Origin of the sequence: Veillonella parvula, assembly GCF_002005185.1 — a bacterium.
In the GTDB taxonomy this organism is placed as follows: domain Bacteria; phylum Bacillota; class Negativicutes; order Veillonellales; family Veillonellaceae; genus Veillonella; species Veillonella parvula_M.
This window is the reverse complement of the sequence record NZ_CP019721.1, coordinates 1,633,357-1,748,699: the sequence shown is the minus strand read 5'-3', so window position 1 is coordinate 1,748,699 and position 115,343 is coordinate 1,633,357. Positions and strand designations below refer to the sequence as shown.

Genomic DNA, 115,343 nt, shown 5'->3' with positions numbered 1-115,343 from the left:
TCTTATATAAAACGTATGCACAACCATTGCCATGGCAAAATGCATTTCCTATTCGTGAAGGGGATATCCTTAATATTCGAAATATAGAACAGGGGATAGAGCAAATGAAGCGGATTGGTTCTCAAAATGTGTCTGTTGAGCTTGAGCCAGGAACAAAACCGTTAGCTACGAATATTGTACTTGAAACTACTAAAAAACCACCAATTCATGGAATGATATCCATAGATGATTCTGGACTAAAAGATACTGGTAAACTGCAGTGGACGGCTGCAATTGGAGTTGATAGGATATTTAATGCTAATGATTCATTAAACTTAAGTATTAATCGAGATGCTGCTCAAGATGGTGAACGAAAAGGTAGTCGAAACCATACTATTTCTTATTCAATACCTAGAGGGAAGGACACCTTTAGTATTTCCTATAGTGATATGAAATATCATCAAACGATTAATTCTATGGCTACTCCATTTATTAGTTCTAGTCATGCAAAGACTGTAAGAGGTTCGTGGAATCATGTATTTCATCGAGATCGAATGACTAAGCGTAGTTGGGATATTATTATCAGCAAGCGTAATGCTAAAAATTATATTAATGATGTAGAAATTGCTGTACAACGTGCTAATACAGCTTCTTTAGAAGTAGGTATATCAGAACGTAGATACATAAAGAAAAATACATTATACTCTAGAGCAGCTATTAAACAAGGGGTTGGTTGGTTTGGTTCGCAACCAGAATATGGTAATGGAGCGCCTAGTACTCGATATACTCAACTATTGTTAGATGTCGATTATCAAATTCCACGTATATGGGGACATAGACCAGCAAGTATAACTACATCTTTCCATGGACAATGGACATTAGGGGATAAACGTTTATTCTCTAGAGATATGATTAGCCTTGGGAATCGATATACTGTACAAGGATTTGATGGTGAAAATACACTAATGGCTGAAAGTGGCTGGTATATGCGTAATGAGGTTGCTAGTTACATCCCTAAATGGAAATCAAGTGTTTATGCTAATATTGATTTTGGCGCCGTATATGGTCCAAGTACAGAGGTATTTACAGGAAAATTTATTGCTGGTACTAGTCTTGGGATAAGAGGGCAATTTATATCTGGATTATTCTATGATGTATTTGTTGGGGCTCCTTTATATAAACCAAGTGGTTACAAAACTGATTCTGTAACCGCAGGTTTCCAAGCAGGTGTGCGGTTCTAATATAGTATACGTATTAATTGAGAGAGTAAATATGAAACAAAAACGATTACAATATAAAATTGCAGTATGGCTTACTATGGGGCTAATGATCGTTGACCCTTTAGTCGTACCGTTTGTATATGCAGAAAATCCTATAGAGGTAGATCGAAATGCGCCACATGAAAGACAAGCCATGATTGGACAAGCTGCTAATGGTGTCACATTAGTAAATGTCGTAGGCCCTAGCGCTGGTGGAGTATCTAGAAATGATTATACTAACTTTAACGTACCACAAAATGGTGTAATTCTTAATAACTCTTACCAAATGTCTAATACCAAGCTTGGTGGATATGTTCCTGGTAATACTAATATGATGCGTGGTTCTGCCAATGTCATTGTTAATGAGATTACTTCACACAATCCAACCAATATGAACGGGTTTATTGAGGTAGCAGGTCATAAAGCTTCAGTAGTTATAGCAAATCCTAATGGTATTACTGTAGATGGTGGCGGATTTATCAATACAGATCGAGCAGTATTAACTACAGGTAAACCTGAATATGATTTATCAGGAAATCTAAACTCATATCGGGTGGAGCGAGGAATTGTTGCTATTAATAGAAACGGTCTTAATGCCAAAGAGGCTAACTCGTTACAAATTTTAACAGAAGCAGCGAGTGTAAATGCTGGAATCTGGGCAAATTCGATCGAAGCTCGCACGGGTAAGAACAAAATAGATGCTAATACATTAGACACGCAAAAAATTGGTAATTCTAACAATATTGGCTTAGATGTATCCGCAATTGGGGGTATGTATGCAAATTCTATTACTCTGAAAGGGACCAATACTGGTCTTGGGGTAAATGTTAAAGGTGTAGTAAGTTCTTCACAAGCCTCTAGTATTACTAGTGATGGTCAAATTGTAGTTGATGGTGGCGTTACAAGTAATGGCAATACTATTTTAGATGGACAAAGTATAGCAATTCATTCAAATGGTGTGGTTCAAGGTGATTCCTCTACAACTGTACATAGTCAAGAAAAGGTAAACAATAATGGTCTTATCAACTCTGGAAATACTACAACTATAAATGCTAAATCTATAGATAATCATGAAGGTGGACGTATTTATGGTGATACAGTAGATATTAAAGCTAATATAGTTACAAATCATACTAATAGTGAAATAGAAGAACGCTATCATAAAGCTGGTAAAGAGCTAGAAAAGGCAAAAAATGAACTTGATGCTGAATGGAATGCTGATATATCTAAATATAAGACCAAGCCTGAGTTAGACGCACATCGTCAACGGATTAATGATTTAACAAAAGCGTATGATGATGTACAAGAGAAAGTTACTGCTCTTAAGGCAGAACTAGATTCTCATAAGTCTGGTGTAATTGCGGGTCGTAATCACGTTAATATAACTTCAAATACAATAGATAATACTGGTAAAGGTCTCATTTATAGTGGTGGAACTATGGACTTTATTGCTAAAGATGGTATACATAATAAAGGGGCGACTATTAAAGCTACAAAGTCTATTAAACTTGATACTCCTACAGTAGAAAATAATAATGTTGCGTTAGGAACCAAGCGTGTTTCAGATGGGATTACTAAAAATCCAGATAAAATAAAAGTTACTCATCCAAATCATAAATTAGAAGGTCAGGTATTTGATAAGTCTGAGTTCCCATATGCTGATGATTCAAGTGGTTATGGTACACCGCATGTAAAACCAGTTAAAACGCCTGAAGATGAAGCTTATAATAAGGAAATGAATAAGAATGAGAACCGAATAAATCAGTTTACAATCATTAGAAGTGAAGCCGAACAAACTCACAAAAAGATTACCAATGATGATCCAGGTATCATTAGTAGTGGTGGTGATTTAGTAACTACTGGTATACTTTATAATGATAATAGCAGCGTGATTTCAGGAGGAACTTTTAAAACAAAGGGCTCTATACAAAACATATCAGATATGATTAGTGATAAAACCTTTATTACTGGAACTACTCAAGAGAGTAGAACCGAAAAGAAAAGGAAACGTCATGGTTATAGAAGTAAACGTATACGTGTTTGGGGCCCTGAAGTCTTTATGACACCGTCGATTACTGAAGAAAATGTAAAACCAATTGGTACTCTAAAAGAGCACGCTGAAGATAAAGTATCCAAAGCTACTATTGCAAAGGTCAATGATAGTTTAGATCCATATGGTCTGGGTGGGGGCAAAGGTAAAGCAAGTCAAACCATAGATGGTTTATCGTTACCAACAGAGGCACTATATGATATTCATCCTGCTATTACGGCTAATGCTTTGATAGAGACTGACCCTGCTTTTACTAATCGAAAGAATTTTTTATCCTCTCAATTTATGATTGATGCGTTGACAAATAATCCTGAAAGAAGATTCAAACGTTTAGGTGATGGATTCTATGAACAGCAACTTATTAATGAGCAAATAGTATCAGCTACAGGTAAACAGTATTTAGAAGGTTATACAGATAATGAAGCTGAATATAAAGCATTATTAGAGGCTGGTGTAGCTTTTGGTAAAGCTTTTAAATTAACACCTGGAATTGCCTTATCTAAAGAACAAATGAAAGCTATAACGACTGATATGGTGTGGTTAGAAACTAAAACAGTTGTAGTAGATGGAAAAGCTCAACAAGTTCTATATCCTAAAGTATATTTAGCGAAACAACCTGCAAAATCTGTTGATGCAATGGGTGGAATCATAAGTGGTAAAGCTATTGTTAGCAACACTAATGCAGATATTCTAAATCAAGGCATTATGACTGCAGATACAATTGTATTAGGGGCTAATGATGTAGAAAATACAGGTCGTATAGATGGACGTAAAGTGACTATTAAGGCATCTCAAGACGTAATAAATACTGGTAATATTCATGGTGAGAAACAGGTTAATATTAATGTTGGTCGTGATATTAATGTAGGTGCTCATGTAAATAGATTACAACATCACGATATTGTTGGTCGCCAAGGAACTATAGGTGTAGGAGAAAAAGGCGATTTAGTTTTATCTGCTAAACGAGATGTTAACCTTAAAGGTGCTATTGTTTATACTGGAGATAATTCTAAAGCAACGATTGAGGCTGGTCAGAATATTAATTTAACAACAGAGGCATTATCCGCTAAAAAGGATATGACTGTTAATAGTGAGAATTATAATCGCACAGATCGTCGTACTGAATTAGGTACAGCTATTTTAAGTGATAGTAATGTTAATTTACATGCAGGAAATGATGTAAATATCCGCAATGGTATTGTTAATAGTGAACATGGTGTCACATCTGTTGAAGCTGGAAATGATGTTACTATTACAAATGGGCAAAGTTATAGTCGTGATGAATATGGTCTAAAATACAAAGAAAAGAGTTTACTATCTCGTACAACTAATATCATACGTACAGATCATGAACGCACAGGTGTTTTATCTTCAACAATTGGTGGAGATACGATTAATGTGAAAGCTAATCGCAATGTTTCGGTAACAGGTTCTAATATTTTGGGAACAAAAGATGTATCCGTATCTGCAGGTAATGACGTGCGTACAGATTCAGGTGAAGAAACACAACGTGATGATGTATATCAATATAGTAAAAAATCTGGCTTAATGGGCGCTGGTATAGGCTTTACTATTGGTAGTAAAAAAGTGACTGATACAACAGATGGCAGATATAAAAATCAAGTTGCTACCAATATTTCTTCCTCTAAGGACGAGATAAATGTTAGTGCTGGTAATTCAATTCACAGTACAACAACAAACTATTTTAGTAATAAACCGATAGACTTATCTGCTCAAAATGTAACGGTTGATGGAAAACATAATACTGCACATGTAGTGCAAAGTCACGAGGAGAAGCGTTCCGGTCTTACTGTAAGTGTTGGTGGTCAAATTGTTAATGAATTGAATGCTGTTCAGCAACTTGGTAAGCGTGCTAACTCTAGAAAAAATAGCAACTTATCAACATTAGAGTATCTTGAGGCTGCAAATACTTTAAAACATGCTTATAATGATGGGACTTCTTATAAAAATGCTAAGATAGAAAAACTTGTAGAAAAAGAAAAAGATATACTTGCTAAGGCTGATGAACTTAATAAAGCATATCAGGCAGAACATCCTGAAGAGAGCAATGCTATGCATCCAGATGTAAGAACAGCGATTAATAATGTAAATAATAGAATTAAAAAAGATCGTTTACTCAATATACAAGTAGGTATTGGTTCAAGTAAATTTAAACAGCATAGCGAACTTAATCAAGAAAATTATATAGGTAGTTCTATAGGGAGCAAAAATAATGTAAGTATTACTGCAGATAGTGATAATAGTGACAAAGGAAATATTCATATTAAAGGTAGTATTGTAGAGGCTCCAAAGGTTAATCTAAATGCATCAAATAACTTAAGTATAGATGCAGGAACGAACTCTTTAGTACAACGCGATACATATACAAGCTCAGGATGGTCTGTTGGTGCCACAGTTAGTCCTCACGGTAATGGTGTTATTGGTTTAGATGCTAATGTGTATAAAGGTAAAGAAAATGCATTAGAGACAACTAAGACGCATACTGGAACTGTTATTCGTGGTAAACAAGTCAATACTGTCTCTGGAAATGATACAGAAATTATTGGTTCTAAGGTCATCGGTGAAAGTGTGACCACAAAAGTTGGACATAATTTGAATATTGAAAGTTTACAAGATACGAATGACTACCATAAAATAAGTAAAAATAAAGGTATATCTGTATCTTATGGAATGAGTGGACCTGTAAGAGTTGGATTTGATAATTCGAGAGGCACTACAGACAGTCACTATGCAAGTGTTACAGATCAGGCTGGTATATACGCAGGTGATGGTGGATATAATGTACAGGTAAATAATGCAACTACACTTACAGGTGGTATAATTAAAGGGAGTCCTGATAAATCCAAGAATAAATTATCCTCTAATTCTTTAAAAATGAATGATATTCAAAATAAAGCATCCTATTCAGCAAAAACTTCTGGATATAGTTTATCTACAACTAAACGCTCTAAAAATAATCCGATAGGTATTACTGGCAGCCCTAAAATGGGGATTCCTGTGAAAGGTAATTCTAAATCAACTACTCATTCTGCCATCAGTGAAGGTATCATTGAAATTGCTGAGAAAGAATCTTTAGAAAAGATTAATCATGATACGGAACAAGCATTAAATAAACTAGCACCGATTTTTGATAAGAAAACAGTAGAAGAAAAACAAATTCTTTTATCTAAAATTTCTGATCATGGATATAAATTAATTGGTGATATTGCTGTTAGCGAACAAAAAAAATATGTAATATTAGCTGAATCTGCTGAAAATGCTAATAATGAAAAATTAGCAAAAGAATACTTGGACAAGGCTAAAAAATGGGATGATGGTGGAATTTATAAAGTTGCTTTACATGGTGCGCTTGGTGCAACTATATCGAAGCTTTCTGGATATGATTCTTTTAATGGATTTAAAATTAGTGCAATAAATGAAGTTACACAACCACTTCTAAGAAAAATCGATAATCCTGACATGCAAAAGTTAGTTAGTATAATTTTAGGGAAAAGTATTAGTGATCAATCAATAGCAGTGCCTTTGATAAATTCAGCCGTTGATAATAATTGGTTGACCCATGACGATCAGCTAAACTTGTTACGTGATTATAGAAGTTTTAAGTATGGAGAAATTAGTTTAGACGAATGGGTTAGAAAACTTGCTTATTATGATACCCTTATGTGGTATGAATACAATCATAATTCAATCTATAAAACTAATAATGAAACATCCATACTTTTAAATGGTGAATTGGAAAGTAGTATACCAGAAGTAATTGGATCGGGTTCATTCCAAGATATTATGAACAATTTAGTATATAAATATGTTACATCAAATGGCCTAGAAGATTCATTTAGTATGTACAAACAAGAGGCTAGTTCTAGAATTGTTTCTTCTAATAAAGCATATGAAGACTCCTTGCTAAATGACTATATTGATAAATATGGTGTAGAAAAAGGGCGTGCATTATATGGATATGAAAAACAGAAACGTGATAGAATCAATAATAATTCTATTAATAATTTAACTTTAAGTGTTGATAAAGATATTTTATATAATAACCACACTAGTACAACCAAAATATTTGACTATAATTTAAATTCTAATAATCCTAATGATACTATAGAAGTTAGTAAACCTACTAATAGTATAAGTACTAGAGATTTAGAAAAGTCGGTTTTAACTAATACTACATCTGAGTTGACCAATCAACCTTTAAAGGGGTATTTATATTATACTGAGAATGCTAAACCTGCTTTTAGAGTAGTTAATAGATTGGGGGGGTTTTTAGTATAGGAAGCATGACAAATGATTTTGTGCAAGACTATTATACCTATAGTGGAACCAATTTAGTTAAAGCTTGGGGGACAAATTTAATTCCTCCAATAGGCTCTGCAATAGGAGGTGCTTATGGTACTGCAGAAGGATTCAAACTAGGATATCCTTATGGACCAATTGCGACAGCAGTTTCATCTTATTCTTTAGGAACTTTAGGAAGTATTTCCGGTGGAATAGCAGGAGATATAAAAAAAATGGAGCTACGACAAGATATTCCGACAGATGAAGAGATTAGAAAACGAGGTGAAAATAATAAATGAAATTAGTATATTATTTTGCTACTATATCCTTGTTTTTAGCATTTGCCTATAGTGTAATTCAATATATTCGAAGATCTAATGAGGACATAAATGAAAAATATAGATTAATTAGTTTAGGAATATTTTTAGTTGTATTTTTTGTGGATTTTAAGTTCTTAGATGATATAAATAAACAATTTAAATATCTAGTTGAGTTTTTACTATTATCATTCAGTACCTACTTGTTTTCGCTAATATTTAAAAATAGTAACCATAAATGGATTTACTATTTATTTACTTTCTTTACTATATTGCTATTTTTAATGGCTATCTTATTTTCTATATAATTTTATTCAAGTTATATATTTAGCTAGATATAGGTATTAATTTATTTTTCAACATATATTTGGGGTAAAAGTTTTAGATAATAGTTTGACATTCATCCCTCTCTATTGCTACAATATTGTGTATAATATATGCGATGAAGCAGAGTAGTAAACCTCTCTAGCGAGTGAGGATGGTGTAAGCTCACATTTGGTTGAAGGCGCTGTAGAGCATTGGCAGGAACGCAGGTATCTGTTAGTAAAGGCCAACATAGAAAAAAGAGGGCGCAAGCCAAATAGGGTGGAACCGCGGGTATACTCGTCCCTGTAACGTTTTTCGTTACAGGGACTTTTTTGTTTGTAACGAAATGGTTGATTTTATGTCGGTTGTGTAAAGTGGAGGCAGCAATGACATTTCAAGAGATTATTTTAAATTTACAAAAATTCTGGAGCGATCAAGGTTGTATCGTTCAAAATCCATATGACATAGAAAAAGGTGCAGGTACAATGAATCCTGCTACATTCTTACATGCTATTGGTCCTGAACCATGGGCTGTATGTTATGTAGAGCCTTCTCGTCGTCCAGCAGACGGTCGTTATGGCGATAACCCTAACCGTTTGTTCCAACATCATCAATTCCAAGTTATCGTGAAACCATCTCCAGATAACATCCAAGAATTGTACTTACAATCTTTGGCTGCATTGGGTATTCATGCTGAAGATCACGATATCCGTTTCGTTGAGGATAACTGGGAATCTCCAACATTGGGTGCTTGGGGTCTTGGTTGGGAAGTATGGCTCGACGGTATGGAAGTAACTCAGTTCACATATTTCCAACAAGTTGGTTCCATTGATTGTAAACCAGTTTCCGTAGAAATTACATACGGTTTAGAACGTTTGGCTATGTACATTCAAGGCGTAGAAAACGTATATGACCTTAAATGGAATGAAAATGTTACATACGGTGATGTTTGGCATGCTAACGAAGTTGAACAATCCGTATACAACTTTGAATTAGCTGATACAGATATGCTTTTCAAATTGTTTGATATGTACGAAGCAGAAGCAAAACGCGTTTGTGCAGCTGGTTATGTATTACCAGCTTACGACTATGTATTGAAATGTTCCCACACATTCAACTTACTTGATTCCCGTGGCGCTATTTCCATCAGCGAACGTACTGCTTTCATCGGCCGCGTACGTGCATTGGCTCGTATTTGTGCACAACAATACCTCGCTAAACGCGAAGAGTTAGGTTTCCCACTTTTGAAAGGAGATAAATAAGATGGCAAAAGATTTATTATTTGAAATCGGTGCAGAAGAAATTCCTGCCGGCTTTATGCCAAATATCTTAGGTCAATTGAAACAATTGGCTGAAACAAAATTAAATGATGCCCATCTTTCTTTTGAAAGCATCGCAACATACGGCACACCACGTCGTTTGGCTCTTATCGTGAAAGGTCTTGCTGACACATCTGCTGAAATCAGTGAACGTCATAAAGGTCCTTCTGCGTCTATCGCATATGATGCTGACGGTAATGCCACAAAAGCAGCTATCGGCTTTGCTCGTGGTAAAGGTCTTGATGTAGCTGATCTCGTTGTAGAAGACGGCTATATTTACGCTGAAACCAAAACTGCAGGGGTTCCTGCAAAAGATATCGTCACAGATATGTTACCTCAATTGATTACAGGTCTTAACTTCCCTAAATCCATGCATTGGGGTAATTTAGATGCTAAGTTCGTACGTCCTGTACGTTGGCTTGTAGCTTTACTTGATGAAGAAGTAATTCCTGTAGAATTTGCTACTGTAAAATCTGGTAATGTAACACGTGGTCATCGTTTTTTAGGGGCTGATGAAATCACTATTAAAAATGCAGCATCCTATGTAGATACATTAAAAGAAAACTTTGTTATGGTTGATCAAGACGCACGTCGTGAATTGATCTCCAAACAATTACATGATATGGCAGCTTCTAAAAATGCATCCATCGTTTGGGATGATGATTTGTTAGAAGAAATCAACTATCTTGTTGAATGGCCTACAGCATTGTGTGGTGGCTTTGAAGAGTCTTACTTGACACTTCCAGATGCAGCCATCATCACACCAATGAAAGACCATCAACGTTATTTCCCATTAGTTGATCAAGACGGCAAATTGTTGCCAATGTTCTTAACCGTTCGCAATGGCTCCGATCATTCTATTGAAGTAGTTCAAGCTGGTAATGAACGTGTATTGCGCGCCCGTCTTGATGATGCTAAATTCTTCTTCAACGAAGACCGCAAGAAACCTCTTATCGACCGTCAAGATGGTTTGACTAAAATTGTATTCCAAGAAGGTCTTGGTAATTTAGCGGATAAAACTGAACGTTTACTTAAATTGGGCCGTGTATTTGGTGAAGAATGTGGCTTGCACGAAGATACAGCTGTTGTGTTAGAACGCGCTACAGAGCTCGCTAAAACCGACCTTACAACCGGTATGGTTACAGAATTCACTGAATTACAAGGTGTCATGGGTAAGGAATACGCTTTACTCGATGGTGAATCCCCTGAAGTGGCAGAAGCTATTTTTGAACAATACTTACCACGTTTTGCAGGTGATGTATTGCCTCAAACTGAGGCCGGTAAAGTATTGTCCATCATCGATAAAGTAGATAACATCGTCGCTACTTTCAGCCGTGGTTTAATCCCTACAGGCTCTCAAGATCCATATGCATTGCGTCGTCAAACAATTGGTATCTTGAATATCTTGCTTGGTAGCGAATGGAATATCAGCTTACGTCCAATCTTCAAAGCATCTATGGAATTACTTAATGTACTAGCTGAAAAACAAGACGAATTGCTTGACCAAGTAGAAGAGTTCTTCACACTTCGTTTGAAAAATATCTTCCTTGATCGCGAAGTTCCTCATCATGTAATTGACTTATTGTTATCTAACAACGAATTGTCTGTTGCTGATGCTGAAGGTCTTGTAAATGCATTGTTAGCTAACCGCATCGATGAAAACGTTGAACTTGTTCAAGCTTATACTCGTATGTACAATCTTGTAAAAGATGTGGAATATACTGGTGTTAATAGCGATTTATTGAAAGAAGATGCTGAAAAAGAATTGTTCGAAGCTGCTTCTAAAGCATCTGAAGCAAGTAGTGCTGCTTGGGAAGCTGGCGATTATGATGCAGTCGTGGCAGTTCCAGCTACTTTAGTTCCAGCCATTAACAAATTCTTTGAAGATGTAATGGTTATGGATAAAGATGAAGCTATTAAAGCTAACCGTTTACAACTCGTTCGTTTAGCATACAGTGTAATGGCTATTATTGGCGATATTAGCGCATTAAAATAACATATTCTAGTAAAAGTTAAAATTTTTATAATGATATACAGGAGAAGAGGTACCGTGCGTACCTCTTTTTTGCTTTTACGAAGAATATGCAAATTTTATGCAGGATTTTTAGAGACTATGACGAATACTTTATAATATACAAAGTTGTATGAGGAGATAGATGATTATGAATCATGATGAATTATATAAAGCCTTGTGTAAGGTGCCAAGCGGCAAAGAAAAGTCTCGTGATAGAATTATTATTGAATTATATATGCGTTCCCAAGGAGCATCACAGAAGCAGTTAGTAGATGCTCTAAATATGCGTCCCGCTACTGTGTCGGAGCAGACAGATATTCTCATTGAATTGGGATATGTTACAAAACATATTGATTATATGGATAAACGTATATCTGTAGTTACTTTAACAGATGAGGGGAAACGGTTAGGCAAAACTCTTTTACATACATTTAACGAATTTCTTAATGTAATGTTCTCTGATTTATCGGATGAAGAACAGGAGAATTTATACCGCTTATTAGGTAAGTTAAAACGACCAATTATACGTAAATAATACGTAATTATTTGGATTATTAAAATAATATAGAAAATACTTGCTAACAGTACGTGATTTATGATACTATATTGCTGTTAATTTGAGACAGTCCGCTGCCTATAAGGTGTAGGTATTGAATGTCTGCAAACAGGAGGAAACAATGAACATTATTAACGTACTTGAACAAGAACAACTTCGTACAGACATCCCTACTTTCCGCGCTGGTGACACAGTTCGCGTACACGTAAAAGTAGTGGAAGGTACTCGTGAACGTATCCAAGTGTTCGAAGGTTTGGTAATTAAACGTCAAAACGGTGGCGTACGTGAAACTTTTACAGTTCGTCGTATTGCATCCGGTGTAGGTGTAGAACGTACATTCCCACTTCACAGCCCACGTTTAGCTAAAATCGAAGTTATGCGCCGTGGTGTTGTTCGTCGTGCTAAATTGTACTACTTACGTAACCTTACTGGTAAAGCTGCTCGTATTCGCGAAAAACGCTAATGTTCATAAAAGGCTGCCGTTGGCAGCCTTTTATTTTTGCTAAAATTAGATATAAATAGTTCTATTTTATTATTCTATGAATTAAAGAATTATAATAGAGGAATATAGAGCTGTAAAAAGATAAATATAAAATATACTAAGTATCTCTATGAGATGTATATAAAGTATGTAGAAAGGATATAAAATGGCAGATTCACCTATCGTACATTGGTTCCCTGGGCATATGGCGAAAGCTACTCGTATGATTACAGAGTACATCAAGAAGGTAGATGTTGTTATCGAGTTATTAGATGCGCGTATTCCTCGCTCTAGTGCGAATCCTGTAATCCTTGAACTCGTTGGTCAAAAACCACATATTGTACTGTTAAATAAAGTTGACTTAGCTGATCCTAAAGCCACAAAGGAATGGACTGAATTTTTTACTAAACAAGGCATTACAGTATTGGCTATCGATTCTAAATCTGGCAAAGGCAATAAAAAATTACTATCTACCGTAGAACGTCTAAGTAAACCTATCATTGATCGTTGGGTAGCGAAAGGTATTCGCAGTCGTTCTGTTAGGACTATCATCTTAGGCATTCCTAATGTTGGTAAATCTACATTGATTAACTCTTTGGCTGGTTCTGCTGCAACGCGTACAGCTAATAAGGCAGGTCATACACGTGGTCAACAGTGGGTTAAAATCGGTAAAAATCTTGAATTGCTTGATACACCAGGTGTATTATGGCCAAAATTAGAGGACCAACGTGCAGCGGCTCGCCTCGCTATGACAGGTGCCATTTCCGATGATGTTTATGATTTAGAGCATGTTATAAAACAACTATTAAATTACTTATTGACGAACACGCCAAATATTTTGGTAGAGCGTTATAAATTAAAAGAAGAAGAGATGACCGATGTTGATACGATTCTTGAAAGCATTGGACGTCGTCGAGGTTGTCTTGTAAGCGGTGGCATTGTAGATTTTGACAAGGCTCGCCGTATTATCTTGCAAGACTATCGCAATACTAAGTTAGGTACAATTACTCTCGATCAAGTTGATGAAGAACCGTACTACCCTGCAGATGGTGAGGAGAGTCATAATGGATAAGGATGTATTTTCTAAGTTAAAAGTAGCAGATATTAAAGCTCTCTTTGAAACTGAACAAGCCTTAGAGATTTTGTCTTTTGCTCAAGAGGATACTCGTAGTTCTGTACAGAAATTGGCTGCTTCTTATATTAAGCGTCAAGAAAAAGAGTTAAAAGAACAGCAACGCCTCATGGGTATGTATGACTATGAAGGCATGTTCTATGATCAAGGTATTTATCATGTGGCTGGTGTCGATGAAGTGGGGCGTGGTCCTATTGCGGGGCCTGTTACGGTAGCTGCTGTTATCTTGCCACCTATGACATTAATTCCAGGCCTTAATGACTCTAAAAAACTAACAGAGGAAAAACGAGAAACACTCTATGATATCATCATGGACGAAGCCGTTGCTGTTAGCTGTATTTCTTACGGTCCAGAAAAGATTGATGAGCTAAATATCTATGAAGCAACGCGACAAGCGATGTATGAGGCTATTCGTACGCTTAGCGTACCAGCTGAAGCAGTAGTAGCCGATGCTATGAAATTGCCTGATTTGAGGATTCCCGTTGAATCCATCATTAAAGGTGATAGCAAAAGCGCTAATATTGCTGCTGCATCCATCATTGCAAAGGTTACGCGAGATCGATATATGAAGAGCCTTGATGATGAGTTCCCTGGCTATGGCTTTGGTATTCATAAAGGTTACTATACGGAATTACATAAAGAAGCTATCGAGCAACAAGGGGTAACACCGCTTCATCGTAAGAGCTTTGAGCCTATTAAATCTATTGTGCGTTGGGTTAAACCTGACTAAATTTTAGTTATTTATATATGGATAATAAATTTATTTTATGATTAGACTATTAAGTTAAGTCTTATAGTTGTATTAGTTGTATTAGTTGTATTAGTTATATTAGTTTTATTCGTATTATCATTATAAATTGCATATAGTTTATAACCGTAAAGAGGTTCTTATTGGTCACCTATGTGACTATTAGGAACCTCTTTTGTATTTACTTTTGTTACCTCCATAATTTACGCTACAAGTAAGTATTACCTGTTGAAAGATTAATATAGTATAGATATTAAATTCTATGAGTTGTTGTTGCAGATACACTTTATTAGGAGGTATATATGAAAACGATTAGTACTGGTAAAGCTTTTAATGAACTCGATTCAAAAGAACTGGGCAAATGGGGAGAACGAGTAGCTACCAATTATATTGAAAAAATGGGACTTACGGTAGTAGATACAAATTATCGAACCCGTTTAGGCGAAATAGACATCATTGCTAAACGTGATTTAGTCTATCATTTTATTGAAATCAAGGCACGTCGGGGTATGCAACATGGTTTGGCACGTGAGGCAGTCACCAAGAAAAAACAAAAGCATATTAAACGAGCTGCCATGTTGTTTCTATATGATTTAAATCAAAAAAAGCGCCGTTGGAAGGAAATATCCTTTGATGTAATAGAGGTGTATTTGCACGAAGACTTTCAAAGTTCTATTCATTATTTACCACAGTGCTTTTAGTGAGGTCAGTTTATGTACGCAAAATTAAATGGAGCCACCTTACACGGCATTGATGGATGTATCATTACTGTAGAGGTTGATATATCACAAGGTTTGCCGGTCTTTGATATCGTTGGACTACCTAATCAATCTGTTAAAGAGGCTCGTGAACGAGTGCGAGCGGCCATTAAAAATAGTGGATACGAATTTCCAATGAGACGCATCGTAGTCAATTTAGCCCCGGCTACAATTCGTAAAAGTAGCGCTGGGCTCGATTTAGCAATCGCTTTAGGGGTTCTGCTTGCATCAGGACAGATAAATGGGCGTAAAGCTAAAATTTCGGCTTTATTTGATAAGAGTTTGTTTATGGGAGAGTTAGCGTTAGATGGTTCGTTATTACCGACCTTTGGGACTCTAGCTATGTCGCTAGCAGGATTAGATGCTAATTATTCAAAAATTTATACAAGTATTGAAAATAGTAAAGTGCTACAGTCTATTCCTAATTTAACTATATATGGTGGATCATCACTACAAGAAATTATTACTATTTTAGAGGAACAAATTAAGCCAAAGGTAGTTGATAAAAATAAACAAATAAGTATCAAAAAAGGAAAAGTAGATAAACACAATGCCAATAAATCAATTCTAGGGCCTTTAGAGTCTATGCCATTAACCGGAAGCAATGAAAATCTAGATACAATCAGTAAACCACAAGTAACTATGATTAGTAATAATTGTGTTGATACGTCTGTTACGGATGAAAGTATAACTATAAAGACTAATCAACCATATACAGTTGATTTTGGCGATGTACAAGGTCAAGAGTTAGGCAAACGAGCCATGCTCATCAGTGCTGCAGGTCATCATCATTGTATTATGATAGGGCCTCCAGGTGGGGGTAAAACGATGATGGCCGAACGATTGCCGACCATATTGCCTCCTATGACTTGGAATGAAATTGTTGAAGTGAGTCGTATACAAGATGTAATAGGTTTACTAGGTGATAATGGGCTAGTGAAATCTAGACCTTTTAGACATCCTCATCATACGGCAACTTTGGCTAGTATGGTCGGTGGAGGGATACAGGGACGTCCTGGAGAGGTAACATTAGCTCATGGAGGCGTATTATTTATGGATGAAGCGCCTGAGTTTCAACGCCAAGTAATCGATGCATTACGACAGCCTTTAGAGTCTAGAACGATTACTATAAATCGGTCTCAAGGAAATTATATATATCCAGCTAATTTTATTTGTATTCTTGCGGCCAATCCTTGTCCTTGTGGGTATTACCATGATCCTTATAAGGAATGTGTCTGTACAGAAACGATGGTTAAAAACTATCAGCAACGGTTATCAGGGCCGATTATGGATCGTATTGATTTGCATATTCCCGTTGAGAGACCGACCCTTGAACAGCTGTTAGATACATCATCTTCAAATATGACGAGTGAAAGTATGAGACAACAAGTTATCATGGCCACTGCTATGCAACAGAAACGATATGAAGGTTTTGACTTTAATTCGAATGGAGCAGTTCCCCATAAGGCAATTAGTGAACTATGCAATATTACAGATAAGGCTTGGAGTGTTTTAGGCAATATATTTGACCATTTTCATTTAAGTGGGCGAGCTTTTGATCGCATATTAAAGGTGGCTCGTACAATTGCTGATTTAGAAGAAAATCCAAAAGTAGAACCACATCATATTTCTGAAGCAATGTTATTTAGAACTGGCAAATAAAGTAATTATCTCATAAATTTAGTAGTTGTTTATTTGCCAAAAGTAGTTGTTTGATTCTATATAAAATTAATGATTATATACTTAGAAAGAATTACTAGGTGTTTATATGATTAGATACGATGACAATATTTATATTGCAGGATTACAAAGCTTATACAATGTTGGAGCCACATATGTAAGGCGTTTTATAGAGGATTTTGGATCCCCTTATGATGCGTGGCAAGCTATTAAGAATGTAGAAAACTTAAAATCTTATACATATATTTCTGCATCTGATAAACGTGCCATTTCAGCATCGGCTAAAGATGAAAAATTAGAGTATATTATCCATAAAGTAGACGAATACCAGATGGATTTTACTACCTTTTTAGACAAAGACTTTCCGTCTATTTTAAATCATATATATAATCCGCCAGCCATTTTATTTATGAGAGGTAATCGGGCACTCTTAGATGGACGCTTAAATCGTATTGCTATTGTTGGAGCAAGGAGTTGCTCCTTATATGGTCGGAATGTGGCGAGAATGCTCGGCAAGGAATTAGGTAAATATAGTACCATTATTGTTAGTGGTGGGGCGCGTGGTATAGACTCACATGGTCATGAAGGCCTTCTGGCTAGTCAGGGGTATGGAATCATTGTTATGGGATGTGGTTTAGATATTACCTATCCTCGAGAAAATGCAAAATTATTTGATCGTATATTACAAAATAATGGGTTACTTCTCTCCGAATACCCGCCAGGTACACCGCCGTCCGCAAAACATTTCCCAGCACGGAATCGTATCATTAGTGGATTATGCAGAGGTGTTATCGTAGTGGAGGCCAAGTCTAGTAGTGGTTCTTTGATTACGGCAGATATGGCGGTTAGTGAAGGTCGAGATGTATTTGTGGTACCATGTAATCTATTAGACCATACAGCAGATGGAAATAAATTCTTAATGAAAAATGGTGCATATGTACTTACTGGTTATGAGGATATAGTTGAACAATACCATTTAACAATGCGGGAATATTTTTCTAGTGAACATAAACTTTTACCAACAAATAATAAAGGTAATAAAGGCGTAAAAGCTAGCGTTCAAATAGGGAATCATAGTCAAAGTGTTGATAGAAAAGGGTGCTCTATGTTAAGCTTTAATGTGGATAGGAGTGTAATATTGAATGAAATACCTCATGATCGATGTATTACGGTTAGTGATATTTTGAAAGCGACTCGTATTCCATTACAACAACTACAGCCCTTATTACTAACATTAGAAATGGAAGGGGCTATAGAGAATCATCCGCCGAGAGGCTATATTAATATGACTAGGAGTGATATACTTGTCCATTAAACGATCTATCGTTATTGGCGAGCCGAAAGCAGCTAGTACTAGTAAAGATACAGAAAAGAAAAATACTAAGAAAGAGAGTACTACTATAAAGCGTAAGGTTACTAAAGAAGCCCTTACTCCAATGGGGATTGTACGGGATAAATCTGTACTACAAACTTCTGTGCCACCGGAGCAACGGGAACCTCGCGTATATAATCCGAACGGCAAAGTCTTGGTTATTGTAGAATCTCCTGCTAAATCTAAAACAATTGAAAAATTCTTAGGTCCTAACTATGTGGTAAAAGCAAGTATGGGCCATCTACGAGACTTGCCTAAATCTCAAATGGGCATCGATATAGAGCATGGCTTTACACCGCGCTACAGCAATCTTGTAACTCGTAAAAAGGTTATAGATGAACTCGTTTCCTATGCTGATGAAAGCAGTGCCGTATTGCTTGCAACTGACCCTGACCGCGAAGGGGAAGCCATTTCTTGGCACTTAGCGTACATTCTCAATGTAGATCCTAAGTCTACATGTCGTATTACGTTTAATGAAATCACTAAAAATGCCGTAGCAGAGGCTTTGGAGGCTCCACGTACCATCGATATGAATATGGTAGATGCTCAACAAGCGCGCCGTGTATTAGATCGTATCGTAGGCTATAAATTGAGTCCATTACTTTGGAAAAAAGTATGTAAGGGTCTCAGCGCTGGTCGTGTACAATCTGTAGCAGTTCGACTCATCTGTGAACGAGAGCGCGAAATCCAAGCCTTCGAACCACAAGAATATTGGACCATTAAAGGTAATTTTGAAACACCTAAAAAAGAATCTTTCACAGCGGAGTTGACACATATTAAAGGCGAGAAAATCGATATTACTACTGAAAGCGATGCACAAGCGGTGGTTGATGCTATTGGCGGTGAAGATGCAGTAGTGACAAATATTGAAAAGCGCAAACGTTCTCGTAAAGCGGCACCTCCGTTTACAACATCTACGTTGCAACAAGATGGTGTGCGTAAATTGAACTTTGGTGCTAAGCGTACGATGATGATTGCCCAACATTTATATGAAGGTTTAGAAATTGGCTCCTATGGCCACGTAGGTTTGATTACGTACATGCGTACAGACTCTACGCGTATTTCTAAAGAGATGCAAGTTATGGCTAAGGACTTTATTCTTCGTAACTATGGGGAGGAATATTATCCATCTAAACCAAATGTGTACGGTTCTAAAGGTTCTGCACAAGATGCGCATGAGGCGATTCGTCCTACATCTCTCGAGTTAACACCTAAAATGGTGGAACCATTCTTGAGTCGCGATGAACTTAAGCTATATACGTTGATTTGGAATCGTTTTATGGCGAGCCAAATGGCGCCTCAACAAAATGAATCCACAACGATTGAGTTGAATGTTAAAGATGACTATACCTTTAAAGCAACTGGCTCTCGTGTTATCTTCCCAGGTTTCAGTGCCGTTTATGAAGATGTGAAAAAAGAGGATGCACCTCAATTGCCAGCTCTGAAAAAGAATGATGCTGCCCATACGGTAGAGGTATTGCCTGAACAACATTTTACACAACCACCTCCACGTTACTCCGAGGCGAGTCTTATCAAGACATTAGAAGAACTTGGCATTGGTCGCCCTAGTACATACGCACCAATTCTAGATACTATCGTAAGCCGTAACTATGTGGAAAATACGAATAAACAATTCGTGCCTACAGAGTTAGGCTTTGTGGTGGTAGACTTCTTGATTACATATTTTGAAAAAATCATCAATACTGGCTTTACCCGTGATTTAGAAGAAGAACTTGATGCTATCGCATCTGGTAAGGATACGTATGTAAAAGTATTATCTGATTTCTACGAGGTCTTTGCGCAAGAACTAGAAGATGCAAGTGATGTAGACCGCATTGAAATTGCATCTATGGAAAGCGATGAGATATGTGAACTTTGTCATAGTCCAATGGTATATAAATTTGGTCGATACGGTAAGTTCTTAGCATGCTCTAATTTTCCAGAATGTAAAAACACAAAACCTATTACAGTGGGAACTGGGGTAACGTGTCCTAAATGTAAAGAAGGGGAAATCGTAGAACGTAAGTCTCGTCGTGGACGCATTTTCTATGGCTGTAATCGATACCCACAATGTGACTTTACACTATGGGATAAGCCAACCCATGATTTCTGTGAAACATGTGGTTCTATAATGGTTGAAAAGACATATAAAAATGGTACAGTTAAAAAGTTCTGTTCCAATGAAACTTGTCCGACTCGACCACCAAAGAAAACAAGAAAGAAAAAGAGCGAAGCTAGTGAAGAACCTGTAAAAGAATCTAAAAAGTCTAGTAAAGCTAAAAAAGAGGAAACTACAATTGAATAATAAAAATGTTATTGTTATTGGTGCAGGCCTTGCAGGCTCCGAAGCGGCTTGGCAACTCGCTAACCGAGGTATTCATGTAGACTTATATGAAATGCGCCCTGTGAAGAGTTCTCCGGCGCACCAAACAGATCAATTTGCAGAGCTCGTATGTAGTAACTCGTTGCGTGCTGGTAATATTGAAAATGCGGTAGGCCTTTTGAAAGAAGAAATGCGTCGTTTAGGTTCTATCATTATGGAATGTGCCGATGCAACTGCTGTACCTGCCGGTGGTGCATTAGCCGTTGATCGTCATTTATTTAGTGAAATGGTGACTAAGAAGGTAAAGAGCCATCCTAATATTACAGTTCATCACGAAGAGGTAACTGAGATTCCTACAGAGAGAACTGTTATCTTTGCTTCTGGTCCACTTACGTCTGAAGCATTAGGAGATAAGATTAAAGCCTTAACTGGTGAAACAGGCTTTTACTTCTACGATGCTGCTGCACCTATCGTAACGGCTGAATCTTTAAACTACGATAAAGTTTTTGCTGCTTCTCGTTATGACAAAGGCGATGCGGATTATCTTAACTGTCCTATGACAGAAGAGGAATATAAAGCGTTCTGGCATGAGCTTACAACAGCTGAAGCTGTACAGCCAAAGGATTTTGAAAAAGAAATCTACTTTGAAGGCTGTATGCCCGTAGAAATCATGGCAAGCCGTGGTGAAGATACATTACGTTATGGACCATTAAAGCCTGTAGGCTTAGTGGATAAACGTACCAATGAGGAATCTTACGCAGTGGTACAATTGCGTAAGGAAAATAAGGAAGGCACCATGTTTAACTTGGTAGGCTTCCAAACTCATTTAAAATGGGGTGAACAAAAGCGTGTATTCGGTATGATTCCAGGACTCGAAAATGCAGAATTTGTTCGTTATGGTGTTATGCATCGCAATACATATATCAATTCTCCTGAACTATTAAATCACGCATTTCAACTAAAAAAAGAACCACGTCTATTCTTTGCTGGTCAAATGACAGGTGTAGAAGGCTACTTGGAGTCTGCTGCTAGCGGTCTCATGGTAGGTCTTCAAGTAGCTCGCTATTTAGAGGAAAAACCGTTTATTGAATTCCCTAAGACGACGGCTATTGGCTCTCTTAGTCACTATATTTCTAACTACGAAGGCTCTAACTTCCAACCAATGAATGTCAACTTTGGCATTATGGAGTCGTGGCCTCAAAAAGTACGTAAGAAAAAAGAAAAAAATGCACTGATTGCAAATCGTGCATTAGAAGAAATTGATGTTCTAAAAGCTAAAGAAAGTTTATAAGAAATAGCCTTATAGAGAATAGGCTTTTAAGAAATAGTTTTATTTCAAAAAATAGTAAAAGTCCTACATTCAATGGTAAAACCAATGAATGCAGGACTTTTCTTTTTATATGTAATTTATTTACGTTTTTTAGTTTTTACTGTTGGTTCTATAGCAACAAGTACCTTTTGATTTTTCTTTTCTAGATAGCCTAGATAGATGAATACACAGATACCGACAATGATAGCTATTAAACTCGTCATTTGAGCAGATTTTAGACCTAGCGTTAAGTTTACGTAATCGCCACGTAAGAACTCTAAGAAAAAGCGAGCCGTAGAATAGAGAATAGCATATAGTACGAATACCTGACCCTTAGCATGCTTAAAAGATCCAAATAATAGAAGGACTACAAAGATAAGAATATCGATTTGACCTTCCCATACTTCGGCAGGCCATAGTGGTTGATTACCGTAGGTGCGGTAGGCAAGGGTACTTTCAGGATAGATAATACCATAATTACCGCCCGTAGGATGACCAAAAGCATCACCGTTTAAAAGGTTTGCCATACGACCTACGGATTGCGCCAAAATCAATGCAGGGGCAAATAAATCGGCAAAAGCCCAAAAGTCAATCTTGTTTTTACGAAGATACCAATAGCCCGCAATTGTGCCTAGTACTACGCCACCTTGAATGGCCATGCCTCCTTGCCAAACAAAGGGAATTTCCAATAAATGATTACCGTAATAATCCCAATCAAAGAAAAAGACATCCCATAGGCGAGCACCGATGAGACCAGCTACGGCAACAGTAATGGAAAAGTCGATGATGTGTTCATGCCAACCGCGGCCATCCTTTTTCAATAGTACATAGGCAACAGAGGCACCACAGATGATAGCCAAAGCTAACATGGTACCATAGGCTCTAATAGGGAAGTCCCCTATGAAAAATAAATATTGATGCATACAAAACTCCTTATGTGATAATTTTTATTAGTACATAGATTAAATTATAAATTACATATATCCTTCGTGCAAGAAAAGAGATGAACTATATATAATATGGTATAATATAGAAATTGGTATTGTATCCCAGTATGGGACCTAGAATTAGGAGAGTACATGATTCGTAAATCTACTATTATAAAATCGTTAACAGCTTTAGTAATGTCTGCTTTATCAAGTACATTCGTACATGCAGAGGTATTGGTTCCATTAGATCAATTTTTAGCCACTACTACACGTCATTACGAAGCAAATCAATATAAAACAGCATATACCGTGTTTGTTCCACAAAGTGAATTACAAGGTGATAAAGTTGTTTTAAATCCTGCAGCTGTAGGTGAACCTGTTAAATTGCCCATTACTAAAAAAGATGGTCTATCCTATGTAGATATTGAGTCTGATCCAGCTATGCTAGGTGTTAGTTATACAAAAAATAATGGTCAACTTATTTTAGGCCCTGCACCAGAAGCATCTACGGTGAAAGCGCCTTATACATTGAAAACACCATTGGCTTGGGCTTTTGATCCATGGACAGCGGAGGGCGCTCCATATCAGGCAAAACTCAATACGAGTGGTGACAATATCATTTCTCCAAGTTGGTTTAAATTGCATAGCTTAGGTTTAGAAGCAAGTCCAAATATTAATATTGATTATGTGAAAGCGTATAAGAATAAAGGCTATCACATTTGGCCGTTGATTACTAATCGGTTTGACTCTAATTTTACAAGTGGTATTTTGGCGGACCAATCGGTATGGAAGAAATATGCTCATAATCTTGTTCAATATGCTTATATATATGGGTTTGATGGTTATAACTTTGACTTTGAAAACATCGATTATGCTGACCGCGATCGTTTAACAACATTTGTATCATATTTGTCTAATCATTTACATCAATATAATATTAAAACTTCTATCGATGTGACCGGGTATTCTGATAGTCCAGAATGGTCATTAGTGTATAACCGCAAAGCTTTGGCAGATACTGTCGACTATGTAGTTCTTATGGCATATGACGAAACTTGGGCTAAGAGTACTACTGCAGGTCCTGTTGCAAGTTATCCTTGGGTTCGTAGCCATACAGAAAGAATGCTCTCTGAAGTTCCTTCTCAAAAGCTAATATTAGGGGTACCATTCTATATGCGCTTATGGCATGACACGAATGGCTATGCTAAAAGCGAAACATTGGCTATGAAGAATACAGGGAATTACTTTGCTAATTACAGAGATAAAATGACTTGGGACAATCGATTAAAGTTATACTATTTATCTATTCCGACAGCTGCTGGTTCAGATCGTATTTGGTTTGAAGATAATACATCGTTAGGCTTAAAACTTGATCTGGTAAAAGAATTACACCTTGGTGGGTTTGCTGCATGGCGTAAAGGGTTTGAAGATATTTCTACGATTACTATGATTCAAGAAAAAGACTTAGGACGTGGTATTCCTAAATCTCCTACAGCAGTTGTTCCTGAACCTGTAGTTGAAGAAGCTAAACCATTAACTAAGCTTGAACAATACAAATTACGCTTAGAAGAAAAAGAAAAAGAAAAAGCAGCTAAAGCGGAAGCAAAACGGAAAGCTAAAGAAGAGAAAGAGGCTGCTAAACGCAAAGCAAAAGAAGAAGCTGAAAAAGTAAAAGCTGAGAAAAAACGCTTAGAAGAAGAGGCTAAAGCTAAAAAAGAGCATAATAAACAAACAGTTAAAGAGCAAAATGATTTATATACTAGTTATAGTTCGAATCAAAACACAAGTTCTAAAAATGATTTAACAAAAACTATTCAAGTCGTAAAACGCTAGTGTTTGACTGCTTTTACAGTACGTAGTAAAATAAAAACATTAATTATAAAATGGCAACTTATGAGGTTGACCATATGAGGAGGCCCCTACATGAACGAAAAATATGTAGCCCAAGATATTGAAAAAAAGTGGCAACAGTATTGGGAAGATAACCATACGTTTAAAACAGAATATGATGAATCAAAAGAAAAATATTATGTATTAGAAATGTTCCCGTACCCATCTGGTAATTTACACATGGGGCATGTGCGTAACTATTCCATTGGTGACGTAGTAGCTCGCTTCAAGAAAATGAAGGGCTTCAACGTGTTGCATCCAATGGGCTGGGACTCCTTTGGTATGCCTGCAGAAAACGCGGCGATTAAACATGGCATAGCACCTAAAACATGGACTCTTGATAACATCGAGAACATGAAATTGCAACAAAAAGCACTTGGTTTGTCTTATGATTGGGACCGCGAAGTAGCAACATGTAAAGAAGATTACTATAAATGGACTCAATGGTTTTTTGAACAGTTTTATAAAAAAGGCTTAGCCTATAAAAAGGAAGCAAAAGTAAACTGGTGTGAAACTTGTCATACTGTATTGGCAAATGAACAAGTTATCGATGGTGCTTGTTGGCGCTGTGATAACCCTGTTGAGAAAAAAGATTTGTCACAATGGTTTTTACGTATCACTGAATATGCGGATCGTTTGTTAGCTGATTTAGATACTCTAGATCATTGGCCACAACGCGTTAAGTTGATGCAAAAGAACTGGATTGGTCGTTCTGAAGGTACAGAATTTTCCTTTGAAGTGCCATCCATCAATGAACGCGTATCTGTGTATACTACACGTGTTGATACTATTTACGGCGTAAGCTATGTAGTATTGGCTCCTGAACATCCATATGTGGAACGCCTCATTGAAAATGCTCCTAATAAAACTGAATTAGAAGCTTTCATTACGCGTATGCGCAATATGAGCGATATCGACCGTACATCTACAGAGGCACCTAAAGAAGGTATGTTTACTGGGTCTTATGCAGTAAACCCAATGTCTGGCGAACAAGTTCCTGTGTGGATTGCAAACTATGTATTGGTAGACTATGGTACTGGTGCTGTAATGGGCTCCCCTGCACATGATGAACGCGACTGGGAATTTGCTCATAAATATGATTTGCCTATTAAACAAGTCGTAACTCGTGAAGGTGAAGAATACAGCCTTGAAAAATGGCAAGAATGGTATCATGAAGATGGTATTCTTGTTAACTCTGGTGAATATAATGGCCAAACATCTGAAGAGGCTCGTAAAAATATCACGGCAGCTCTTAATGAACGCGGCATTGGTGAAGGTAAGGTAAACTTCCGTCTTCGTGACTGGTTGATTTCTCGTCAACGTTACTGGGGCGTGCCAATTCCTGTAGTATACTGTGAAACTTGTGGTGAACAACTCGTTCCTGAAGAAGAGTTGCCAGTACGCTTGCCAGAGGATGTTAAATTTGAATCTGGTGCTGTATCTCCATTGGCTACATCTGAAAGCTTCTTAAATACTACATGTCCTAAATGTGGTGGCCCTGCACGTCGTGAAACAGACACGATGGACACATTTATCGATTCCTCTTGGTACTTCTTGCGCTATACAGACGCTAAAAACGACCAAGCTCCATTCGATAAAAAAATTGCTAATTACTGGATGAATGTTGACCAATATATCGGCGGTATTGAACATGCTATCTTGCATTTATTGTACTCTCGATTCTTTGTGAAAGTTATTCACGATTTAGGCCTTATCGATGCAAATGAACCATTCCGTGGCTTGTTGACACAAGGTATGGTTCTTAAAGAAGGCAGTAAAATGTCTAAATCTAAAGGTAATGTAGTTTCTCCTGAAGAAATTATCAATACTTATGGTGCAGATACTGCTCGCTTGTTTATTCTATTCGCAGCGCCTGTAGATCGTGACCTTGATTGGTCTGACCAAGGTGTTGAAGGTTCCTATCGTTTCTTAGGCCGTGTATGGCGTATTGTTGATGCGTACAACGAAGAGGCTAAGAAAAATGTAACTGGTGATCTTACAAAAGACGAATTCGGATTGCGTCGTGAATTACACCGTGTTATCAAAAAGGTTACGGAAGACTTAGATAATAATTTCAACTTTAATACAGCGATTTCTGCCATCATGGAACTTGTAAACGCTATGTATGCTCATAAGGATAAAGCAGAAACAATCAATAGTGCATTAGCTAATGAATTGACACATTCCTTATTGCTTCTTTTAGCGCCATTTGTGCCTCATATTACAGAAGAATTGTGGCATGAATTGGGTGAAACTACATCCATTCACACAGAAAAATGGCCTGTATATGAAGAATCTGCTCTCGTTGTAGACGAAGTAGAAGTAGTCTTGCAAGTAAATGGTAAAGTTCGTGATAAACTTACTGTTTCCGTAAATATTACAAAAGAAGAATTAGAAACATTGGCCAAAGAATCTAGCCGTGTTCAAGAATTTATAGAAGGTAAGAATATCGTAAAAGTTATTTACGTACCTGGTAAACTTGTAAATATCGTTGTTAAATAAGGATATTCTATTTGTTTAATATTGTAAGCCCCCAACTACATAGGTAGAAGGGGGCTTATTTTAAGTGAGGTAATTATGGCAAAACGTAGCGATTATATTTCCTGGGATGAATACTTCATGGGTGTTGCCATTTTGGCAGCACAACGTTCTAAGGATCCAAATACACAAGTTGGTGCATGTATTGTTAGTAATGATAATAAAATCTTGTCCATTGGTTATAATGGTATGCCTTTGAATTGCAGTGATGATGATTTCACATGGGAACGTGATACAGCTGATGATAATAAATATTTCTATACTGTACATAGCGAACTTAATGCAATCTTAAATTATCGTGGCGGTTCTCTAGAGGGCTCTAAAATATATGTAACGCTTTTTCCATGTAATGAATGTGCGAAAGCCATCATTCAAAGTGGTATTAAAGCCGTTATCTATCGCGATGATCTCTATAAGGATACAAAAGAAGTAAAAGCATCCAAACGGATGTTGAAAACCGCAGGTGTAGACATTATTGAATACAAATCTACAGGCCGCACATTGAATATTACATTGTGATATAATAATTTTTTACCACTAATAAGAACCCCTATATACAAGCGTATATAGGGGCTCTTTTATATGTAGTTTTCTATTATAAATTGATATCAACCAGATCCGTTAGATTGAACGTACAGTTTTTACTATCATCCAATGTAGGATTACACTGTAGTCATGTTTATACTTGTAAACGGCCATCAATCATAATGTCTACTTCTTGGCCATCACGAGTGTAGCCTTTAATATTCATATGTTCATCACCAATCATAAAGTCTACATGTGTTAAGGAGTAGTTAAGGCCACGTTCTTTTAATTCTTCTTCAGATAAACCATCACTATTTTTGAGGCATGTAGGATAAGATGCACCAATCGCTAAATGGCAGGATGCATTTTCATCAAACAATGTTTCGTAGAAAATTTGGTTAGATTGGCTAATTGGGCTGAAGTGGTCCACCAAAGCAACTTCGCCGAGGTAGTGGGAGCCTTCATCGGTTTCTATTAACTCTTTTAATACTTCATAACCCTCTTTGGCAGTATAATCAACGATTTTACCTTCTTTGAAAGTAAAGGAGAAATCAGAAATAGTATTACCCTGGTAAATTAAAGGTTTTGTGCTGTATACAATACCATTAACACCATTATATTGGGGTGCGGAAAAAACTTCCTCTGTAGGAATATTGGCATTAAAAATAGTGCCATCCTTTGAAGATTCTTCACCACCTAGCCATATATGACCTTCTGGTAATTCTAATAAGAGGTCAGTACCATTTTCACAAGTATAACGCAATGCCTTTAAGTCTAATTTATTCAATGCTTCACAGCGGTGACGCAATTTTGCCATGTGATGACGATATGTGTCTTTCGCTTCTACACCTTCAATGCGGCAAAGTTTTAATAGGGTAGCCCATAGTTGTTCAATTTTCTGTTCATCTGTACCTTCATAGCCAAGTAAATCTGCCCATAGAACCGTTGGTACAGAAGCAACGCACCATGTAACAGAGGAGTTCATAATCGCTGTATGGTAGAAGGATAAAGCTTTATTTAAGTTACGAGATTGTAGTGAAATACGATTTGTTGGAATACCTTCTAACGCTTTTGGGTTCGCACTAATCAAAGATAAGAAAGCGGCCTTATCATCGATGTATTGCTTGTAGAATTCAGGAATCCAGTTAGCCGGTCTTTCTAATACAGATTCCTTAGCATGTAATAAACGTTGACGAGCGATTGGAGAACATCTCCAGTTGAGGACAACTTCTTTGGCACCTAATTCATATGCTTCTTCTGTGACGATAACTGCAAAGTCTTTGTTTTCTACATCTACAGAAATAACAAGAGTTTGATCTTTTTGTAAATTTACGCCATATTTTAACAAGGTATGTGCATATTTTTTTAATGTTTCTTGATTCATTGTATCTCCTTATATTCGACATCAATTATGAAACTCCTGCTGGTGTGACCAATAGAGTCAACAGTAGGAATTTATTCTTTCATAGGGAAATCTTTTAGTAGGAGGTGCACTATGAAAGTAAAATTGAAGCCATATATGACAATTATATTAATCCTATGTGTTTTAGTAGGAATTTATTTCCTATGGCCTATTATAACAGATGAAAGCGATTCTGTCTTAGTTGAAGGAGCAATAGATGGAAATTCTTCTATATCAACTGTTGAACAAATATCCAACAAACCTATAGCTTATATTACGGGCGCCGTAGTTTCACCTGGTTTATATGAGTTTGAAAGTAGTGCTACTGTAGGTGATGTAGTTCAGTTAGCAGGTGGGCTATTACCTTATGCTGATGTAGAATCAGTCAATATGGCAAAGTCGGTTAATGCGGGAGATCATATCCACATAGTATTTAACTTCCACGGTAATCCAGAGGTTTTATTGCGCGGTAACAAAATTAATATCAATACAGCTTCTGCAAAAGATCTTGATGCATTACCAGGCATAGGACCCGCTATGGCAAAAAGAATTGAAGAGTATCGTTCACAAAAAGGACCCTTTACATCCGTTGAAGGTATCAAGGGGGTGAAGGGCATCGGTGATGGCGTATTTAAAAAGATTAAAGATAAAATTACAATCTAAATTTAGGAATACAGAACGAGCGTTTGAGGAATCAATCTTCAATACTCAAGTATTAGTCAATACAAAGCCATTTATAACTTATAGCCAATGGGCACATACTATATTGGGATCTATAATAATTGGCACTATATTTTGTTATGGTAAATATTATCCCCTACTTAGTCAAATGCATTATATTTTTGCGATTGCCTTAGCTATTATTGGTGTAACTGTTATTAAAATAATGCAATCTTATTGTAGGTGGCGTTTATATACCAATTTATTAATATTAGTTTTTGCTGCAATGGGATTATCCTATTATCATACAGACTTACAAATTATTAATTATAATAGCTATACATCATACTATTTACAGCAAGAAGGAGAATATCTAGGTACTGTTGTATCATCTCCTGAAATAGTAAATCTAGAAGGACAGGAGTATTACAAATATAATGTAGAGTTACATGGATTACATCCCTATAAAGATACTGCTAAAAATGACTATATTAAGGCACAGGGTCGATTACAGATTTACTCAAAGGTATCTACTACAAAATATTCAATACGGCTTGGAGAACAAGCCATTATTGAAGGAACTCCAAAGTCTTTATTTCTAATCGAAGAGGAAGGTCGGATCAATCTTCGAGGCAGATATATGGGCTCTAATATAAGAGGACGAATTTATGATGGAGTTTATCGACCTGCCAGTGCTAAAGTTTTACAAACCTTTTCATATAAAGAGAGTATTAATGAAGAAATATATAGGAGAAGTTTATATCTATGTGGTCAAATACGAGAATCTATAGAAAAGAATATTGCTAGTAATCTAGATGGTCCACAAAAGGTATTAGCTCAAGCCTTAGCTTTAGGTGGTCATTATAGTGAACTAGGAGAAGAACGGATGAAAGATTTTGCTTATACGGGCCTCATCCATATTTTATCTATCTCTGGCTCACATATTGCACTGCTATTAGCCTTAATTTACGGTTTAGGAAGACTCGTTAAATTACGGAAGCGCACATGCTTAATTTTAGGTATATTAGTAGCTTGTATATATTGCTGTATCGTTGGTGGAGATGCACCTGTTATACGTGCAATGATGATGAGTATACTCATGTGCATAGCTTATGTTAAAGGGCGATTATATCAAGCTAAACAAGCGTTATGTATATGCGCTATTTTATGTATCATATATGATCCGTTCTCCTTATTTGATGTAAGCTTTCAACTATCCTTCGGGGCGACTTATGGTTTACTCATATGGGGAAAAGTATTATATGAACGGATACAGTGGTTACCAAGATGGATAAAAACACCTTTTATATTATGTGTATCCGCACAGTTACTCATATTGCCATTACAACTCTATTACTTTCACTATATTAGCATTGCTAGTTTGCTAGCAGCCTGTATAGTAGCGCCCCTATTAGATATATCCATAGTTTTAATTTTTGTAAGTACTTTAGTCAGTTACGTATTCCCTATATCGTTAATATGGTCTTTAGTAGATGTACTATTGCGAATATCTTTATATTTAAATCATGTCTTAGGACGTAGTCATAGTTTACTTTGGCTTGGTATGATGCATCTTTATTGTGTTTATATATATTATGCTCTATTAGGTTTGTTTACGTATTTTTTGACACATAAGAATAAGTATACTGTATATATAGTGATGTCCTTATTATGTATGGTTGCAACCTTTGGTGCTTCATACTATGTGACTCAGCATCACAAGGACACAATAATTCATTATATTCCTATGAAACAGTGTAATGTGTTACTTTGCATAGACCCAAACCATAGAGGAGCATATCTATTAATCGATGCACCAGATTATATTAAAACAATGCCTAATGAAAGTCTAATTAATCAAACTATTAGGGCATATGGCATGAATCCTAGAATGGTAAAAGTTAAGTACTTTCACAGTAACGGTTCGGCAAGGGTAATATATAAAAATGGTATGAACCAAATAGTCGTATATAATGGACAAAGTAGAGAAAAAAATCTAAAATTAAATGATAAGGCTAATGTTTTATTTATAACGAGTCGATTTAGTGTAATGCATGAAATTGATCGTATTTCACCGCGTAGTACTGTTTTGTTTAGTAGTCCTCATGGTGCTTTACGCGATGTGGATCCATCATCAGAACATATGTATATAATGGGATACAGCTTTATTAAAGATATCTATCTGTGAAAGGAGGGAACATGGCACATATTCAACTCATTTATGGCGACGAACCACAATTAATTGAAGAAGAAAAACGTAAATTTTTAAGTGCCTATCCAGACCTTCCAGTGACTGTATTAGATGATGAGGTGGGCCCACAAAAAATAAGTGAAAAACTATGTGAAGATTCACTTTTTGGCGATCAAAAGGTCTTCTGTTTAGTTAATTTGCCTATCATTCGTAAAAGTGGCAAAAATAGTGATGCTTGGATTCCATTGTATGAACTCCTCTTGGAATATAATGGAGATAATCCTATCGTTTTGATTTATCATGATATGATTGATAAACGTATTAAGCAGAATAAAGAGATTTTAGAAAAAATACCAAATCATCAATGTAAGCGTCTTGAAGGGGCAGACCTCGTGATGTGGATACGTCAGTACTGTACGTCTAACGGCTTTAAAATGACGCCTGATGCACAGGAATATGTGGCTCATCTCATTGATTTGTGGCAAGAGGTACCTGTTTCTTTTATGAGAACTGAGTTTGACCGATATTTTTTACAGATTACTGGGGAAAAGGTTATTACCAAAGAATTTCTCGAAGAAAACGGTAGTGACTATGGAGCCAAAAACATTTTTACTTTTAAAGAGGCTCTATTAAAAAGAGATATCGATACATTACTTGAACTATTTCCATTTATGTTCGGCTATAAAGAATTAGACCGTGCTATGAGCTATATTGAGGGGCAATTACGTTTACAGTTGCTAGTTAGCGAATGTCGCCAAGTGGGTATGTCTGTTCAAGCCATACAAAACTTATGTAAGGATCATGATTCGTCATTTAAACCATATCCGATTAAGCTAGCTTACGAGGCGAGTCCGAGAATTTCAATTAAGGCTCTACGAGCTTTATTAAAAGGGCTTTATGAGATTATATTAGATAGCCGTAGCAGCAAGGGCGATATTTGGCGATTTAGAGATTTATGTATTACCTACTGTGGGTATAAGGGATAAAAATGAAAGTACGTTATCGTGTTGTACCAAAACAGAATAAGAAATCATCCTTCTATGTGAACTGTCATAGCCAACATGTGACGATTCAAGCAGCAGACTCTGCATTTTCCACATTGCTTAGTCTACGTGAAAGGTTGTCTGCATGGTATAAGGAAAAAAATATCTCTTTTGATGATATTCCAACAAATACAGATACAGCTTGTTGCTTTGCTTGGAAAGTAGATACTGAAACGGGTGAAGGGTTAGATACCTATTATTATGGCGGTGGCTGTGGTGCTGGTGAATGGATTGAAGCGGCTGAAGCACAACGTGAAGCTGAAGAGGCTAAAAATCAAGAACCTAGAGGCAAGTCTTTTGCGGGTTATGACCAACAACATGAATATGATGATGTAGACGAAGATGATTTTGCCCCATTTGTAGAAGCTATTGAATTAGGCTATTTCAACAATAGTCCAGTTGTTGTGTCTCGTTCTAATCATACGGCTGCCGAATCTAGCAGTAGTGATACTATCGCATCTGTGAGCAGTACACCTAAAGCAAGCAAAGGCTTTGGACCTAAAAAAACTACAAAATCTACGGCTAAAGGAAGTGAAGGGGATGGTAAATATCCTCGTCGTGCACCAAAGGATGCACCTACTGATGAAGGCATGATTTTAGGGCCTAAAATTGAAGGGGTCACCTCTAAAATCATGGGCACCTTGGATACACCTAGTGTAATTTTTGAAGGTGTCTTTGTAGGTTTAGATAAACGTGATACTAAGACTGGTAAAAGTATCGTTAACGGCAGCATTGTAGATGATACAAATAGCATTAAATTTATCAAGTTTACGAACAGTCCTGAAGAAGGGGATGAATTACTAAAACAACTAAAAGGCTTACAACGGGTTCGCGTACAAGGTAGTGTCAGCTTTGATGATCGTTTTGACAAGGATTATATCCTTTCTATTCGCAGTATTGAAGCAATAGAAACTACTAGTGTGGAACGAACTGAAAATCGTCCGGACTCTCGTGTGGAACTCCACTTACATACCAAGATGAGTGATAAAGATGCTCTCGTATCTGTAAAAGACTTGTTTAAAACAATTAAAAAATGGGGTCATCCTGCGGTGGCTATTACGGACCATGGCGTAGTACAAGCCTTCCCAGAAGCGCAAGCTCTTGGTAAGGAGTTAGGTGTTAAGGTTATCTACGGTGTAGAAGGTTACCTCATCGAAGATGAAACGGTAACAAAAGATGAAGAGCCTGTACTAGATAAGAAAAAGAAAAAAGAAAAAGATAAACGGTACCATATTATCTTGTTAGCTAAAAATATGGTAGGTTTACGTAATTTATACAAAATGATTTCCATTTCTCACCTTGAACATTACAAGGTTCGTCCGCGTTTGCCTCGCTCCGTTATTGAAGAACATCGTGAAGGTATTATCATCGGTTCTGCCTGTGAAGCAGGGGAGCTTATGCAATCCATCGTTCGTGGAGCTACAAAAGAAGAGCTTTTAAAAATAGCCTCCTTCTACGATTATCTTGAAATTCAGCCACATACTAACAATACGTTTTTGGTTCGTAAAGGGCTCATGCCCGACGAGCAGGCACTCATCGATATGAATAAGACCGTTATCGAATTAGGGGAAGCTTTAAATAAACCTGTATGTGCTACTTGTGACGTTCACTACCTGACACCAGAAGAAAAAATTTATCGTGAAATCATGTTAACTGCATGTGGTTATCCAGATGCAGATGAACAGCCAGATTTACATTTACGTACTACAGATGAAATGCTTGCGTCCTTCCCTTATTTAAGCGAAGAGAAAGCATACGAAGTAGTCGTTACTAATACACGTGCTATTAATGATAGCATTGAAGATATTAAGCCAGTGCCTGATGGTACATATTCACCTAAGATTGAAGGTGCTGACGAAGCTTTCACAGAAATGTGCTATAGAAATGCGAAGGCTATTTATGGTGATCCATTGCCTCGTGTCGTACAAGAACGTCTCGATTATGAATTAGATTGTATTATTTCCAATGGCTACGGCGTATTGTATTACATCGCTCATAAGTTGGTAAAAAAATCTCTTGATGATGGGTATCTCGTAGGTTCCCGTGGTTCCGTTGGATCTTCCTTTGCAGCAACCATGTCTGAGATTACAGAGGTAAACCCATTACCGCCTCATTATGTATGCCCTAACTGTAAATATTCAGAATTCTTTGAAAAGGGTGAATATGCAGGGGGCTTTGACTTGCCTCGTAAAGATTGTCCTAAGTGTGGTCATCCATTACAAACAAATGGTCACGATATTCCGTTTGCTATCTTCCTTGGTTTTGAAGGTGATAAGGTTCCAGATATTGACCTTAACTTCTCTGGTGATTACCAAGCAAAAGCTCACAAATATACGGAAGAACTATTTGGCCGTGATAATGTATTTAAAGCAGGTACAATCGGCACTATAGCTGATAAAACTGCTTTTGGTTATGTTAAAAAGTACGCCGAAATTAGAGACATTCAAGCTCGTAATGGTTTCTTTGAACATTTGGCAAAGGGCTTTACAAATGTGAAGAATACTACAGGCCAACATCCTGGTGGTATTATGGTATGTCCTCGAGATATGGATGTGCATCACTTTACGCCAATTCAACATCCAGCTAATAAAAAGGAAAGTGGCGTATTAACGACACACTTTGATTATCACTCCATTGAAGGTCGTATGACTAAGCTAGATATTCTGGGCCATGATGATCCGACCATTATTCGTATGTTAGAGGATTTGACTGGTATCGACGCCAAAACAATACCATTTGATGATCCAAAAACATTGAGCTTGTTCTCCTCTACAGAGGGGATTGGTTTAACACCTGAGCAATTGCAAGGTGACCAAGTAGCTAGCTTGGCTGTTCCAGAATGTGGCACGAAATTCGTACGGGGCATGCTTGAAGACTCTCGTCCCCAAACATTCTCTGATTTAGTTCGTATTTCTGGCTTTTCACATGGTACAAACGTATGGCTTGACAATGCGCAAGATCTCATTAAAAATGGTACTTGTAAGTTGAATGAAGCTATTTCAACTCGTGACGACGTAATGAACTTCTTGATTCATCGTGGCATGGATAGAAAGCATAGCTTTTTTGTAATGGAAAACGTGCGTAAAGGTAAGGGTATTGAAAAACGAAATAAACAAGGGCAAGCTACGACGGAATTTGAAGCAGAAATGCGTGAAAATAATATTCCTGAATGGTTTATTGAATCTTGTAAAAAGATTTCCTATCTATTCCCACGGGCCCATGCGGTAGCTTACGTAATGATGGCTTTCCGTATTGCTTGGTTTAAGGTATATCATCCATTGGCATTTTATGCAGCTTACTTCTCCATTCGTGCGAAAGCCTTCGATTTACGGATCATGACAGGGAATCTCAAAACACAATTGACCGAGTTTAACCGTATCAAGGCTCTTGATCGTGCTGCCAGTCCTAAAGATAAGGACCTTATGAGTGCCTTGGAAGTATCTATGGAAATGTATCAACGGGGCTATCGTTTTATCAATGTAGACATTCAACACTCCGAAGCTAGACGCTTTAGCATTAAGGATGGTGCTCTATTACCTCCATTCTTAGCTATTGATTCCCTTGGTGAAACAGTAGCTGATGCTATCGTCGAGGAAAGAAATGAACGTCCATTTACATCTCTAAAAGACTTACAACGCCGTTGTAAAGTATCAAATACCATCATTGATCTTATGAAAGAACTCAAATGCTGTGGTGAACTTCCTGAAGACGAACAAATGTCACTATTTGGAGCATAATAAAATACAAGATAAGACTTAAATACAAAGTAAGCACTATATACCAAATGTTGATATAGTGCTTATTTTTATGTAGTTTGCTACAATATAATTAATATATATCATTGGTGCAAGGGAGTGTTGGGAAATGATAGGTAGTTTATTAAAATTATTAGGAATCTATTCATCAAATAGTAGTGTTTCTAAAGTGCCTAAACTAAATACAAAAGTAGAAGAAAATAGTAATGCTTTTAACATAACTGATCGACTTTCGAATCAAGCTGATGATATTAAACTTTGGGATATTAAGCCAGAAGATACTCCTGAATTAGAAGAATCAGATATTCCAGGTGTATACATTAACGAATTCCGGGAATATGTAGATGAAGAGGGGAATGTATTATCTCCATCAGAGGTCGATGCGATACGGTATAAAGACGATTACGAGGACGATTATTATAGATAGAAATAGTTAATGTGTTATATTTATATTGAATCGAGTTGGTGAATTATGAGAGTTCCAATATATGAAGCTTTAGCACACTATAAAAAGAATGAAGAGCTACCTTATACAGAATATTTTAGTTTGGGATTTTTTTCTGATATATCATTAGCTGAAGAGGCTCTAGTTGAATCTAAAATATTGTCTGGATTTTCTAAGTTAAATGATGATTCCTTTTCTATAAAAACTCACTATTTAAATGATTGTGCTCATATAGGTGATGATATTAACTATGAAATAGTAAATAATAAAATTTATGGTGTTTGGTATGATTACGATATAGATCCATATTATTCCAGTTCTGGATACATAGGTTTATTTAGCACTTTAGAATATGCAGAGAAAGCATTAAAGTGGTATAAGACCTGGGATATATTTAATGTATATGGATTAGAGTGTTTAGGAATTGATACAATCACTCTCAATTTAAGGGGCTGGACTGAAGGTTTTATAACAGTATATGATTAAAATTATGCAATAAAAGAGGTGTCATCAAATGATGACACCTCTTTTTGAAAGTTTTGCAGTTTATGTAGTTTGGCAGGTTTTGTAAATTGGCAATATTAGTATAGGGATTTATATTTCATCCAATTTGTTTTGGCCATTTCTTTAAGTTCTGTACCACGGCCATCAAGGATTGCATTGATCAAGTATTTGCTAAAGCCCTTAGCTTGTTGATATGCAATTTTAGGAGGCATTGCAAGTTCTTGTTTGTCCACGCGAACATTAACGATGACTGGGCCATTATGGTTAAGGGCTTCCATGATTTTTTCATCCACTTCGCTAGAGTTTTGGATGCTAACACCTTTAATACCAGCAGCTTCAGCAAGTTTACCAAAGTCTGGATTTACAAAGTCTGTAGCGTAGTCTAGATAGCCGGAAGCTTTCATTTCCATAGCGATAAAGCTAAGTTCTTCGTTATTGAATACAAAGATTTTAATTGGTAGATTCAATTGTTTTAAAGTCAGCATTTCGCCCATCATCATTGTAAAGCCACCGTCACCAGAGAGGGAGATGACTTGACGATTAGGACATGCATTTTGAGCACCAATGGCGTGCATCATAGCATTAGCCATGGAGCCGTGGCTAAAGGATCCTAAAATACGGCGTTTACCATTTGTTTTTAGATGGCGAGCAGTCCAAATAACTGGAGTACCTACGTCAAAGGTAAAGATCGCGTCTTCTGCTGCTAGTTTATTAAGGCGATTTACGAAGTATTGAGGGTGAATTGCTACACCATCTGGCTCGGCAACGGCATAACTATCTAAATCACCTCTAAATTTAGTGTACGCTTTACGCACTGTGTCAATAAATTCAGTATCACCACGTTGGCCTACAAGAGGTAATAATTCTTTTAACGTATCTTTTACAGTACCAATGATACCTTGTGTAAGAGGTACGCGACGACCTAAAGCGCTAGGATCTCTATCTACTTGTATTACTTTCGCATTTTCTGGATAGAATGGACGGTAAGGGAAGTCTGTACCAAGCATTACCAATGTATCACATTGTTCAATAGCACGGTATCCAGATGTATAGCCTAATAGGCCAGTCATACCTACATCATATGGATTATCCCATTCAACCCATTCTTTACCTCTGAAAGCATGTACAACCGGTGCTTGTAAGCGTTTTGCTAATTCTACCACTTCGTCATGAGCACCTTCACAGCCGGCACCACAGAATAGGGTAATACGTTTGCCTGTTTCTAAATGAGCAGCCATTTCTTCAATATCTTCTCGTTGTGGAACAATATGAGGTAAACGAGGTGGGGTCCATATAGGTAATTCGTCAATTTCCATTTCCATAACTGCAACGTCCCCAGGAAGAACGATAACAGCAACATCTTGGTTACCAACAGCAGCGTTCATAGCACGGAATAGAATTTCCGGCATTTGTTTAGGACTAGAAATAAGTTCACAGAAACAAGAACACTCTTTGAATAGATTTTCTGGATGTGTTTCTTGGAAATAGTTCAAACCTACTTCAGATTGAGGAATGTGAGATGCAATGGCTAATACTGGAACACGGTTGCGATGACAGTCAAAGAGACCATTAATCAAGTGTAAGTTGCCAGGACCAGAGCTACCAGCACATACAGTTAGTTTATGAGTTAGGGATGCTTCTGCACCGGCAGCAAAGGCTGCTGTTTCTTCATGTCGTACATGTTCAAAAGCAATTTTACCATTGCGGCGTAAACTATCATTTACAGAGTTTAGACTATCTCCAGTGATACCGTAAATGCGTTCGATGCCCGCATTGGCTAAGACTTCTATAAGTACATCAGAAATTCGTTTTTTTGCCATATTATCACCTATATTTAATAATTACTATCATTAAAATATGGTTATTCAAACCATATATACTATATTAGACTTGTTTAACATGTAATTATGTGATAAAAGTTACTATTTACTGTATACATAGTTTATATATGTTTATATTAAAAATAAATATATATTATTATTTATATTGTTCTAGTATTTGTGTTCTAAAAATTATATTTTAATTAAATTATTTAATATTCTTTCTCAATACAAAACTATTATTCTTGCATAACATTAATAAAAGTGTTACTATTAATTCATAAACAAAATAGATAAGTCTTTGGGGATAGGTGAAATTCCTTACCGGCGGTAAAGTCCGCGAACCTTTTTGGTATGAATCGGTGCAATTCCGATACCGACAGTAGAGTCTGGATGAGAAAAGACGAGGCACATTTGTTGTGCGCATTTATGATAACCCAAGGACTATGTAATAGTCCTTTTTTTATTGAGGTGATATGGTGGATGACGTAGTATATATGAAGCGCGCCATTGAACTGGCAAAATTAGCCACAGGTCACACCTCACCAAATCCTTTGGTTGGTGCTGTTGTGGTAAAAGATAATACAATAATCGGTGAAGGTTATCACCATAAAGCTGGTACAGCTCATGCTGAGGTGCATGCACTAAATCAAGCGGGTGATAATGCCAAAGGTGCTACTTTATACGTAACATTAGAGCCATGTTCCCATTATGGAAAAACACCACCTTGTGCGCTTCGTATCATTGAGGCTGGCATAGCTAAAGTAATAGTAGGTAGTACAGATCCAAATCCACTAGTTTCTGGAAAGGGAATGGAGTTACTTCGTGAAGTAGGTATTGAGGTTGTTTGCCCCGTATGTAGTGATGAATGTGCTGAACTAAATGAGCATTTCTTTACCTATATACAGACAGGTAAGCCTTTTGTCACTCTAAAAAGTGCTATGTCACTAGATGGGAAAATTGCTACATCTACTGGACAATCTCAATGGATTACAAATGAGTCCTCTCGTCGCGATGGACATGTGTTGCGTGCCACGCATGATGCCATGCTCGTTGGAATTGGTACAATTTTGGCAGATAATCCACAGTTAAATTGTCGTTTAACGGATAGTGAATTATCAGATGCGTTATTAGATAAAAGCATACTTGATGAACCAATTACGATTCATCAACCAGATGTAATTATCTTGGATAGTCTTGGTAGAACACCTACTACTAGTCGCGTCTTTGAAATAAATAATCGTAAGATTCATATATTCGTATCTAAAGGTTGTCCTAAGGATCGGATACAAGCATTAGAACAAGTTGGTGCTCAAGTAACCGTAGTAGAATCTATTTCTACTCGTAAAAGCAAGAGCACAGACATTGTCATAGATATTAAGAAATTATCTATCGATGATATTCTTACAAAACTAGGTGAACTAGGTTACACATCTATTCTTGTTGAAGGTGGATCTGCAATTATCAGTTCCTTTGTGGAAACGAAGAACTTTGATAAGGTCGTAACATATATTGGAAATACCATTATTGGTGGTAACGATGCAACACCAGCTGTAGGAGGTCGAGGTTTTGAAAGTTTAAAGGCTTCGCCGCAATTAACTTTTACCAAGACTAAAGTATTAGATAATAACATTCGCATTGAAGCGTATCGTCAAGGAAGGAGGGGCGCTTATGTTCACGGGAATCGTTGAAGAAATCGGCCGCATCGAGAACATTAAAAAGGGCCCTAAATCCTTAGCCATAACAATTCGAGGAGAAAAAATTTTTAGCGATTTAAAAGTTGGTGATTCCGTAGCTGTTAATGGGGTGTGCTTGACGGCCACAACGATTGGCAATAGTATATTTACAGCGGATGTGATGCCAGAATCCATTAAGATGACTACGTTTACTAATTTGAAAGTCCATCAACCAGTCAACTTAGAGCGAGCTATGCTTGCTAATGGTAGATTTGGTGGTCATATTGTGGCAGGCCATGTAGATGGTACAGGTCGTATCATTAACCGTGAACAAACCGATAATGCCATTATCTTTACTATCGAGGCTCCAAAATCCGTTATGGATTATGTTATCTATAAGGGCTCCATTACCATTGATGGGATTAGCCTCACTATTATGCGACGAACAGACAGCAGTTTTTCCGTTTCTATCATTCCTCACACTTTGAGTGAGACCATTTTAGGTTCTGCTCATATTGGAACAGAGGTCAATTTAGAAACGGATATTGCTGGACGATATATTCGTCATTTTATGAATCTTGGTAGTGAACCTACCGAAGAAAAGCCTAAAAAATCTATGCAATCCCTCTTAGTAGAAAATGGATTTATATAAGTAAGGAGCGTTCCTATGAGCGAACAATTACATTCTATTGATGAAGTCTTACAAGACCTTAAAGCTGGTAAACCTATTATTATCGTTGATGATGAAAGCCGTGAAAACGAAGGCGATCTTATCATTGCTGCAGAGTTTGCGACGCAAGAAAACATTAACTTTATGGTTAAATACGCTCGCGGTATCGTATGTACGCCTATGCGCCGCGAAGCATTAGAAAAACTTGGCATTCCTGCAATGGTTACCAAAAATACTGATAACCATGAAACTGCTTTTACTGTGACTGTGGATCATGTAGATACTACAACAGGCGTATCTCCTGCAGAGCGTGCTTATACAATTCAAAAACTATTAGATCCTAATGCGAAACCTCAAGATTTCCGTCGTCCAGGTCACGTATTTCCACTTGTATATAAAGAGGGTGGCGTATTGGTACGTCAAGGTCATACTGAGGCATCTATCGACCTTTGTCGCCTAGCAGGGTTACAAGAGGCTGCCGTTATTTGTGAAATTACTAAAGACAATGGCGATATGGCCCGTTTGCCTGATTTGATGAAATTTGCTAAGGAGCATGACTTGAAAATTGCTTCTGTAGCAGAACTTATAGAATATCGTAAACAACATGAAGATATGGTTGAGCTTGGTGCTTGTTCTAAGTTGCCTACTAAATTTGGTGATTTTAATATCTTTGTATTTAAAAATGAATTAGATCATAAAGAGCATTTAGCTATCGTAAAGGGTAATGTTCAAGATTGTAGCGATGTGCTTGTCCGTATTCATTCTGAATGTTTAACAGGCGATGTATTTGGTTCTAAGCGCTGTGATTGTGGCGAACAATTAGACAATGCGTTGCGCGCTATTGAAAAAGAAGGCAAAGGCGTTGTTGTATATATGCGACAAGAGGGCCGTGGCATTGGTTTGACCAATAAAATTAAAGCCTATGCATTACAAGAACAGGGCCTTGATACAGTAGAAGCAAATGAACAATTAGGCTTCCCTGCAGATATGCGTGAATACTCTTTAGCGGCTCAAATTATCCGTTTCTTGGGTATTAAAAGCATCCGCTTATTAACTAACAATCCCGAAAAGCGTCATGGCTTAGAACATTGGGGAATCAATGTAACTAGCCGTGTACCACTCATCATTGCTGCAAATAAATTTAATGCAGGCTATTTAAAAACAAAAGAAGAAAAAATGGGTCATATGTTAGAAGACTAATTAACTTTCACCATATAACTCGGTCGTTACATATATATTTCCTTATATGGAATAGAGGAGGTCAACATAATGATGGTTCAAGAAGGTAACTTATTAGGTACTGGTAAGAAATTTGCTATTATCGGTTCTCGTTTCAACGAGTTCATTACATCTAAATTAATCGGAGGCGCTGAAGATTGTTTACTTCGTCACGATGTTAAACAAGAGGATATTACAGTAATTTGGGTTCCAGGTGCTTATGAGATTCCTTTGATTGCTAAGAAAGCAGCTTTATCTGGTCGTTATGATGCAGTTATTTGTGTAGGTGCTGTTATTCGTGGGGCCACTACTCATTATGATTATGTATGCAACGAAGTAGCTAAAGGTATCGCACATGTATCTTTGGAAACTGGTATTCCTGTTATGTTTGGTGTAGTAACTACTGAAAACATTGAGCAAGCTATCGAACGCGCAGGTACAAAAGCGGGTAATAAAGGTTATGATTGTGCGATGGGTGCAATCGAAATGGTTAACCTTATCGATCAAATCTAAGAATTGTATATATAACACTCAGTATCTTATGGTACTGGGTGTTTTTATATCATCGAAAATATGTTCTTTTAAATTTAAATAAGACTAGACGAACATATATTCTCTATTATTGAAAGTTAAATATTTGACATGATATACTATATAAGCAATATAAAAGTAATACCTTAATAAAATCAGTAGAAATAAGGAATGATAGAATGGATTATATAAAACGTTTTACAACCCGAGAAGGGGTTCGTATGTCTTTAGCTGTAACAACCGATACAGTTGAAACAGCTCGTGTACGTCATGATTTATGGCCTGTAGCAACAGCTGCTTTAGGTCGTGCTATGACGGGAGCTATTTTATTAGCTGGGGATTTTAAAAACCATGAAAACGTAAGTCTTCGTATTAAAGGTGATGGTCCACTAGGTGTAGTTCACGTAGATGCATTCTCTGATAATACGGTTCGAGGCTATGTAGATGAGCCACATGTTGATGTACCTTTAAAGCATGCTGGTAAGCTTGATGTTGGTGCTGCCGTAGGTCATAATGGGGAAGTACAAGTGACTCGTTTCACGCAGTTAGCGCAAGACTATACTTCTACAAGCCCGATTCAAAGTGGTGAAGTGGCAGAGGATTTGGCATATTATTTATATGCATCTGAACAAGTACCGTCTACGATTAGTTTAGGTGTATTAGTAGATCCAGATTACCATACGGTTGTAGCTGGAGGTTTTATCGTACAAGCCTTACCGGATGCTACAGATGAAGCATTAGCACAAGTAGAAAAGAATATTAATGAACTTGGTCCTATTACAGAATATTTGAAAGCAAATCCAGATGGTAAAGGTCTTATGGAACGCGTTCTCGATGGTTTAACTGTGAATCAAGTATATAATGAACCAATTCATTTCCAATGTCGTTGTGGTCGTGATCGCTTTGCCAGTGTGCTAATGACATTACGTGAAGAAGATAAGAATGCTATTTTGGAAGATGACGTAACAGAGCTTGTTTGCCATTATTGTAATGAAAAATATCATTTCACACGTGAAGAGTTACAAAATATGTTCACTTCAAAAGGTCCAATTCAATAAAAACTTTATAATATGTAGAAAAAATACAGGCTACTAGGTTTTTCCTATAGCCTGTTTTTCTATTCTATGAGAAAATAAAAGATAGAGTTATTAATAATAGGAGGTCACAATGAGTGCAATTGGCGTAATTGGTGGTACTGGTGTTTATGATCCGTCCATCTTTGAAAATATTCATGAAGAATCCTTAGTGACACCATATGGTGAAATAGATTATGTACAAGGTACATACCATGGGAAAACTGTAATCTTTGTAGCTCGTCACGGCAAAGATCATACAATTCCTCCACACAAAATTAACTATCGTGCTAATATTTGGGGCCTCAAAAAACTAGGCGTTACATTTATTATCTCCACGACAGCAGTAGGTTCTTTAAATGAGAACTTTAAGCCAGGTCATTTTGTGTTGACTGACCAATTCTTAGATTTTACAAAGAACCGCATCACTACGTTTTATGAAGGCGGGGACCGTCCAGTGGCACATCTTGATGTAACAAATCCATACTGCCCTGAATTACGTAATATTCTTCAAAAGGTAGGTACGGAACAAGGCCTTACGATACACAATGGAGGTACCTATGTATGTACTGAAGGCCCTCGTTTTGAGACTCCTGCAGAAATCAAAATGTTCCACATGCTCGGTGGCGATACAGTAGGTATGACAAATGTACCGGAAGTAAATTTAGCGAATGAAGCTGAAATGGCTTATTCGACGATCTCTATGATTACCAACTATGCAGCAGGTATTTCTGAATCTGCTTTGACACATGCGGAAGTTGTAGAAATGATGGGCAATATGGCGGCCCAACTAAAATCTCTTATCTTAGGTGCTATTGATGCAATCGATGTGGATGCGCGTTATGATGCTCATAATCGCATGCATGAATATGGTGGTTTTAAACTATAATCACACTCATAATGATACACAATAGTTCATTGAAGGAGAAGTTATGATTAATATTGAATGGCGTAAAGATACGCTGGTACTATTAGATCAAACTAAATTGCCTACTGAAATTACATACGTTCACTGTACAGATTGGCGTCAAGTGGCCGAAGCTATTAAAATGCTTCGCGTTCGTGGTGCACCTGCTATTGGCGTAGCTGCTAGTTATGGTCTCATTTTAGCTGCTATGGAAGCAGGACGTTTAGAGGCGCCATTTAGTGAACAACTTACAAGCTTATATGAGTTTAGTGAGACCTTAAAAGAAACTCGCCCTACAGCAATCAACTTAGCTTGGGCTGTAGATCGTGTCATTTCTCTTGTGAAAACTAATGTTGACAGTATGTCCTCAATGAGTGAAGTAGTAGACCTCATTACAAAAGAGGCTATTATCATTCACGAAGAAGATGTGTCTTTGAATAGACGTATGGCCGAAGCAGGGGCTACATTATTTGAAGGCAAAAAGAATATTCGCATCTTAACTCATTGTAATGCTGGTGCACTAGCTACAGGTGGTCTAGGAACAGCTCTTGGTGTTGTTCGTAAATTACATGAAAATGGACAATTGGAACGCGTGTATGCTGATGAAACACGTCCATTATTACAAGGTGCTCGACTTACAGCCTTTGAACTTCACGAGGATGGTATTCCTATTACTCTTGAAACAGATAATATGGCAGCCTATGCGATGCAACATGGGTTAATTGATGCCGTTATCGTCGGTGCTGACCGCATCACTACAAAAGGAGATGTAGCCAATAAAATTGGTACCTATGGTGTGGCTGTACTAGCTAAATTCCACAATATTCCGTTCTATGTAGCCGCTCCTTATAGTACATTTGACTTTATTCTGGAAAATGGTGGAGATATTCCTATTGAGATGCGCAACGATGATGAAGTAACCGCTTTACACGGTGTTCAAACAGCCCCTAGTGGTATTGGTGTACTTAATCCTGCATTCGATGTAACACCTCATGAGCTTGTAACAGCGATTATTACCGAAGAGGGAGTATTGACTCCAAATTATGAAGAGTCAATCGATAAGCTACGCCAGATTGTAGAATCTAAATAGCCTATTATCTTAATGATTAGCTTATTAAGCATTCTATATATAAGAAATATATTATCTATATAAGTAAGCATCTACAACGATATTAACAAAATTATATAGTATCAATAAATCTAAGTAGATTTACTATCAACCATTTATTTTATTGTATCTACTTGTATGAGTAAAAGGAGATATTATGCAATCTTTAATTAGAGATATAAATTTAGCAACAGAAGGTCGCAAAAAAATTGATTGGGTTTCTAACTTTATGCCTACATTAAACACATTAGGTGACCGCTTTGAAGCAGAACAAACTTTCAAAGGCCAAACAATTGTTGTTAGTGTTCACTTGGAAGCAAAAACAGCATACCTTGCGACTGTATTAAAACGCGGTGGTGCAGATGTAATTGTAACGGGCTCCAATCCGTTGTCTACACAAGACGATGTAGCTGCAGGTCTTGTAGATATGGGCATTACTGTATATGCTTGGTACGATTGTACTGATGAAGAATATTTTAACTTCCTCCATAAAGCACTTGATCATAAACCACATATTATCATTGATGATGGTGGTGATTTAGTAAATCTATTACATACTACACGTCAAGATGCAAAAGAACGTTTGTTAGGGGGGAGTGAAGAAACTACAACAGGTGTACATCGTTTATATGCATTAGAGAACGCTAAACAATTAACATTCCCTATGATTGCTGTCAATGATTCTTACTGTAAATATCTTTTCGATAATCGCTATGGTACAGGTCAGTCTGTTTGGGATGGTATCATGCGCACTACGAACTTGACTGTCACAGGTAAGAACGTTGTTGTTGCTGGTTATGGCTGGTGTGGTAAAGGCGTTGCAATGCGCGCAAAAGGCCTTGGTGCACACGTATATGTAACTGAAGTAGATCCAATTAAAGCTATAGAGGCTGTATTTGATGGCTTCAAAGTATTGCCTATGATTGAAGCCGCTAAGGTTGGGGATATCTTCTGTACTGTAACAGGTTGTAAAGATGTTATTGTAAAAGAGCATTACAAAGTGATGAAAGATAAAGCTATCTTATGTAATGCTGGTCACTTTGACTGCGAAGTGAATGTTTCTGATCTTACTGAACTTGCTGTAAGCCACGAAAGGGTTCGCCAAAACATCGAAGGCTATACTATGTCTGATGGTCGTAAACTCTATGTATTGGCTGAAGGCCGTCTAGTAAACCTTGCAGCTGGCGATGGTCACCCTGCAGAAATTATGGACTTGTCCTTTGCTATGCAAGCCCTTGCTGCAGAGTATATCTTGAAAAACGGTAAAGAAATGGATCCAAAAGTATACGTATTGCCTCATGAATTAGATGTGGAAATCGCTAAACTTAAGTTGAACTCCATGGGCTATGATTTAGATTCTTTAACACAAGAACAAATCGATTACCTAACAAAAGTAAACTAATACTGTATTGAAATATAATGGTTTCTGTAATACATTTTGTATCTAAACTATTACTAGCTTTCAAATTAAACAAATATAACCGAGCTATCATGGCTCGGTTATACCTATGAGGGAAGACTATGTCTGATTTATTGATTACTCATGTAGACGTCCTCACCGATGAGGGAGTTCTAAAAAATCATGCCATTGAAATTAAAAATGGTTATATTACAGCTATTTTAAACGATAGTGAAGCTACAAAAGTAAAAGATTCTGCTAAAGAAGTGTTAGAAGGTAAAGGCCAATTGGCTGCGCCAGGTCTTATAAATACACATACCCATATTGCGATGGGTCTATTTAGAAACTATGCAGATGATCTTGAGCTTATGGAATGGCTTGAAACGGCTATTTGGCCAACAGAAGCAAAATTAAATGACGATTATGTACGGTACGGTACACAACTCGGTATTGCTGAAATGTTGCGCACTGGTACCACTACATTTAGCGACATGTATTTCTTTATGAATACTACTGCTGAGGTGGTAAAAGAAACAGGTATTCGCTCTGTATTGTCACGTGGCTTAGCCGGTGTATCCCCAACAGCAGATCAAGCATTAGTTGAAAATGCTGACTTATTCCGCACTTGGAACGGCTTTGATAATGACCGCATCAAAGTATTGCTTGGACCACATGCACCATATACTTGCCCTGATGATTATATGGAAAAGGTGATTGCCTTATCTCATGAATTAAATTGTGGTATTCATATGCACTTGTCCGAAACAAAAGGAGAAGTGGAGAATGTTATGAAAGCTACTGGTAAGACACCAATTGCGCATATGCATGATTTAGGTTTATTCTGGAATACTACCTTAGCCGCACACTGCGTTCATGTAACAGATGAAGATATGGCTATTATGGCTGGAAATAATGTAGCGGTAGCGCATAACCCACAATCTAATTTAAAATTAGCTAGCGGTATTGCACCAGTACCTGAAATGATTGCCAAAGGTATTACGGTTGGTCTTGGTACAGATGGCTCCGCTTCTAATAATAATGCTGATATGCTTGAAGAAGTACGTCTTGCAGCAACATTACATAAAGCACGTCTTTATGATCCAAAGGCTATTCCTGCTCAAGCCGCATGGAACATGGGCACTGTAGAAGGTGCAAAAGCATTGGGATATACAGATCTTGGTGTATTAGATAAAGGCTATCGTGCAGATATCGTGCTATATGATGTATCTGGTATGCACTGGATGCCTCGTTACAATGATTTAGCAGCTCTTGTATACTCTGCTAATAGCTCCGATGTAAATACTACAATTGTGGGTGGTAAAGTTCTTATGAAAGACAAAGAACTGCTCACAATTGATGAAGAAAAACTACGGGCAGAGATTGATAAAGCTCAGGTATATTTTAGTAATTAGCAGTTAATCTAAACACAAAACCCACTCATGATAATCATAGAGTGGGTTTTGTGTTATATATTATATAGATTTATTTAATTGCTTTCACCAAGAACATGGGTACAGGAATATAAAACTCGTCTTCCTCATTGTAAATACGCGGACCTACAGTTAGATCAATGGTAACAGAACTAGCACCTAATTTAGTAAGTAGTTCTTTATCCCATTGAGGTCGTGTATAAGACGAAATGTCGAGCATATGATAAATGGTATGACACCGTTCTTTTAATTCGTTGCTTACATGTTCATGGGCATGATGAACAGATTGTGGTACATTATGATGATTACGAGCATGTTCCGCATCATAGTTTAAAATCAAACCGCCTGGGCGAATGACGCGAAACCATTCGGCATAGGCTTTGTCAGGATGGGGTAAATTCCACGTTACATTTCTGGCCACAACGATATCAAAGGTATTAGTATCAAATCCTAGATTCTCTGCATCCATCACAGAAAAGGTTGCATCACAATCGAGGGACTCTGCTAGTTGATTTGCCTCATCTATCATATTAGGTGTAATATCAATGCCATGCACTGTATGACCAAGCTGAGATAGTATAATACTAAAAAAGCCGGCTCCACATCCAATATCCAATATTCGTAAAGATCTATCAGAATCAAATATATGACAAGTTAATTCTTCTCTCCATAATTTTAGTTTGGGACTTTCTAATTCTTTTGCACGTAAAGCGCCAAAATCGTGAGATCGATCTGCCCAATAGGCTGTAATAAATTCTTTATCATCCTTCATAGGATGGTTGCGTTCAAAAGTATCATTCATAATTTAGTTCTCCTCATATTCTATAGTATGTATAGTACCATAAAATAATAATGAACTATACAGCAAAAATCACATTAACTCCATAAATACTTACTATTAGATATGATATAATACTCCTATGTTTTTATTTTACTGAAAGGGCAGGGGCTATGATATTACAGACTGGGCAACGTACAGATATTCCTGCTTTTTATGGGCAATGGCTAATCAATCGTATACGTGAAGGTTTTGTAGATGTTCGTAACCCTTATAATCTCCTACAGGTGACACGGTATCCAATTAATCAAGAAGTGGTAGATGGTATTGCATTCTGTACAAAGAATCCTTTACCGTTTATTCCACTACTAAATGAAATTGTTGATTACAGACAATACTGGCATATGACTATAACGCCTTATGGAACTGATATTGAACCCTATGTGCCAACTTATGCGTCTATTATAGAAGGGTTTAAACATATTTCTAAACTGCTTAATTCTCAATCTATGGTGTGGCGCTATGATCCTATCATTTTAACTAATGAATATACTGTTGATTTTCATTGTGAAAGCTTTTACAAAATGGCTCAAGCCCTTAAAGGTTATACAGATACAGTTGTTGTTAGCTTTTTAGATATATTGGATAAGGTGGCTCAGAATTTTCCAGAAGGATATAGACCAAGTTTAGATGTTCAAACTAAGATCATTAAAGAATTTGTTTCCATAGCTCATTCCAATCATATGAATCTTAAAACCTGTGGAGAAAGGGATATCTTTAAAGAGTTTGGTGCTGATACAGAGGGGTGTTTAACCTTAGATTGTTATGAGAGGGCCTGGAATATAAAATTAAAAGCACCTAAACGCACACCAGCACGATTAGAATGTAATTGTTATTTACATGGTGATATTGGTGCCTATGATAGCTGTAGCCACTTTTGCCGTTATTGTTATGCTAATACTAATCAAGCAGTAGTTCGATATAATCGTTTACATCATGATCCAAATTCTAGTTTACTTATTGGAAGACTTTCAAAAAGAGAAATTATCAAAGAAAGTACGGAAAAGAGCTGGATTGTAAAAGAAACTGTAACACAGGATAGCTTATTTTAGAGAGAATTACGAGGAATTACTAAATTAAATGAATTGACTTATCGTGTAAAATAGATACCAAAGGGGTTGTCAAGCAGGTATCTCAGGAATATAAGAGAGTGTAAATGTATTTTTTGTTTAGTTTAAAAGGAGGTGCATTTATGATAACGTATAAGAAAGATAGTAAAGATAATTTACTATCACCTGACTCGTCTATGCCCGTGTTAGCAATGTGTTATGACTTTGATAAGACATTAACCCCTGACGATATGCAGGCACAAGGTTTTATTCAATCGGTAGGCTATAACGAAGAGCAAATCAAACAATTTTGGCATGAATCAAATCAATTGGCTAAAAAACATGATATGGATAATAACTTAGCCTATATGTACAAAATGATTCAAGAAGCTGTAGGCCATTTCTATGTAACAAAAGATAAGCTCATGGAATACGGCAATCAGGTAGAATTATACGAAGGGGTACGGACTTGGTTTGAACGCATTCGTCAATATGGCTTAGAACAAGGCGTTAAGATTGAACATTATATTATTTCGTCTGGCTTAAAAGAAATGATCGAAGGCACTGAAATGGCAAAAGAGGGGGCTTTTACCAAAATCTATGCCAGTGCATTTATGTTCGATGATAAAGGTGTAGCTGTTTGGCCCGCACAAGCCATTAACTATACGAATAAGACCCAATTTTTGTTCCGTATTCAAAAAGGAATTCTCGATATTAATGATACTGGTGTTAATGATTACATTAAGCCTGAAAATCAACGTGTGCCGTTCCGTAACATGATTTATATTGGAGATAGCGATACAGATATTCCTTGTATGAGTCTTGTGAACGCTAATGGGGGTCATTCTATAGGTGTATATGATCCATTTAAGAAAGATAAAGAAAAGGTATATAAGATGATGCGTCATCATCGTATCCGTTATTATGCACCTGCAGACTATTCTAATGGTTCAAAACTAGATACATTAGTGAAGCAAATTATTCGTAAAACCGCAGCCTATGAAGTATTAGAAGGCGAATATATTCATTGTAAATACGAAGCCGAGGAGTAATATGGAACAATCTAAATTAACTAGCGAATGGATTCAAACCTTTAACCGATTAGGTTCTGAAGGTAAATTAAAACCTACCGTACCATATCATGATTTATTTAACCGAAAAGAGTTAAAAGGATTTCCGTTACACACATTACCTATGTGGACGGTAAATTTTCCAACAGGTTATATTACGTGTTGTGATCCTCTAGTAACATTGCCAAGCAAACCAGATACATATCTTAGACAGGTAACACCAGGTACGTATCTGTTAGAGACTAAGATAATCGAAATGGAACCAAATGAATATCGTTATGTAGCTAGTCGAGTTGTTTTTAGTGGCAATGAACCTGTATACTATGAATTAGCATTAAAAGGAACTGAAGACTTAACCGATTTAGATGATGGAGATACCTATATTGGATTTCCTGTAGATTCAGGTTTAGCTACAATTGTAGATGCACAAACAATTGAAATATATAATAAGTTTTATGAACAATGGCATATAAACTACCCTGAAAAAAATATATACGATGACTATTATAGTGATTTATTCCAATTAAATGCTATGGCATATCCACAATACCAACGTTCTAAAGGAGATTGGATTAACTTTACAATTCCTGATACAGAATTGACTGTACCGATGATTCAATCTGGATTTGGCGATGGTTTATATCCAGTATACTGGGCATTTGATAAAGATGGTCAGATCTGCCAAATTATTATGGAATACATTGATTGCAGTGAAGCATATGAATAATATACTGGGTGTAGTTAAGGAACCAATTTTATAAATCAAAAAATATAAAAATAAGGCGCTTAGAAAACTAAGCGCCTATTAATATGTTCATATTCATCTGAGAAATTAGATACCAAAAACCCAGTTAACTAACACGCGAATAATACTTAAACCAACAACCATTTCAGCAAGAAATCTTAAAGAACTCTCCATGCCATTTCCTAAATGTTTTAAACCGCCAATTTTGGCTTTACTTACAATATCACACCAGCACATAAAATTCCTCCATAAGAGTATGAGTTAATTAGATAATTTATATTACTATTTTACAATCTGATTCTAAAAAATTCAATATAAATTTTATGTAATAATAATACTTTATTGGCATATAGAATAATTAATTTTTACTGATTATTTTGATTAACTAAAATAAACTAGCTTATAGACTTATAGGCTAGTTTTTGTTTTTAACATAAATTACTTCCGATAACGATATATTATCGGAAGTAATTTAAATTAAAAAATTGGGCCTAAATGGCCCAATCCTTTGTGTTATCAAGTTTTTTGCTTATTTACGTTTAAATGTGTATGGTTCGTATTCTACATCATTATGGCGGTTAGTCCACCAGTTCCAGCCGATTCTTGCTAACTTCCAAGCAATGAATCCTACGATGATTCCTAATACTAAACCAGTTAATACATCTGTTGGATAATGTGCAAATAAGTAAACTCTAGAGAATGCTACTACTATTGACCCTAACAATGCTAAAATCCCTAAATATCGCTTCTGAGGCGCTATTTGAGTTAAGCCTAGGTAAATAGTCATGGCTGATGCGAATGAACCAAAGCTATGACCTGATGGGAATGAATAGCTTGTAGCTTTTGGTAGTGCAGATTCCAACGGTACCGTTACATTTGGAAAATCAACAAATGGTCTTAATCTAGCTACATTTGGTTTTAAACCTTGGTCGCCAATTATAAATACAAATCCTAAAGCAATAATAATCGCCACGCCTAAAACACGGTATTTTTTTTGTAGCATTAATAATAATGCTATAATAATCCATAATGCGCCATTGCTTGTAATTTTTGAAATAAATGCCATAATTGGTGTTAAAAAACTATATACAAAATGTTCATGTACATAGAAAATTAAAGAGTGATCAAATTGTAAAATTGTGTCCATAAATTCCTCTTCTAGTCTACTTTTCCTAAATGATAATTATTGAGAATGCCTTATTATGTTTTTTATTTTAATAATTAATCTATACTAATTTATTTACGTATATAATGATTTCTCATTTACAGCCCAAATAATAGCCTAAACTATTTATATACAATGGTCAATAGTTTAGGCTATATTTCATAAAAGCTATAGTTATGATTTCTTTTTATCTGTTTTCTTAGGTGGCACTTCAGGTGTTGCAGGCATTGTAATAATCGTATCTACAGGGTCATATACAGACTCAAAGGAATCAGTTTGAGTAACCCAGTTACCATATGTAATGGTTCTATACGTATTCATTTTTAAGCCTACATGGCCCTCTTGTACCTCTTTTTCTTTTAAAGATGAATCTACCTTAGTTATTGTTTTATTTGGAATCTCACCATAATCACCTACAGAGATAGATACATTTTTTGGTTTATCTTCAGCTGTACCTATAATGTAAATAGTTAACGTACCATTATTCATAACACTTAAGATATAAATAGAATGTTGGTACGGATTTCTAAACTTAAAGTCTAAATAGCCCCAAGCTACCGTAGCATCTCTACCAGCTTGAATATATCCAACTGGTTCAAAATGAGGTGTACGTTCAACAATATTCATACCAGATAATAAAGCTGTATTAAAAATAGTAGAACTCACTTGGCAAATACCGCCACCAATGCCTGGAACTAATTTGCCATCAATCATAACAGGCGCATCATCATAGCCAGCTTCTGCAGTACGTTCGCCTACTACATCGTTAAAGGAGAATTGTGCACCGGGCTTAATGAGTGTACCATTTATCTTATCAGAAGCTAATTGGATATTATGTGTTCTGCTTTCATTACTTAAATTATACTCCGTTGTGAAAGATGCTAATACAGTATTTAAAGGTTTTAGATCAGTATCAGTAACTTTTACCGTATTCTGCGTAGTAAATACCATAGAAAGAGAATTTATACTATCGCTAATCTGTAGATCATCTTTTAGCTTTTTCAAGGTAGCATCGATATCAATACGTTTGCCTTCTTTTGACGGATGTATTACTACTTGTCCATTTTCAACAGTAAGATAGGCATCATGACCAGGTGTATCTATTGTTTTTGCTAACTCAGTGAGATATGTTTTACCCTTTACTTCGTCTAACTTATATTGTGGTTTAAAATGATGACCATAAAATAAACCATTAAATCTATGTGACAATACTGTCCACATATCATCCTCATAGCCGTATGTGGAAATAGCTTTTACCATAGCCTCTGTATCGAATTGAATACCTAAATCATGATATGTGGCTTGTTGTTTTTTATTATTTCCCATATCGATAGATATAGTCTGAGGTATCTTATCATTCACCTCTTGTAAACGTGCTTGTAATTCGTTCTTTGGTGTATTTGATAGATCTGTATCATTATAATATACGCCATAGGAAATATTTTCTGTTGGAATGTATGAGCAACCACTTGTACCCAAAAGAACAAGTACTGTTCCTACTAATATGTATTTCTTCGTCATGTATTCGTAAACGCTCCCGAATAAGTTATTATATTCTCTAATTATAGCATATAAAGATCTAATCTATGGTACAATTATATTGATATTTTATGGGTAAGGGTGAATTATGTCAGAGTCTAAGAAACAACAAAAGCATTTTTATTTGCGCAATAATGATGCGCTTATGAATAGTACAAAGTTGTCTATGAAAGCAAAACAAAGCATATTGTTATCTAAGGCTGAGAATACTGTTGATGCTTACGAATCGGATTGGGATGATTTCGTAGATTGGTGTACATATCAAAAGGTATCTTATTTTCCAGCTACACCAGAAACAATAGTAAATTATATTAACGATCTAGCAGATTATGCAAAGGCAAATACAATTTCACGTCGTATTAGTGCTATATCTGAAAATTTTAATGCTTCTGGCCAAAGAGATAATCCATGTATGGCTCCTATCGTTAAACAGGCCTTACGTGGTATTAGACGATTAAAAGGAACATTCCAACAAGGAAAAACCCCAGTTTTGTTAGAAGATATTGAAGATATTATAGACTGTATGACTAAGCTAGATGTGCCGGAACTTCAATTATTGCGCGATAAAGCTATTCTTTTGATTGGCTTTATGGGTGCTTTCCGGCGCAGTGAGATTGCAGCTATTACAGTAGAAAATCTTCAATTTTCACCACAAGGTGTTGAAATCTTTGTAGCATCCTCTAAGGCCGATCAAGAAGGTCAAGGTGCAGTGGTAGCTATCCCACATTTATCTGGTTCTCCGTTAGATGCAGTACGAGCCTTACAACAATGGTTACGTGCTTCTGGTATTACTGAGGGACCTGTATTTAGAGGGTTTACAAAAAATATGTCTTTACGTAAGACAGCTATATCCGATAAGATGATTGCAGAAATCGTAAAAAAATATATTTCTCTTATTGGTCTAGATCCGACTATGTATGGCGCTCATAGTTTACGTCATGGCTTTGCAACGACTGCAGCAGCTTATGGTGTTGAAGAACGTAATATTATGCGACAAACACGTCATCATAGTGTAAATATGGTTCGTCGTTATATCAATGAAGCAAATAAGTTTGTAGATAATCCTATCTCTACAATTTTTGAAAAGCGATTTAGATAACAATCATAAATTAGTAGATTTAGACAATAACTATAAATCGTTTAATAACATACATTAGATAACAAAAAGCAGCTATCTCTGTTAGAGTAGCTGCTTTTTTGCGTGGGATTAACCCATATATATTTAGTTTTGAGCCACATAGTCCAAAGCTCTAACTGGACTATTAGATTTATTTGCTGGTACTTTCAAAACGGTACCAGGTACAAGCGCTCCGGAATCACTAATATTGTTAAGTTCCTTCATAGCATATACCATTTCACGAACATCCATATCTTTATGAGCTGTACGTGCTGCAATATCCCACATTGTATCGCCTGCTTGAACCTTTACCTCACGTACATTATATGTATTTACCTCTGTTGCAGGATTTGACATATTATAACCAAATAATACTGTTAAGCACATTCCTACCATCATCAATATATTTTTCATCTCATACCTCACATTTACATCGAACATAATATCTGAGAACATTTGTTTGTTTACATGCTTATAATACCACACGAACGAATGTTCGGTCAAGCGTTTTAGAACAAATGTTTGCAAAAACTTTTAAAATTGCCTATAATAGGTATATAAGTTAAGTAAATATCTTATATTTTTATTATATAGTACGTTATGTGGTAATTTTTACGCATAGATATATTTACATTTTTTGACATTAGATTGACTTTGGAGGTTTATCGTGAGACGCCCTGCTACAGATATTAATACAAAACAGCGCCGTATATTAGACTTTATAAAAGATTCATTACATAATGAATATCGTTGTCCTACAGTTCGTGAAATCTGTACACATGTAGGACTAAGTTCCACTTCTACTGTTCAATCTCATTTGAATGCGCTAGAAAAATTTGGATATATTAAACGTGATCCCAATAAAAATCGTGCTATTACTGTATTAGAAGATACTAAACCTTCTATTTCAGTAGCCGATAATGAAACGTCTAGCTCTGATAACTTTGAGTTTTTAGGTGCTGGACTTAAACAAGTACCTCTTATCGGCACTGTACAAGCAGGTATGCCTATTACTGCAGTAGAAAACCTAGAGTCCACACTTACATTGCCAGTTCAATTGACTGGTGATTCCGATTGTTTCTTACTTCGTGTTCAAGGCGAATCTATGATGAATATCGGTATGTATGAAGGTGATATTCTCATCGTACGCCATCAAAATACAGCAAATAATGGCGATGTAGTTGTAGCACGTATTGATGATGAAGCTACAGTAAAACGTTTTTACAAAGAAAATGGTCACATTCGTTTGCAGCCTGAAAATGATGATTTTGATCCAATTATTGTAGATGATTGTCATATTGAGGGTCTCGTAATCGGTCTTGTACGAGATAGAATATAAACAAAAAAACGGCAACATATTGTTGCCGTTTTTTTGTTGCATGTATAAAGTTTATTTTTAATGTAAACTATTTTCTCTCCGTAGAGTAGCAAAAATAGCACCTGATATATTATGCCATACACTAAAAATAGCCCCTACCAGCGTTGCTAATGGGTTTAATGCAAAATTTGTTGCTGCCAATGTTACGGCTAAACCACTATTTTGCATTCCTACCTCTATTGCTAGCGCTGTAGTTTTATCATATCTTAATTTAAGCAGTGCTCCTACACCTAATCCTAATAGTAGACCTAGTATATTATGTATACCAACAACAATAAGTGTTTCAAGCCCAGAAATCAATAGTTTATCTTTGTTAATAGCAATAATGGCTGCTATTAACAGTATAATAGCAATCATTGAGAAGATCGGACTAATGCTGGTTAAAGTATTGATATGTGATTTACATACATATTGGATTACTGCACCCAATAAGATTGGCACAATAATAACTTTTACCATAGTAATCATCATAGGTAGAACTTGAACATCTACCCATGCACCACCGATATATAAGATTAATAATGGTGTAACTATGGGAGCTATTAATGTTGAAGTAATTGTCATTCCTACAGATAAAGGGACATCACCATTGGCAATATAGGTTATAACATTACTGGCTGTCCCACCAGGACAACAACCTACTAATATTACACCAATAACAATATCTGGTGATAATGTGAATATATGGCAAATTCCCCAAGCTAATAGAGGCATTATCGTATATTGTGCAAGTACACCAATACAAATATCTTTTGGATGCCTAAAGATACTACATAAGCTTTCAAACTTAATAGTAAGCCCCATTCCAAACATGGCTATACCAAGTAAAAAAGGTGTATAAGCGATTGCCCAAGTAAAGTATTCTGGTACTATATAGGCAATACATGAAAAGCCTAGGATTATAAAAATTAAGTATTTGGAAAGGACGTTGTTGAGTGTAAGTAAATGATTCATAACTTCTCTCCTTAATTTGGATCGTATGAGAAGTTATCGATAAGTCGTGTAGAACCAATATATATAGCCATAGCCACTAATACTGGGGCAGTAACCTCTTGTACAGGTTGCATAGTCTTAGCATCAACAACTGAAATATAATCTATTTTAGCAAGCGGTTCGGTTTGTATTGTGTCTGTCATAGTATCAATGATACATTTAGCAGGACACCCATATTGTATAGTTTGTTTTCCCAATTGAATAGCTTTATACAATATGGTTGCAGCTTTCCGTTCTTCACTAGACAAATATGTATTACGAGAAGATTTTGCTAAACCATCTTTTTCACGAACAATGGGAACACCAATAATATTGACAGGAAAATTTAAATCAAAGACCATTTTACGTATAATGGCTAATTGCTGTGCATCTTTTTCACCAAAATACGCATTTGTTGGTTGAGTAATATTAAAGAATTTTGCCACCACAGTGCAAACGCCTTTAAAGTGAATTGGTCTGCGAATACCACACAATGTATCAGATAAATCCGCAATGTTTACAAATGCCTTTTTATCTTGGTACATTTCCTCCGGATTTGGAGAAAAAATAAGATCGACACCATGTGATTCACATAACTTTTTATCGCTATTAATATCACGCGGGTAAGTACTTAAGTCTTCATTTTCTCCAAATTGAATAGGATTTACAAATATAGAGACAATGACCTTATCGTTATTTTTTCTAGCTTGATCTATTAATGCAGCATGTCCTTCATGTAAGAATCCCATGGTTGGTACAAAACCAATTGTGTAACCTTCTTTTCTCCAGCTATTTACTGTATTCCGTACATTTTCGATAGTTGTTATAAATTCCATTATATTCCTCCGTTATATTGTAAATACGAAGATAGTCCTATACAGTCTACTGTAATTCGATCAATGACAATTATTTTTGATCAACTAATAAACCATGTTTCTCATAGTTTTTTATATGACTTATCTTATTATTGTTATCTACAAATACAACGAGAGGATTATGGCTCTCAACTTCGCTTTCATCAAGCTGTGCATAACACATGATAATTATCTTATCATGTACTTGTACATGTCGTGCAGCAGCACCATTTAAACATATAACACCACTACCTGCTTCTCCGGCAATAGTATATGTACTAAAACGTGCTCCATTATTAATATTTACAATTTGAACTTGTTCATATTCTCGTATTCCGGATGCATTCAATAAATCTGTATCAATTGTAATGCTCCCTACATAATCAAGCTCTGCTTGTGTCACAGTAGCCCTGTGAATTTTACCTTTTAACATTGTTAGTATCATGCTAAACTCCTTGTGTTTTAAATGTACCCGCCATATTGGTCGGTTCGAACTTTCACAATTTGTCTGTTTATCATGAATTAACAGTAGACTAGAGTATAGTTAAAAATACTATCTCCAGAGAAATTATACCATAATTGTAAATTTTTACATTAAAATACAATTAATATAATACAAATAATGTGACTCTAATCAAAAATAACAGTGATTGTAGTATAAAATAAAAACCAGTAGCTACAATGTAGTTACTGGTTTTTATTTTATACTAATATTTTATTTTAGATATTCTGCTAATGCTTTATCAATATATGCTGCTTCATCAGCCGTTGGTTCACACATTGGTAAATTAAATTTTCCCACAGGTAAGCCAATTTTACGGGCTGCATATTTAACAGGAATCGGATTTGTGGTGATGAACATCGCTTTTATAATTTCTGATAAAGCTTGATGAATACGAATCGCTTCGTAGTTATGGCCAGATTCATAAGCTTGAATCATAGCATTCATATCTTTGCCTGCTACATGAGATACTACAGATACAACTCCACATCCTCCAACAGATAACATCGGTAATGTAAGACCATCGTCCCCACTATATACCATGAAATCATCTCCAGGCATTAAACGCTTAATTTCAGAAGCAATCATTAAATTACCACTTGCCTCTTTGATAGCACAAATATGTGGATATTCGTTATGTAGTTGAACTAAGGTAGTTGGGAAAATACCTGTCCCTACACGACTTGGTACATTATACACCATAATTGGCAATGTAGTAGCTTCTGCAATAGTTTTAAAATGCAAATATTGGCCTTGTTGGTTCGGTTTATTGTAATAAGGTACTACAACTAGCAAACCATCGATACCATCGATTTTAGAGACTTCCTTTACAAATTCTGCAGAAGCCATTGTATCGTTACTACCTACGTTAGCAATAATCGAACCTTTATGTCCACATTCTTTTGCAATCGCATTAAATAGAGCTAATTTTTCGTCTCTAGACATAGTTGGGTTTTCACCCGTTGTGCCACAAACCACAAGACCATCAGAGCCATTATCTAACAGATGATTGGCGATAGCAACACAATTTTCAATATTTGCGGATCCATCACTATTAAAGGATGTCACCATAGCTGTTAACACTCGACCAAAGGTTTTCATATATGTCCTCCCCTTGATAGATTAAAATGCTTGTTTTTCCACCAAGTACTCAGCAATTTGCAACGCGTTAAGAGCTGCACCTTTACGAATTTGATCCCCTACAATCCAGAAGTTCATACCTTTGTCATTATATAAGTCTTTACGAATACGACCAATTTCACAGTCGTTTTGATTAGATGTATACAATGGCATAGGGTAAATTTGTTCAGCAGGATTATCTTTAACTTGTAAACCAGGGAATTTTTCACATGCTGCTTTGAAAGTCTCTACAGATACAGGCTCCGCTGTTTCTACCAAGACAGACTCAGAGTGGGAACGATATACAGGAACACGCACTGTAGTAGGAACTACTTGAATAGTTTCGTCATGAAGGATTTTTTGTGTTTCGTAAACCATCTTCATTTCTTCTTTAGTGTAATCGTTCTCTAAGAATACATCGATTTGTGGCAATAAGTTGAATGCTACAGGATAGTGTTTAGGAGCAGAGCCGGTTGGTAACAGATTTGCTGTCATTTCTTCGCCTGCAGTATATTGTTTTACTTGATTTTCAAGTTCTTCAATACCTTCTTTACCTGCCCCAGATACAGCTTGATATGTACTTACAACTACACGTTTAATTGGAGAGATATCATAAAGCGGTTTTAATCCTAAACTCATGATAATTGTAGAGCAGTTAGGATTTGCAATGATACCTTTATGTTTCAAAATATCTTCTGGGTTAACTTCTGGTACTACGAGTGGAACTTCAGGATCCATACGGAATGCACTAGAGTTATCGATTACAATAGCACCGCGTTTAGCGGCTTCTGGCGCTAATGTTTTAGATATAGAGCCACCTGCAAATAGCGCAATATCAATATTATCAAAAGATTCAGGTTTTGCTTCTTCTACAATATATGTTTTACCATTCACAGTAAGTTCTGTACCTGCAGAACGAGCGGAAGCTAATAGTTTTAAGTTTTCATAAGGAAAGTTACGTTCTTCAATAAGTGTAATAAATTCAGCACCTACTGCACCAGTAGCACCTAGAATTGCAATATTAGGTTTTTTCATTGATACATCTCCTTGCACAAATATTATAAATAATGTTCTAAACCGTATGTTAAGCCAGTTTTAGAACTAATTTTTTTACATGCTAATACTACGCCTGGCATAAAAGATAAACGGCTTAAGCTATCATGACGTATGGTTAATGTTTCATCATAACCACCAAATAAAACTTCTTGATGAGCCACATAACCTGGAAGGCGTACACTATGAATTGTTACATCGTCAACCTTAGCACCACGAGCACCTGGTAAGCTTTCACGAGTTAAATCCTCATCAGCAGTTACCTTAGCAGCTTGTTTAGCATCGTTAATCAATTTAGCTGTTAAAATAGCTGTGCCAGAAGGCGCATCGTATTTGTGATTATGATGTAATTCTATAATTTCTACATTAGGGAAATATGGAGCGAGCTCTGCAGACACTTTCATCATCATTACCGCCCCAAGAGAAAAGTTTGGCGCCACTAAGCAATTTGCTTGATTGGAACGACCTATTGTATCAAGTTCATCACGTTGTTCTGCAGTCAATCCTGTAGTACCGATGACTACATGAATACCAGCGGATAACATTTTCTTCGCGTTTTCATAAATAACTGCAGGATTAGTGAAATCTACAATCACATCAGGTTTATTTATATCTAATACCTCATCAATGGAGGCATTCATCTTGATACCTAATTGTTCGATTCCTGCTACAGAGCCTACATCTTCCCCTGCCTTAGTCGGATCAATACCACCAACTAATGTTAAATCAGGATCGTTATGTACTGCTTTGACCACTTCACGACCCATTTTGCCGCCAGCGCCATTTACCATTACTCGAATCATATATACCTCCAAAAAAGCCAGTGGATGCATCCACTGGCCTTATAGATTATATAGCTATATATACTCTTATGAAAAGCTCAATGATAGCACTCCACCAATACAAGATTGATGACAGTTGTCTATCTATTAAATAGACAACCAGAACGATGAGTCGCAATCATCGAACTTCGGCAAGCATCCCTTTTATCATGGATCAATGCATGCCTACTCCTCATGATTACTCTTAATACTCGCACCTCTATCAACATATTCATTTAATACTATTAGTATAAGTAATTATGCGATTTTAGTCAATTAAAATGGTCAATAAGTTCTTTCGCCGCCGCAAGTGCTGTAGCAGACATTCCCTTACCAGACATCATAGACGCGATTTGTGTTACTCGTTCGTCCTCATTTAAGACTACTAATGTAGAGATTGTACGATCATCTTGCTCGATTTTAGATAGATGATAGTGTTGTTTCGCAATACTTGCAGTTTGAGGCAAATGAGTAATACAAAATACTTGATTTGTTCTAGATAAATTAAGTATTTTTTCTGCCACCTTAAGTGCTATATCACCACTGATACCAACGTCAATTTCGTCAAATACCATCGTTTTAAAAGCGTCACTACGGAATACTGATTTAAAGGCTAATGCAATGCGAGCTAACTCACCGCCAGATGCTACTTTATGTAGAGGTAATAACTGTTCCCCTTTATTCGCAGAGAATAGCATTTCAATAGACTTTGCACCTAATGAGGATAACTCAGTCCCCTCTTCAATATGAAATTGAATATCCCCTTTGGGCATCCCTAGATCCACTAATTCTTGATGTAAGGCCGTAGCAATATCTTTTGCATTTTTTTGACGTACCTCGTGTAAAACTGTTAACGCTTCTTCTGCTACCTTTTTTGCTTCTTCAAGACGTGTTTCTAATTCATCTTGAGCAAATACAAGGCCTTCTAGTTCTTCTAAACGAGATTGCGCCTTTTCTTCGTATGCTAGAATATCTTCTACGGTTTCACCATATTTTTTCTTTAAGCTATAAATTGTGGTATCTCTGTCTTGGCAATACTTATAACGCTCTTCATCGTAGCTGATAGTATCCCTGTAACGATCTAAAGATTGTGCAGCTTCTTCTAGTTGGAAATAAGCAGAGTCCACCATTTCTGAGACTTCTTTTAACTCGCTGTCATATTTTACTAGATCATTAACCTCTACCTTAATCGAGTTAATCGTATCAAGTAATGGTTGACGTCCATTATAAAAGACATCATAACAAGAACCTAATACCTTATCGATATGTTCAAAACTGTCAAGACGGTTAAGTTCTTCAGCAATAGTTACATCTTCACCAACACTCAGACCAGCATCTTCAATTTCGTCGATTTGGTATCTAAGCATATCAAGCTCCCGGGCTCGCTCAGACATATTTTCTTGTAAATAATCTACATCTTGTTTTGCTTTCTTATACATTTTATACGCATCAGTATAAGTTTTATAGGCTTCTTTTCCTTCTTTATTAAAAGTATCTAAATATTCATGATGTGTATCAGCGTCTAGTAAACGTTGGTTGCTATATTGTCCGTGAATATCTGCTAAGTATTGACCAATCTCCTTTAAAGCTTTTAAAGGTATTGGTTGATCATTAGCCAATATACTAGATTTGCCATTACGGTTAAAGGATCTAGATAGAATTAACTGGCCTTCTTCTATCATGATATTTTTAGACTCTAATAGGTCTTGAATACTTTGGTGATTAGCAATATCAAATATTCCATCAATAACAAAACTATCTTTACCGTGACGAATAAACTCGCTACTTGCGCGTTCTCCTAATAGGATACTAAAGGCATCCATAAGAATGGATTTCCCTGCCCCAGTTTCGCCGGTAAAGATAGTAATGCCATCATTAAATGAAATATTCATTTGCTCAATCAACGCAAAGTTGCGAATGCTCATTTGCGTTAACATATTATTAGTCCTTCATTAAATCTTGAATTTTCGCTAAAATTGCTGGAACTTCAGCTTCAGATTTTGCAATTAACAAAATAGTATCGTCCCCTGCTAATGTACCAATAATTTCAGTCCATTTTGCATGGTCGATAGAAAATGCTACAGATTGAGCAGAACCAGGGATTGTATGTAATACAACTTGGTTTAAACTGTGATCAACCTTAATCAAAGAATCTTGGAATAGTCGGTTAATACGACTACGAGATAAAACTACATTTTCCTCTGGAGATAATGCATAACGATAATGTCCATCGCCTGTAGGAATTTTGATTAACATTAATTCCTTAATATCACGAGAAACTGTAGCTTGTGTAACTTCAATACCTTCTTCTAGTAAAGCCGCAGCTAATTCCTCTTGTGTTTCAATCGCCTTGGACTGCACGATCTCTTTAATTTTGTTATAGCGATAGCGTTTCATTTTGAACTCCCTTTTTTAAACCTTGCACATAAAAGAGAATAGTATCTTTCTGATAATATTATACCATATATTCATAATTAATATATGGTATAAATCGCATATATTATACGTCTTATGCATATTATATTAATATTTAAAATATTGTTAATATTCTATATATTGATAACGTGCAAATTCATAGCTCATAAGGTTCATCTATTTATAGGGAATTAATAATTTAAAAATAAAAAAATATACATGTATAATTAAAATCCCCTATAAAGGGGGTTTTACTAACTGAGTATGAGTTTTATTCATAATGAATAAAGATATATTTCGTTTTATCGTTTTTGCAATATAAATAACTCAGGTGGATTATGTATTTGGTTCATCGGATGCCAATGACATACATTATATATTTTCTGATCTAAATCTGATAAATACGATTTAAGAGACTGCATTTCTTCAAATCCCTCTGTTGTTCCAGGGTAAGCAACTATTGTAATAACTCCAGACTTGGAAAGTTTGTGTAAACCTTCATTTATGGCATCAATGGTTTGGTGCGGTTTTGTTACAACTTGGTGATCTCCTCCAGGTAAATATCCGAGGTTAAAAATCATTAAATCAATAACTTCATCTTTTAATTGATGAGCTACCGCCAAATCATGAGAGTCATGAATAAACGTTAAACTTACTTCTGGCGCAATATCATTTGATTGTAAAAGCTCCTTGCTAGTTTTAATAGCTTTCATTTGAATATCAATTCCATATAGATGGCATGCTTTTTGTGCCCGTTTAGAAAGGTATAAAAGATCATGGCCATTACCACATGTAGCATCTACTACCACTTTGGCATTTTCCATGCATCGATCCCAGATTAAATGTTGGAATTGAACAGCATTGTTAATGTTAATCACAAAACCACCCCACTTGAGATTTGGTTATAACAATTCATCTCGACGAGATGCTAACTTTTTAAATAGAGTACCAAAGAAACATTGATCCTTGAATCGTACAAATAAACAATATACAGGGTTAGAACTTATATGTAAGGTTTCTTTATTTGTAAAAGTATAGTCAAATGTACCATCAATACAAATATGTAATTGTGGTTCTCTTTCCGGCATTGTAATTTGAATCGTATCATGTTCCTCCAAAACAAGGCTTACACCTTGAATTAAATGTGGTGCTACTGGGGTGACAATGATTGATCGATTATCTGGTTTCATGATTGGACCACCAGCCGATAGATTATAGCCGGTAGAACCTGTAGCAGAGGAAATAATTAAACCATCCGATGGATACATTTGCGTGTGTTGATTATTTATGGACATATTAATTCGAGCCATTTTAGCAGGCTCAGCACGAGTGATAACAATTTCGTTAATGATAGGAACTAGTTCTTCCTCTTTACCCTCATGACGTTCTATATAAGCATATAAATGTCCACGCTTTTCAATATTATAATCACCATTAGCAATACGTTTAATATGACTTTGCATTTGATGAATTTCAATTTGATTTAAAAAACCTAGTTCGCCAAGATTAATACCACAAACAGGTACATTATATGGATAAATTTGTCTTGCAAGATGGATGATGGTACCATCACCACCAAAACTAAAGGCAATATCGATTTGTTTGAAGATTTCTGGGCGACTTAAAATATGAGTTTTAGGAATCTTAAGTACTCGTGCAGGTGCATCTGATTCGAGATCATCTGGCAAAAATACTTCGATACCTTCATCTTTACAAATATGTGCAGCCATTTTTAGAACTGCCATAATATTGCTTTTCCCCATATTGGGGAAGAATCCGATACGCATAGTAATCTCCTATAATGAATGGGCTTCTGCAACCACTGTATCAATCAAAGTATTATCAATGGTTAAGGCCCCTTCTTCGTACTTTTTAAAATAACCTAAAAACTCTATATTACCTTCCATACCTTTAATTGGTGAGAAAGTTAAGCCATGTGTATACAATCCACAATCATACGCAACGTGTAGAATACGATGTAAAACTTCTTTATGGATTTCACTATCTCGCACTATACCGCCCTTACCAACATTTTCTTTACCCGCCTCAAATTGTGGTTTTATTAAGGCCACAAGTGAGCCCGTATCTTTTAATAAATTAGTAGCTACTGGTAAAACTTTGTCTAAAGAAATAAATGCTACATCAATAGAAATAAAATCAACAAGTTCACCTATTTGTTCAGCAGTAACAGTACGGATATTTTGTTTCTCCATATTAATTACACGTGAATCTTGGCGTAATTTCCAAGCTAATTGATTATATCCTACATCGATGGCAAAGACCTTAGACGCACCGTTTTGTAATGCGCAATCTGTAAAACCACCTGTACTAGCTCCTATATCAATCATCACAGTCCCATGTAAATCGATAGGGTAAGTTTGAATAGCCTTTTCTAATTTAAGTCCTCCACGACTTACATAAGGTAAAGTATTGCCTTTTACAATAATATTGGCATCCACAGGAATCTTGGTGCCTGCTTTATCTATGCGCGTAGTATCCATAAATATAAGGCCCGCCATAATAGCTGCTTTTGCTTTTTCTCTACTTTCAAAAAGGCCTCGATTAACGAGGAGTATATCTAATCGTTCTTTATTGCTCATATTACACCATGATAAATACAATAAAACTGAATAAAGGCCACAAGAATACCGAGAATTAAACCACCAAATACTTCGATAGGTGTATGTCCCAACAACTCTTTTAATGCTTCTTTACGTGTAATGACAACAGGTATATTTTTTTTCGTAAAGTAATCTACAATTTGATTAAGTATTTGAGCTTGTCGTCCTGCCTCTAATCGTACACCAGACGCATCATACATAACAACAATTGAAAATACTAAGGATAATATAAATAGATCCGTTACACCATTTTTAAGGTAAATCGCTGTTGTTGTAGCAATTACAAATGATGTATGTGAACTTGGAAAACCACCAGATCCAACAAGGCGCTCTGGTCGGAATTTACCATGTCTTAAGAGTTGCCATACAAATTTGATAGCTTGAGCCGTAAACCAGCCCCAAAATGCAGCTTGTGCGATATAATTATGTGCTATTTGTGGTAATATATCAATCATTGTTTATACCTTCTACAGGTAATACCCATTAATTCGTACGTTCTAAAAGATAATCAATTAATGCTGATAGTATAGTTGTATCATAAGAAACCAAGTTTAACGCATCATGAGCTTGGCTACCTATTAAGTAGGCTTGATGTTTTGCTTGCTCTAAACCTAGTAAAGATACATAGGTAGATTTATGTTGGCGAATATCACTACCGGGTGTTTTCCCTAATTCTTCAATAGTACCGGTTACATCTAAAATATCATCAGTGATTTGGAATAATAATCCCAGGCAATTAGAATATTCCATAAGGGCTGTTCGCGTAGTCTTATTAGCACTTCCAAGAATAAGACCTAATTCTACAGAAGCGTTAAATAGTGCACCTGTTTTACCAGTATGTAAAACCTTTAATTCTTCTAAAGGAATATGTTTATCTTCACTGAGCAAATCAAAGGCTTGTCCCCCAACCATACCTTCTGGACCAGCCGCAGTAGCAACACATTGTATAGCATCTAGTTTTTGCTGTGCACTAGCAACTGTATTTGAAGTCATCAATTGAAAGGCATATGTTAATAACCCATCACCGGCTAAAATAGCAAGTCCCTCACCGTATACTTTGTGATTGGTCAAATTACCTCTGCGATAATCATCATTATCCATAGCTGGTAAATCATCATGAACTAATGAATACGTATGGATACACTCCATAGCACATAGAAATTCCTTATAATCAGCTGGCTCTTTATGAAGCATTTCCAACACAGCCTTAGTTAAAATAGGTCGTATTCGTTTGCCACCTTGCATTAAACTATAATTCATAGATTCATAAAGTTGTTCAAATTCTTGATTTGGGCTATTAAGTACTTCGCCTAACCATTGTTCAATATTTTGTTTGCTAGATGCTAAATAATCTTTGAACATAGAATCTCCTTATTCGCTGATGCGGACTTCTTCGATAATTTGTTGTACTTCATTTTCAACAGAATCGAGCATTTCAGCACATTCTTTTACCAAAGTTAAGCCCTTTTTATATTGTGATAAAAGCTCAGAAATGGTCATATCCCCATCATCTAATTGCTTAACAATATCTTCTAAGGCCTTATATTTTTTCTCATAACTTTTTAGTGATGCGGCCATCCTTGTGCGCCTCCTTTACCGTAGCAGTAATATAACCATCAGCTAGTGTAACTCGTATATCGTCATTTGGTTGTAATTGGGCAACCGAAGTAATAGGTTTGTTATCATGCTCAACCTTTGCAAAACCTTTAATCATCATTTGTAATGGATTTAGTGACTCTAACTGTTGTGCCAATAATGCTAAGCTATGTCTCTCTGCATTACATCGTTCTTTAGTTGCATTAGTTAGAGTTTGAGAAAGCTCTTGTAAGTGTGATTTTTGCTTATGTAAAAATTGCAGAGCTGGAATACCAAGTTTTCGATTAAAGAGCAATGTTAAATCTGTACGTTTTTGTTGTAGTGTATAGCGTATATATTCGTGTAAATACTCTTCTTTTTCTGTCAGCTGATCTTGTAATGTAGTAATTGGAAGTACTGCCATTTCTGCAGCATGGCTAGGCGTAGCACCGCGTGCGTCAGCAACATAATCACATAAGGTGTAATCAGTTTCATGTCCTACAGCAGAAATAACAGGAGTATTGGCCTTATAAATAGCTTCTACCACTACTCTATCATTGAAGCACCACAAGTCTTCCATAGAACCGCCACCACGACCAACGATAATAACATCTACATCGGGATCTGCATCAGCAGCAGCAATACCTTTAGCAATAATCGGTCCAGCCGTATTACCTTGTACAGGAACAGCGAATAATTTAAATTGAACTAATCGATTACGTCGCTCGCTGACATGCAAAATATCGTGTAATACGGCGCCAGATTGAGACGTGACAATACCAATGCAGCTCGCCATATACGGTAAACTTTGTTTGTGGCTATCATCAAAGTATCCTAAAGCAGTTAATTCTCGTTTTAAAGCGTCAAATTCAAGCTGCAACGGGCTTTTAGAACCTATTTGCATATCAGATGCAATGAGATTTAAACGACCCATTTTATTGTAAAAGTTAACAGATGCTTTTACAGTCACTAATAAACCATTTTGAATGGCATTGGCTAGACCCTTTTGCATAACTGTACTAGACCACATTGTCACATCAATAGCAGATTCCTCATCTTTCAAAGAAAAATACATATGACCACTACTATGACGTTTTGCATTAATGATGGTACCACTTACGTATACATTCTTTAATAGATACTCACGATCTAAAGTACGCTTTATGAGATTGTTTAATTGTGTAATGGTTAATACATTCACGATTATCCTCTAGATTCTTGTAAATAAGCAGCACCAAAAGCATTGCCTGTAGCATTATCAATAGAAAATTGTGGCTGTGCCACATGTAATTTGAGATGATTTCGTTTACAATAGGTTTCCATTCGCTTACGAAGTAAACTATTACTCATCACACCACCTACAGCGATAAGTGTACGTACAGGTTTCTCTTTAGTATGATAAGTTATCATTTTCTCTAGAGCATTTCCCATAGAAGTAAAAACAGCTCTAGCTAAATTAGCTTTATCCGTATCACTCATAGCTTCACTTGTACGGCGCATAGCAGCACTACAAGGGCCGGCAAAGCTAATCCAGCCATCTTTTACAGATGATGGCAATGGTTCATACTCTGTAGTTTGTAATGCTAACGCCTCTAAATGTTTACCTGCAGGAAATGGTAAGCCCATAGCGACACCGATGCGATCAACATATTGTCCACCTTGTAAATCTTTAGAACCGCCAACAATCTGAGATTCAAAAATCCCTTCACCTTGATAATGACAATATACTAGCTCTGTAGTACCACCTGACAGATGTAATGCCAAAAATGGATCAGTCGGAATATGTGCTAAATCTCTCAGTGCTGCTAATATATGATTCTCTTGGTGCGCAAAAATGTGTAAAGGCACATTCATAAAATGACTCAAGGTTTCCCCTTGTCCTAAACCAACCATAAAAGCCGGCATATACGAATTTTCTTCTCGCCGCGGAAAACCACTAACACCGATACCGCTAATCGGTACTTGAGGTAATTCTGACATTAGTTTAGGCAATGCCTTTGTATGCTGAAAGACCATATTTGATTGTTGTAGTCCTCGTTCACCTGGTTTTACCTCTAAGATTTTACGTGCTTCCCCTACTATGTGAAAGTCGCTATCTACAATGGCACAACTTGTGGTGTAACAGCTCGTATCAATGCCTAAGTAATATCGTTTCATTATTTACTCTTATTATATGCGTCTAAGATTGCATTAATTAATTTATAAGATGCATCAGAGCCAAACTCTTTAGCTAATTGAATGGCTTCATTAATAGCAATAGATGGCTCTAAAGGTTCCACTTTATTTGTCATTTCCCAAACGGCAATACGTAAAATAGACCGATCCACCTTATCTAGATTTGCTACCTTACGAGATTTACAGAATGGCTGTAATATAGCATCAATTGCTTCAGCGTTTGATAGTACACCCTCTATAATACTATTTGCATATGCCTTATCCATAGCTTTATGGATATTTCCTTCAGGAAATTGAACATCATTTTGATCGGTATGAAATTCATTAGCATATAACATTTGGAATGCGTATTGACGAGCTTCTCGTCGATTTCGCTTAGTTACCATGTAAAACTGGCTCCTTTTCTTTTACAATCCCTTCAATATGTACATCAACCTTAACATGATCAAGATCTAGCATATTTTTTAAGATTTGTTTGATTTCTGACTGCAGCTGTTTAGATAATTCAATAAGATTATATCCATACAATGCTTTGATATAAATGTTAATTTCAATAAACCCTTTACGATGTTTTACATTGATACCAGGTAAACTACGTTGACCAAACGCATGGGTAATACCCTCTACTAACTCATCGTAAAAGCGTGGACTTAAAGAATGAATACCAGGAATAGTACCTAAAGTTTTCGTCGCTACATCAATGATGACAGAATCTGCAATATCAATGGTATCCGTATCTAAGCCATAATTTAATTGATTGTCTGAACTCATAGAGATACCTCCTATGGTTGTTGCGGCGTTACTAAGTCATCAAAAATAATGTCTTGTACGACCACATCAATAGTTTGAACCTCAATTTCTGTATAAGATACTAAGGCCGTTTTAATACGCTCTTGTAGGCGTAAAACAACATCTGGAATACGATATCCGTATTGAATGCATACATAGAGTGTAACTAATATAGCTCCTTCATCATTAAAAGATATCTTAACACCTTCATGATCAGACTTTCGTCTAAAGAAGGTATTAACACCATCATTAAAGGTGGAGCTCATATGATGTATGCCCTTTGTATCAAGTGCAGTCATTGTTACAATTGTGGCATATACATCTTCGTTAATCTTGATTTTACCAGACTCTAGTTCAGTATTTTTCTTTGTCATACTGGCCTCTTTCAAAAAAAGCACTTGTCCCTATATATAATTACATAGACGACAAGTGCTTACAGTGCAAATGTTACGATATATGGGGAATAAGATTCCATGAAAAGATCTAGCCCCAATACATATCAATGAGTATTAGGCACGTTCGATGTATTGTCCTGTACGAGTATCAATACGAAGTACATCATCTACTTCAATGAAGAGAGGTACTTTTACAGTGTAGCCTGTTTCTAATACAGCTGGTTTATTACCACCAGTTGCAGTATCGCCACGGATGCCAGGATCTGTTTCAACTACGCGAAGCTCAACAGCTACAGGCAAGTCAAGACCGATTACGATACCTTGGAAGAACATGATAGAAACTTCCATATTTTCAAGAAGGAAGTTTTTAGCATCACCTAATTGTTCAAGGGTAAGTTCAACTTGGTCGTAAGTTTCGTTATCCATGAATGTATAAGCGCCATCAGATTCGTATAAGTATTGCATACGACGACGATCAACATGTGCTTTTGGCACTTTTTCACCTGCATTGAATGTACGCTCTACTACGGAACCAGTTTGCAAGTTTTTCATTTTAGTACGTACGAATGCAGCACCTTTACCTGGTTTAACGTGTTGGAAATCAACTACTTGCCATACATTACCGTCGATTTCAACGGTTACACCTGGGCGAAAATCATTACTGGAAATCATCTAACTCTTCTCCTTCTAAATACTTAGTTCAATTAACTCTTTTGGACTGTGTGTCAACACCTCATAGCCGTCAGATTTGACGATGACACTATCCTCTATTCTCAATCCGATAGTACCGGTAATATAAATTCCAGGCTCTATCGTAATGATCATATTTTCTGTAAATACCGTATCGGATTTAGTATTAGCTACTGGTTCTTCGTGAATTTCAAGACCTAATCCATGACCAGTACCATGATTAAATTCCTTGGTATATCCATGTTCTTTAATATAATCACGACAAATTGCATCTAATTCTTTACCAGTAATACCAGCTCGAACAGCTGCAACGCCGCGTTTTTGTGCTTCTAAAACAATACTATACAGCTTTTTTTGTAATTCTGATGCAGGACCCATTACAATAGTTCTCGTCATATCAGAATGATAACCTTTGTAAACAGAACCAAAATCTATGGTTACAAAATCGCCTGCTTCGATAACCTTGTCACTAGCTACACCATGAGGCATACTAGAGCGATTCCCAGAAGCAATTATTGTGGCAAAGGAAGGTTCCTCAGAGCCACGTTTCAACATTTCCGTTTCTAAAATGATGCGAACTTCATTTTCTGTCATCCCCACCTTAAGTTGTGGTAGCAATGCAGCAAAGGAATCATCACCAATTTTAGCAGCTATACGTAATAACTCTAATTCATCTTCTCGTTTTACAGCACGTAACTTAGCAAAATTGATAGATGTAAAGTTAAAGTTATCATCTAATGTATCACACAAGGACTCATAGATATCAACAGGCATTTGTTTGCCTTCTACACCAAATAAGCCTTCGTGAATATGATGTTCATTGAATATATCTACAAGAGTATCCATAACAGTTGTTTCATATTGAATAACTGTGTACCCTTCACATTGTTTTGTTGCCTGTTCAGTATATCTGAAATCGGTAATCATAAAGGCTTTATCTTGTGTAATAATAGCAAAGCCTGTAGTACCAGTAAAACCTGCAAAATAATGTAAATTTATAGGGCTTATCAAAATGACGCCTGTTAATTCTTGCTCTTTAATATACTGTTGTAGCAGATTTAATCCATTCATAATCTTGTTCCTAGTCTATAAAGTACAATTAATATTACCATAAAATGCCTATATTGAATAGAATTTTATGCTATTTTTTAAAGCCCTCTATCTGTTCAACGGTCAAGTCCATTACAGAACCAACCTCTTCAATACCAGTTAGATCAACATGACCAATCGTAAGACGTTTTAAATACGTTACAGTACCACCTGCAGCTCCAAACATGCGCTTAACTTGATGATACTTGCCTTCTTCAATCGTTATATGTGCTGAGTGTAAAGATAAAGATTCGATTTCTGCAGGTTTACATTGCGTACCATCTCCAAGAAGAATCCCCTCTTTAATACGTTGTACACCTTCATTAGATAGTTCTCCATCAAATTCCACGTAATAGACCTTAGGCACATGTTTATTACCATTGATGATAGAGTGTCCCCATACACCATCATTAGTTAATAATAAAAGTCCTTCTGTATCCTTGTCTAATCTGCCTACTGGAACAACTCCCATTTTTATGAATTCTGGAGGGAGTAAATCCATAACAACAGGGTGATTAGAATCTTCTACCGCTGTAACATAGCCCTTTGGCTTATGAAATTTTACATAATAAAGTTGAGTAGTACTAACAACCTTACCATCAACAGCAACTATATCAACATCAATATCAATGTGAGTATCTTTTTTCGTTGTTATACTACCATTGATGGTAACCCTTCTATCCTTTATGATTTGATGGACTTCTTTTCGACTACCATAAGCTTTATTGGCTAATAATTTATCTAGTCGCATTATGCATGACCTTGTAATATATCTACGTGTGCTGTATCATTGAGCAAGTTTAAAATATTATGATCAAATTCTCCCATGCCATTATAGAATATACGATTAATTGCTGTATTACCTTGACTAAAATTCCAACAATGACTAATGGAAATATCTAATAATTTACACAATAATGTTCGTATAGTTCCACCATGACAAGTAATGAGAAGTGTTTCCTCCTCATTATTAACATTGATGAATTCCTCTAGACCTGCCCATGCACGGTCTTGTAAATTCTTAAAGCTTTCACCATTAGGAACCTTAACTAGATGTGGTCGCAAATACATTTCATCAATCAAACCAGGCCAACGATCTTCGATATCTGAAAACAACATAGCTTCCCAATCGCCAAAATTAAGTTCTCGTAAGCGTTTATCTACTGTTATAGGAGTAGTACGTTCCCCGCGAATGACTTCAGCTGTAACTAAAGCACGACTCAAATCACTAGATAATATGCGATCAAATTTAACATCTTTAAGAGCCTGACCACATGCCTTTGCTTGATTTAAACCATTTTCATTAAGTGGAACATCTGTGATGCCTTGGTATTTTCCCATTTTGTTCCAATCAGTTTCACCATGGCGCACAATATACAATGTCTTCATAGTCTTCCTATACTTTCAAAATATCTGTTAATTTTTCTACTAACTTAACATTAGTATCATGATCTTTTATTGCAACGCGAACCCATTGATTATTTAATCCCATATAAGAATCACAGTTGCGAACAATCATATTATATTTTTTAAGCGCTTCATTAATCGACTCTGCTGTTATTCCTTCTTGTTCAATGTGGAACAATATAAAATTAGCTGAAGGCGGATATACAGTAATACCATTTATAGTATCTAATGAGTTATACATAAAAAGTTGCTCTTCATGTAATACTTGTTTTGTTCGTTTCACATACTCTACATCATTCAAAGCCGCCTCTGTATAGGATTGAGCTAATGTGTTAACAGACCAAGTTGGAATAAAACTATTTAGTTGCTCAATGATAAGAGGATTGCTGAAAGCAGCACCAATTCGTAGCCCTGGCACGGCATAGAATTTTGTAAAAGAATGAACCACGATAATATTATCAAACTCGTTAACTAGGGAGCGCATGGAGTATTCATTATCTTGTAAAGTGTCGTTACCAACAAAATCGATAAAGGACTCATCTATAACAAGTAAACTATTAGCATCTTTCAGCATGCTTGCAATAGTACGAATATGGTTTTTATCAAGTAACGTACCATCTGGATTATTGGGATTACCTAGAAATACAATAATACGACCATCTTGCCCCTTTAACTCAGCTGCAAAAGTTTCTAATGCTAAATAAGGAACCTCAAAATAAGGTTTTCCATGTTCATCTTCCCGTGGTCGATAATAAATATCGCGTACTGGAATTCTACTTGCTTCTAAAGCTGCTTTATATTCAGAAAAACCTGGTGCGGGAACAAAAGCGCCCGTATAGCCAGGTAACCGACAAATTGCATATAATAGCTCTGCTGCTCCATTGCCAACTACAATTTGATTTTTATTCATACCATAGATATCAGCAATGGCATTTAATATATCATCATTTGTAGCATCCGGATAATGTGATATATATCGCAATTGAGATTCTAATGCAGATAAGCCATGTTGGCTAGGGCCTAGTGGATTAATATTAGCACTAAAGTCAATAACATCGTATGGTTCAATTCGTTGTTCATGGGCAAACTGAAAGATATTGCCCCCATGTATTTTAGACATACTATTCTCTTTCTATGAAATACTTTATCGTTTGATATAAGTTAATCCTTCATTCGTAGTTTCAACCGTATCTACATAGGTTAATTGTGGCAACTTACGCAAAATCTCATTCTTACAATCATCAATACGACCATAATCAACGGGGAATAATAGTCCCATAATGGTTCCGCTATGAGCGATGATTGTTCCCACACTATTATAAGAATTACCTACATCGTGAAAGTCATATAAATTAGGTTTATATAAAATACGCTGATTGCCAAAAGCACTTAATGTAGCAGCTTGACCAATGAGCTTTATATCATGCGTTATAAGACCCTGTTTAAACAAATCAAAGGATTCTTGTATAATAGATTCTTTTTCTAAAATTTTATTTTGTAAATCTGCTTGTTTATTAAAGCTAACTGTATCAATGCTACCGCCTTCGTCAAAAACGAGGATTTTTAAAGGTGGGCACATACCTAATGGCTTAGAGATAGTCCCTTTAATATAATCAAACTGAGTTACACCTTGATAAAAAGAGGCATCTGTAGGCTCTACAGATAGACAAATTTGCTCAAGTTCTTTTAATGATAAATCATAGTCCATGGCCAAAGCTGTAGCCATAGCTGTTACAGAAATATCTGCCGAACTTGAAGCCATGCCTTTTCCTTGTAGAATATCGGATCTTACATACACAGGCGGGCAAATTTGATTTTTATTTTTTTGTTGGACCAATTCTTGTACTAATTTACGAGCTTGTGCAGATTTTGGTTGAAGTGCACAAAATTCTTTAGAAAAAGGTTGTATTACATTACTCAATGCGTAGGAGTATCGATTAATTGGACATGTCACTAAAAATGACTGACCATCAATAGAACCTTGTAGAAATTCCCCACATGTACCTGGGGCTCTTACATAATAGGTCACATTAAACTCCTTTCACATCAAATAAAGTATACGTTCTAAAAATATTAAAACTTTGAAAATCAAAAATTTAGAGTTAGAACATAGTTGGATTATTAACTACCGTAGCTGATAGTATAGATAAAATTATGCTATATACCAATATCAATAATACTTCAGTTACTTCCACAACAAATCCATATGTATCACCAGTAGTGCCACCTAACGCTTTTACAATATAGCGGTTTAATAATCGGTTAATAATATACGTAATAATCATGCTAACAATATTGATTTGGAAAATACCTATAGTAGCATATACTAACACACCTAGTCCTACCAAATACCCTACATCAGGTGCTGAAAAAATTGCATAAGCACCATATAAAAGTGTATATAATACTAAACCGATTAATAGTAATAGAATAGGCATAAAGAACGTAGATATGGTGTTATAAGTAATAACATATTTAGGTGCTAAATTAGCAAATGCTGCCCCCATCCCCTGTTCTCTAGCATATGGATAGGATCGAATACTAAAAACCATAGACCAGCGGCTCATTAAAGGCATCATAATGAGTGCCATAGGAATAAATTCAGCCGATGGAATCGAAGCTAATAATTGCCATTTCAAAAGTGTAACAAATACAAAAGCAACAACTCCAAAGGAGCCTATACGACTATCTTTCATGATTTCTAGTTTACGTTCTCTTTCACGGCCGGAAAACAAACCATCGCTTGTATCCATCAAACCATCAGCATGAAGGCCACCAGTTATTAAAAACTCAGCCACAACGATAATTAACATCAATGGCATAATCGGAATAAATGGCGACAATACGCCATATAATATAGCTAATATGAGACCAATAATAAGGCCCACATAAGGAAAGGCTACTACCGATTTACCAAAGTCCTCTACAGACCATTCAGTTTGATTTACAAGTTTTAAACGCGTTAAAAATTGTAGTGCTATAAAAAAAGGTGTCATTATACATTCATCCCATAGGTAATGACTGTACTAATGATAACCATTAGTATAGTCGTAACATACATCATATAAATTGTTCGAGTAATATGGTTACGGTTTAGCTTTTCAATAGGATCCCCCATATATTCACGGAAGGTCATTTTTTTGAAATACTGATTGTAACCACCTAAACGGATATGTAAGGCCCCTGCCACAGGTGCTTCTGCATACCCCCCATTAGGACTAGGATGTTTTTTTGCATCACGTAAACCGATTTCTATTGCCTTTTTAGCATCAAAGCGTAAAAAGAATGCAGAAATTACAAATAATACAAAGGTAATTCGGGCAGGAATCCAATTTAATATGTCATCAAAGCGTGCAGCTACGCGACCAAAGTACAAGTACTTTTGATTCTTATAGCCTAACATAGAATCCATAGTATTAGCAGTTCTATAAAGAATAGCCCCCATAGGGCCACCGATAATAAAAAAGAAAAAAGGTGCAATAATACCATCTACCGTATTTTCCGCAATCGTTTCTACTGTAGCCCGAGTGATTTCGCTTTCATCTAAGTCTTCCGTATCTCGTCCCACAATCCATGATAAACGTTTGCGAGCATCTACAATATTACCTTGTTTTATTAACTGACTAATGGTAAAACCTGCGCCAGCCAATGAACGTGGAGAAATGGCAATGTAGAGGATCACTACTTCGAAAGCATAGTATACCCATTCGTCTACTACTCCACCTAGCCATAACAATAAAGATACTATGATATATACCGATATAAGAATTAAACCTACTGCAATACCACCGTACCACAATTTCTTCGTATCATTATCAGTGTCTTTATAAAGAACGGCTTCAAAAAAAGATATTATACGTCCAATAATGGCCACTGGATGATATTTACTATTGGGATCTCCAATAATTAAATCCAATAAAAATGCTAAAACTGGTATGCACACAAAGTTATACTTTGAAAACCAGTGAAAAATTGCTAAATGTTCCATATATCTCCTCTACTATCCCAAGGTAGACATAATATAATCCATATCTAGATGTTCCTCCACAATATCAGCTAAGCGATTATATGCCGCATTTTTATGGTCAAAATAATGGAATACTACATCTAATGGTTGTAATCCCTTGCGTTCACGTAATTGATTGATAATAAAACGTCTAAACTCGTCATTATCAAATACACCGTGAATATATGTACCCATTACTTGATGATTACCATCAATAAAACCATCAATAACATTGACAGCCTCTTCACTGCGACTTGTAATTGTAAAGCAACGAGACACCGAATCTGCTAGTGGCGTAGTATCCCCCATATGAATTTCATAGCCTACTAATTTTTCACCCCTGAAAGTACCATTTAAAAACTGTAAATTAGATACATTGAATTGTACTTGATGGGTAGTTTTTTGAGCCTTCATAGTCGTGGAGGATTCAACAAGGCCAAGTCCTTGAATTTCCTCGATATCACCTTCCATATGATGCGGATCATAAATAGTTTTACCTAACATTTGGTTACCGCCACAAACACCGATAATAGGTGTACCTTGAGCAGCCAATTTTTTGATTTCATCAGCAAAGCCTGTATCACGTAAATATGTTAAGTCAGCCAATGTATTTTTAGAACCAGGTAATATAATTAAATCTGGCGTACCGATAACATCTCCAGGGCCTACAAAACGGACAGATACATCTGGCTCATAATTAAGTGCATCAAAGTCTGTAAAATTAGAGATTTTAGGTGTTTGCATAACTACGACCTGAATATCTTTAGTACCACTATTGCGTTTGTTCTCTAATGCAACAGAATCTTCTTCATCAATATCGAGGTTCTCAATGGCAGGAATAACACCTACCACTTTTTTACCTGTTTTTTCTTCAATAAATGTAAGAGCTGGTTCTAATAGTTTGATATCACCACGGAATTTATTGATAACGATACCTTTAATAAGATCGCGTTCTTCTGGTTCTAATAATTCTAAGGTACCAACAATGGACGCAATAGCACCACCTCGGTCAATATCTGCAATGAGAAAAACTGGAGCTTGAGTCATCTTGGCAATACGCATATTTACAATATCATTTGCTTTTAAGTTAACTTCTGCAGGACTACCGGCACCTTCGATAACCATCATATCAAAATTTGAGTCTAAGAAATCAATAGATTCTTTAACCTTATCTAAAGCGGTTAGTGAATATTTTGCATGATATTCTTTGGCACTATATACGCCAACAGGTTTCCCCATCAATACAACTTGAGACGATTGATTTCCTGTAGGTTTTAATAACACAGGATTCATTTGAACAATTGGATCAATACCAGCGGCTTCGGCTTGAGCGACTTGAGCACGGCCAATTTCATCGCCCCATTTTGTCACATAAGAATTGAGGGCCATATTTTGTGCTTTAAAAGGAACGGTCTTAAAACCTTTTCTATAAAAAATACGGCATAATGCAGTACAAAGAATACTTTTACCTACATTAGAACTCGTTCCTTGAAACATGATTTTCTTAGCCATTTATATGAACCTCCTGTGATTTCAATTCAATGGTAACACCACTAATTGTTAAATAGAGTTTATCTGCAACAGAAGCTACTGCTCGATTCACACGACCAGCAATATCTCTAAAATATCTAGCCAGTTTATTATCCGGCACAATACCTAACCCAATTTCATTGGTCACAAATATAACTGTTTTACCTTCACATGATTGTATCGAGTCTAATAAAGTGTCTAATTCTGAAAGTATTGTCTGTTCTAATCTATTAGCATCTTCTTGACCACGAATGGAGCCATAAGCCATCATGTGATTGGTAGTGAACATGGTTAAACAATCTATAAGAATTACATCTGCTGATTGACTGATATTTTCCCATTCATCAGCTAAATGTAAAGGTACTTCAAAATTATTCCATATTTTTCCTCGTCGCTCTTGATGTTTTTTGATGCGATCCACCATTTCCTCATCAAAAGCTTGGCCCGTAGCTACATAAGCTTTTGGCCCCTTTGTAGCCAATGCTAAACGTTCAGCAAATTCACTTTTTCCACTGCGTGCCCCACCGGAACACAATATAATTTGTGATTTCATAATGCACCTATACAAGAATTTATAATTTCAGTATCATTATAAGTATAACAAAGGAGCGATACTATGGAAATTATGAATATGAAACTAAAAATGATGGCTACTTTATGGGATAACACATATCGTGTTGCCATCGATGACGGGCAAGGTAAATATATTGGTACTGCACGAGTAGTAGTAAATGTTCCGCTACCACCAGAAGCCTTACCAGAAAATGCACCTCAAGTTGAAGCACAACTCTTAGTATTAGTTGAAGACTTTGATTTCGGCGCTGATAAAATTATAAACTTTGAAACAACATTAGCCAATCTATTAAGAGAAAAATTCCGTTATGAAATTCCTCATATCTTTTTCTACTATCCTAGTCCTCAAGATGTTTTAAACCAAACAATTTCACAATAAGGTCTATAACGAGCAAAAAGCTATGTAAAATACATAGCTTTTTTTGTTTATTCTGCTCCAAGTTCTTCCTCTACACGACACAAGATAAAGCAAAGGTCGGATAGACGATTTAAGTATTTTAAATTAGATTCGTGAACACTTTCACCAGCGTCTAATACCCGCCATAAAGCGCGTTCCGCACGTCGAGTAATCGTTCTAGCTACATGTAAATAAGCAGAAGATTGTTTTTCACCGGGAATAACAAAACTAGATAAAGGTTCTAATTTTGCATCAAAGCGATCTATAACTTTTTCTAAATGCTTTACATATTGCTCAGTAATTACCGGAGCGGCATTTAAACTTGCAATATCAGCCATTAATGTCCATAAGTTGCGCTCAATATCGTATAATTCAGCAGAAACACGTGGATTTTCAGCATAAGCGCGAGCCAATCCTAAAAAAGCTTGTAATTCATCGATTGTACCATAAGCTTCTACGCGTAAAGATGATTTCTGTACACGTTCGCCCGTGTATAAACCAGTTGTACCAGCATCACCTGTTTTTGTATAAACGCTACTTGCCATATGATTACCTCCTATAGATAACATGGATGTAGAAATAAAAGCTAAAGAATCCCAACCTTGAGATTATTTGTATTCAGGGAACCAAAGATGAATTTCACGAGCAGCGGCTTCTGGAGAATCAGAAGCATGTACTACGTTAGCATCCATTGTTAGGGCATAGTCACCACGAATACTACCAGGGGCAGCATCTACAGGATTTGTTGCTCCGTTTAAAGCACGTACGGATACAATTGCGTTCTCACCAGCTAACACAAAAGCAAGAACTGGGCCTGATGTAATAAAATCAACTAATTCACCAAAGAATGGCTTTTCCTTATGTTCTGCATAGTGTTCTTTCGCTAATTCACGAGGTACTTGTAAGAGTTTTAATGCTTTAACAACAAGGCCTTTACGTTCATAACGGCTAAGGATTTCACCACTTAATTGACGTTTAACTGCATCTGGTTTAATTAAAACTAATGTTTCTTGCATGATACCCTCCAGTAGATACTAATTATAATATTGCCTTTTCTTTATACTTTGGATTCATAGCTTGTTTCTTTAACTTTTGAATACGTTCTTCCGTGCGAGGATGTGTACTAAAAAGATTGCTCAAGCTTTCACCAATTCCCATCATAGGGTTAATAATAAACATATGGGCTGTAGCATTACTTGCATTAGGCAATGCACCATGTTTAGAGTAGTAGTCAATTTTTGCAAGTGCAGAAGCCAGTGCTAATGGATTGCGACACATATCTCCACCCCCCTCATCAGCTAAAAACTCACGAGTACGGGAAATACTCATCTGAATAAGACCAGCTGCGATAGGTGCAATAATGATTGTACCAAGAAGCGCCAAAGGGTTAGTACCTTCTCGATCATCGGAACGCCCAAATATGGCAGTAAATTGAAGTATATTGGCTATCATAGAAATAGCACCAGCCATCATAGCTGCAATTGTACTAATCAATGTATCTCGATTCTTAACATGTGTTAATTCGTGTGCAAGCACACCTTCTAATTCTTCATCAGTTAATAGACGTTGGATACCTTCTGTAACAGCAACTGCTGCATGACTAGGATTTCTACCTGTTGCAAATGCATTCGGTACTTCACTGGGAATGATATAAACCTTTGGCATTGGTAAATTACCATTTTTAGCCAATTTCTCTACCATTGCATATAGTTTTGGATTAGACTGTGCAGTAACAGGTTGAGCATTGTATTGGGCTAAAACGATTTTATCGCTGTACCAATAAGACATAAAATTCATACCCATGGATATGACAAACATCATAATCATACCGCTTCTGCCGCCAATCATATCACCAATAACCACTAAAATGGCCGTTAGCGTAGCTAACAAAAGTGTTGTTTTTATATTGTTCATAGTTTCCTCCAATTATTGTTATGGACTATGCCTAACACTATAATTATACCATAAACTATATAATTAACGCTCCAGTTGTATCAGCTTCTAAGCAATATATTTTATTTTCAATCTCATTTACTGTGAATACAGCCCCCATAGCCTTTGCTACCTCTTGTACATGCGCTTTATCAACATATGCAATCAGAGTAGAACCCGATCCACTGATAGTAGCACCGTAAGCTCCAGCAACTTTTGCAGCTTCAAAAACTTCATCACAATGAGGAATCAATGTCTTACGATAAGGTACATGCAAGTTGTCATCTAAGGCAACAGATAAATTACTTAATTGATGCGTAATTAAGCTTGTTACAAATAATGAAGCATGACTTACATTTTGTACAGCTTCTTTAAATGGAATATGATTTGGTAGCACAGAACGAGCATATTCAGTAGATACCATGACTTCTGGTACTACAACAGCAAAATGTAGCTCCGGAGGAATAGAAATGACCGTGTTTAATACCTTATTTTTTAAACCTGTAGCACAACATAAATTTCCGTAAATAGCTGGCGCCACATTATCTGGATGACCTTCCATACGATTTGCTATAACTAGTAACTCTTCTTTTGAAAGTGGATGCTTTACTAATGCGTTCGCCAGTAAAAGTCCCCCTACTATAGCCGTACTACTACTACCAAGTCCACGAGAGGGAGGAATCAAGGTTTCAGAAGTTATATGACCATATCGAATTGGTTCTTGAGCAGTAGCAAAAACTTGATCCATAGCGAAACCAATTAGATTCTTTTTAGGATCTTCAGCACGTAGAATATCTGCACCAAAACCTTCAAAAGTATATGTATATTCTGTAGCATTTTCATCTGGTGTAAAGCTGAATATATTATAAAGATTTAGTGCTAATCCTAAGCAATCAAAACCTGGGCCACAGTTTGCACTAGTGGCAGGTACTTGTACACGAACAGTATTCATAATTAAGCTTCCATAATACGAATAACACTATTAACAGCCTTAACGGAGCGCAAGCTATTAAAAGAGTCTATAAGATTTAAAATATAAGATCTTGGGCATTTAGATGTAACAATGGCAAGAACTGCAGTTTCTGGATCCATATTTCGTTGAACGATGGATAAAACAGAAATTTTTTGTTCTGCTAATTTTGCAGAGATTTTTGCTAGAACACCTGTTTTATTATCCACTGCTAAACGCAAGTAGTAGCTAGATTGGATTTTACCTGGAGAATAAATATCTTTTTGATCATAATAGAACGGTTTCAAACGCCCTGTTTCATTATAAGAGACATTCTTTGCCACTTCCATTATGTCAGATACTACAGAACTACCTGTCGGTAAGCTACCTGCACCACGACCATATAGCATGACATCATCGATACCATTGCCCTTAACATAAATTGCATTGTAGGATCCTCGAACAGATGCCAATGGGTGTGTCGTAGGAATAAATGCAGGATATACATTTAGAGATAATCCTTGAGCAGTTTCTTTAGCAATACCTAATAATTTAATATTGTAACCAAACTCTTTCCCAAATTTTATATCTTCAGTATCAATACAAGTAATACCTTCTACAGTTACATCTTCAAAGAAAATACGACGGTTAAAGCTAATAGATGCAAGGATTGCCAATTTACGAGCTGCATCAAGGCCTTCTACATCAGCTGTAGGATCTGCCTCTGCATATCCTAAATCTTGTGCTTCTTTCAATACATCTTGGTAGCTTAAACCTTCTTCAGACATTTTAGTCAAAATAAAGTTTGTAGTACCATTCATAATACCAATGATTTCAGTAATACGATTACCGGCTAACGATTCATATAATGTGCGGATTATAGGAATACCACCTAGAACAGATGCTTCAAAACGTAGATCTACCCCATTTTTACTCGCTAAGTCTAATAAGTATGGACCAGCTTCTGCTAGTAAGTCTTTATTTGCAGTTACCACATTCTTCTTAGCTTTTAAGGCTCCTTCTACGCAATCTTTTGCAAAGTTTGTACCACCCATTAATTCCACTACCATTTGGATGGAATCGTCTTTTAACACTTCATCAATATCAGTTACATATTTAGCTGTTTCTGGTAATGTAATATGACTATATTTTTCTGGATTTCGTACATAAATTTTTGAAATTTCAACATTGACACCTGTACGATTTTTAATTAATTCAGCATTGTCTTGCAATAAGTTAAAAGTACCTTGTGCAACAGTACCAAAACCTAATAAAGCAATTTTTATAGTGGTCATAATCGTCCTACTCTCTTAATTAGCCTATGCTTGGCCTAAAATCTCTACCTTGATAATACCCTTCATGGAGCGAATATCTAGCAATAAATCTTCTAATGAACCTTGTAAATCCTTGGTTTCAAAAGAAATACTACTATTCGCAATGCCTTGTAATGGAATATCTTGATTAATCGTTAAAATACTACCGTTACGTTCAGCAATGGCTTTCAAAACGCTTGATAACATACCAGATTCATTTGACATAGAAACATAAATACTAACAATTTTCCCTTGAGCAATTTCAAAAAATGGAAAAACATAATCCTTGTATTTATAATACGCAGATCGACTTAAATCCATTTTTTCAACTGCTTCGTTAATTGTTTTAACCTCACCTAGTTTTAGAATTTCTTTTACTTTTATCGTCTTTTTTATAGCCTCTGGTAAAATATCTTCTTGAACCAGATAAAATTTATCTTTTTTTGGTTTAGACATAGAGCACACTCCCTTATTGTTCTCTTGAAGTTTCTTGGGCAACGAATTGTCGTCCATATAATGTTAATACTGCATACATACCGATGAAGAATGGCATATATTCAGCCACAACACGCCATCCTACAGCGATGATGCCCACTGTTCCATTAGGTACAAAGGCACTAAATAATACTACAAATAGACCTTCTGCAATGCCTGTTCCCCCTGGGGTTGGTGCAAAATACAAAATAAGATTTAATAAAATCATGCGATCTAAAATATCGATAATAGGAATATCTGGTGTGAAAGCATACATTAAAGCGGGTGCAATACAATATAAGCATAATAAACTCAAACCAGATTCAATAAAAACTATTACAGATTGGACAGGTTGTTTATAAAGTAAACCAAGACCTTGATTTAATGTTTCTAATTTAGAAAGCCAATCTTTAGTGTTATGTGCTTTAAATCGTTGTGCTAGATTATAGACAAATTGACGCATATATTTAGTCTGTAATATATAAGTTCCCACTAAGGTCGCTATAACAGCAAGCACGGCAAAAATCAAAAGCATATCACGAGAGATATATGGAATTTCAATAGCATCTCGTAAGAATACTAATGGCAGCATAATGACCAAAAACATAATGGAAAATACGGTACGTATTAATACAATCGGTGTACCTTTAGATATAGGTACGCCATAACTTCTCAACACCAGTACTTGCGCGACAGCACCCCCGCTAGCTCCAGGTGTCAACATAGCCATAAAATAATTACTAAAAATAACTCGTAGCACTGCTCGTATCGATAACTTGTAACCACCAATTTTTACGAGCCTTTGAAGTCGTAATCCATCAAAATACATACCTGCTGCTAAAGCAACTACAGCTAATAATAAGGAAATACTATTAAAAGATGATATGGCTTTCAATGCATCTAAATCAATAGTATAGTAAATGATACCAATTGATACAGCCAACAACAAGAGAAACATAAAGATGCCTCTCTTCATCATTTTACTCATACCAAGTCTCCATAATTAATGAGCTCTATATCATGTTGACTTATATATAATCGCGTATGACTGGAACAGAGTGCTTGCAACTCATCTTCCCAATGATAACCCCAATTATAAAGCTTACTAAGAATACTACTATTACTACCTGGGTGAACCATCAATTCATGGGTACCAGAATGTTTATTTACCGCTTTTAGGATACCCATTAGAGATTTCTGGTTTATATGGCCTCCATTTACCATGCCCCAAAAATATTGGGTTGTAGTCATACAATTATTTCGTATGATTGGTCGCGCATTAGCCGCAACCGTTGATAAACCAACTTTACCAAGAAAGCGAATTGGGGAATACATATAATTCATAAAACCAGTAGACTCATCGGGTATACGTATAGCATGTATACCAAAAGATTTTGCCTGTTCAATCACAATTGGTAATACCGTTGGAAGCACATGCATATGTTGATGTCCATCAATATGAGTTACCCTTAAGCCGGTATCCATTATTTGAACTATTTGTGCATGAATCTCTTTACGTAATTCACTATAATTGATTTTGCCAGAGTAAATACGTTTAATAAATTCTACATAGTTCTCTGGAAATACACCTTCTGGTGTGAGAAGTGATGAAACTTCTGATGGATCACATACTGGTTTCACCCCACCCACCAAGGTAATATGAATACCAATGCCCAACTTAGGGTTCTGTTTTGCCATACTTACGGCTTCTGTAAAAGCTTCTCCTCCTGCCATTAAAGAGGTACTGGTAATAATACCCCTACGATGACCATCAATAATACCAGCATTAACTGCACTATGAAGGCCAAAATCGTCTGCATTTACAATTAATTTGGACATAGTTATCTTCCTTTTCATGAAAAAAAGGGAGAACTTTGTTCTCCCACAAAGGATATATGTTATTGTACCAAATACACAACTAAAAAATCAATACAAAAGCCCTCTACTTGTATACTAGTAGAGGACTTTTTATAAGGTCATAAATTTTTATCATATATACTAAGGCATCAATTGTTCTTGTACTTTATACATACATAATGCAGCAGCTACGCTTACATTTAAGGATTCCATATCACCATACATAGGAATCATAATACGATTTGTACATAGATTCATAACCTCTGGTGTTACGCCATTCCCTTCGTTTCCTAATACTAGCATAGTTCGCTTAGCATAACGTACAGTATGATAAGGATTGGAATGTTCTAAAGCAGTTACATAGGTAGTCATATTAGACTCAGTTACCATATCATGTAACAGAGATAAGGTAATATCCTCATATAAAGGTATTTTATGTAAGGCGCTCATAGTACTGCGCACTGTCTTGTCATTAAAAGGATCCACAGTTCCTTTCATCAAAAATATACCTTTTACACCTGCTGCAACTGCTGTACGAATTATGGTACCTAGATTGCCAGGATCTTGAACTCCATCTAATGTAATATATAAACCATCATCAATGTGAATGCTTGCCATATCGTATTTTGGTTTTGATACAATAGCAACTACACCTTGTCCATTTACGGTATTATCCACCTTATCAAATATTGGATCTTGTGCAATAAATTTAGGTACAAATTGAACAGTATCTAAGTCTAATAAATCTAATACATGTTTATCTTGCGCTTTAGATTCACGTATAACAATTGTTTTTACTGCCCCCATAGCTGCAATATCTCGAATAGATCGAATACCTTCAACAATGTACTCTCCATATTTTTGGCGATTTTTACGCTGCCCTAAAGAGATAATTCGCTTAATGGTCTTATTATCTTTAGATTGGATATATTCCATACTAACTCCCACTGTGTTGATTATTCCAGAGATTATAAAAGGCCCCTTTTAAGTTGATAAGTTCATCAAAAGATCCTATTTCTATTATTTTACCATATTTCATATACACTATTTTATTGGCATCTTTAACTGTTGAAAGGCGATGAGCAATACTTACGATTGTTTTACTACCTCGAATATTTTCAATACTTGCTTGAATTTGCTTCTCCGTATGACTATCAATGTTAGCCGTTGCTTCATCTAACAATAGAATAGGTGTTTTTTTAATCAAGGTACGGCCAAAAGCCAATAATTGCTTTTGCCCATCAGATAATAAGGAGCCTAAATAACCAACCGGTGTGTCATACCCTTCCAGAAGGTGTTCAATCATAGAATCCAAATTAACTTGTTTTGCTGCATTGACCATATCCTCATTAGAAATTGATGTATCAAAAAGTGTTAAATTATCTCTAATGGAACCCTTAAATAGATAAGCTTGCTGAAAAACATATCCCATTAAATGACGAAGCACAGAACTATCATATTGGGCAATATTTATACCGTTAATATAGATAGCCCCTCTTGTTGGTTTATAGATTCCCATCAACAATGATAAAAGTGTTGATTTACCACTACCAGAAGGACCTACAATACCGATGAATTCTCCAGCTTTAATAGTGAATGTAAAGTCCTCTAGCGCATAAACGTCGTTATTTTCATAGGAAAACCATACATGCTCGAATTCAATAGTCTCTATATGTTTAAATTCATCAGGAACTTCATTAGCCATCTGACGCTCTTCTTCCTCTAATAAGGGAACTAATCTTTCAGCACCAGCTAATGCGCTTTGTAGGGAGTTATATTTATCTGCAATTTCCTTTAATGGTTGGAAGAATCGGTCCATATATTGTATAAAGGCAAATACTGTACCAGCATCAGCTACGGAGTCTATTAAATTCGTAGTTGTAAAAATAACAATTAACGCAACAAAGAATAGACCATCTACGAGCGGTCTAAAAATAGAAAATGTGGTAACCTCAAAAAGACCTGCTTCTAAGAAACCTTTATTAACAGTATTATAACGTTCCTCAATTGCTCTTTCGCCACCATAGGATTTTACGATTACAATATAATTTAACAGTTCCTTGATGCTTGCATTAGAAGCAGCTACAGAACGTCTTACCTGACGGAATGCTTTGCGAGAAAACTTTTGAAACACCCAAATAATTCCACCCATTATAGGTAGTAAAATTGTCATGATTATTGCTAAAGGTACATTAATGGCATACATAAATCCTAATATACCAATAATCATTAAACCGCTACTTGCCAAATTCAGAATTACATCTGTATATAATGTACGTAATGACTCTACATCATTAGTAATGCGAGTTACCCAATTCCCAATTGGCAACTTATAAAATTCATCATGTGGTTTATTAAGAATCTTTTGGAATATAATACTACGAATATTATAGATAATTTTTTGACCAAAACTTTTTAAAAAGTAATTCTCTACAAAGATAAACAATACACTACCAATTATAGTAAAGCCATACATTAAAGCATAGTATTCAATAACAGCGATATCATTAGTGGCAAATCCAAGATCGATAACTTGCTTAGTTAAATATGGGCGTAAAAGTAATAGTACTAAATTTCCTGCGAGCGCAACAGTTGCTAAAAATAGAATACCTAAATAAGGCTTAATGTAGCCAGTTATATAGGAGAATAGAGCCCAGTCATTTCTTAGATCACGCTTCTTCATGATGGCCCCCTCCATTCTGCGCTTCATATAAGGTGCGGTATAAACCATCGTTAGCTAATAATTCCTCATGAGTACCTTCTTCTACAATACGCCCCTCATCAAATACTAGTATTTTATCTGCTTTCTCTACAACCTCTAATCGTTGTGAAATACATAGAATCGTCTGATTTTTTACATTATGTAATGAATTTAATATGGTTGTAACTGTTACTGCATCTAAAGCGGAAAAACAATCATCTAGCAATACATATGGCGCATTTTTATAAAAGCCGCGAGCCATATTGATTCGCTGCTTCTGCCCACCCGATAAATCATGACCTTCTTCAGCAAGCTCATGTAAATCATCGTTTAACAAATCGCCTAAATCTCTATATAAATCTGCCTTTTGTGCTGCCACTTCTACAGTTTCGTGCATAGGTAAATTTTTGCCAAATTTAATATTATCTGCAATGGTCGTACTTAAAAGGTAAGATTGTGTTGGCACATAAGCAATTGAGTTTCTAAGCTTTGATAAAGAAACAGTAGCTAAATCTTGACTGCCAAAATAAATAGATTTTTCCGGACACTCTTGTAATCCAATAAGCAATTTAAACAATGTACTTTTGCCAGAACCGGGTTTACCAACTAAACCAATAAAAGAACCTTTTGGTATTGTCGTTGTCAACTGAGATAATGCATGCCCTTTAGAGTTTTCATAAGTAAAATCTAAGTATCGAATATGAATATCCTCAAGCGGCAATACTTCATCGGTATCATCTATTGTTTCTGTAGGCAAATGTAAGAAATCCATAATACGATCTAAAGAAGCAAGACCTTTTTGTACAATCGAGATAAGGCCACCAAACCCTATTAAAGGTCCCACAATTAACATTATGAATGAATTAATAGTAACAAATTCGCCTATAGTCATTTTGCCTTCTACAGCTAAATGTCCACAAATAAAAATACTAATACTGATACAAATAAAGGGTGCAATTCTTGTCAAAGGTGTTAATATTGCATCTAGTAGTGCAACATCCATATTCTTCTTATAATTAAGTTTATTTATTTTTTCAAAAGAATTAGAGATTATGCTTTCACGATTAAAAGCTCGAATAACATCCATCCCTTGAAATAACTCTTGTCCAAACTCTGTTAAATCGCTATAAGTAGCTTGTGCACTACGTTGTTTAATACGTAGCTTTCTGCCTAGTACAAATATAGCCACAATAATTAAGAATACAGGTGTCATAATTTTAAAAGCTAATACAGTATTAATCTTTTGAATTAAAATTATGGAGCCCACAATGGAATAGAAAATAATATCCACTATAATCATTACACCTAGACCAAGGGCAACACGTAGCGATGTTACATCGTTAGTCATGAGCGCCATAACCTTACCAGGTCCATTAGCCTCATAGTACGTTGTTTTTACTTGTAATGCTTTACTACACAAAATCTCACGAAAAAGATACTCCATGCGACGAATAGATCCTAATAGAGTTCTACGTGAGATAACTTTTAAAATAGTGATAATAATAAACAATAAAATGAAATAAAAAATATAAGTGACTAACCCTTCCTTATTATTGCTCAATGTATCTATAGCATTACCAATAAATTGAGGGACAAATAAAAAAGCCACATCAATTGCCATCAACATAGTTAAGCCAATGGCATAGATCCAGCCTTCACGCCGGAAAAACTGCATAAATAAATCTATTGGTTTCATAGGTCCTCTCTAACATATCCTATTAAGTCTAATCAAAATCATTGCCTATATAATTACTAGTATCATTATATTGTAAATGAATTTAAATCAATACTGTAAAAGCTAAATCAACAAATTTTATTACGTTAACTTTTCTCTTTATAGTATACACATTTTTTATGATACATTAATACACCTATACGTATAACAGTTAGATTAAATATTTTATTACAGTAGTAGTTCTATTTCATCAATATTAATATTAGTTAAATGGCCTCTTTAAATTTTTACAGTAATCAATCGTAACGATCTTTTTAATTAATACTATATCGAATTTTTTAGTTTACTTATGGTAATGTAAATGTTATACTATGCATATAAAGAAATTATATTTTACATAATTAGAATTAAAACTCTTAGGAGGAATACAACATGGAAAAACGTACTGGCGTAGTAACATTTGCAGGTGGCCCTATCACATTAGTTGGCCCAGAAATTAAAGTAGGTCAACAAGCTCCAGACTTCACTGTATTGAGCAATGACTTGCAAGCTAAAACTTTAAAAGACTTCGAAGGTAAAGTAAAAGTTATCTCCGTTGTTCCTTCCCTTGATACAGGTGTTTGTGATGCTCAAACTCGTTGGTTCAACCAAGATGCAACAGCACTTTCCGAAGATGTAGTCGTATTGACAATTTCTATGGACTTACCATTCGCTCAAAAACGTTGGTGTGGTGCTGCAGGCGTAGATAAAGTTATTACTTTGTCTGACCACAAAGATGCTTCCTTCGGTGAAAACTATGGTTTCTTGATTGAAGAGCTTCGTCTTTTAACTCGTGGCGTTGTAGTAATCAACAAAGATAACAAAGTAACTTATGTTGAATATGTACCTGAAGTAACTCAAGCAGTTAACTTCGATGCTGCATTAGAAGCCATTAAAGCTGATATCTAATCTTAAGATTTTTGCTAATAGCTTAATATAAAGGTAAAAAGACCGTACAGTGTACGGTCTTTTTATATGTCCTATAGTAATTTATTATATTAATTGGAGTATGTATGTGGATTCGTATTTCTCAGCTTATATTAACCATTAAAAATATTGCACTTATTGGTGTTGGCATTGGTTTATGCATTGCTTTAATCAATAGTCTAGTAAATTTTGGTTTTATTGCATGGGCCAATATTCAAGGCTATAGTACTTATTCTTTATTGATTGAAGAGATAATTACCTTCTTTCTTTACTTTGAATTTATTGCACTCATAATTAAGTACTTTAAGAATAATTTCCATTTTCCTCTTGATTTCTTCTTATATATTGGTATTACCGCCATTGTTCGTTTACTAATTATCGATCATGAATCAGCTTTAAATATGTTATTATGGTCTATTTCCATTTTAGTTCTAGTTTGTTGTTTAGTACTAGTAGAAAAATTTCTTAATAACAAATCCTAATAGCATAAAAGAGACTCTACATATTAGTAGAGTCTCTTTTATTTTAAAACTTTTACGTTTTAACACTATCAACTAGCATCTTAGAAGATATTTTTAGCGTAGTTAGCGTACTTAGCTTCTAATTCTTCCATTTTATCATTCATTTCGATTTGTAATTGGGATGCTAAATCATATTCCCCATCATTAAGTGCATCAATTAAACGAGTGAATAAGGATTTACGATCATCACTATCTTTCGCAAGGTAGAAACGTAAGTCATTAACTTCTGCAAAGCGTTTATCATCTACACTATTTCGGCTGTCAGTATGAATTGCAACCATGCTACGAACTGTATCCAAATTGTTTGGGATTAAGCGGTTAGCCAATACTAGTTTCCAGCGTTTAAGAATGGACGCAATAAAAGAGTCCATTAAATCTTTAGCAAATGCATTGCCTTGAGCCAATGTTTCTACTAATTCAGGATTATTTTGGTAACCCTTTATATTTTCCCATACAGTAGCTGGAGCAACACCAAACATTTGATTACGTTCTTCTTGTGTGAAATCATCAAACACATCTTTTTCAGTACGGTATGCACGATTTGTAGCAAGATAATCAGATGTTTCACCTACTTCTTTGGAAAGCTCTGCTTCCAATTGAGCTTGTGTTTTACCAGATGTAATGGCATATTTCATACCATCAAATGCAGAGATAAAGATCAATGCTAAAGCAGTATATGTATTAGTGTAAGGATTTGGAGAACGCAATTCATAACGTGTCGCCATAGGATTATCGATATCTCGAATTAAACCGCAAAGGATTGTACGGTTACGGCTAGGTTCAGATGGATCAGTACCTAAAGATGTAACAATACATACTGGCGCTTCAAACCCAGGTTTTAAACGGTTTAAAGAATCTGTTGTAGAGCTGATGAATGGATTAATGGCTTCATAGTGTTTTAAAAGTCCCATAATTGCACCAATGCCTAAAGAGCTAGCAGATTCTTTACGCATATCTTCTGGGCTAAATAAGTTAACAACTTTACCAGATTTTAATTTAGCCATAACACCAAAATGAGTATGTTCACCAGAACCAGCTACACCAATTATTGGTTTTGCATTAAATGTTACATCAAGACCATTTTCACGGAATACTTCACGAACAATGATACGAGCTTGTAATTCATTATCTGCTGTTTGTAATGGATTATTTGAGAATTTCCAGTCGATTTCTAATTGTTCTAATACAACTGCTTCATGACCATCTTCATCAAGTTTAGCTTTAACGCCACCTACTTCTTTATGACCCATTTCAGCAACCATACCATATCTATCAAGACGTTCAACAGCTTGTTCTAATGCAGTGCGAACTGTACCATGAGTACGTTGCCAGTATTGTTCTTGTAATTTTTGGGATACGGATAATTCTTTTTTGGTAACTGTTCTAGATGGAGTTTTTACCCAGAATTCTAGTTCTGTTGCAGATGTGAAAATGATATCTACAACTTCATCAGCTTTCACATGCGGCATACCAGGTAAACCATGTTCTTTAATCAAAGCCAATAATTCAGCACGTACATAGTCGCAGCTGCGTTTTAAAATAGAACGAGAATCTACATAGCGATAGTTATGCATCAAGAATGCAGGAATACGAAGTGTACCAGTTGGTAATCCTGTAACAGGATCAATATTTTCGTAGTTGTAATCAACAAACCAGTTTACACTTGGATCGCCCCACATATCTACACGAGCATTATTTAATGTAGCAATATTTGTAAGTACTACAGAGGAACCATCTGTTTGAACAGCACGACCTTCAAAGAAAGATTCGTAGTCATCGAAGAATGCTGACATAGGAATCTTTTCATCAGTATCATTACCTGCTAAGTCAATCCCTACAAGAGATACGAACTTGATTTCAGGATGTTGTTCTAATAATGCAAGAACGCCTTCTTTCCCATATTGACCCGCCGGAATGTAATATAATAATTCGTTAGTTGTCGACATATTTGTTCCTCCTAAAAGAAAAAGACTCCAACAAATAAATATATAAATCTATATATCTAAAGTGGAGTCTTCGTTGACCAATTATTTTATTGAGTTCATATTATCATATGTTGAAAATATATGTCAATAACTTTCTATAGAATTTCATTATTCTTTTAAAGTTACATCTAACACATCCAATACTATCAACTTTAATCAATAACTGTATATAGAATGGTCGTTGATATCACTATATATTATCCAAGTAATTCTTTAACAATATTATTGACAACCTTACCATCTGCACGCCCTTTTGTTTTTGGCATTACATGTTTCATAACATTGCCCATATTTACGTTATCACCACATGCAGCAATGGCTTCTTGTACAATTGTACGAATTTCATCTTCTTTCAATTGCTCTGGTAAATATTTTTGTAATACAGCCATTTCTTCTTTTACATGACTAATTAAGTCCTCACGGCCTGCTTTTTCAAATTCTGTTAAGGAATCTTGACGAGTTTTCATTTCCTTAGCTAAAATGCCAAGAATGCCAGCATCATCTAACTCAATTTTGTCATTGATTTCTGTATTTTTTATGGCACTATTGACCATACGAATTACAGATAACGCTGTTTTACCTTCTTCACGAGCTTTCATAGCTGCTTTCATATCTTCCTTTAATTGATCTTTTAAACTCATATTTCCTCCTTATGTATATAATAAAGAAACCCTAATTCTGGATTTCATAAAGCCATGAAAAGGCAGAATTAGGGTAATCATCTTATGCTCTGAATTTGCGTTTTCTTGCTGCTTCAGATTTTTTCTTTCTTTTTACGCTTGGTTTTTCATAGTGTTCGCGTTTTCTTACTTCAGACAAAACACCCGCTTTTTGGCAGGAGCGTTTAAATCGACGAAGAGCACTTTCAAGCGTTTCGTTTTTACCGACTTTGATTTCAGACATCTATATCCCTCCCTCCAAAAATAATCTCGGGAAGTGCTGATAATTTACATACGCACATATAATATTATATGTATAGGTATAGATGTTGTCAATATTTTCAAGTATATTTTATAGGTTTTTTAAAGAGTATTATAAAAAGAATACATAATACTCAAAATTAGGCTTCTGGCCAGCCCATTTCTTCTCCACCTAAAAGGTGTGCATGCATATGGAATACAGTTTGACCTGCTTTTTCACCAGTATTAAAAATTAAACGATATCCATCTTTAGAGATACCAAGCTCTTTTGCTACATCACGAACAAATGGCAGTAACCCTTCAACATAATCTGCATTCTTTTCATTAAGATGTGCAATATTAGATACGTGATTTTTAGGTACGATTAATACATGAACTTTTTTTACAGGTTGAATATCATGAAAAGCATAGAATTTATCATTTTCTAACACTTTTTTAGACGGAATTTCGCCATTGATAATTTTGCAGAAAATACATTCACTCATGTTATAACTCCTTATTCAATAATTAAATAATTATCTTCTAAACCTACTACAGTACCTCCGATAAGATCACCAACTTTATGTGTCCCATCTGATTTAACTTTACCATTTACATACTCATTTGTTAAGCCCATGTAGTATCCATTCTCTTCCTTTTCGATGAGAATCTCACCAGGCTTACCAATGCGAGATTTTGCATATTTTTCATAACCAGATTGGCTGAGACCATTTAAAAGTGCTACACGAGTCTTCTTAACAGCTTCTGGTACTTGATCCGCCATAGTGGCTGCAGGTGTACCCTCACGAATGGAGTATGGGAAAGCATGAATGTGCGTAAATCCAATTTCACGTACTGTATTCAATGTTTCTTCGAAGTCTTCATCAGTTTCTTGAGGGAAACCAGCAATAATATCAGTTGTAATTGATAAATCTTTAATACGAGAACGTAAACTTGTAATTAAATCTTTATATTCTTGTAATGTATAATGGCGTTTCATCAACTTTAATACATGATCAGAACCAGCTTGTAATGGTAAATGTAAATGAGGACAAACACGTTTATTCGTAGCCATTAATTCTACTAACTCATCAGAAACCTCTACGGATTCAATGGACCCGAAACGAATGCGGTATAAATTAGGAATCTCTAATAAAGCTTTTACCACATCAGCTAATGTTGGACGACCTGGTAATTCGACACCGTAATTACCCAAATGTATACCAGTTAATACGATTTCATGGAATCCATGATCTACTAAACGTTTTGCCTCTTGTACAATATCATCAACTTTACGAGATTTTAATTTTCCTCGAGTATAAGGAATGATACAAAAGGCGCAATAGTTATTACAACCTTCTTGAATTTTCATGAACGCACGAGCTTTGTCAGATTCATTACCATATAACGGCATTTCCTCGAAGTTAGATTCCTTCATGATATCCCGAACAGCATTAATTTGTCGTTCTGTAGATTCTAATTGCTCTACTAATTCAACAATTTTAGAGCGATTATTTGTACCAATAACGAGATTAACACCATCTATAGCGGCAATCGCATCTGGATCAAGCTGAGCATAACAACCAGTTACAATAACATAGGCATCTTCATTTTGACGCTTTGCCTTGCGGATTAATTGACGGGATTTCTTTTCCCCCATATTCGTTACAGAACAGGTATTAATTACATATATATCAGCTTTTTCATCGAAGTCTACCGCTTCGTAATTATTTTGTAAAAATAAACCTTTCATGGCATCTGTATCATATTGGTTTACGCGACACCCTAAGGTTGTAAAAGCAACGGTTTTCATTGCACCTCTCTATTCGTGTTTTATTTATAATTCTAATTCATATTGAATCATCGATAACGATCCAATAGCAGCAGTTTCAGCCCGTAAAATTGTATTTCCTAGCGATACTGATTTTCCACCATATTTTATAATAGCATTGATTTCCTTCTCTTGATAGCCCCCTTCAGGACCTATACAAATTAAAACATCAGTTACAGACTTATCGGAATGTAAAGTTTTAAGTACATCTTTGATAGTCTGCCCTGCTTCATTTTCATAGGCTACCAATTTCAACGCCTCAGATTCAATGTCTAATGCTTGTAAAAGCGTCTCTCCTACTACGAGTGTAGGCAAGTGATTTCGTCCACATTGTTGAGCTGCTTCTAGCATTATTTTTTCCCAACGATTTACTTTTGATTGAAGCTTTTTTTCATCATATTTAGCTACGCAGTTAGCTGTGGGCACAAGATAAATTGTATCCACATTTAACTCCGTCGCCTTTTGTAACACCCATTCTAGCTTTTCACCTTTTAATAATGATTGAACTAGAATAGTACGATACGATGCTAGATTTGCATCTACATATTCAATCAGTTTTGCTTGAGCTTTACCGTCTACTTCTTCTGTAATTTGATATGTACCACAACGATTGTCACTACCTGTTACAGTTATAGGCTTCTCAATATTATGGCGAAATACATGTAGTACATGATGGGTCACATCTTTCGGCAATTCTATTATTTCATCTAATGGTGTAGGAATAAAAATCTTTTTCATCGTTTTTCTAGCGCAAATGTATGCCAAGGTCCTGCAACGCGCTCCTCAATAATATGCCAATGAGCCTCAATATATGGCATGATTTCATCATAACGATCATCAATAATGCCACTAATAATCAAAATGCCCTTATCATCCAGTTTCTTACCAATTTGAGGTAATAGTATTTTAAGGGGATCTACTGTTAAATTAGCTAAAATTAATTGGGCAGTACTATTGAAATCACTATCCAAATTACCACAAATGATTTCAGCAGATACATGATTATTCTCACAGTTAATTCGAGCTTGATTTGCAGCATACTCTTCTATATCTATACCAACTAAATTTTTAATACCTAAATGGGCTGCTACTAATAAAAGAATACCTGTGCCAGTACCAATATCCAAACAAGTAGCTGTATCAAGATCCATAGATTCACTATAGGATTTTAATAACTCTGCACAAGTCCGTGTTGTCTCATGAGACCCGGTACCAAAGGAAATATCTGAATCGATTATAATAATAGTTTTATTATCTACATTATTGTATTCCTGCCATGCTGGTTTAATGACTAAGTTAGGTAAAATTTCTGTAGGTTCAATATACTGTTGCCAAGAGTTTAACCAAGTTGACTCATCAAGAATATGTGTATCTATCGATATAATTCCAATATTTGCTTCTGTAAGACGTTTTTTCAAATCAGACTTAATCATATCGTCATCTAGTGATGGATCACTGTACATAGACAATTTTATTAAATTAGGCTGATCTTCAACATCTTCTTCTATAATTCCATTGTCTGCATAATTGTCAAAAAGAGTAGTCACCTCATCGGTGGCTACTCTTTCACAGACAACGGATATTTCTATCCATTGCATATATGCTCCTTTATAGGGAATGTGATGGAACAAACCATTCCTTCACATGAGCTGTTCATTTCGTTAAACAGTCCTTGATTTTTTCAAAGAGACTTTTGCTCACTTGTAAGTTATTTACATCTTCATTACTTTCATTTGCAAAGCGTAACAATAGCTCACGTTGAGTGTCTGTCAACTTCTTAGGCGTTTGGACGGTTACCACAATGTGTTGATCACCCCTTTGGTTAGGGTTACGCAAATATGGAATACCTTTGCCCTTTACGCGGAATGCCGTTCCCGTTTGAGTACCTTCCGGAATCTTTAACTCTACTTTACCATCTAAGGTGTTAACTTGTATAGTCGCACCAAGAGCAGCTTGAGCAAAGCTAATATTTACACGGCTAATAACGTCATTACCATTTCGTTCAAATTCCTTGTGAGGACGAACAAAGATATATACATAGAGATCCCCTTTAGGACCGCCTAAAATACCAGGTTCCCCTTCATTAGCTACACGTAAACGAGATCCGCTATCTACACCAGCTGGAATCTTAATGGAAATCTTCCGTTTAGCCAACATTTCACCAGTACCACGGCATTTAGAGCAAGGTTTTTCAATGCTTTTACCCGTACCATGACAGCGGGAACAAGTGCGAACGGACTGCATACGTCCAAATGGAGTATTTTGAATAACCGCTTCTTGACCAGAACCATGACAGTTTGGACAAGTATCGACACGAGAGCCTGGTTCACCACCAGTACCATGACAGTGATCACATTCTTCATGACGATGCACTTCAATTTCCATAGATTTACCAAAGGCTGCATCTTCAAAGGAAATATCGATATCTTCACGCAAGTCATTACCTTTTTGAGGGCCTTGTTGTTGGCGTCCACCACCAAACATGCCACCAAAAATGTCGCCAAAGATATCACCAAAGCCTCCAGCTTGACCACCAAAACCGCCAAAGCCACCTTGGAAACCACCGGCACCAGCGCCGCCTCCTTGTTTGAAGGCGTCGTGGCCGAATTGGTCATATTGAGCTTTTTTAGTTTCATCAGACAATACTTCGTAAGCTTCGTTAGCTTCTTTAAACTTTGCTTCCGCTTCCTTTGGATTATCTTTATTTACATCTGGATGGTATTGGCGTGCCTTTTTACGGAAGGCTTTTTTGATTTCATCTTGAGAGGCATTTTTACTAACCCCTAGGATGTCATAATAATCTCGTGCCATTCGTTACCAACCCTTCTTATTTCTTGTCATCATCCACTACTGTGTAATCAGCATCAACTACATTGTCATCAGATTTTGTTTGTTGTTGACCTTGTTCAGCACCACCAGCTGCTTGTTGAGCTTGTTGAGCTGCTGCATACATTTGTTCTGCTAATTTATGTAATGGTTGTTCCAAAGCTTCACTATCTTTTTTGATGTCTTCGATATTGCCAGCTTCGATAGATTTTTTCAATTTATCTTTCGCTTCTTCTACTTCTTTCATCAAAGCAGCATCGCCTTTACCTTCAAGGTCTTTCAATGCTTTCTCAGCTTGATATACTAAGGAATCAGCATTGTTTTTAACATCTAATTCTTCTTTTCTAGCTTTATCTTCCGCTGCATGAGCTTCAGCTTCTTTAACCATGCGGTCAATTTCTTCTTCTTTCAAGCCGCTAGAAGAAGTAATGGTAATCTTTTGTTCCTTTTGAGTACCTAAATCTTTAGCTTTTACATGTACGATACCATTAGCATCGATGTCAAATGTTACTTCGATTTGAGGAACCCCACGAGGAGCAGCTGGGATACCATCCAAGTTGAAACGACCCAATGTTTTATTATCTGCTGCGAACTCACGTTCACCTTGCAATACATGGATATCTACAGATGGTTGGTTATCTGCGGCAGTGGAGAATACTTGAGATTTAGATGTAGGGATTGTAGTGTTACGATCGATAATACGTGTGAATACGCCACCCATTGTTTCGATACCAAGGGACAATGGCGTTACGTCAAGTAACAATACGTCTTTAACTTCACCTACTAATACGCCACCTTGAATAGCAGCACCAATAGCTACACATTCATCAGGGTTAACATTTTTAGTTGGTTCTTTACCCAATACTTTTTTGATTGCTTCTTGTACAGCTGGAATACGGCTAGAACCACCAACTAACAATACTTTATCGATATCGGATGCAGATAAGCCAGCATCACTCATAGCTTTACGAGTAGGTTCTATAGTAGCTTGTACCAAATCAGCAGTTAATTCTTCAAATTTAGCACGAGTCAATGTTACATCCAAATGTTTAGGACCAGTAGCATCAGCTGTGATAAATGGCAAGTTGATATTTGTGCTAGCTACGCCAGACAATTCAATTTTTGCTTTTTCAGCAGCTTCTTTTAAACGTTGATCAGCTAATTTATCATTAGACAAATCGATACCAGTTTCTTTTTTGAACTCTTCAATAAGGTAGTTCATAATGCGTTGGTCGAAGTCATCGCCACCAAGGTGGTTATTACCAGATGTTGCTAATACTTCAAATACACCATCACCAAGTTCAAGGATAGATACGTCGAATGTACCACCACCAAGGTCAAATACAAGAACTTTACCATCTTCATCTTTATCTACACCATATGCAAGAGCAGCTGCTGTAGGTTCGTTGATGATACGAAGTACTTCAAGACCTGCAATGGCACCAGCGTCTTTTGTAGCTTGACGTTGAGCATCTGTAAAGTATGCAGGAACTGTAATAACAGCTTGTTTTACAGGTTCGCCCAAGTAAGCTTCTGCATCAGCTTTGATTTTTTGAAGAATCATTGCAGAAATTTCTTGAGGAGTATAAGATTTACCTTCTACAGTTACTTTGTAGTCTGTACCCATGTGACGTTTAATAGAAATGATTGTGTTTTCTGGGTTGGATACAGCTTGACGTTTAGCCAATTGACCAACTAAACGTTCTCCATTTTTTGCAAACCCAACAACGGAAGGAGTTGTACGTGCACCTTCTTGATTTGTAATAACCGTAGGTTCGCCGCCTTCCATAACAGCAACACAAGAGTTTGTTGTCCCTAAATCAATACCAATTACCTTTGCCATAATATATACCTCCTAAAACTTTATAATCTATTCAACAACTTTTACCATTGCTGGACGTATACAACGACCATCAACAGTATAACCAGTTTGCAAAACTTCACACACCGTATCGGATTCATATTCATCTGACGGTACACGCATAATCGCTTGATGGAAATTTGGATCAAATGGTTGACCCACAGCTTCAATAACAGCTAAACCATGTTTAGATAACATAGCCATCAAATTTTGATGAATCATAATGAATCCATCGAGGAATACTTTTGCTTCCCCTTCTGCAGGACTTTGAACGGCCCGTTCAAAGTTATCCAATACAGGAAGAAGGTCCGTTAATACATCCCCTTTTACATATCCAGCAAGTTGCTCTTTTTCTTGGTTAGTACGACGTTTGAAGTTTTCAAAGTCCGCTTGTAACCGTTTATATCGATTATCAAAGTCGGCTTTAAGTTCTTCTAACACTTGAGCAGCATCAGCCACAGCTTCTTCAGTTTTTTCAACAGTTAGTTCCTCTACATTCGTAGTATCCTCTGTTTCCTCCACTGTTTCTTGTTTAATGTCTTGTTCTTCAGCCATTATTTGCCCTTTCTGTTTTGTTCTTTTACCATAGTTTCCATTATATGTTTCATATGGGACAACATGCCGATGATACGTCCGTATTCCATCCGCGTTGGACCAAGAATAGCAAGAGTTCCGATAGGCTGATCTTGATTCGTAAAATCAGCTTGTACCACACTCATTGAATGTAGCGCTTCAGTTTCATTCTCAATACCAATCTTGACCTTAACAGGTGTTGGAGAATCATCTTTTAATAACTGTCCTAATTGATTTTGTTCTTCCACTAAGGAAAGCAAGGGTTGTACCTTCTCAACAGACTTAAACTCTGGTTGATTTAACAACTCTGTGGTACCTACCGAATAGAACAACTTACGTTTATTAATAGCTCGTAATAATGTCTCCGAAAGGATTAATAAAATTCCCTGCGGTCCTTCCATATGGACCAATATAGATCCTAAGGCCTCAGCCGTTACATGACCAATACTTACATTCTGTAGTGCATTGCTAAATTGTATGGCTAGACTTTGTAAAAGCTCTGGTGAAACACTTTCACCAAGGTACATCAACTCATTATCGAGTGCTCCTGTTTCAGTAATAACTACCATAATGGCTTGATGACTATCTAGCGGTAATACATGAATGTATTTGATTAATGCTCTATCATGGGCTGGTGCTAAGAATAAACTCATGCTATGACTTACCTGTGAAAGTAGTTTAGCCATATTTAGAAAGAGTTCACTCGTTGATCCATTGGAACGTTTCCATAACATTTCAATTTTTTCAGCATCCTGTAATGGAACAGGTTGTCGACTCAGCATAGAATCAACATATAAGCGATAGCCCTTAGCTGAAGGAATACGCCCAGCCGATGTATGAGGTTGCTCTAAATAGCCTAATTCCTCTAAATCGGACATTTCGTTCCGCACCGTAGCAGGACTGATGCCAAGATCATAATTTTTAGCAATCGTTCGAGATCCTACAGGTTCTGCGGACTTAACATAGTCTTCAATTATGGCTCGCAAGATGCGCTGTTTTCTTTCATCCATAATGACACCTCTTGTTAGCACTCATTAACTTTGAGTGCTAATCGCATGTATAATATTATCATATTCAAAAAAAATGTCAAGCAGAAAAATCCTTAAAAAGTCAAATAATATCTATTTAGTCAAAAAGACAATTCAATATTTTTAATTAATTGGTCAAAAAATCAAAGTGTAACAATAAGAAAACACTTATACTATCTACGTTTATGTCATATCCTAAAATTTAAATATTAGAATATATTGGTCTAATAAAATTTATATTATTAAAACCTGAAATAGTATAAGTGTTTATATATAATAATTTAGTTGTCAATAAACTCTTAGTTAAAATACTTTTTTGGCCCAAGAATTTACGGACTATAAACTATAAATCAATTAGAACTAAAATGTACTAATTAATTTATAGATCTACCCCTTCTAATGGATTACCAAGACGCTCCAACAGTTTCCCCATACGTTCACGAGGTTCACCATATTTAGCATACCAATCAATCAAAATATCTACAGCTTTTTTAGATTGCTCAATAGTTAGTTTTCTTGCTAAAATTTTTCCTGCTTCAGGTCTCATGCCTGTATTACCACCAACAGCCAACATAAAACCTTGAGATGTACCGATAAAGGCAATATCCTTTACCATTGCATCTGGGCAGTTACGTCCACATCCACTGATGCCGATTTTGCACTTGTGAGAGGTTTTTCGGCCGTAATGTTTTCTCTCTACATAATCAGCCAATTCTTTAGTTTCCATTTGTCCATTTTTACAATGGCCTTTACCTACACAAGCAATTAAGGAATTAACACCTCTATGAATAACAGTTGTCACGCCATCAGGCAATTCAGAAATAAACTGTTCCTTATCATCTTTTTCAATACCTGTAATTTGTATACCTGTTACAACATGACGGAAGGATCCACCATATTTTTCAGCAAGTTCTATGCATGCTTTCATTTGATCTAAAGTAAATTCATTATGTAAACCGTGTAATATTACAGATGTCTTCATCGCTCCTCCTCAAATCTAGCATGCTTATTCACCATCATCCTATTTATACTAACATATTAGATTTTGAGAAACTGTGAGAAATTACTCACGAATAAATTGACTAAATACATAGTTCCCATGCTTGGCACCTTCAGCGGTTAAATGATAACTTGCATTTTGATACTCTAATAGACCTTTACTAACTAAATCCTCTAAAGTAGTAGCAAACAAATCATGGATAGATACGCCAAATTTATCTTCGAATTTTTGCTTATCAAGGCCCCATTTAGTGCGAAGAGCTAAAAAACAAAAATCCTCTTGAGCTCGTTCTAAAGTAATCGTCTCCGTATCGATAGTAGGCATAATATATCTGTCAACAGATTGTATATAGGGCATTACATTACGATTATTACTACGGCGTACTCCGTCATAGAAGGAATGAGCACCAGCACCAAAGCCTAAATAATCTATATAGTGCCAATATTTTAAATTATGACGACTATAGGAATTAGCCTTGGCGAAATTTGAAATCTCATATCGTTCAAAGCCTAAATCTTTTAATCCTTCCATCATCGTATCATACATGGATTCATCAATGGTTTCACTAGGAATAGAAATAAGGTTCTTTTGTACTAAATGATATAGATACGTTCCTACCTCAACTTGAAGTCCATACGTTGAAATATGATTAATCGGTAAATCTTTTACAATATCTAAATTATGTTGAATATCCTCTAATGTTTGTCGTGGCAAACCATAAATCAAATCAATATTGATATCGGTAAAGCCCGCCTCTTTAGCATCATAAACGGCTTGTTTTGCCTGTTCCCCGTTGTGACTGCGATGAAGCAATGTAAGCGCCTTATCATCAAATGTTTGAACACCAAAGCTTATACGATTAAATCCTAGTTTAACAAGTTTCGTTAAATACGATAGATCTACTTCCCCAGGATTTGATTCAATAGTCATATGACAATCGTCAGAAATTGTAAAAGTATTTTTGATTTTATCAAGAATCATCTGTAGTTGTTGAATCGATAATTCTGTAGGCGTACCTCCACCAAAATAAATTGTATCAATAGCTTTAGATGTAGACTCTGGATGTTCAAAGACCCATAAATCGATTTCTTGAACTAAAGCATATACATAGGTTTCGTAATAATCTTGTAAATTTTGATAAGCAGGAAAATCACAATACATACATTTCTGTTTACAAAAAGGGATATGGACATACAGCCCCATATCCCTCAGCGTAGACAGATTCAGAATATCAGAATCTGTTTTCATTTTATTAGTCCTCAACCTTGAGAATCGCCATGAATGCTTCTTGCGGGATCTCTACGGAACCGACGGACTTCATGCGTTTCTTACCGGCTTTTTGTTTTTCAAGTAATTTACGCTTACGAGAAATATCACCACCGTAACATTTTGCCAAAACATCCTTACGCCAAGCTTTTACAGTTTCACGAGCCACAATTTTTGTACCTACCGCCGCTTGAATAGGAATTTCAAACATTTGACGAGGAATCAATTCTTTCAATTTCTCAGCTAATGCACGACCACGTGTAGCTGCACGGTCTTTGTGTACAATAATGGATAATGCATCTACAGGATCTCCATTTAAGAGAATATCCATCTTAACCATTGGAGATTGTTTATATCCAATCAATTCGTAGTCAAGAGATGCATATCCCTTTGTAGCGGATTTTAATTTATCAAAGTAATCATAAATGATTTCACTCAATGGCAAGTGATAAACGACAGATACGCGTGTTTCATCCAAATATTCCATAGATTGATATTCACCGCGTTTATCTTGAGATAATTCCATGATAGTACCAACAAAATCTTTAGGTACAATTGTTGTAGCCTTTACATAAGGCTCTTCGATATAGTCAATTTCCGTTGGAGGTGGTAATTTAGCAGGATTATCGACTTCGAGCATTTCCCCATTTGTTTTGTACACTTTGTAATTTACAGATGGAGCCGTCGTAATAAGCGTCAAGTTATATTCACGTTCTAAACGTTCTTGAATTACGTCCATATGCAAAAGACCGAGAAACCCACAACGGAAACCAAAACCCAATGCCAATGATGTTTCTGCTTCATATTCTAAGGCAGCATCATTAAGCTGTAACTTTTCTAATGCATCCCGAAGGTTTTCATAATCTTTAGATTCTGTTGGATAAAGGCCACAGTACACCATAGATACAGCCTTACGATAACCAGGCAATGGTTCTGATGCAGGATTATTAGCTAATGTTACAGTATCGCCTACATGGCAATCTTTTACATTTTTGATGCTAGCTGCAATACAACCTACTGAGCCACATGGTAATTCTTGCACAGGTACAAGATTGGGAGTAAAAATACCGAGTTCTGTAACATCAAAGTCCTTTTTATCATGCATCATGCGAATTGTATCTTTTGCTTTTATAGACCCTTCTTTTACGCGGACATAAGCAATAGCACCTTTATACGCATCAAAACGGCTATCAAAAATCAAGGCTCTTGTTGGCTTATCAGATTTATCTGGTGGTGCAGGAACTTTATTTACAATAGCTTCTAAAATATCAGGAATACCGATACCTGATTTGGCAGAGCATAATACAGCATCAGAAGCGTCTAAACCAATAATATCTTCAATTTCTTGTTTAACGCGATCAGGATCTGCTGACGGCAAATCAATCTTGTTAATAACAGGAATGATTTCAAGATCATGTTCTAAAGCGAGATATACATTTGCCAACGTTTGTGCTTCCACACCTTGTGCAGCATCGACTACGAGTAATGCCCCTTCACAAGCTGCAAGAGAACGAGATACTTCATAGCTGAAATCGACGTGGCCCGGAGTATCAATGAGATTCAAAATATATTCTTCACCGTCTTGAGCTTTATACAAAATACGAACAGATTGCGCTTTAATAGTAATGCCGCGTTCACGTTCAAGGTCCATGGAGTCCAAAACTTGAGCCTCCATTTCACGTTTTTGTAATGTACCAGTATATTCAATTAATCTATCAGCGATGGTTGATTTACCATGGTCGATATGAGCTATAATACAGAAGTTTCGAATCTTTTTCGTTGACATACTATGTAAACAAGTTCAAAGAACTTGTATTCTCCTTTCTAACATACGCGATCGATAACAGCACCTCCCAATAATTGAGTGCCATTATAAAAGGCTACAGACTGACCTGGGGTAATAGCCCGTTGTGGTTCTTCAAAAATAACCTCCATTGTATCGTCATCTAAAATACGTGCTATGCAAGGAGAAGGGTTAGCTGCATAGCGAATTTTTCCTTCTGCCTTCAATTCCTTATGAATTGTATCATCTAAGAAGTTATAGAACTTACAAATCATGCGATTTGTAAAGAGACGTTCGTTAGGACCCACGATGACCTCATTACGATCCCCATTAAATCCAATAACATATAAAGGGTGTTTATATGCAATACCAAGACCTTTACGTTGACCAATCGTATAATTAAATAAGCCGTTGTGCTTACCTAATACCTCACCATCTTCGGTAACGATATTACCAGACTCTGGTTTACCCTTCATTTCTTCGACCACTAGCTTTTGATAGTTCCCATGAGGCAAGAAACAAATATCCACGCTATCTGGTTTTTTAGCGACTGGCAAATCATATTCAGCAGCTAATTTACGTGTTTCAGTCTTACATTGACCACCTAATGGGAACATAAGATGACTCAAAATACGTTGGTTCATATTGTACATAACATAACTTTGATCTTTTGTGGGATCAACACCTTTATGTAACTCATATAGACCTGTTTCTTCATTATAATTTACTTGTGCATAATGACCAGTTACCATATGTGTGGCACCTAATTCAAGAGCACGATTGAGCATCAAGTCAAACTTGATGTTCTTGTTACAAAATACACAAGGATTTGGCGTACGACCATAGGCATATTCTTTTACAAAGTAATCTACTACGTTTTCGTAGAATACATCACGAGCATCGATAACATGATGCTCGATACCAAGAAAATCACACATCTTCTTAGCATCAGTTACGGCAAGAGGCACCTCATCATAGGGCGTACCACTCACCCATAACCATAGGGTAATACCAAATACTTTATAGCCTTGTTTTAATAGCATTGCAGCAGTTAAAGAACTGTCTACGCCGCCACTCATAGCTACAGCGATAACTTTTTCCATACTTTCTCCTTTTAATGATCTCTTGATCATAAAACTAATCAGGGTGAAAGCCTGACGTGTAAAACACTAGTTCGGTGTAAAAGTCCGAGTAGTATTGCTATAAAATTATAGCAACTTATATTATAGCCTAGAAATAGGTATATTGAAAAGATTTGAAATAAAAAGAATCCCTTTCACAAAAGAAAGAGATTCTAAATATTATCTATGTTTTAATAGTTCTTCAGCAGCTCCTAAAATACCAAGCATGGAATGTTCAAATACTAGGCCACCCTGCATGAAAATTGTATATGGTGGACGTATAGGACCATCGGCACTGAGTTCAATAGAGGAACCTTGTACAAAGGTACCACCAGCCATGATGATTTTATCTTCGTACCCAGGCATATCCCCAGGAATAGGATGTACGTGAGCATCTACAGGAGAATAGGCTTGCATACCTACACAGAAATGCTCCATTTCTTCCCCATTTTTCAGATTAATGGCTTGAATCAAATCATAGCGATCAGCATTTACCTTAGGGAATACATCATAGCCTAGTAACTCACCTACAGCAGCCGTATATACAGCACCTTTAAGAGCTTGTAATACTACGTGAGGTGCCATAAATAAACCTTGGAAGAACAAGCGATAACCAGGAGCATATGAACCCATATGATCGCCAAGTCCAGGAGCTGTCAATTGATACGCTGCATCCTCTACAAGGTTTTCTCTACCAACAATATAACCACCAGTTGGTGCTAAACCGCCACCTGCATTTTTAATGAGAGAGCCAGCCATAATATCAGCACCAGCTTCTAATGGTTCTTGCAGCTCTGTAAATTCACCGTAACAATTATCTACGAAACAAATCGTTTTAGAATTTTTAGCTTTTACAGCATCTACAATAATCTTAATATCTGCAATAGATAAAGGTTCACGAGTGCTATAGCCTCTAGACCGTTGAATGACTACTACCCGCGTATTATCGTTAACAGCGTTAGCAATAGCTTCAACATCATAAGTATTATCTTTCAATGGTACCTCAGTATAGGTAAAGCCTTTTTCTACTAAAGAACCACGTACTTCACGAGCGGCACCGATAACGGATTGCATCGTATCATAAGGAGCCCCTACGGCATAGATAAACTCTGTCCCTTTAGAGCCATTTCCCATCAAAGAAATTAATGTAGTAGCTAACGCATGTGTACCAGAAACAAAATGAGGACGAATGATAGCCTTTTCACCTTTAAATACATAGGCAAATACTTCATCTAATTTTTCACGCCCTACGTCGTTATATCCATAACCAGTAGTACCAGTGAAATGATAATCAGATACTTGGCATTCCTTAAAGGCTTCTAATACTTTTTTTGTATTGGCCAATGCAATAGGTTCAAATTTCTTAAATTCTGGTTCAGCCATTTCTAGGGCTTTACTACGTATTTCTTCTAATGTCATGCTAATCCTTCTCTACGGATTAAATCCATAGCTTTATTAAATATAAAATCTTTAGATGTATTGCTATCAATATGTATCCATTCTATATATGGCATACGTTTATACCATGTAATTTGGCGCTTAGCAAAGTGACGTGTATTCTTCTTAATTAAGTCACGACACTCATCTAATATTATATTGCCATTTATATAGTCAACAACTTCTTTATAGCCAATACCTTTAAATGCTTGGCAATCTGGCTTCACACCAAATTTTATGAGTTGTTCCACTTCTTCAATCAAGCCTGCATCAAACATCATATCAACCCGTAAATTGATGCGCTCATATAGTTTATCACGATCTCTCATAAGACCGATAACAGGTCCTTTATAGGATACACCATCTTTTGTCTGATTTCGCAACGAATCTACATCACCATGATGTAATATCTCAATAGCTCGATACAAACGATGTTTGTCGCTATATTGTATCTCTATATTATGCTCTTTACCTAATGTGAAAGCATAGTCTCGTAAGCCTTCAATACCTTTTGTACTATAGATCTCATCGAGTTCTGCTCGCAAATATTCGTCAGGTTTAACATCATTAAAGTTGTAGTTCTCCAATAATGATTGGACATACAGTCCTGTACCACCAGACAGAATAGGAAGAATATTTCTATCTTTTAATCTTGCAATTATTTCTTTAGCTTGATTTTGAAAAATAGATACCGAATATGAATCATTTGGTTCCAGTATATCGATGAGATGATGTTTCACCCGATTAAGTTCATCCACCGATGGTTTAGCGGTACCAATATTAAGTTGTTTATAAACCTGGTAAGCATCACCAGAAATAACCTCAGCATGTAGCTGTTCTGCTAATTCCAAGGTAAGATCTGTTTTGCCTACCGCAGTAGGTCCAACGATGGTAATTAAGGGATTCACAATAACTCCTTCATATATATTCCATAACCTATACGGCTATATTTTCCCCCCACCCATTGGTGAGGTGGATATTTCTGAAAGACAGAACTAAATGGTCGTTCTTTAATAATAACACCATAAGAGGCAACACGCATAGCTTCCTCCATAATTTTATCATCAATACGACTTTCCACAGTATGTCCACGAAGTGGTTTAAATTGAGGACTATCCTCTACAGGGACCTCAAACATAGGATCAAAATAAATAATATCTATACTTTCATCTGGTAGATTAGGTACATAGTTTTCAAAGGTATCATAACTTACCTCAATACGACGTAATGCGTCCGTCACACTTTTCACATTATGCGAATAATGAGATAAACCATAAGATGTGGCAAGCCATATAGATAGAGAACCTTCTAGACCTTTTATTTTAGCCTGAGGAAAAGCATAGCTCATGACGATACTGTCACTACCAAGACCAATTGTACAATCAAGAAACGAAAATTCTTCTTTATCAGTTATTTCATTAGTACTTAGTATTGTCTGAACAGCATTAATTAAATGATCTCCTTCTCCACGTTGCAAACGTAGTATACGTAATTGAGCCATGGATAAATGAAAGCTATGTTGCTGATTATCAGGAAAATGAATAGTTAAGCCATTACCAGAAAGAACAGCAATAAAATCACATGGATGAGCATTAAATAATGCTGGTATAGATAATTTTCCTCTTTTTATATAGGCCATATGCATAGAGGAAGCCAAAGCTTTGGCTTCCTCTTGAATGGCCTCATTAGATTTTTGAGCTGTAGTTAATATATTCATATTAAGACCGTAAGAATAATTTACCTAATTCATCAGGTGTAAATTTGATAATCGTAGGACGACCATGAGGACATACATATGGTTTTTCGGTACTAAATAAGTCCTCAATTAAGGTAGTCATTTGA

Annotated in this window: 107 protein-coding genes and 2 riboswitches (2 of these 109 only partly in view); of the genes, 40 read left to right on the top strand and 67 right to left on the bottom strand. The window is 36.1% G+C overall.

Annotation, left to right across the window (positions count from 1 at the left end; all coding sequences use genetic code 11):
• From B1A77_RS08080 to trmFO, 14 genes are all read left to right on the top strand, one after another.
• Window positions 1-1,220: the 3' portion of a ShlB/FhaC/HecB family hemolysin secretion/activation protein gene (locus tag B1A77_RS08080; RefSeq protein ID WP_024062585.1), read on the top strand. The gene continues 646 nt to the left of window position 1, outside the view; 1,220 of the gene's 1,866 nt are visible here — the last part of the coding sequence; the start codon falls outside the window, past its left edge; its stop codon occupies window positions 1,218-1,220.
• A 31-nt stretch (window positions 1,221-1,251) separates the two neighbouring features.
• Window positions 1,252-7,587, top strand: coding sequence for a two-partner secretion domain-containing protein (locus B1A77_RS08075; RefSeq protein WP_237301758.1), 6,336 nt, complete (start codon window positions 1,252-1,254; stop codon window positions 7,585-7,587).
• Window positions 7,588-7,592: 5 nt separating this feature from the next.
• On the top strand, window positions 7,593-7,889 hold the full coding sequence (locus B1A77_RS08070; RefSeq protein WP_077708451.1) for a hypothetical protein: 297 nt from the start codon (window positions 7,593-7,595) through the stop codon (window positions 7,887-7,889).
• A gap of 710 nt (window positions 7,890-8,599) precedes the next feature.
• The gene (glyQ, locus tag B1A77_RS08060) at window positions 8,600-9,475 is read left to right on the top strand and encodes a glycine--tRNA ligase subunit alpha (RefSeq protein ID WP_021148183.1); all 876 of its coding nucleotides are present in this window, start codon (window positions 8,600-8,602) and stop codon (window positions 9,473-9,475) included.
• A gap of 1 nt (window position 9,476) precedes the next feature.
• On the top strand, window positions 9,477-11,528 hold the full coding sequence (glyS, locus tag B1A77_RS08055) for a glycine--tRNA ligase subunit beta (RefSeq protein ID WP_077708450.1): 2,052 nt from the start codon (window positions 9,477-9,479) through the stop codon (window positions 11,526-11,528).
• Between the two features lie 166 nt (window positions 11,529-11,694).
• Window positions 11,695-12,081: a MarR family winged helix-turn-helix transcriptional regulator gene (locus B1A77_RS08050; RefSeq protein WP_077708654.1), complete on the top strand. Its 387-nt coding sequence runs from the start codon at window positions 11,695-11,697 to the stop codon at window positions 12,079-12,081.
• 142 nt (window positions 12,082-12,223) lie between these two features.
• Window positions 12,224-12,565, top strand: a complete 342-nt coding sequence (rplS, locus tag B1A77_RS08045; RefSeq protein WP_004695921.1) for a 50S ribosomal protein L19 — start codon at window positions 12,224-12,226, stop codon at window positions 12,563-12,565.
• Between the two features lie 184 nt (window positions 12,566-12,749).
• Window positions 12,750-13,655, top strand: coding sequence for a ribosome biogenesis GTPase YlqF (gene ylqF / locus B1A77_RS08040; protein WP_060919830.1), 906 nt, complete (start codon window positions 12,750-12,752; stop codon window positions 13,653-13,655).
• Window positions 13,648-14,445, top strand: a complete 798-nt coding sequence (locus B1A77_RS08035; RefSeq protein WP_077708449.1) for a ribonuclease HII — start codon at window positions 13,648-13,650, stop codon at window positions 14,443-14,445. The genes ylqF and B1A77_RS08035 overlap by 8 nt, the downstream gene beginning before the upstream one ends.
• Window positions 14,446-14,765: 320 nt before the next feature.
• Window positions 14,766-15,164 carry a YraN family protein gene (locus B1A77_RS08030; protein ID WP_004696986.1) on the top strand — a complete coding sequence of 133 codons (399 nt, stop codon included), beginning with the start codon at window positions 14,766-14,768 and terminating at the stop codon, window positions 15,162-15,164.
• Between the two features lie 12 nt (window positions 15,165-15,176).
• Window positions 15,177-16,883: a YifB family Mg chelatase-like AAA ATPase gene (locus B1A77_RS08025; protein WP_077708448.1), complete on the top strand. Its 1,707-nt coding sequence runs from the start codon at window positions 15,177-15,179 to the stop codon at window positions 16,881-16,883.
• Between the two features lie 106 nt (window positions 16,884-16,989).
• Window positions 16,990-18,216 (top strand): DNA-processing protein DprA, encoded by a 1,227-nt coding sequence (gene dprA / locus B1A77_RS08020; protein ID WP_077708447.1) that lies wholly within the window; start codon window positions 16,990-16,992, stop codon window positions 18,214-18,216.
• Complete coding sequence (topA, locus tag B1A77_RS08015; RefSeq protein WP_024061638.1) at window positions 18,206-20,578, top strand: type I DNA topoisomerase; 2,373 nt, start codon at window positions 18,206-18,208, stop codon at window positions 20,576-20,578. The genes dprA and topA overlap by 11 nt, the downstream gene beginning before the upstream one ends.
• The gene (gene trmFO, locus B1A77_RS08010) at window positions 20,571-21,887 is read left to right on the top strand and encodes a methylenetetrahydrofolate--tRNA-(uracil(54)-C(5))-methyltransferase (FADH(2)-oxidizing) TrmFO (protein ID WP_077708446.1); all 1,317 of its coding nucleotides are present in this window, start codon (window positions 20,571-20,573) and stop codon (window positions 21,885-21,887) included. Before topA ends, trmFO begins: the two co-directional genes overlap by 8 nt.
• A 116-nt stretch (window positions 21,888-22,003) precedes the next feature.
• Here trmFO and lgt read toward each other — a convergent pair whose 3' ends face one another.
• Entirely contained in the window at window positions 22,004-22,828 is an 825-nt protein-coding gene (gene lgt / locus B1A77_RS08005) for a prolipoprotein diacylglyceryl transferase (protein ID WP_077708445.1), read from the bottom strand.
• A gap of 156 nt (window positions 22,829-22,984) precedes the next feature.
• Here lgt and B1A77_RS08000 point away from each other — a divergent pair, with 156 nt between their 5' ends.
• The 3 genes from B1A77_RS08000 (at window position 22,985) to B1A77_RS07990 (ending at window position 27,781) form a co-directional block, all read left to right on the top strand.
• Window positions 22,985-24,667, top strand: a complete 1,683-nt coding sequence (locus tag B1A77_RS08000) for a glycosyl hydrolase family 18 protein (protein WP_077708444.1) — start codon at window positions 22,985-22,987, stop codon at window positions 24,665-24,667.
• A 90-nt stretch (window positions 24,668-24,757) separates the two neighbouring features.
• On the top strand, window positions 24,758-27,226 hold the full coding sequence (gene leuS, locus B1A77_RS07995; protein WP_077708443.1) for a leucine--tRNA ligase: 2,469 nt from the start codon (window positions 24,758-24,760) through the stop codon (window positions 27,224-27,226).
• A gap of 75 nt (window positions 27,227-27,301) precedes the next feature.
• Window positions 27,302-27,781: a deoxycytidylate deaminase gene (locus tag B1A77_RS07990; RefSeq protein ID WP_004695896.1), complete on the top strand. Its 480-nt coding sequence runs from the start codon at window positions 27,302-27,304 to the stop codon at window positions 27,779-27,781.
• A 160-nt stretch (window positions 27,782-27,941) separates the two neighbouring features.
• Here B1A77_RS07990 and B1A77_RS07985 read toward each other — a convergent pair whose 3' ends face one another.
• Window positions 27,942-29,171, bottom strand: a complete 1,230-nt coding sequence (locus tag B1A77_RS07985) for an aminopeptidase (RefSeq protein ID WP_077708442.1) — start codon at window positions 29,169-29,171, stop codon at window positions 27,942-27,944.
• A gap of 111 nt (window positions 29,172-29,282) precedes the next feature.
• On the opposite strand from B1A77_RS07985, the gene B1A77_RS07980 reads away from it, so the two are divergent.
• The 6 genes from B1A77_RS07980 to B1A77_RS07955 all read left to right on the top strand — a co-directional run bounded on the left by B1A77_RS07980 (window position 29,283) and on the right by B1A77_RS07955 (window position 37,769).
• Window positions 29,283-29,852, top strand: coding sequence for a ComEA family DNA-binding protein (locus tag B1A77_RS07980; protein WP_077708441.1), 570 nt, complete (start codon window positions 29,283-29,285; stop codon window positions 29,850-29,852).
• Window positions 29,809-32,037 (top strand): ComEC/Rec2 family competence protein, encoded by a 2,229-nt coding sequence (locus tag B1A77_RS07975; RefSeq protein ID WP_149026237.1) that lies wholly within the window; start codon window positions 29,809-29,811, stop codon window positions 32,035-32,037. Before B1A77_RS07980 ends, B1A77_RS07975 begins: the two co-directional genes overlap by 44 nt.
• 11 nt (window positions 32,038-32,048) lie before the next feature.
• Entirely contained in the window at window positions 32,049-33,026 is a 978-nt protein-coding gene (gene holA, locus B1A77_RS07970) for a DNA polymerase III subunit delta (protein ID WP_024061647.1), read from the top strand.
• Window positions 33,027-33,028: 2 nt separating this feature from the next.
• Complete coding sequence (locus tag B1A77_RS07965) at window positions 33,029-36,820, top strand: PolC-type DNA polymerase III (RefSeq protein WP_077708439.1); 3,792 nt, start codon at window positions 33,029-33,031, stop codon at window positions 36,818-36,820.
• A 127-nt stretch (window positions 36,821-36,947) separates the two neighbouring features.
• Window positions 36,948-37,265 carry a hypothetical protein gene (locus B1A77_RS07960; RefSeq protein WP_077708438.1) on the top strand — a complete coding sequence of 106 codons (318 nt, stop codon included), beginning with the start codon at window positions 36,948-36,950 and terminating at the stop codon, window positions 37,263-37,265.
• A 45-nt stretch (window positions 37,266-37,310) separates the two neighbouring features.
• Complete coding sequence (locus B1A77_RS07955; RefSeq protein WP_077708437.1) at window positions 37,311-37,769, top strand: hypothetical protein; 459 nt, start codon at window positions 37,311-37,313, stop codon at window positions 37,767-37,769.
• Window positions 37,770-37,864: 95 nt separating this feature from the next.
• On the opposite strand, the gene poxB is transcribed toward B1A77_RS07955, so the two are convergent.
• Window positions 37,865-39,607: a ubiquinone-dependent pyruvate dehydrogenase gene (gene poxB, locus B1A77_RS07950; RefSeq protein ID WP_077708436.1), complete on the bottom strand. Its 1,743-nt coding sequence runs from the start codon at window positions 39,605-39,607 to the stop codon at window positions 37,865-37,867.
• Window positions 39,608-39,900: 293 nt separating this feature from the next.
• Window positions 39,901-40,016: riboswitch (FMN riboswitch) on the top strand.
• Window positions 40,017-40,083: 67 nt separating this feature from the next.
• On the opposite strand from poxB, the gene ribD reads away from it, so the two are divergent.
• The 9 genes from ribD to B1A77_RS07905 all read left to right on the top strand — a co-directional run bounded on the left by ribD (window position 40,084) and on the right by B1A77_RS07905 (window position 49,601).
• On the top strand, window positions 40,084-41,298 hold the full coding sequence (gene ribD, locus B1A77_RS07945) for a bifunctional diaminohydroxyphosphoribosylaminopyrimidine deaminase/5-amino-6-(5-phosphoribosylamino)uracil reductase RibD (RefSeq protein ID WP_077708435.1): 1,215 nt from the start codon (window positions 40,084-40,086) through the stop codon (window positions 41,296-41,298).
• Window positions 41,279-41,935 (top strand): riboflavin synthase, encoded by a 657-nt coding sequence (locus tag B1A77_RS07940; protein ID WP_077708434.1) that lies wholly within the window; start codon window positions 41,279-41,281, stop codon window positions 41,933-41,935. Before ribD ends, B1A77_RS07940 begins: the two co-directional genes overlap by 20 nt.
• A 15-nt stretch (window positions 41,936-41,950) precedes the next feature.
• Window positions 41,951-43,153 carry a bifunctional 3,4-dihydroxy-2-butanone-4-phosphate synthase/GTP cyclohydrolase II gene (locus B1A77_RS07935; protein ID WP_077708433.1) on the top strand — a complete coding sequence of 401 codons (1,203 nt, stop codon included), beginning with the start codon at window positions 41,951-41,953 and terminating at the stop codon, window positions 43,151-43,153.
• A gap of 69 nt (window positions 43,154-43,222) precedes the next feature.
• The gene (ribH, locus tag B1A77_RS07930) at window positions 43,223-43,684 is read left to right on the top strand and encodes a 6,7-dimethyl-8-ribityllumazine synthase (RefSeq protein WP_004697404.1); all 462 of its coding nucleotides are present in this window, start codon (window positions 43,223-43,225) and stop codon (window positions 43,682-43,684) included.
• Window positions 43,685-43,881: 197 nt separating this feature from the next.
• Window positions 43,882-44,760: an Hsp33 family molecular chaperone HslO gene (gene hslO, locus B1A77_RS07925; RefSeq protein WP_012864385.1), complete on the top strand. Its 879-nt coding sequence runs from the start codon at window positions 43,882-43,884 to the stop codon at window positions 44,758-44,760.
• A gap of 109 nt (window positions 44,761-44,869) precedes the next feature.
• A complete protein-coding gene (mtnP, locus tag B1A77_RS07920; RefSeq protein ID WP_077708432.1) occupies window positions 44,870-45,664 on the top strand; it encodes an S-methyl-5'-thioadenosine phosphorylase in 795 nt (264 codons plus the stop codon).
• 43 nt (window positions 45,665-45,707) lie between these two features.
• Window positions 45,708-46,772, top strand: a complete 1,065-nt coding sequence (gene mtnA / locus B1A77_RS07915; RefSeq protein WP_077708431.1) for an S-methyl-5-thioribose-1-phosphate isomerase — start codon at window positions 45,708-45,710, stop codon at window positions 46,770-46,772.
• 175 nt (window positions 46,773-46,947) lie between these two features.
• Window positions 46,948-48,192, top strand: a complete 1,245-nt coding sequence (locus B1A77_RS07910; RefSeq protein WP_004697218.1) for an adenosylhomocysteinase — start codon at window positions 46,948-46,950, stop codon at window positions 48,190-48,192.
• A gap of 119 nt (window positions 48,193-48,311) precedes the next feature.
• Complete coding sequence (locus B1A77_RS07905) at window positions 48,312-49,601, top strand: amidohydrolase (RefSeq protein WP_077708430.1); 1,290 nt, start codon at window positions 48,312-48,314, stop codon at window positions 49,599-49,601.
• A 70-nt stretch (window positions 49,602-49,671) separates the two neighbouring features.
• Here the strand turns inward: B1A77_RS07905 and B1A77_RS07900 are convergent, their stop codons facing one another.
• Window positions 49,672-50,421: a class I SAM-dependent methyltransferase gene (locus B1A77_RS07900; RefSeq protein ID WP_004697068.1), complete on the bottom strand. Its 750-nt coding sequence runs from the start codon at window positions 50,419-50,421 to the stop codon at window positions 49,672-49,674.
• 149 nt (window positions 50,422-50,570) lie between these two features.
• Between B1A77_RS07900 and B1A77_RS07895 the strand changes: the two genes are divergently transcribed.
• From B1A77_RS07895 to B1A77_RS07885, 3 genes are all read left to right on the top strand, one after another.
• A complete protein-coding gene (locus B1A77_RS07895) occupies window positions 50,571-51,509 on the top strand; it encodes a DUF1848 domain-containing protein (protein WP_077708429.1) in 939 nt (312 codons plus the stop codon).
• A gap of 140 nt (window positions 51,510-51,649) precedes the next feature.
• On the top strand, window positions 51,650-52,558 hold the full coding sequence (locus tag B1A77_RS07890; protein ID WP_077708428.1) for an HAD family hydrolase: 909 nt from the start codon (window positions 51,650-51,652) through the stop codon (window positions 52,556-52,558).
• A 1-nt stretch (window position 52,559) separates the two neighbouring features.
• Window positions 52,560-53,303: a DUF4241 domain-containing protein gene (locus B1A77_RS07885; protein ID WP_077708427.1), complete on the top strand. Its 744-nt coding sequence runs from the start codon at window positions 52,560-52,562 to the stop codon at window positions 53,301-53,303.
• A gap of 105 nt (window positions 53,304-53,408) precedes the next feature.
• On the opposite strand, the gene B1A77_RS10165 is transcribed toward B1A77_RS07885, so the two are convergent.
• From B1A77_RS10165 to B1A77_RS07875, 3 genes are all read right to left on the bottom strand, one after another.
• Window positions 53,409-53,558 (bottom strand): hypothetical protein, encoded by a 150-nt coding sequence (locus B1A77_RS10165; protein WP_004695850.1) that lies wholly within the window; start codon window positions 53,556-53,558, stop codon window positions 53,409-53,411.
• Window positions 53,559-53,850: 292 nt separating this feature from the next.
• Entirely contained in the window at window positions 53,851-54,468 is a 618-nt protein-coding gene (locus B1A77_RS07880; RefSeq protein ID WP_077708426.1) for a phosphatase PAP2 family protein, read from the bottom strand.
• A 192-nt stretch (window positions 54,469-54,660) separates the two neighbouring features.
• A complete protein-coding gene (locus B1A77_RS07875; protein WP_077708425.1) occupies window positions 54,661-56,007 on the bottom strand; it encodes a VanW family protein in 1,347 nt (448 codons plus the stop codon).
• Between the two features lie 106 nt (window positions 56,008-56,113).
• Between B1A77_RS07875 and B1A77_RS07870 the strand changes: the two genes are divergently transcribed.
• A complete protein-coding gene (locus B1A77_RS07870) occupies window positions 56,114-57,124 on the top strand; it encodes a site-specific integrase (protein ID WP_008600957.1) in 1,011 nt (336 codons plus the stop codon).
• A gap of 123 nt (window positions 57,125-57,247) precedes the next feature.
• Here the strand turns inward: B1A77_RS07870 and B1A77_RS07865 are convergent, their stop codons facing one another.
• Window positions 57,248-57,556: a LysM peptidoglycan-binding domain-containing protein gene (locus B1A77_RS07865; RefSeq protein WP_077708424.1), complete on the bottom strand. Its 309-nt coding sequence runs from the start codon at window positions 57,554-57,556 to the stop codon at window positions 57,248-57,250.
• 253 nt (window positions 57,557-57,809) lie between these two features.
• Between B1A77_RS07865 and lexA the strand changes: the two genes are divergently transcribed.
• On the top strand, window positions 57,810-58,481 hold the full coding sequence (gene lexA / locus B1A77_RS07860; RefSeq protein ID WP_077708423.1) for a transcriptional repressor LexA: 672 nt from the start codon (window positions 57,810-57,812) through the stop codon (window positions 58,479-58,481).
• Between the two features lie 57 nt (window positions 58,482-58,538).
• Here the strand turns inward: lexA and B1A77_RS07855 are convergent, their stop codons facing one another.
• The 29 genes from B1A77_RS07855 to cobU form a co-directional block, all read right to left on the bottom strand.
• Window positions 58,539-59,474: a bile acid:sodium symporter family protein gene (locus tag B1A77_RS07855; RefSeq protein WP_077708422.1), complete on the bottom strand. Its 936-nt coding sequence runs from the start codon at window positions 59,472-59,474 to the stop codon at window positions 58,539-58,541.
• Window positions 59,475-59,485: 11 nt separating this feature from the next.
• Window positions 59,486-60,328 (bottom strand): pantoate--beta-alanine ligase, encoded by an 843-nt coding sequence (gene panC / locus B1A77_RS07850; protein ID WP_077708421.1) that lies wholly within the window; start codon window positions 60,326-60,328, stop codon window positions 59,486-59,488.
• Window positions 60,329-60,398: 70 nt separating this feature from the next.
• On the bottom strand, window positions 60,399-60,791 hold the full coding sequence (gene panD / locus B1A77_RS07845) for an aspartate 1-decarboxylase (RefSeq protein ID WP_004695834.1): 393 nt from the start codon (window positions 60,789-60,791) through the stop codon (window positions 60,399-60,401).
• A gap of 270 nt (window positions 60,792-61,061) precedes the next feature.
• A complete protein-coding gene (dapA, locus tag B1A77_RS07840; RefSeq protein WP_077708420.1) occupies window positions 61,062-61,949 on the bottom strand; it encodes a 4-hydroxy-tetrahydrodipicolinate synthase in 888 nt (295 codons plus the stop codon).
• Between the two features lie 21 nt (window positions 61,950-61,970).
• Window positions 61,971-63,002, bottom strand: a complete 1,032-nt coding sequence (locus tag B1A77_RS07835; RefSeq protein ID WP_077708419.1) for an aspartate-semialdehyde dehydrogenase — start codon at window positions 63,000-63,002, stop codon at window positions 61,971-61,973.
• Window positions 63,003-63,025: 23 nt separating this feature from the next.
• Window positions 63,026-63,823: a 4-hydroxy-tetrahydrodipicolinate reductase gene (dapB, locus tag B1A77_RS07830; RefSeq protein ID WP_077708418.1), complete on the bottom strand. Its 798-nt coding sequence runs from the start codon at window positions 63,821-63,823 to the stop codon at window positions 63,026-63,028.
• 76 nt (window positions 63,824-63,899) lie between these two features.
• A riboswitch (Lysine riboswitch) is annotated at window positions 63,900-64,072 on the bottom strand.
• 41 nt (window positions 64,073-64,113) lie between these two features.
• Window positions 64,114-65,778 carry a DNA repair protein RecN gene (recN, locus tag B1A77_RS07825; protein ID WP_077708417.1) on the bottom strand — a complete coding sequence of 555 codons (1,665 nt, stop codon included), beginning with the start codon at window positions 65,776-65,778 and terminating at the stop codon, window positions 64,114-64,116.
• A gap of 4 nt (window positions 65,779-65,782) precedes the next feature.
• Entirely contained in the window at window positions 65,783-66,238 is a 456-nt protein-coding gene (gene argR, locus B1A77_RS07820; RefSeq protein WP_004695825.1) for an arginine repressor, read from the bottom strand.
• A 320-nt stretch (window positions 66,239-66,558) separates the two neighbouring features.
• The gene (gene mnmM, locus B1A77_RS07815; protein ID WP_004695822.1) at window positions 66,559-67,134 is read right to left on the bottom strand and encodes a tRNA 5-(aminomethyl)-2-thiouridylate-methyltransferase MnmM; all 576 of its coding nucleotides are present in this window, start codon (window positions 67,132-67,134) and stop codon (window positions 66,559-66,561) included.
• Between the two features lie 24 nt (window positions 67,135-67,158).
• Window positions 67,159-68,043, bottom strand: a complete 885-nt coding sequence (locus B1A77_RS07810; RefSeq protein ID WP_077708416.1) for an NAD(+)/NADH kinase — start codon at window positions 68,041-68,043, stop codon at window positions 67,159-67,161.
• 9 nt (window positions 68,044-68,052) lie between these two features.
• A complete protein-coding gene (locus B1A77_RS07805; RefSeq protein ID WP_077708415.1) occupies window positions 68,053-68,856 on the bottom strand; it encodes a TlyA family RNA methyltransferase in 804 nt (267 codons plus the stop codon).
• Entirely contained in the window at window positions 68,853-69,332 is a 480-nt protein-coding gene (locus B1A77_RS07800; protein ID WP_004695814.1) for a divergent PAP2 family protein, read from the bottom strand. Before B1A77_RS07800 ends, B1A77_RS07805 begins: the two co-directional genes overlap by 4 nt.
• 28 nt (window positions 69,333-69,360) lie before the next feature.
• Window positions 69,361-70,239: a polyprenyl synthetase family protein gene (locus B1A77_RS07795; RefSeq protein ID WP_077708414.1), complete on the bottom strand. Its 879-nt coding sequence runs from the start codon at window positions 70,237-70,239 to the stop codon at window positions 69,361-69,363.
• Between the two features lie 9 nt (window positions 70,240-70,248).
• A complete protein-coding gene (xseB, locus tag B1A77_RS07790) occupies window positions 70,249-70,455 on the bottom strand; it encodes an exodeoxyribonuclease VII small subunit (RefSeq protein ID WP_008713906.1) in 207 nt (68 codons plus the stop codon).
• Window positions 70,430-71,653, bottom strand: a complete 1,224-nt coding sequence (gene xseA / locus B1A77_RS07785) for an exodeoxyribonuclease VII large subunit (protein WP_077708413.1) — start codon at window positions 71,651-71,653, stop codon at window positions 70,430-70,432. The genes xseB and xseA overlap by 26 nt, the downstream gene beginning before the upstream one ends.
• A 2-nt stretch (window positions 71,654-71,655) precedes the next feature.
• Complete coding sequence (locus tag B1A77_RS07780; RefSeq protein WP_077708412.1) at window positions 71,656-72,609, bottom strand: Kae1-like domain-containing protein; 954 nt, start codon at window positions 72,607-72,609, stop codon at window positions 71,656-71,658.
• Window positions 72,609-73,013 (bottom strand): transcription antitermination factor NusB, encoded by a 405-nt coding sequence (gene nusB / locus B1A77_RS07775; RefSeq protein ID WP_077708411.1) that lies wholly within the window; start codon window positions 73,011-73,013, stop codon window positions 72,609-72,611. Before nusB ends, B1A77_RS07780 begins: the two co-directional genes overlap by 1 nt.
• Window positions 73,003-73,398 carry an Asp23/Gls24 family envelope stress response protein gene (locus tag B1A77_RS07770; protein ID WP_077708410.1) on the bottom strand — a complete coding sequence of 132 codons (396 nt, stop codon included), beginning with the start codon at window positions 73,396-73,398 and terminating at the stop codon, window positions 73,003-73,005. The genes nusB and B1A77_RS07770 overlap by 11 nt, the downstream gene beginning before the upstream one ends.
• 11 nt (window positions 73,399-73,409) lie before the next feature.
• Window positions 73,410-73,790 carry an Asp23/Gls24 family envelope stress response protein gene (locus tag B1A77_RS07765; protein ID WP_077708409.1) on the bottom strand — a complete coding sequence of 127 codons (381 nt, stop codon included), beginning with the start codon at window positions 73,788-73,790 and terminating at the stop codon, window positions 73,410-73,412.
• A gap of 135 nt (window positions 73,791-73,925) precedes the next feature.
• Entirely contained in the window at window positions 73,926-74,483 is a 558-nt protein-coding gene (efp, locus tag B1A77_RS07760) for an elongation factor P (protein ID WP_077708408.1), read from the bottom strand.
• A 15-nt stretch (window positions 74,484-74,498) separates the two neighbouring features.
• Complete coding sequence (locus tag B1A77_RS07755) at window positions 74,499-75,572, bottom strand: M24 family metallopeptidase (protein ID WP_077708407.1); 1,074 nt, start codon at window positions 75,570-75,572, stop codon at window positions 74,499-74,501.
• A 70-nt stretch (window positions 75,573-75,642) separates the two neighbouring features.
• Window positions 75,643-76,341 (bottom strand): pseudouridine synthase, encoded by a 699-nt coding sequence (locus B1A77_RS07750; RefSeq protein ID WP_077708406.1) that lies wholly within the window; start codon window positions 76,339-76,341, stop codon window positions 75,643-75,645.
• Window positions 76,341-76,979: an alpha-ribazole phosphatase gene (gene cobC, locus B1A77_RS07745; RefSeq protein WP_077708405.1), complete on the bottom strand. Its 639-nt coding sequence runs from the start codon at window positions 76,977-76,979 to the stop codon at window positions 76,341-76,343. The genes B1A77_RS07750 and cobC overlap by 1 nt, the downstream gene beginning before the upstream one ends.
• A gap of 7 nt (window positions 76,980-76,986) precedes the next feature.
• The gene (locus B1A77_RS07740; RefSeq protein ID WP_077708404.1) at window positions 76,987-78,117 is read right to left on the bottom strand and encodes a pyridoxal phosphate-dependent aminotransferase; all 1,131 of its coding nucleotides are present in this window, start codon (window positions 78,115-78,117) and stop codon (window positions 76,987-76,989) included.
• Between the two features lie 24 nt (window positions 78,118-78,141).
• The gene (locus B1A77_RS07735; RefSeq protein ID WP_012864351.1) at window positions 78,142-79,026 is read right to left on the bottom strand and encodes a GHMP family kinase ATP-binding protein; all 885 of its coding nucleotides are present in this window, start codon (window positions 79,024-79,026) and stop codon (window positions 78,142-78,144) included.
• A 73-nt stretch (window positions 79,027-79,099) separates the two neighbouring features.
• The gene (cobS, locus tag B1A77_RS07730) at window positions 79,100-79,993 is read right to left on the bottom strand and encodes an adenosylcobinamide-GDP ribazoletransferase (RefSeq protein WP_077708403.1); all 894 of its coding nucleotides are present in this window, start codon (window positions 79,991-79,993) and stop codon (window positions 79,100-79,102) included.
• A complete protein-coding gene (gene cbiB / locus B1A77_RS07725; RefSeq protein WP_004695785.1) occupies window positions 79,993-80,985 on the bottom strand; it encodes an adenosylcobinamide-phosphate synthase CbiB in 993 nt (330 codons plus the stop codon). Before cbiB ends, cobS begins: the two co-directional genes overlap by 1 nt.
• Before the next feature lie 12 nt (window positions 80,986-80,997).
• A complete protein-coding gene (locus B1A77_RS07720) occupies window positions 80,998-82,515 on the bottom strand; it encodes a cobyric acid synthase (RefSeq protein ID WP_077708402.1) in 1,518 nt (505 codons plus the stop codon).
• Window positions 82,508-83,086 carry a bifunctional adenosylcobinamide kinase/adenosylcobinamide-phosphate guanylyltransferase gene (gene cobU / locus B1A77_RS07715; protein WP_004695782.1) on the bottom strand — a complete coding sequence of 193 codons (579 nt, stop codon included), beginning with the start codon at window positions 83,084-83,086 and terminating at the stop codon, window positions 82,508-82,510. The genes B1A77_RS07720 and cobU overlap by 8 nt, the downstream gene beginning before the upstream one ends.
• Window positions 83,087-83,149: 63 nt before the next feature.
• Here cobU and B1A77_RS07710 point away from each other — a divergent pair, with 63 nt between their 5' ends.
• Window positions 83,150-83,485 carry a hypothetical protein gene (locus B1A77_RS07710; protein ID WP_004695781.1) on the top strand — a complete coding sequence of 112 codons (336 nt, stop codon included), beginning with the start codon at window positions 83,150-83,152 and terminating at the stop codon, window positions 83,483-83,485.
• A gap of 47 nt (window positions 83,486-83,532) precedes the next feature.
• On the opposite strand, the gene B1A77_RS07705 is transcribed toward B1A77_RS07710, so the two are convergent.
• The 11 genes from B1A77_RS07705 to B1A77_RS07655 form a co-directional block, all read right to left on the bottom strand.
• Window positions 83,533-84,048 carry a cob(I)yrinic acid a,c-diamide adenosyltransferase gene (locus B1A77_RS07705; protein WP_012864346.1) on the bottom strand — a complete coding sequence of 172 codons (516 nt, stop codon included), beginning with the start codon at window positions 84,046-84,048 and terminating at the stop codon, window positions 83,533-83,535.
• A 63-nt stretch (window positions 84,049-84,111) separates the two neighbouring features.
• Complete coding sequence (gene ndk / locus B1A77_RS07700) at window positions 84,112-84,519, bottom strand: nucleoside-diphosphate kinase (RefSeq protein WP_012864345.1); 408 nt, start codon at window positions 84,517-84,519, stop codon at window positions 84,112-84,114.
• A 22-nt stretch (window positions 84,520-84,541) separates the two neighbouring features.
• Complete coding sequence (gene htpX, locus B1A77_RS07695) at window positions 84,542-85,417, bottom strand: zinc metalloprotease HtpX (RefSeq protein ID WP_077708401.1); 876 nt, start codon at window positions 85,415-85,417, stop codon at window positions 84,542-84,544.
• Window positions 85,418-85,472: 55 nt separating this feature from the next.
• Window positions 85,473-86,387, bottom strand: coding sequence for a homoserine kinase (thrB, locus tag B1A77_RS07690; RefSeq protein ID WP_077708400.1), 915 nt, complete (start codon window positions 86,385-86,387; stop codon window positions 85,473-85,475).
• Between the two features lie 2 nt (window positions 86,388-86,389).
• Window positions 86,390-87,679 (bottom strand): homoserine dehydrogenase, encoded by a 1,290-nt coding sequence (locus B1A77_RS07685; protein WP_012864342.1) that lies wholly within the window; start codon window positions 87,677-87,679, stop codon window positions 86,390-86,392.
• Window positions 87,680-87,703: 24 nt separating this feature from the next.
• A complete protein-coding gene (locus B1A77_RS07680; RefSeq protein WP_004695770.1) occupies window positions 87,704-88,153 on the bottom strand; it encodes an ACT domain-containing protein in 450 nt (149 codons plus the stop codon).
• 13 nt (window positions 88,154-88,166) lie between these two features.
• Window positions 88,167-89,159: a lysylphosphatidylglycerol synthase transmembrane domain-containing protein gene (locus tag B1A77_RS07675; protein ID WP_077708399.1), complete on the bottom strand. Its 993-nt coding sequence runs from the start codon at window positions 89,157-89,159 to the stop codon at window positions 88,167-88,169.
• Window positions 89,156-90,010, bottom strand: coding sequence for a ChbG/HpnK family deacetylase (locus B1A77_RS07670; protein ID WP_077708398.1), 855 nt, complete (start codon window positions 90,008-90,010; stop codon window positions 89,156-89,158). Before B1A77_RS07670 ends, B1A77_RS07675 begins: the two co-directional genes overlap by 4 nt.
• 159 nt (window positions 90,011-90,169) lie before the next feature.
• The gene (locus B1A77_RS07665) at window positions 90,170-90,964 is read right to left on the bottom strand and encodes a TrmH family RNA methyltransferase (protein ID WP_077708397.1); all 795 of its coding nucleotides are present in this window, start codon (window positions 90,962-90,964) and stop codon (window positions 90,170-90,172) included.
• A gap of 1 nt (window position 90,965) precedes the next feature.
• A complete protein-coding gene (locus B1A77_RS07660; protein ID WP_077708396.1) occupies window positions 90,966-92,711 on the bottom strand; it encodes an ABC transporter ATP-binding protein in 1,746 nt (581 codons plus the stop codon).
• Window positions 92,698-94,425 carry an ABC transporter ATP-binding protein gene (locus B1A77_RS07655; RefSeq protein ID WP_077708395.1) on the bottom strand — a complete coding sequence of 576 codons (1,728 nt, stop codon included), beginning with the start codon at window positions 94,423-94,425 and terminating at the stop codon, window positions 92,698-92,700. The genes B1A77_RS07660 and B1A77_RS07655 overlap by 14 nt, the downstream gene beginning before the upstream one ends.
• A gap of 411 nt (window positions 94,426-94,836) precedes the next feature.
• On the opposite strand from B1A77_RS07655, the gene tpx reads away from it, so the two are divergent.
• Together tpx and B1A77_RS07645 are read left to right on the top strand one after the other, a co-directional pair.
• The gene (tpx, locus tag B1A77_RS07650) at window positions 94,837-95,352 is read left to right on the top strand and encodes a thiol peroxidase (protein ID WP_008600893.1); all 516 of its coding nucleotides are present in this window, start codon (window positions 94,837-94,839) and stop codon (window positions 95,350-95,352) included.
• Window positions 95,353-95,456: 104 nt separating this feature from the next.
• Complete coding sequence (locus tag B1A77_RS07645; RefSeq protein ID WP_077708394.1) at window positions 95,457-95,852, top strand: phosphate-starvation-inducible protein PsiE; 396 nt, start codon at window positions 95,457-95,459, stop codon at window positions 95,850-95,852.
• 80 nt (window positions 95,853-95,932) lie between these two features.
• On the opposite strand, the gene B1A77_RS07640 is transcribed toward B1A77_RS07645, so the two are convergent.
• The 19 genes from B1A77_RS07640 to mutL all read right to left on the bottom strand — a co-directional run.
• A complete protein-coding gene (locus B1A77_RS07640; RefSeq protein WP_004695754.1) occupies window positions 95,933-97,837 on the bottom strand; it encodes a type I glutamate--ammonia ligase in 1,905 nt (634 codons plus the stop codon).
• A 236-nt stretch (window positions 97,838-98,073) separates the two neighbouring features.
• Window positions 98,074-98,517: a GatB/YqeY domain-containing protein gene (locus tag B1A77_RS07635; protein ID WP_004695753.1), complete on the bottom strand. Its 444-nt coding sequence runs from the start codon at window positions 98,515-98,517 to the stop codon at window positions 98,074-98,076.
• Between the two features lie 82 nt (window positions 98,518-98,599).
• Window positions 98,600-98,779: a 30S ribosomal protein S21 gene (gene rpsU / locus B1A77_RS07630; RefSeq protein WP_004695751.1), complete on the bottom strand. Its 180-nt coding sequence runs from the start codon at window positions 98,777-98,779 to the stop codon at window positions 98,600-98,602.
• A gap of 157 nt (window positions 98,780-98,936) precedes the next feature.
• Window positions 98,937-99,281 carry a histidine triad nucleotide-binding protein gene (locus B1A77_RS07625; protein ID WP_077708393.1) on the bottom strand — a complete coding sequence of 115 codons (345 nt, stop codon included), beginning with the start codon at window positions 99,279-99,281 and terminating at the stop codon, window positions 98,937-98,939.
• An 11-nt stretch (window positions 99,282-99,292) separates the two neighbouring features.
• A complete protein-coding gene (mtaB, locus tag B1A77_RS07620; RefSeq protein WP_021148131.1) occupies window positions 99,293-100,588 on the bottom strand; it encodes a tRNA (N(6)-L-threonylcarbamoyladenosine(37)-C(2))-methylthiotransferase MtaB in 1,296 nt (431 codons plus the stop codon).
• Window positions 100,589-100,612: 24 nt separating this feature from the next.
• The gene (locus B1A77_RS07615) at window positions 100,613-101,344 is read right to left on the bottom strand and encodes an RsmE family RNA methyltransferase (RefSeq protein WP_021148130.1); all 732 of its coding nucleotides are present in this window, start codon (window positions 101,342-101,344) and stop codon (window positions 100,613-100,615) included.
• Entirely contained in the window at window positions 101,341-102,204 is an 864-nt protein-coding gene (locus tag B1A77_RS07610; protein ID WP_021148129.1) for a 50S ribosomal protein L11 methyltransferase, read from the bottom strand. Before B1A77_RS07610 ends, B1A77_RS07615 begins: the two co-directional genes overlap by 4 nt.
• Before the next feature lie 55 nt (window positions 102,205-102,259).
• Entirely contained in the window at window positions 102,260-103,417 is a 1,158-nt protein-coding gene (gene dnaJ, locus B1A77_RS07605) for a molecular chaperone DnaJ (RefSeq protein ID WP_004695739.1), read from the bottom strand.
• A gap of 16 nt (window positions 103,418-103,433) precedes the next feature.
• Window positions 103,434-105,275: a molecular chaperone DnaK gene (gene dnaK / locus B1A77_RS07600; protein WP_004697142.1), complete on the bottom strand. Its 1,842-nt coding sequence runs from the start codon at window positions 105,273-105,275 to the stop codon at window positions 103,434-103,436.
• Window positions 105,276-105,302: 27 nt separating this feature from the next.
• Window positions 105,303-105,848 carry a nucleotide exchange factor GrpE gene (gene grpE / locus B1A77_RS07595; RefSeq protein ID WP_021148128.1) on the bottom strand — a complete coding sequence of 182 codons (546 nt, stop codon included), beginning with the start codon at window positions 105,846-105,848 and terminating at the stop codon, window positions 105,303-105,305.
• Window positions 105,848-106,876 carry a heat-inducible transcriptional repressor HrcA gene (gene hrcA / locus B1A77_RS07590; RefSeq protein ID WP_077708392.1) on the bottom strand — a complete coding sequence of 343 codons (1,029 nt, stop codon included), beginning with the start codon at window positions 106,874-106,876 and terminating at the stop codon, window positions 105,848-105,850. The genes grpE and hrcA overlap by 1 nt, the downstream gene beginning before the upstream one ends.
• 397 nt (window positions 106,877-107,273) lie before the next feature.
• Window positions 107,274-107,876, bottom strand: a complete 603-nt coding sequence (locus B1A77_RS07585; RefSeq protein ID WP_004695732.1) for a nitrite/sulfite reductase domain-containing protein — start codon at window positions 107,874-107,876, stop codon at window positions 107,274-107,276.
• Between the two features lie 81 nt (window positions 107,877-107,957).
• Window positions 107,958-109,142 (bottom strand): radical SAM family heme chaperone HemW, encoded by a 1,185-nt coding sequence (hemW, locus tag B1A77_RS07580; RefSeq protein ID WP_077708391.1) that lies wholly within the window; start codon window positions 109,140-109,142, stop codon window positions 107,958-107,960.
• A 4-nt stretch (window positions 109,143-109,146) separates the two neighbouring features.
• A complete protein-coding gene (gene lepA, locus B1A77_RS07575) occupies window positions 109,147-110,946 on the bottom strand; it encodes a translation elongation factor 4 (RefSeq protein WP_021148125.1) in 1,800 nt (599 codons plus the stop codon).
• A 38-nt stretch (window positions 110,947-110,984) separates the two neighbouring features.
• A complete protein-coding gene (mnmA, locus tag B1A77_RS07570; RefSeq protein WP_021148124.1) occupies window positions 110,985-112,046 on the bottom strand; it encodes a tRNA 2-thiouridine(34) synthase MnmA in 1,062 nt (353 codons plus the stop codon).
• A 198-nt stretch (window positions 112,047-112,244) separates the two neighbouring features.
• Complete coding sequence (locus tag B1A77_RS07565; protein ID WP_021148123.1) at window positions 112,245-113,483, bottom strand: methionine gamma-lyase family protein; 1,239 nt, start codon at window positions 113,481-113,483, stop codon at window positions 112,245-112,247.
• Complete coding sequence (gene miaA / locus B1A77_RS07560) at window positions 113,480-114,409, bottom strand: tRNA (adenosine(37)-N6)-dimethylallyltransferase MiaA (RefSeq protein WP_021148122.1); 930 nt, start codon at window positions 114,407-114,409, stop codon at window positions 113,480-113,482. Before miaA ends, B1A77_RS07565 begins: the two co-directional genes overlap by 4 nt.
• Complete coding sequence (locus tag B1A77_RS07555) at window positions 114,406-115,218, bottom strand: class I SAM-dependent methyltransferase (protein ID WP_021148121.1); 813 nt, start codon at window positions 115,216-115,218, stop codon at window positions 114,406-114,408. Before B1A77_RS07555 ends, miaA begins: the two co-directional genes overlap by 4 nt.
• Window position 115,219: 1 nt before the next feature.
• On the bottom strand, window positions 115,220-115,343 hold the final stretch of the coding sequence (gene mutL, locus B1A77_RS07550) for a DNA mismatch repair endonuclease MutL (RefSeq protein WP_077708390.1). Its footprint extends 1,928 nt past the window's final position; only the last 124 of its 2,052 coding nucleotides appear in the window; the start codon falls outside the window, past its right edge — the gene reads right to left on this strand; its stop codon occupies window positions 115,220-115,222.

Excerpts from the sequence above, each read along its gene's own strand:
- B1A77_RS08075 (WP_237301758.1), top strand. The coding sequence starts at position 1,252 with ATGAAACAAAAACGATTACAATATAAAATTGCAGTATGGCTTACTATG.
- B1A77_RS08070 (WP_077708451.1), top strand. The coding sequence starts at position 7,593 with ATGACAAATGATTTTGTGCAAGACTATTATACCTATAGTGGAACCAAT.
- glyQ (WP_021148183.1), top strand. The coding sequence starts at position 8,600 with ATGACATTTCAAGAGATTATTTTAAATTTACAAAAATTCTGGAGCGAT.
- glyS (WP_077708450.1), top strand. The coding sequence starts at position 9,477 with ATGGCAAAAGATTTATTATTTGAAATCGGTGCAGAAGAAATTCCTGCC.
- B1A77_RS08050 (WP_077708654.1), top strand. The coding sequence starts at position 11,695 with ATGAATCATGATGAATTATATAAAGCCTTGTGTAAGGTGCCAAGCGGC.
- rplS (WP_004695921.1), top strand. The coding sequence starts at position 12,224 with ATGAACATTATTAACGTACTTGAACAAGAACAACTTCGTACAGACATC.
- ylqF (WP_060919830.1), top strand. The coding sequence starts at position 12,750 with ATGGCAGATTCACCTATCGTACATTGGTTCCCTGGGCATATGGCGAAA.
- B1A77_RS08035 (WP_077708449.1), top strand. The coding sequence starts at position 13,648 with ATGGATAAGGATGTATTTTCTAAGTTAAAAGTAGCAGATATTAAAGCT.
- B1A77_RS08030 (WP_004696986.1), top strand. The coding sequence starts at position 14,766 with ATGAAAACGATTAGTACTGGTAAAGCTTTTAATGAACTCGATTCAAAA.
- B1A77_RS08025 (WP_077708448.1), top strand. The coding sequence starts at position 15,177 with ATGTACGCAAAATTAAATGGAGCCACCTTACACGGCATTGATGGATGT.
- dprA (WP_077708447.1), top strand. The coding sequence starts at position 16,990 with ATGATTAGATACGATGACAATATTTATATTGCAGGATTACAAAGCTTA.
- lgt (WP_077708445.1), bottom strand. The coding sequence starts at position 22,828 with ATGCATCAATATTTATTTTTCATAGGGGACTTCCCTATTAGAGCCTAT.
- B1A77_RS08000 (WP_077708444.1), top strand. The coding sequence starts at position 22,985 with ATGATTCGTAAATCTACTATTATAAAATCGTTAACAGCTTTAGTAATG.
- leuS (WP_077708443.1), top strand. The coding sequence starts at position 24,758 with ATGAACGAAAAATATGTAGCCCAAGATATTGAAAAAAAGTGGCAACAG.
- B1A77_RS07990 (WP_004695896.1), top strand. The coding sequence starts at position 27,302 with ATGGCAAAACGTAGCGATTATATTTCCTGGGATGAATACTTCATGGGT.
- B1A77_RS07985 (WP_077708442.1), bottom strand. The coding sequence starts at position 29,171 with ATGAATCAAGAAACATTAAAAAAATATGCACATACCTTGTTAAAATAT.
- B1A77_RS07980 (WP_077708441.1), top strand. The coding sequence starts at position 29,283 with ATGAAAGTAAAATTGAAGCCATATATGACAATTATATTAATCCTATGT.
- holA (WP_024061647.1), top strand. The coding sequence starts at position 32,049 with ATGGCACATATTCAACTCATTTATGGCGACGAACCACAATTAATTGAA.
- B1A77_RS07965 (WP_077708439.1), top strand. The coding sequence starts at position 33,029 with ATGAAAGTACGTTATCGTGTTGTACCAAAACAGAATAAGAAATCATCC.
- B1A77_RS07960 (WP_077708438.1), top strand. The coding sequence starts at position 36,948 with ATGATAGGTAGTTTATTAAAATTATTAGGAATCTATTCATCAAATAGT.
- B1A77_RS07955 (WP_077708437.1), top strand. The coding sequence starts at position 37,311 with ATGAGAGTTCCAATATATGAAGCTTTAGCACACTATAAAAAGAATGAA.
- poxB (WP_077708436.1), bottom strand. The coding sequence starts at position 39,607 with ATGGCAAAAAAACGAATTTCTGATGTACTTATAGAAGTCTTAGCCAAT.
- ribD (WP_077708435.1), top strand. The coding sequence starts at position 40,084 with ATGGTGGATGACGTAGTATATATGAAGCGCGCCATTGAACTGGCAAAA.
- B1A77_RS07940 (WP_077708434.1), top strand. The coding sequence starts at position 41,279 with ATGTTCACGGGAATCGTTGAAGAAATCGGCCGCATCGAGAACATTAAA.
- B1A77_RS07935 (WP_077708433.1), top strand. The coding sequence starts at position 41,951 with ATGAGCGAACAATTACATTCTATTGATGAAGTCTTACAAGACCTTAAA.
- ribH (WP_004697404.1), top strand. The coding sequence starts at position 43,223 with ATGATGGTTCAAGAAGGTAACTTATTAGGTACTGGTAAGAAATTTGCT.
- hslO (WP_012864385.1), top strand. The coding sequence starts at position 43,882 with ATGGATTATATAAAACGTTTTACAACCCGAGAAGGGGTTCGTATGTCT.
- mtnP (WP_077708432.1), top strand. The coding sequence starts at position 44,870 with ATGAGTGCAATTGGCGTAATTGGTGGTACTGGTGTTTATGATCCGTCC.
- mtnA (WP_077708431.1), top strand. The coding sequence starts at position 45,708 with ATGATTAATATTGAATGGCGTAAAGATACGCTGGTACTATTAGATCAA.
- B1A77_RS07910 (WP_004697218.1), top strand. The coding sequence starts at position 46,948 with ATGCAATCTTTAATTAGAGATATAAATTTAGCAACAGAAGGTCGCAAA.
- B1A77_RS07905 (WP_077708430.1), top strand. The coding sequence starts at position 48,312 with ATGTCTGATTTATTGATTACTCATGTAGACGTCCTCACCGATGAGGGA.
- B1A77_RS07900 (WP_004697068.1), bottom strand. The coding sequence starts at position 50,421 with ATGAATGATACTTTTGAACGCAACCATCCTATGAAGGATGATAAAGAA.
- B1A77_RS07895 (WP_077708429.1), top strand. The coding sequence starts at position 50,571 with ATGATATTACAGACTGGGCAACGTACAGATATTCCTGCTTTTTATGGG.
- B1A77_RS07890 (WP_077708428.1), top strand. The coding sequence starts at position 51,650 with ATGATAACGTATAAGAAAGATAGTAAAGATAATTTACTATCACCTGAC.
- B1A77_RS07885 (WP_077708427.1), top strand. The coding sequence starts at position 52,560 with ATGGAACAATCTAAATTAACTAGCGAATGGATTCAAACCTTTAACCGA.
- B1A77_RS10165 (WP_004695850.1), bottom strand. The coding sequence starts at position 53,558 with ATGTGCTGGTGTGATATTGTAAGTAAAGCCAAAATTGGCGGTTTAAAA.
- B1A77_RS07880 (WP_077708426.1), bottom strand. The coding sequence starts at position 54,468 with ATGGACACAATTTTACAATTTGATCACTCTTTAATTTTCTATGTACAT.
- B1A77_RS07875 (WP_077708425.1), bottom strand. The coding sequence starts at position 56,007 with ATGACGAAGAAATACATATTAGTAGGAACAGTACTTGTTCTTTTGGGT.
- B1A77_RS07870 (WP_008600957.1), top strand. The coding sequence starts at position 56,114 with ATGTCAGAGTCTAAGAAACAACAAAAGCATTTTTATTTGCGCAATAAT.
- B1A77_RS07865 (WP_077708424.1), bottom strand. The coding sequence starts at position 57,556 with ATGAAAAATATATTGATGATGGTAGGAATGTGCTTAACAGTATTATTT.
- B1A77_RS07855 (WP_077708422.1), bottom strand. The coding sequence starts at position 59,474 with ATGAATCATTTACTTACACTCAACAACGTCCTTTCCAAATACTTAATT.
- panC (WP_077708421.1), bottom strand. The coding sequence starts at position 60,328 with ATGGAATTTATAACAACTATCGAAAATGTACGGAATACAGTAAATAGC.
- panD (WP_004695834.1), bottom strand. The coding sequence starts at position 60,791 with ATGATACTAACAATGTTAAAAGGTAAAATTCACAGGGCTACTGTGACA.
- dapA (WP_077708420.1), bottom strand. The coding sequence starts at position 61,949 with ATGAAAACCTTTGGTCGAGTGTTAACAGCTATGGTGACATCCTTTAAT.
- B1A77_RS07835 (WP_077708419.1), bottom strand. The coding sequence starts at position 63,002 with ATGAAAAAACCTAATATTGCAATTCTAGGTGCTACTGGTGCAGTAGGT.
- dapB (WP_077708418.1), bottom strand. The coding sequence starts at position 63,823 with ATGATTCGAGTAATGGTAAATGGCGCTGGCGGCAAAATGGGTCGTGAA.
- recN (WP_077708417.1), bottom strand. The coding sequence starts at position 65,778 with ATGTTAACGCAAATGAGCATTCGCAACTTTGCGTTGATTGAGCAAATG.
- argR (WP_004695825.1), bottom strand. The coding sequence starts at position 66,238 with ATGAAACGCTATCGCTATAACAAAATTAAAGAGATCGTGCAGTCCAAG.
- B1A77_RS07810 (WP_077708416.1), bottom strand. The coding sequence starts at position 68,043 with ATGCGTATCGGATTCTTCCCCAATATGGGGAAAAGCAATATTATGGCA.
- B1A77_RS07805 (WP_077708415.1), bottom strand. The coding sequence starts at position 68,856 with ATGAGCAATAAAGAACGATTAGATATACTCCTCGTTAATCGAGGCCTT.
- B1A77_RS07800 (WP_004695814.1), bottom strand. The coding sequence starts at position 69,332 with ATGATTGATATATTACCACAAATAGCACATAATTATATCGCACAAGCT.
- B1A77_RS07795 (WP_077708414.1), bottom strand. The coding sequence starts at position 70,239 with ATGTTCAAAGATTATTTAGCATCTAGCAAACAAAATATTGAACAATGG.
- xseB (WP_008713906.1), bottom strand. The coding sequence starts at position 70,455 with ATGGCCGCATCACTAAAAAGTTATGAGAAAAAATATAAGGCCTTAGAA.
- B1A77_RS07780 (WP_077708412.1), bottom strand. The coding sequence starts at position 72,609 with ATGAAACGATATTACTTAGGCATTGATACGAGCTGTTACACCACAAGT.
- nusB (WP_077708411.1), bottom strand. The coding sequence starts at position 73,013 with ATGGTAACTAAGCGAAATCGACGAGAAGCTCGTCAATACGCATTCCAA.
- B1A77_RS07770 (WP_077708410.1), bottom strand. The coding sequence starts at position 73,398 with ATGAGTTCAGACAATCAATTAAATTATGGCTTAGATACGGATACCATT.
- B1A77_RS07765 (WP_077708409.1), bottom strand. The coding sequence starts at position 73,790 with ATGACAAAGAAAAATACTGAACTAGAGTCTGGTAAAATCAAGATTAAC.
- efp (WP_077708408.1), bottom strand. The coding sequence starts at position 74,483 with ATGATTTCCAGTAATGATTTTCGCCCAGGTGTAACCGTTGAAATCGAC.
- B1A77_RS07755 (WP_077708407.1), bottom strand. The coding sequence starts at position 75,572 with ATGAATGGATTAAATCTGCTACAACAGTATATTAAAGAGCAAGAATTA.
- B1A77_RS07750 (WP_077708406.1), bottom strand. The coding sequence starts at position 76,341 with ATGCGACTAGATAAATTATTAGCCAATAAAGCTTATGGTAGTCGAAAA.
- cobC (WP_077708405.1), bottom strand. The coding sequence starts at position 76,979 with ATGAAGACATTGTATATTGTGCGCCATGGTGAAACTGATTGGAACAAA.
- B1A77_RS07740 (WP_077708404.1), bottom strand. The coding sequence starts at position 78,117 with ATGTCTAAAATACATGGGGGCAATATCTTTCAGTTTGCCCATGAACAA.
- cobS (WP_077708403.1), bottom strand. The coding sequence starts at position 79,993 with ATGACACCTTTTTTTATAGCACTACAATTTTTAACGCGTTTAAAACTT.
- cbiB (WP_004695785.1), bottom strand. The coding sequence starts at position 80,985 with ATGGAACATTTAGCAATTTTTCACTGGTTTTCAAAGTATAACTTTGTG.
- B1A77_RS07720 (WP_077708402.1), bottom strand. The coding sequence starts at position 82,515 with ATGGCTAAGAAAATCATGTTTCAAGGAACGAGTTCTAATGTAGGTAAA.
- cobU (WP_004695782.1), bottom strand. The coding sequence starts at position 83,086 with ATGAAATCACAAATTATATTGTGTTCCGGTGGGGCACGCAGTGGAAAA.
- B1A77_RS07710 (WP_004695781.1), top strand. The coding sequence starts at position 83,150 with ATGGAAATTATGAATATGAAACTAAAAATGATGGCTACTTTATGGGAT.
- B1A77_RS07705 (WP_012864346.1), bottom strand. The coding sequence starts at position 84,048 with ATGGCAAGTAGCGTTTATACAAAAACAGGTGATGCTGGTACAACTGGT.
- ndk (WP_012864345.1), bottom strand. The coding sequence starts at position 84,519 with ATGCAAGAAACATTAGTTTTAATTAAACCAGATGCAGTTAAACGTCAA.
- htpX (WP_077708401.1), bottom strand. The coding sequence starts at position 85,417 with ATGAACAATATAAAAACAACACTTTTGTTAGCTACGCTAACGGCCATT.
- thrB (WP_077708400.1), bottom strand. The coding sequence starts at position 86,387 with ATGAATACTGTTCGTGTACAAGTACCTGCCACTAGTGCAAACTGTGGC.
- B1A77_RS07685 (WP_012864342.1), bottom strand. The coding sequence starts at position 87,679 with ATGACCACTATAAAAATTGCTTTATTAGGTTTTGGTACTGTTGCACAA.
- B1A77_RS07680 (WP_004695770.1), bottom strand. The coding sequence starts at position 88,153 with ATGTCTAAACCAAAAAAAGATAAATTTTATCTGGTTCAAGAAGATATT.
- B1A77_RS07675 (WP_077708399.1), bottom strand. The coding sequence starts at position 89,159 with ATGAGTAAAATGATGAAGAGAGGCATCTTTATGTTTCTCTTGTTGTTG.
- B1A77_RS07670 (WP_077708398.1), bottom strand. The coding sequence starts at position 90,010 with ATGTCCAAATTAATTGTAAATGCAGACGATTTTGGCCTTCATAGTGCA.
- B1A77_RS07665 (WP_077708397.1), bottom strand. The coding sequence starts at position 90,964 with ATGGAATATATCCAATCTAAAGATAATAAGACCATTAAGCGAATTATC.
- B1A77_RS07660 (WP_077708396.1), bottom strand. The coding sequence starts at position 92,711 with ATGAAGAAGCGTGATCTAAGAAATGACTGGGCTCTATTCTCCTATATA.
- B1A77_RS07655 (WP_077708395.1), bottom strand. The coding sequence starts at position 94,425 with ATGAAACCAATAGATTTATTTATGCAGTTTTTCCGGCGTGAAGGCTGG.
- tpx (WP_008600893.1), top strand. The coding sequence starts at position 94,837 with ATGGAAAAACGTACTGGCGTAGTAACATTTGCAGGTGGCCCTATCACA.
- B1A77_RS07645 (WP_077708394.1), top strand. The coding sequence starts at position 95,457 with ATGTGGATTCGTATTTCTCAGCTTATATTAACCATTAAAAATATTGCA.
- B1A77_RS07640 (WP_004695754.1), bottom strand. The coding sequence starts at position 97,837 with ATGTCGACAACTAACGAATTATTATATTACATTCCGGCGGGTCAATAT.
- B1A77_RS07635 (WP_004695753.1), bottom strand. The coding sequence starts at position 98,517 with ATGAGTTTAAAAGATCAATTAAAGGAAGATATGAAAGCAGCTATGAAA.
- rpsU (WP_004695751.1), bottom strand. The coding sequence starts at position 98,779 with ATGTCTGAAATCAAAGTCGGTAAAAACGAAACGCTTGAAAGTGCTCTT.
- B1A77_RS07625 (WP_077708393.1), bottom strand. The coding sequence starts at position 99,281 with ATGAGTGAATGTATTTTCTGCAAAATTATCAATGGCGAAATTCCGTCT.
- mtaB (WP_021148131.1), bottom strand. The coding sequence starts at position 100,588 with ATGAAAACCGTTGCTTTTACAACCTTAGGGTGTCGCGTAAACCAATAT.
- B1A77_RS07615 (WP_021148130.1), bottom strand. The coding sequence starts at position 101,344 with ATGAAAAAGATTTTTATTCCTACACCATTAGATGAAATAATAGAATTG.
- B1A77_RS07610 (WP_021148129.1), bottom strand. The coding sequence starts at position 102,204 with ATGCAATGGATAGAAATATCCGTTGTCTGTGAAAGAGTAGCCACCGAT.
- dnaJ (WP_004695739.1), bottom strand. The coding sequence starts at position 103,417 with ATGGCACGAGATTATTATGACATCCTAGGGGTTAGTAAAAATGCCTCT.
- dnaK (WP_004697142.1), bottom strand. The coding sequence starts at position 105,275 with ATGGCAAAGGTAATTGGTATTGATTTAGGGACAACAAACTCTTGTGTT.
- grpE (WP_021148128.1), bottom strand. The coding sequence starts at position 105,848 with ATGGCTGAAGAACAAGACATTAAACAAGAAACAGTGGAGGAAACAGAG.
- hrcA (WP_077708392.1), bottom strand. The coding sequence starts at position 106,876 with ATGGATGAAAGAAAACAGCGCATCTTGCGAGCCATAATTGAAGACTAT.
- B1A77_RS07585 (WP_004695732.1), bottom strand. The coding sequence starts at position 107,876 with ATGAAGACATCTGTAATATTACACGGTTTACATAATGAATTTACTTTA.
- hemW (WP_077708391.1), bottom strand. The coding sequence starts at position 109,142 with ATGAAAACAGATTCTGATATTCTGAATCTGTCTACGCTGAGGGATATG.
- lepA (WP_021148125.1), bottom strand. The coding sequence starts at position 110,946 with ATGTCAACGAAAAAGATTCGAAACTTCTGTATTATAGCTCATATCGAC.
- mnmA (WP_021148124.1), bottom strand. The coding sequence starts at position 112,046 with ATGGAAAAAGTTATCGCTGTAGCTATGAGTGGCGGCGTAGACAGTTCT.
- B1A77_RS07565 (WP_021148123.1), bottom strand. The coding sequence starts at position 113,483 with ATGACATTAGAAGAAATACGTAGTAAAGCCCTAGAAATGGCTGAACCA.
- B1A77_RS07555 (WP_021148121.1), bottom strand. The coding sequence starts at position 115,218 with ATGAATATATTAACTACAGCTCAAAAATCTAATGAGGCCATTCAAGAG.